This window comes from Kitasatospora sp. NPDC093102, from assembly GCF_040683915.1.
In the GTDB taxonomy this organism is placed as follows: domain Bacteria; phylum Actinomycetota; class Actinomycetes; order Streptomycetales; family Streptomycetaceae; genus Kitasatospora.
The window spans coordinates 166,479-281,023 of the sequence record NZ_JBFBFA010000008.1 but is presented as its reverse complement, the minus strand read 5'-3'; the positions used below and the strand labels follow the sequence as shown (position 1 = coordinate 281,023).

General features: G+C 73.3%; 95 protein-coding genes, 6 tRNA genes and 2 pseudogenes (1 of these 103 only partly in view). 49 read left to right on the top strand and 54 right to left on the bottom strand.

Features of this window, described 5'->3' with window-relative positions:
- The 4 genes from AB0O11_RS15105 to AB0O11_RS15090 form a co-directional block, all read left to right on the top strand.
- Window positions 1–271: the end of a carboxyl transferase domain-containing protein gene (locus AB0O11_RS15105; protein ID WP_363386061.1), read on the top strand. 1,454 nt of this gene lie to the left of the window's left edge; only the last 271 of its 1,725 coding nucleotides appear in the window; the start codon falls outside the window, past its left edge; the stop codon is at window positions 269–271.
- Window positions 272–413: 142 nt separating this feature from the next.
- Window positions 414–2,672 (top strand): biotin carboxylase N-terminal domain-containing protein, encoded by a 2,259-nt coding sequence (locus AB0O11_RS15100; protein ID WP_363386059.1) that lies wholly within the window; start codon window positions 414–416, stop codon window positions 2,670–2,672.
- Window positions 2,673–2,704: 32 nt separating this feature from the next.
- On the top strand, window positions 2,705–3,655 hold the full coding sequence (locus AB0O11_RS15095; RefSeq protein ID WP_363386115.1) for a hydroxymethylglutaryl-CoA lyase: 951 nt from the start codon (window positions 2,705–2,707) through the stop codon (window positions 3,653–3,655).
- A gap of 177 nt (window positions 3,656–3,832) precedes the next feature.
- The gene (locus tag AB0O11_RS15090; protein ID WP_363386057.1) at window positions 3,833–5,023 is read left to right on the top strand and encodes an acyl-CoA dehydrogenase family protein; all 1,191 of its coding nucleotides are present in this window, start codon (window positions 3,833–3,835) and stop codon (window positions 5,021–5,023) included.
- A gap of 155 nt (window positions 5,024–5,178) precedes the next feature.
- Here AB0O11_RS15090 and AB0O11_RS15085 read toward each other — a convergent pair.
- Window positions 5,179–5,610 (bottom strand): annotated as a pseudogene (locus AB0O11_RS15085) (universal stress protein); the annotation flags it as partial.
- A gap of 1,143 nt (window positions 5,611–6,753) precedes the next feature.
- On the opposite strand from AB0O11_RS15085, the gene AB0O11_RS15080 reads away from it, so the two are divergent.
- Window positions 6,754–7,980, top strand: a complete 1,227-nt coding sequence (locus AB0O11_RS15080) for an HAD-IA family hydrolase (protein WP_363386055.1) — start codon at window positions 6,754–6,756, stop codon at window positions 7,978–7,980.
- 144 nt (window positions 7,981–8,124) lie between these two features.
- Here AB0O11_RS15080 and AB0O11_RS15075 read toward each other — a convergent pair whose 3' ends face one another.
- A complete protein-coding gene (locus tag AB0O11_RS15075; protein ID WP_363386053.1) occupies window positions 8,125–8,943 on the bottom strand; it encodes a GNAT family N-acetyltransferase in 819 nt (272 codons plus the stop codon).
- Between the two features lie 109 nt (window positions 8,944–9,052).
- Window positions 9,053–9,472, bottom strand: a complete 420-nt coding sequence (locus AB0O11_RS15070; RefSeq protein WP_363386051.1) for a hypothetical protein — start codon at window positions 9,470–9,472, stop codon at window positions 9,053–9,055.
- A gap of 332 nt (window positions 9,473–9,804) precedes the next feature.
- Here AB0O11_RS15070 and AB0O11_RS15065 point away from each other — a divergent pair.
- From AB0O11_RS15065 to AB0O11_RS15045, 5 genes and pseudogenes are all read left to right on the top strand, one after another.
- Window positions 9,805–10,916 (top strand): annotated as a pseudogene (locus AB0O11_RS15065) (helix-turn-helix domain-containing protein); the annotation flags it as partial.
- An 869-nt stretch (window positions 10,917–11,785) separates the two neighbouring features.
- Window positions 11,786–12,388 carry an oligoribonuclease gene (gene orn, locus AB0O11_RS15060; protein WP_363386049.1) on the top strand — a complete coding sequence of 201 codons (603 nt, stop codon included), beginning with the start codon at window positions 11,786–11,788 and terminating at the stop codon, window positions 12,386–12,388.
- A gap of 198 nt (window positions 12,389–12,586) precedes the next feature.
- A tRNA-His gene (locus tag AB0O11_RS15055) sits at window positions 12,587–12,662 on the top strand.
- 182 nt (window positions 12,663–12,844) lie between these two features.
- Window positions 12,845–13,291 (top strand): DUF4442 domain-containing protein, encoded by a 447-nt coding sequence (locus tag AB0O11_RS15050; RefSeq protein ID WP_363386047.1) that lies wholly within the window; start codon window positions 12,845–12,847, stop codon window positions 13,289–13,291.
- A gap of 110 nt (window positions 13,292–13,401) precedes the next feature.
- On the top strand, window positions 13,402–14,319 hold the full coding sequence (locus AB0O11_RS15045; protein ID WP_363386045.1) for a hypothetical protein: 918 nt from the start codon (window positions 13,402–13,404) through the stop codon (window positions 14,317–14,319).
- Between the two features lie 45 nt (window positions 14,320–14,364).
- Here the strand turns inward: AB0O11_RS15045 and AB0O11_RS15040 are convergent, their stop codons facing one another.
- From AB0O11_RS15040 to AB0O11_RS15030, 3 genes are all read right to left on the bottom strand, one after another.
- Window positions 14,365–14,823, bottom strand: a complete 459-nt coding sequence (locus AB0O11_RS15040; protein ID WP_363386043.1) for a GNAT family N-acetyltransferase — start codon at window positions 14,821–14,823, stop codon at window positions 14,365–14,367.
- A gap of 167 nt (window positions 14,824–14,990) precedes the next feature.
- Window positions 14,991–15,896, bottom strand: a complete 906-nt coding sequence (locus AB0O11_RS15035) for a fused MFS/spermidine synthase (RefSeq protein ID WP_363386041.1) — start codon at window positions 15,894–15,896, stop codon at window positions 14,991–14,993.
- A 105-nt stretch (window positions 15,897–16,001) separates the two neighbouring features.
- Complete coding sequence (locus AB0O11_RS15030) at window positions 16,002–16,517, bottom strand: hypothetical protein (protein ID WP_363386039.1); 516 nt, start codon at window positions 16,515–16,517, stop codon at window positions 16,002–16,004.
- 263 nt (window positions 16,518–16,780) lie between these two features.
- Between AB0O11_RS15030 and AB0O11_RS15025 the strand changes: the two genes are divergently transcribed.
- Entirely contained in the window at window positions 16,781–18,400 is a 1,620-nt protein-coding gene (locus tag AB0O11_RS15025) for a tetratricopeptide repeat protein (RefSeq protein WP_363386037.1), read from the top strand.
- Window positions 18,401–18,531: 131 nt separating this feature from the next.
- Here AB0O11_RS15025 and AB0O11_RS15020 read toward each other — a convergent pair whose 3' ends face one another.
- Window positions 18,532–19,188, bottom strand: coding sequence for a histidine phosphatase family protein (locus tag AB0O11_RS15020; RefSeq protein WP_363386035.1), 657 nt, complete (start codon window positions 19,186–19,188; stop codon window positions 18,532–18,534).
- A 227-nt stretch (window positions 19,189–19,415) separates the two neighbouring features.
- Here AB0O11_RS15020 and AB0O11_RS15015 point away from each other — a divergent pair, with 227 nt between their 5' ends.
- From AB0O11_RS15015 to AB0O11_RS15005, 3 genes are read left to right on the top strand one after another with little or no spacing between them, the layout of a single operon-like run.
- On the top strand, window positions 19,416–20,645 hold the full coding sequence (locus tag AB0O11_RS15015) for a hypothetical protein (RefSeq protein WP_363386033.1): 1,230 nt from the start codon (window positions 19,416–19,418) through the stop codon (window positions 20,643–20,645).
- Window positions 20,642–22,267 (top strand): hypothetical protein, encoded by a 1,626-nt coding sequence (locus tag AB0O11_RS15010; RefSeq protein WP_363386031.1) that lies wholly within the window; start codon window positions 20,642–20,644, stop codon window positions 22,265–22,267. The genes AB0O11_RS15015 and AB0O11_RS15010 overlap by 4 nt, the downstream gene beginning before the upstream one ends.
- 8 nt (window positions 22,268–22,275) lie before the next feature.
- Window positions 22,276–23,628 (top strand): AAA family ATPase, encoded by a 1,353-nt coding sequence (locus AB0O11_RS15005; protein ID WP_363386113.1) that lies wholly within the window; start codon window positions 22,276–22,278, stop codon window positions 23,626–23,628.
- A gap of 9 nt (window positions 23,629–23,637) precedes the next feature.
- On the opposite strand, the gene AB0O11_RS15000 is transcribed toward AB0O11_RS15005, so the two are convergent.
- On the bottom strand, window positions 23,638–23,964 hold the full coding sequence (locus AB0O11_RS15000) for a hypothetical protein (RefSeq protein ID WP_363386029.1): 327 nt from the start codon (window positions 23,962–23,964) through the stop codon (window positions 23,638–23,640).
- 285 nt (window positions 23,965–24,249) lie between these two features.
- Between AB0O11_RS15000 and AB0O11_RS14995 the strand changes: the two genes are divergently transcribed.
- The 3 genes from AB0O11_RS14995 to AB0O11_RS14985 all read left to right on the top strand — a co-directional run bounded on the left by AB0O11_RS14995 (window position 24,250) and on the right by AB0O11_RS14985 (window position 25,467).
- Window positions 24,250–24,603 carry a hypothetical protein gene (locus AB0O11_RS14995; RefSeq protein ID WP_363386027.1) on the top strand — a complete coding sequence of 118 codons (354 nt, stop codon included), beginning with the start codon at window positions 24,250–24,252 and terminating at the stop codon, window positions 24,601–24,603.
- Window positions 24,604–24,779: 176 nt separating this feature from the next.
- Window positions 24,780–25,325, top strand: a complete 546-nt coding sequence (locus AB0O11_RS14990) for a bifunctional DNA primase/polymerase (protein WP_363386111.1) — start codon at window positions 24,780–24,782, stop codon at window positions 25,323–25,325.
- A 68-nt stretch (window positions 25,326–25,393) separates the two neighbouring features.
- Window positions 25,394–25,467: transfer RNA gene (locus AB0O11_RS14985), tRNA-Lys, on the top strand.
- A 135-nt stretch (window positions 25,468–25,602) separates the two neighbouring features.
- Here the strand turns inward: AB0O11_RS14985 and pgi are convergent.
- Both pgi and AB0O11_RS14975 read right to left on the bottom strand, forming a co-directional pair.
- Window positions 25,603–27,264, bottom strand: a complete 1,662-nt coding sequence (gene pgi / locus AB0O11_RS14980; RefSeq protein ID WP_363386025.1) for a glucose-6-phosphate isomerase — start codon at window positions 27,262–27,264, stop codon at window positions 25,603–25,605.
- Window positions 27,265–27,453: 189 nt separating this feature from the next.
- Entirely contained in the window at window positions 27,454–29,037 is a 1,584-nt protein-coding gene (locus AB0O11_RS14975; RefSeq protein ID WP_363386023.1) for a Na+/H+ antiporter, read from the bottom strand.
- Between the two features lie 160 nt (window positions 29,038–29,197).
- Here AB0O11_RS14975 and AB0O11_RS14970 point away from each other — a divergent pair, with 160 nt between their 5' ends.
- From AB0O11_RS14970 to AB0O11_RS14955, 4 genes are all read left to right on the top strand, one after another.
- Complete coding sequence (locus AB0O11_RS14970) at window positions 29,198–30,106, top strand: NADP-dependent oxidoreductase (RefSeq protein WP_363386021.1); 909 nt, start codon at window positions 29,198–29,200, stop codon at window positions 30,104–30,106.
- Between the two features lie 73 nt (window positions 30,107–30,179).
- Window positions 30,180–30,253 (top strand) — tRNA-Lys (locus tag AB0O11_RS14965).
- A 129-nt stretch (window positions 30,254–30,382) separates the two neighbouring features.
- Entirely contained in the window at window positions 30,383–31,354 is a 972-nt protein-coding gene (locus AB0O11_RS14960; RefSeq protein WP_363386019.1) for a GlxA family transcriptional regulator, read from the top strand.
- Window positions 31,354–31,983, top strand: coding sequence for a DJ-1/PfpI family protein (locus tag AB0O11_RS14955; protein WP_363386017.1), 630 nt, complete (start codon window positions 31,354–31,356; stop codon window positions 31,981–31,983). Before AB0O11_RS14960 ends, AB0O11_RS14955 begins: the two co-directional genes overlap by 1 nt.
- A 42-nt stretch (window positions 31,984–32,025) precedes the next feature.
- On the opposite strand, the gene AB0O11_RS14950 is transcribed toward AB0O11_RS14955, so the two are convergent.
- On the bottom strand, window positions 32,026–33,213 hold the full coding sequence (locus AB0O11_RS14950) for an MFS transporter (RefSeq protein WP_363386015.1): 1,188 nt from the start codon (window positions 33,211–33,213) through the stop codon (window positions 32,026–32,028).
- A gap of 62 nt (window positions 33,214–33,275) precedes the next feature.
- Window positions 33,276–34,982, bottom strand: a complete 1,707-nt coding sequence (locus AB0O11_RS14945) for a glycosyl hydrolase family 18 protein (RefSeq protein WP_363386013.1) — start codon at window positions 34,980–34,982, stop codon at window positions 33,276–33,278.
- Between the two features lie 200 nt (window positions 34,983–35,182).
- On the opposite strand from AB0O11_RS14945, the gene AB0O11_RS14940 reads away from it, so the two are divergent.
- The gene (locus AB0O11_RS14940; protein WP_363386011.1) at window positions 35,183–38,386 is read left to right on the top strand and encodes a S41 family peptidase; all 3,204 of its coding nucleotides are present in this window, start codon (window positions 35,183–35,185) and stop codon (window positions 38,384–38,386) included.
- Window positions 38,387–38,438: 52 nt separating this feature from the next.
- Here the strand turns inward: AB0O11_RS14940 and AB0O11_RS14935 are convergent, their stop codons facing one another.
- A complete protein-coding gene (locus AB0O11_RS14935; RefSeq protein WP_363386009.1) occupies window positions 38,439–38,651 on the bottom strand; it encodes a hypothetical protein in 213 nt (70 codons plus the stop codon).
- Window positions 38,652–38,838: 187 nt separating this feature from the next.
- On the opposite strand from AB0O11_RS14935, the gene AB0O11_RS14930 reads away from it, so the two are divergent.
- Together AB0O11_RS14930 and AB0O11_RS14925 are read left to right on the top strand one after the other, a co-directional pair.
- Entirely contained in the window at window positions 38,839–39,645 is an 807-nt protein-coding gene (locus AB0O11_RS14930) for a phosphoribosyl-dephospho-CoA transferase MdcG domain-containing protein (protein WP_363386007.1), read from the top strand.
- Between the two features lie 224 nt (window positions 39,646–39,869).
- Complete coding sequence (locus AB0O11_RS14925; RefSeq protein ID WP_363386005.1) at window positions 39,870–40,514, top strand: dihydrofolate reductase family protein; 645 nt, start codon at window positions 39,870–39,872, stop codon at window positions 40,512–40,514.
- 57 nt (window positions 40,515–40,571) lie between these two features.
- On the opposite strand, the gene AB0O11_RS14920 is transcribed toward AB0O11_RS14925, so the two are convergent.
- From AB0O11_RS14920 to AB0O11_RS14905, 4 genes are all read right to left on the bottom strand, one after another.
- Window positions 40,572–42,650, bottom strand: a complete 2,079-nt coding sequence (locus tag AB0O11_RS14920; protein WP_363386003.1) for a phosphocholine-specific phospholipase C — start codon at window positions 42,648–42,650, stop codon at window positions 40,572–40,574.
- A gap of 179 nt (window positions 42,651–42,829) precedes the next feature.
- Complete coding sequence (locus AB0O11_RS14915) at window positions 42,830–43,489, bottom strand: pentapeptide repeat-containing protein (protein WP_363386002.1); 660 nt, start codon at window positions 43,487–43,489, stop codon at window positions 42,830–42,832.
- Window positions 43,490–43,682: 193 nt separating this feature from the next.
- The gene (gene snpA / locus AB0O11_RS14910) at window positions 43,683–44,306 is read right to left on the bottom strand and encodes a snapalysin (RefSeq protein WP_363386000.1); all 624 of its coding nucleotides are present in this window, start codon (window positions 44,304–44,306) and stop codon (window positions 43,683–43,685) included.
- Window positions 44,307–44,630: 324 nt separating this feature from the next.
- Entirely contained in the window at window positions 44,631–44,885 is a 255-nt protein-coding gene (locus tag AB0O11_RS14905; RefSeq protein ID WP_363385997.1) for a snapalysin family zinc-dependent metalloprotease, read from the bottom strand.
- A 40-nt stretch (window positions 44,886–44,925) separates the two neighbouring features.
- Here AB0O11_RS14905 and AB0O11_RS14900 point away from each other — a divergent pair, with 40 nt between their 5' ends.
- A complete protein-coding gene (locus tag AB0O11_RS14900; protein WP_363385995.1) occupies window positions 44,926–45,903 on the top strand; it encodes a LysR family transcriptional regulator in 978 nt (325 codons plus the stop codon).
- Here the strand turns inward: AB0O11_RS14900 and AB0O11_RS14895 are convergent.
- Entirely contained in the window at window positions 45,900–47,129 is a 1,230-nt protein-coding gene (locus AB0O11_RS14895) for a low temperature requirement protein A (RefSeq protein ID WP_363385993.1), read from the bottom strand. The genes AB0O11_RS14900 and AB0O11_RS14895 overlap by 4 nt on opposite strands.
- Before the next feature lie 462 nt (window positions 47,130–47,591).
- The gene (locus AB0O11_RS14890; protein WP_363385991.1) at window positions 47,592–49,298 is read right to left on the bottom strand and encodes an ABC transporter family substrate-binding protein; all 1,707 of its coding nucleotides are present in this window, start codon (window positions 49,296–49,298) and stop codon (window positions 47,592–47,594) included.
- A 334-nt stretch (window positions 49,299–49,632) separates the two neighbouring features.
- Here AB0O11_RS14890 and AB0O11_RS14885 point away from each other — a divergent pair, with 334 nt between their 5' ends.
- The 5 genes from AB0O11_RS14885 (at window position 49,633) to AB0O11_RS14865 (ending at window position 54,515) form a co-directional block, all read left to right on the top strand.
- On the top strand, window positions 49,633–50,613 hold the full coding sequence (locus tag AB0O11_RS14885; RefSeq protein ID WP_363385989.1) for an ABC transporter permease: 981 nt from the start codon (window positions 49,633–49,635) through the stop codon (window positions 50,611–50,613).
- Window positions 50,614–50,629: 16 nt separating this feature from the next.
- Window positions 50,630–51,583: an ABC transporter permease gene (locus AB0O11_RS14880; RefSeq protein WP_363385987.1), complete on the top strand. Its 954-nt coding sequence runs from the start codon at window positions 50,630–50,632 to the stop codon at window positions 51,581–51,583.
- Window positions 51,580–53,646, top strand: a complete 2,067-nt coding sequence (locus tag AB0O11_RS14875; protein WP_363385985.1) for an ABC transporter ATP-binding protein — start codon at window positions 51,580–51,582, stop codon at window positions 53,644–53,646. The genes AB0O11_RS14880 and AB0O11_RS14875 overlap by 4 nt, the downstream gene beginning before the upstream one ends.
- Before the next feature lie 78 nt (window positions 53,647–53,724).
- Window positions 53,725–53,798, top strand: a tRNA-Lys gene (locus AB0O11_RS14870).
- Between the two features lie 72 nt (window positions 53,799–53,870).
- Window positions 53,871–54,515: a GPP34 family phosphoprotein gene (locus tag AB0O11_RS14865; protein WP_363385983.1), complete on the top strand. Its 645-nt coding sequence runs from the start codon at window positions 53,871–53,873 to the stop codon at window positions 54,513–54,515.
- Window positions 54,516–54,555: 40 nt separating this feature from the next.
- On the opposite strand, the gene AB0O11_RS14860 is transcribed toward AB0O11_RS14865, so the two are convergent.
- Window positions 54,556–55,440: an alpha/beta hydrolase gene (locus AB0O11_RS14860; protein WP_363385981.1), complete on the bottom strand. Its 885-nt coding sequence runs from the start codon at window positions 55,438–55,440 to the stop codon at window positions 54,556–54,558.
- Entirely contained in the window at window positions 55,437–56,120 is a 684-nt protein-coding gene (locus AB0O11_RS14855) for a DUF998 domain-containing protein (protein ID WP_363386109.1), read from the bottom strand. The genes AB0O11_RS14860 and AB0O11_RS14855 overlap by 4 nt, the downstream gene beginning before the upstream one ends.
- 218 nt (window positions 56,121–56,338) lie before the next feature.
- Here AB0O11_RS14855 and AB0O11_RS14850 point away from each other — a divergent pair.
- The 3 genes from AB0O11_RS14850 to AB0O11_RS14840 all read left to right on the top strand — a co-directional run bounded on the left by AB0O11_RS14850 (window position 56,339) and on the right by AB0O11_RS14840 (window position 60,312).
- Window positions 56,339–56,412, top strand: a tRNA-Lys gene (locus AB0O11_RS14850).
- A 224-nt stretch (window positions 56,413–56,636) separates the two neighbouring features.
- The gene (locus tag AB0O11_RS14845) at window positions 56,637–59,042 is read left to right on the top strand and encodes a transglycosylase domain-containing protein (RefSeq protein WP_363385979.1); all 2,406 of its coding nucleotides are present in this window, start codon (window positions 56,637–56,639) and stop codon (window positions 59,040–59,042) included.
- Between the two features lie 193 nt (window positions 59,043–59,235).
- The gene (locus tag AB0O11_RS14840) at window positions 59,236–60,312 is read left to right on the top strand and encodes a DMT family transporter (RefSeq protein ID WP_363385977.1); all 1,077 of its coding nucleotides are present in this window, start codon (window positions 59,236–59,238) and stop codon (window positions 60,310–60,312) included.
- Here the strand turns inward: AB0O11_RS14840 and lepB are convergent.
- Window positions 60,275–61,057, bottom strand: coding sequence for a signal peptidase I (gene lepB / locus AB0O11_RS14835; RefSeq protein ID WP_363385974.1), 783 nt, complete (start codon window positions 61,055–61,057; stop codon window positions 60,275–60,277). The genes AB0O11_RS14840 and lepB overlap by 38 nt on opposite strands.
- Window positions 61,058–61,319: 262 nt before the next feature.
- Window positions 61,320–61,655, bottom strand: coding sequence for a chorismate mutase (locus AB0O11_RS14830; RefSeq protein ID WP_363385972.1), 336 nt, complete (start codon window positions 61,653–61,655; stop codon window positions 61,320–61,322).
- 347 nt (window positions 61,656–62,002) lie between these two features.
- On the opposite strand from AB0O11_RS14830, the gene AB0O11_RS14825 reads away from it, so the two are divergent.
- Both AB0O11_RS14825 and AB0O11_RS14820 read left to right on the top strand, forming a co-directional pair.
- Complete coding sequence (locus AB0O11_RS14825; protein ID WP_363385969.1) at window positions 62,003–62,428, top strand: OsmC family protein; 426 nt, start codon at window positions 62,003–62,005, stop codon at window positions 62,426–62,428.
- Window positions 62,429–62,840: 412 nt separating this feature from the next.
- On the top strand, window positions 62,841–64,943 hold the full coding sequence (locus tag AB0O11_RS14820) for an EAL domain-containing protein (RefSeq protein ID WP_363385966.1): 2,103 nt from the start codon (window positions 62,841–62,843) through the stop codon (window positions 64,941–64,943).
- Window positions 64,944–65,130: 187 nt separating this feature from the next.
- Here AB0O11_RS14820 and AB0O11_RS14815 read toward each other — a convergent pair whose 3' ends face one another.
- Window positions 65,131–66,222 carry an LLM class flavin-dependent oxidoreductase gene (locus AB0O11_RS14815; protein ID WP_363385964.1) on the bottom strand — a complete coding sequence of 364 codons (1,092 nt, stop codon included), beginning with the start codon at window positions 66,220–66,222 and terminating at the stop codon, window positions 65,131–65,133.
- Between the two features lie 629 nt (window positions 66,223–66,851).
- Here AB0O11_RS14815 and AB0O11_RS14810 point away from each other — a divergent pair.
- Both AB0O11_RS14810 and AB0O11_RS14805 read left to right on the top strand, forming a co-directional pair.
- Window positions 66,852–67,439, top strand: coding sequence for a VTT domain-containing protein (locus AB0O11_RS14810; RefSeq protein ID WP_363386107.1), 588 nt, complete (start codon window positions 66,852–66,854; stop codon window positions 67,437–67,439).
- Between the two features lie 484 nt (window positions 67,440–67,923).
- On the top strand, window positions 67,924–69,201 hold the full coding sequence (locus tag AB0O11_RS14805; RefSeq protein WP_363385961.1) for a hypothetical protein: 1,278 nt from the start codon (window positions 67,924–67,926) through the stop codon (window positions 69,199–69,201).
- 95 nt (window positions 69,202–69,296) lie between these two features.
- Here the strand turns inward: AB0O11_RS14805 and AB0O11_RS14800 are convergent, their stop codons facing one another.
- From AB0O11_RS14800 to AB0O11_RS14775, 6 genes are all read right to left on the bottom strand, one after another.
- Complete coding sequence (locus tag AB0O11_RS14800) at window positions 69,297–70,202, bottom strand: alpha/beta hydrolase (protein ID WP_363385959.1); 906 nt, start codon at window positions 70,200–70,202, stop codon at window positions 69,297–69,299.
- Window positions 70,199–71,284 (bottom strand): branched-chain amino acid ABC transporter permease, encoded by a 1,086-nt coding sequence (locus AB0O11_RS14795; protein WP_363385956.1) that lies wholly within the window; start codon window positions 71,282–71,284, stop codon window positions 70,199–70,201. Before AB0O11_RS14795 ends, AB0O11_RS14800 begins: the two co-directional genes overlap by 4 nt.
- 251 nt (window positions 71,285–71,535) lie before the next feature.
- Window positions 71,536–72,402, bottom strand: coding sequence for a branched-chain amino acid ABC transporter permease (locus AB0O11_RS14790; protein ID WP_224279012.1), 867 nt, complete (start codon window positions 72,400–72,402; stop codon window positions 71,536–71,538).
- Complete coding sequence (locus AB0O11_RS14785; RefSeq protein WP_363386105.1) at window positions 72,402–73,205, bottom strand: ABC transporter ATP-binding protein; 804 nt, start codon at window positions 73,203–73,205, stop codon at window positions 72,402–72,404. Before AB0O11_RS14785 ends, AB0O11_RS14790 begins: the two co-directional genes overlap by 1 nt.
- 56 nt (window positions 73,206–73,261) lie before the next feature.
- A complete protein-coding gene (locus AB0O11_RS14780; protein WP_363385953.1) occupies window positions 73,262–74,068 on the bottom strand; it encodes an ABC transporter ATP-binding protein in 807 nt (268 codons plus the stop codon).
- A gap of 5 nt (window positions 74,069–74,073) precedes the next feature.
- Entirely contained in the window at window positions 74,074–75,345 is a 1,272-nt protein-coding gene (locus tag AB0O11_RS14775; RefSeq protein WP_363385951.1) for a substrate-binding domain-containing protein, read from the bottom strand.
- A 511-nt stretch (window positions 75,346–75,856) separates the two neighbouring features.
- Between AB0O11_RS14775 and AB0O11_RS14770 the strand changes: the two genes are divergently transcribed.
- The 4 genes from AB0O11_RS14770 to AB0O11_RS14755 all read left to right on the top strand — a co-directional run bounded on the left by AB0O11_RS14770 (window position 75,857) and on the right by AB0O11_RS14755 (window position 81,971).
- Window positions 75,857–76,618 (top strand): CoA transferase subunit A, encoded by a 762-nt coding sequence (locus AB0O11_RS14770; protein ID WP_363385949.1) that lies wholly within the window; start codon window positions 75,857–75,859, stop codon window positions 76,616–76,618.
- A gap of 3 nt (window positions 76,619–76,621) precedes the next feature.
- A complete protein-coding gene (locus AB0O11_RS14765; RefSeq protein WP_363385946.1) occupies window positions 76,622–77,350 on the top strand; it encodes a 3-oxoacid CoA-transferase subunit B in 729 nt (242 codons plus the stop codon).
- A gap of 430 nt (window positions 77,351–77,780) precedes the next feature.
- Window positions 77,781–79,901 (top strand): cellulose synthase catalytic subunit, encoded by a 2,121-nt coding sequence (locus AB0O11_RS14760; protein WP_363385943.1) that lies wholly within the window; start codon window positions 77,781–77,783, stop codon window positions 79,899–79,901.
- Window positions 79,902–80,111: 210 nt separating this feature from the next.
- On the top strand, window positions 80,112–81,971 hold the full coding sequence (locus AB0O11_RS14755; protein WP_363386103.1) for a kelch motif-containing protein: 1,860 nt from the start codon (window positions 80,112–80,114) through the stop codon (window positions 81,969–81,971).
- 89 nt (window positions 81,972–82,060) lie between these two features.
- Here the strand turns inward: AB0O11_RS14755 and AB0O11_RS14750 are convergent, their stop codons facing one another.
- The 14 genes from AB0O11_RS14750 to AB0O11_RS14685 form a co-directional block, all read right to left on the bottom strand.
- Window positions 82,061–83,203 (bottom strand): glycoside hydrolase family 6 protein, encoded by a 1,143-nt coding sequence (locus AB0O11_RS14750; protein ID WP_363385940.1) that lies wholly within the window; start codon window positions 83,201–83,203, stop codon window positions 82,061–82,063.
- A 177-nt stretch (window positions 83,204–83,380) separates the two neighbouring features.
- On the bottom strand, window positions 83,381–84,109 hold the full coding sequence (locus AB0O11_RS14745; RefSeq protein WP_363385938.1) for a uracil-DNA glycosylase: 729 nt from the start codon (window positions 84,107–84,109) through the stop codon (window positions 83,381–83,383).
- A 78-nt stretch (window positions 84,110–84,187) separates the two neighbouring features.
- Complete coding sequence (locus AB0O11_RS14740; RefSeq protein WP_363385936.1) at window positions 84,188–85,330, bottom strand: low temperature requirement protein A; 1,143 nt, start codon at window positions 85,328–85,330, stop codon at window positions 84,188–84,190.
- 81 nt (window positions 85,331–85,411) lie between these two features.
- The gene (locus AB0O11_RS14735; protein ID WP_363385934.1) at window positions 85,412–86,191 is read right to left on the bottom strand and encodes an HAD-IIA family hydrolase; all 780 of its coding nucleotides are present in this window, start codon (window positions 86,189–86,191) and stop codon (window positions 85,412–85,414) included.
- Window positions 86,192–86,348: 157 nt separating this feature from the next.
- Window positions 86,349–87,671 carry an MFS transporter gene (locus tag AB0O11_RS14730; RefSeq protein WP_363385931.1) on the bottom strand — a complete coding sequence of 441 codons (1,323 nt, stop codon included), beginning with the start codon at window positions 87,669–87,671 and terminating at the stop codon, window positions 86,349–86,351.
- Between the two features lie 77 nt (window positions 87,672–87,748).
- On the bottom strand, window positions 87,749–88,663 hold the full coding sequence (locus AB0O11_RS14725; RefSeq protein WP_363385928.1) for a hypothetical protein: 915 nt from the start codon (window positions 88,661–88,663) through the stop codon (window positions 87,749–87,751).
- A gap of 3 nt (window positions 88,664–88,666) precedes the next feature.
- Window positions 88,667–89,722 (bottom strand): hypothetical protein, encoded by a 1,056-nt coding sequence (locus AB0O11_RS14720; RefSeq protein ID WP_363385925.1) that lies wholly within the window; start codon window positions 89,720–89,722, stop codon window positions 88,667–88,669.
- A gap of 15 nt (window positions 89,723–89,737) precedes the next feature.
- On the bottom strand, window positions 89,738–90,250 hold the full coding sequence (locus AB0O11_RS14715; RefSeq protein WP_363385922.1) for a hypothetical protein: 513 nt from the start codon (window positions 90,248–90,250) through the stop codon (window positions 89,738–89,740).
- Between the two features lie 30 nt (window positions 90,251–90,280).
- Window positions 90,281–91,438, bottom strand: coding sequence for an ATP-grasp domain-containing protein (locus tag AB0O11_RS14710; RefSeq protein WP_363385920.1), 1,158 nt, complete (start codon window positions 91,436–91,438; stop codon window positions 90,281–90,283).
- Window positions 91,439–91,891: 453 nt separating this feature from the next.
- Entirely contained in the window at window positions 91,892–93,097 is a 1,206-nt protein-coding gene (locus AB0O11_RS14705; protein WP_363385917.1) for a hypothetical protein, read from the bottom strand.
- The gene (locus tag AB0O11_RS14700; protein WP_363385914.1) at window positions 93,094–93,558 is read right to left on the bottom strand and encodes a hypothetical protein; all 465 of its coding nucleotides are present in this window, start codon (window positions 93,556–93,558) and stop codon (window positions 93,094–93,096) included. The genes AB0O11_RS14705 and AB0O11_RS14700 overlap by 4 nt, the downstream gene beginning before the upstream one ends.
- Window positions 93,559–93,560: 2 nt before the next feature.
- Window positions 93,561–96,635 carry an isoleucine--tRNA ligase gene (gene ileS / locus AB0O11_RS14695; protein WP_363385911.1) on the bottom strand — a complete coding sequence of 1,025 codons (3,075 nt, stop codon included), beginning with the start codon at window positions 96,633–96,635 and terminating at the stop codon, window positions 93,561–93,563.
- A gap of 294 nt (window positions 96,636–96,929) precedes the next feature.
- The gene (locus AB0O11_RS14690) at window positions 96,930–98,207 is read right to left on the bottom strand and encodes an ATP-grasp domain-containing protein (RefSeq protein ID WP_363385908.1); all 1,278 of its coding nucleotides are present in this window, start codon (window positions 98,205–98,207) and stop codon (window positions 96,930–96,932) included.
- Window positions 98,208–98,276: 69 nt separating this feature from the next.
- Window positions 98,277–98,352, bottom strand: a tRNA-Ile gene (locus AB0O11_RS14685).
- 410 nt (window positions 98,353–98,762) lie between these two features.
- On the opposite strand from AB0O11_RS14685, the gene AB0O11_RS14680 reads away from it, so the two are divergent.
- The gene (locus tag AB0O11_RS14680) at window positions 98,763–99,791 is read left to right on the top strand and encodes a LuxR C-terminal-related transcriptional regulator (protein WP_363385905.1); all 1,029 of its coding nucleotides are present in this window, start codon (window positions 98,763–98,765) and stop codon (window positions 99,789–99,791) included.
- Between the two features lie 31 nt (window positions 99,792–99,822).
- On the opposite strand, the gene AB0O11_RS14675 is transcribed toward AB0O11_RS14680, so the two are convergent.
- The 6 genes from AB0O11_RS14675 to AB0O11_RS14650 form a co-directional block, all read right to left on the bottom strand.
- Complete coding sequence (locus AB0O11_RS14675; RefSeq protein ID WP_363385902.1) at window positions 99,823–101,241, bottom strand: NAD(P)/FAD-dependent oxidoreductase; 1,419 nt, start codon at window positions 101,239–101,241, stop codon at window positions 99,823–99,825.
- Between the two features lie 173 nt (window positions 101,242–101,414).
- Window positions 101,415–102,689 (bottom strand): pyridoxal phosphate-dependent aminotransferase, encoded by a 1,275-nt coding sequence (locus AB0O11_RS14670; protein WP_363385899.1) that lies wholly within the window; start codon window positions 102,687–102,689, stop codon window positions 101,415–101,417.
- Window positions 102,686–103,540, bottom strand: coding sequence for a class I SAM-dependent methyltransferase (locus tag AB0O11_RS14665; RefSeq protein ID WP_363385896.1), 855 nt, complete (start codon window positions 103,538–103,540; stop codon window positions 102,686–102,688). The genes AB0O11_RS14670 and AB0O11_RS14665 overlap by 4 nt, the downstream gene beginning before the upstream one ends.
- Before the next feature lie 119 nt (window positions 103,541–103,659).
- Window positions 103,660–104,706 (bottom strand): hypothetical protein, encoded by a 1,047-nt coding sequence (locus AB0O11_RS14660; RefSeq protein ID WP_363385894.1) that lies wholly within the window; start codon window positions 104,704–104,706, stop codon window positions 103,660–103,662.
- On the bottom strand, window positions 104,703–105,758 hold the full coding sequence (locus AB0O11_RS14655) for a S66 peptidase family protein (RefSeq protein ID WP_363385891.1): 1,056 nt from the start codon (window positions 105,756–105,758) through the stop codon (window positions 104,703–104,705). Before AB0O11_RS14655 ends, AB0O11_RS14660 begins: the two co-directional genes overlap by 4 nt.
- Window positions 105,755–106,786 (bottom strand): asparagine synthetase A, encoded by a 1,032-nt coding sequence (locus tag AB0O11_RS14650; RefSeq protein ID WP_363385888.1) that lies wholly within the window; start codon window positions 106,784–106,786, stop codon window positions 105,755–105,757. The genes AB0O11_RS14655 and AB0O11_RS14650 overlap by 4 nt, the downstream gene beginning before the upstream one ends.
- 254 nt (window positions 106,787–107,040) lie before the next feature.
- Between AB0O11_RS14650 and AB0O11_RS14645 the strand changes: the two genes are divergently transcribed.
- Window positions 107,041–108,117 (top strand): Gfo/Idh/MocA family oxidoreductase, encoded by a 1,077-nt coding sequence (locus AB0O11_RS14645; RefSeq protein ID WP_363385885.1) that lies wholly within the window; start codon window positions 107,041–107,043, stop codon window positions 108,115–108,117.
- Between the two features lie 56 nt (window positions 108,118–108,173).
- Window positions 108,174–108,773, top strand: a complete 600-nt coding sequence (locus AB0O11_RS14640; RefSeq protein ID WP_363385882.1) for a hypothetical protein — start codon at window positions 108,174–108,176, stop codon at window positions 108,771–108,773.
- Here AB0O11_RS14640 and AB0O11_RS14635 read toward each other — a convergent pair.
- Both AB0O11_RS14635 and AB0O11_RS14630 read right to left on the bottom strand, forming a co-directional pair.
- Entirely contained in the window at window positions 108,760–109,182 is a 423-nt protein-coding gene (locus tag AB0O11_RS14635) for a type II toxin-antitoxin system VapC family toxin (protein WP_049649700.1), read from the bottom strand. The two genes, AB0O11_RS14640 and AB0O11_RS14635, sit on opposite strands and share 14 nt — an antisense overlap.
- Window positions 109,175–109,459, bottom strand: a complete 285-nt coding sequence (locus AB0O11_RS14630) for a type II toxin-antitoxin system prevent-host-death family antitoxin (RefSeq protein WP_063349249.1) — start codon at window positions 109,457–109,459, stop codon at window positions 109,175–109,177. Before AB0O11_RS14630 ends, AB0O11_RS14635 begins: the two co-directional genes overlap by 8 nt.
- Window positions 109,460–109,596: 137 nt before the next feature.
- Here AB0O11_RS14630 and AB0O11_RS14625 point away from each other — a divergent pair, with 137 nt between their 5' ends.
- The 5 genes from AB0O11_RS14625 to AB0O11_RS14605 all read left to right on the top strand — a co-directional run bounded on the left by AB0O11_RS14625 (window position 109,597) and on the right by AB0O11_RS14605 (window position 113,136).
- Entirely contained in the window at window positions 109,597–110,010 is a 414-nt protein-coding gene (locus AB0O11_RS14625; protein ID WP_363385880.1) for a hypothetical protein, read from the top strand.
- A 3-nt stretch (window positions 110,011–110,013) separates the two neighbouring features.
- The gene (locus AB0O11_RS14620; RefSeq protein WP_363385877.1) at window positions 110,014–111,411 is read left to right on the top strand and encodes a hypothetical protein; all 1,398 of its coding nucleotides are present in this window, start codon (window positions 110,014–110,016) and stop codon (window positions 111,409–111,411) included.
- Entirely contained in the window at window positions 111,408–111,938 is a 531-nt protein-coding gene (locus AB0O11_RS14615; RefSeq protein WP_363385874.1) for a hypothetical protein, read from the top strand. Before AB0O11_RS14620 ends, AB0O11_RS14615 begins: the two co-directional genes overlap by 4 nt.
- 92 nt (window positions 111,939–112,030) lie before the next feature.
- Window positions 112,031–112,324, top strand: coding sequence for a DUF6412 domain-containing protein (locus AB0O11_RS14610; protein ID WP_363385871.1), 294 nt, complete (start codon window positions 112,031–112,033; stop codon window positions 112,322–112,324).
- Between the two features lie 101 nt (window positions 112,325–112,425).
- Window positions 112,426–113,136, top strand: a complete 711-nt coding sequence (locus AB0O11_RS14605; RefSeq protein ID WP_363385868.1) for a YidC/Oxa1 family membrane protein insertase — start codon at window positions 112,426–112,428, stop codon at window positions 113,134–113,136.
- Between the two features lie 7 nt (window positions 113,137–113,143).
- On the opposite strand, the gene AB0O11_RS14600 is transcribed toward AB0O11_RS14605, so the two are convergent.
- Together AB0O11_RS14600 and AB0O11_RS14595 are read right to left on the bottom strand one after the other, a co-directional pair.
- Window positions 113,144–113,827, bottom strand: a complete 684-nt coding sequence (locus tag AB0O11_RS14600; protein WP_363385865.1) for an HAD family hydrolase — start codon at window positions 113,825–113,827, stop codon at window positions 113,144–113,146.
- A 41-nt stretch (window positions 113,828–113,868) separates the two neighbouring features.
- A complete protein-coding gene (locus AB0O11_RS14595; protein WP_363385862.1) occupies window positions 113,869–114,444 on the bottom strand; it encodes an NUDIX domain-containing protein in 576 nt (191 codons plus the stop codon).
- Between the last annotated feature and the right edge of the window lie 101 nt (window positions 114,445–114,545).

Sequence of the window (114,545 nt, the reverse complement as noted above, 5' to 3'; positions counted from 1 at the left end):
CGAGCAGGCGGCCTCCGTCCTCGCCACCGTCCGCCGCGACCAGCTGGAGGCGCACGGCGAGCAGTGGCCGGCCGAGGCGGAGGACGAGTTCAAGCGCCCCGTCCGCGAGCAGTACGAGCACCAGGGCAACGCCTACTACGCCACCGCCCGGCTCTGGGACGACGGCGTGATCGACCCGATGGACACCCGCACCGTCGTCGGTCTCGCGCTGACCGCCTGTGCCAACGCACCGCTGGCGCCGCCCGCTCCGTACGGCGTCTTCCGCATGTGATCCCTCCTCGCGTCACCCCTGCTCCCGTGACTCCTCCCTTCCGGGTGTGACTCCCCGCGGCGCCGGCCACCCGGGCCGGCGCCCCGACCGCCCACCGCCACCTCCTTCGTACGGCTCCCCTCGACCCGGAGGAACGCCTCCCATGTTCGACACAGTTCTGGTCGCCAACCGCGGCGAGATCGCCCTCCGGGTGATCCGCACCCTGCGGCGGCTCGGCGTCCGCTCGGTCGCCGTGTTCAGCGACGCGGACGCCGACGCGCCGCACGTCCGCGAGGCCGACGTCGCGGTCCGGCTCGGTCCGGCCGACCGCAGCGACAGCTCGGCGGCCGAGACCTACCTGCGGACCGACCAGATCCTCGCCGCTGCCCGCCGCACCGGCGCCCAGGCCGTCCACCCCGGTTACGGTTTCCTCGCCGAGAACCCCGGCTTCGCCCGCGCCTGCGCCGACGCGGGCCTCGTCTTCATCGGACCACCTCCCACTGCGGTCGAGCTGATGGGCGACAAGATCAACGCCAAGGAGGCCGTCCGGACCGCCGGCGTCCCAGTGGTCCCCGGCAGCCGGGCCACCGCGCCCACCGACGAGGAACTCGTCGCCGCCGCCGACGAGATCGGCTACCCGGTGCTGCTCAAGCCGTCCGCCGGCGGCGGCGGCAAGGGCATGCGACTCGTGCGGGACCGCACCGACCTGCCGACCGAGATCGCCGCCGCCCGCCGTGTCGCCCGCACGGCCTTCGGTGACGACACCCTGCTGCTGGAGCGCTGGATCGACCGGCCGCGTCACATCGAGGTGCAGGTGCTCGCCGACGCCCACGGCACCACCGTCCACCTCGGCGAGCGCGAGTGCAGCCTCCAGCGCCGCCACCAGAAACTGATCGAAGAGGCTCCCTCCGTTCTCCTGAATGCCGAGACCCGCGCCGCGATGGGCGCCGCGGCCGTCCGCGCCGCGGAGTCCTGCGGCTACACCGGCGCCGGCACCGTGGAGTTCATCGTCCCCGGGATCGACCCGGACGCCCCCGCCTCCGCCGCCGAGGGGGTGCGGGACTTCTTCTTCATGGAGATGAACACCCGTCTCCAGGTGGAACACCCCGTCACCGAACTCGCCGTCGCGGTCGGCACGGACTCGGCCCGGCTGGACCTGGTCGAGTGGCAGCTGCGCGTCGCCGCCGGCGAACCGCTCTCCTTCACCCAGTCCGACATCTCCTTCCTGGGCCACGCCATCGAGGCCCGCATCTGCGCCGAGGACCCGGAACGGGACTTCCTGCCCACCGGCGGCCGCATCCTCACCCTGGACGAGCCCCGGGGCGAGGGCATCCGCGTCGACTCCGGGGTGGCCCCCGGAACCGTCGTCACCAGCGCCTACGACCCCATGCTCGCCAAGGTCATCGCGTACGGGCCCGACCGCCCGACCGCGCTGCGCCGGCTCCGCGCGGCGCTGGCCGACACCCGCATCCTGGGCGTCACCACCAACACCGGCTTCCTGCGCCGACTGCTCGCACACCCCGAGGTCGCCGCCGGCCGCCTGGACACCGGCCTGGTGGAGCAGACGGCCCAGGAGCAACCGGCCCTGCTCACCGCGCCGTACTCCCCCACGAACGCGACCAGCCCGAACACGCCCGCGGCGGCCGAACCGCCGTCGCCCGCTCACCTCCTCTACTACGCGGCCGCGCTGGCACGGCACCTGGAACTCACCCCGGCCGCCGATCCCGACGGCTGGACCGACCCCTTCTCCCTTCCCTCCGGCTGGCGCCTGGGCGGCACCCCCGCCTGGACCACCCACCGACTCCGTACCCCCGGCCAGGACCCGGTGGCGGTGCGCATCCGTTCGATCACTGCGGGCAACGTAGCCGATGCCACTGACAATTCCGCCGGGCCCACCCGCGAGGTGGAGCTCCGGCTCGACGAGGGCCCCACGCACCGCGCCCGCGCGACCCTGGCCGACGACCGGCTGCACCTGACCGTCGACGGCCTCCGGACCACGTTCTCGCTGGCCACCGACGCCACCCCCGGCCTCGCCGCAGGACCGGTGACCTGGCTCGGCATCGAGGGCGACGCCTGGCCGCTGCACGCCTTCGACCCGGTCGTCGCGAGCGCCGCCGGGGCCGCCGCCCACCACGGCGCCCTGACCGCCCCGATGCCCGGCACCGTCACCGTCGTCAAGACCACGGCGGGCGAGACGGTCCGCAAGGGACAGCCCCTGCTCGTGCTGGAGGCCATGAAGATGGAACACGTGATCGCCGCACCGCACGACGGCGTGGTGGCCGAACTGCGGGCCACCGCCGGCGCCACCGTCGCGATGGAGGACCTGTTGGTCGTGGTCACCCCGGTCGAGGACGCGGTGGTCGGGGACGTCCCGGCCGAACCGGCCGCGGCCCCCGCCGAACCCGTGGAGGTCCGGTCGTGACCGCCCCCGCCCGCGAGCCCGACGCCCTCGACCTGGGCCTGCCCGACCCGGTCCGCGCCCCCGGCCTGCCCGAGGAGGTCCGGATCCACGAGGTCGGACCGCGCGACGGCCTGCAGAACGAGAAGTCCCTGGTGCCGGTCGAGGTCAAGGCCGAGTTCATCGCCCGGCTCACGGCCGCCGGGCTGCGGACCGTCGAGGCCACCAGCTTCGTTCACCCGAAGTGGGTACCGCAGCTGGCCGACGCCGAGGAGCTGGTCCCCCGGCTCGCCGGCCTGCCGGAGCGCCACCCCGGCCTGCGGCTGCCGGTGCTGGTGCCCAACGAGCGCGGCCTGGACCGCGCGCTCGCCCACCACGCCGCCGACATCGCGGTGTTCGCCAGCGCCACCGAGACCTTCGCCCGCCGCAACCTCAACCGCTCGGCGGACGAGGCCATGGCGATGTTCCGCCCGGTCGTGACCCGGGCCACCGGGGCCGGGGTCGCGGTCCGCGGCTACCTCTCGATGTGCTTCGGCGACCCGTGGGAGGGCCCCGTCCCGGTCGACCAGGTGGTCCGGTACGGCGTGCAGCTGCTGGAGCTGGGCTGCGCGGAGCTGAGCCTCGGCGACACCATCGGGGTGGCCACCCCGGGCCAGGTCACCGCCCTGCTGGCGGGTTTCGCGCGGGCCGGCGTCCCGGTCGACCGGCTCGCCGTGCACTTCCACGACACCTACGGCCAGGCGCTCAGCAACACCCTGGCGGCGCTGCGCGAGGGCGTCACCACGGTGGACGCCTCGGCGGGCGGTCTGGGCGGCTGCCCGTACGCGAAGAGCGCCACTGGCAACCTGGCCACCGAGGACCTGGTCTGGATGCTGCACGGGCTCGGCATCCGGACCGGCGTCGACCTGCGCTCCCTCGTCGCGACCAGCGGCTGGATGGCCGAGCGCCTCGGCCGCCCGAGTCCGTCCCGCACCGTCCAGGCGCTGCTCGGCTCCGCCGGGGGCTGACCCACCCGCCCCCGTTCCGGCGCCGGCCGCCCGCACCACCCGGCCGGCGCCGTGCACCACCCGCACAGCCCGACTCCCGTCCCTCGATCACATCGTGCGTCCGTCACACCGACCGACGGACGCCGGTCACCCCGTTCACGTCCGCGGCCTACCCGGCCGGGCACCAGGAGGATCACCATGCTCGACCACCGACTCAGCAGCGAGTACGAGGAACTGCGGCGCACCGTCGCCGAGTTCGCCCAGGACGTGGTGGCGCCGAAGATCGGCGAGTTCTACGAGCGGGAGGAGTTCCCCTACGAGATCGTCCGGGAGATGGGGCGGATGGGGCTCTTCGGCCTGCCCTTCCCGGAGGAGTACGGCGGCATGGGCGGCGACTACTTCGCCCTCGGCCTCGCCCTGGAGGAACTCGCCCGCGTGGACTCCTCGGTGGCGATCACCCTGGAGGCCGCCGTCTCGCTCGGCGCGATGCCGATCCACCGGTTCGGCACCGAGGAGCAGAAGCGCGAGTGGCTGCCCCGGCTGACCTCGGGCGAACTCCTCGGCGCCTTCGGCCTCACCGAGCCGGAGGGCGGGTCGGACGCGGGGGCCACCCGCACCACGGCGCGGTACGACGAGGCCACCGACGAGTGGGTCATCAACGGGACCAAGTGCTTCATCACCAACTCCGGCACCGACATCACCGGCCTGGTCACCGTCACCGCACTCACCGAACCGATCGCTCGTTCGAGTGAAGAGGGCGAATTCCGCTCGCCTGTACGGGAGATCTCCTCCATCATCGTGCCCACCGGGACCCCCGGCTTCCAGGTCTCGAAGAAGTACTCGAAGGTCGGGTGGAACGCATCCGACACCCGCGAATTGTCCTTTACCGACTGCCGCGTTCCCGCGGCCAACCTGCTGGGCGAGCGTGGCCGAGGCTACGCCCAGTTCCTGCGGATCCTCGACGAGGGCCGCATCGCGATCGCGGCCCTGGCCACCGGCCTGGCCCAGGGCTGCGTCGACGAGTCCGTCAAGTACGCCGGCGAGCGCCGGGCCTTCGGCCGGCCGATCGGCGCCAACCAGGCCATCCAGTTCAAGCTTGCCGACATGGAGCTGCGCGCCCACACCTCCCGCCTGGCCTGGCGGGACGCCGCCTCTCGGCTGCTGCACGGTGAACCGTTCAAGAAGGAGGCCGCCATCGCGAAGCTGTACTCGTCCGAGGCCGCCGTCGACAACGCCCGCGAGGCGACCCAGATCCACGGCGGGTACGGCTTCATGAACGAATTCCCCGTCGCCCGTTTCTGGCGCGACTGCAAGATCCTGGAAATCGGGGAGGGCACGTCCGAAGTCCAGCGCATGCTCATCGCCCGGGAGCTCGGCGTCAGTTCGTGACGATCACTGCCTGATGGTCACCTCCTGAACCGCGTCCACCGGGTCGACACACCGCTCAACGCATCGCTCCGCGACGAGAGTCGGGGAGCCCATGACGGAGGAGGCATCAGGAGGAGACCAGGAGAGGCTTCGGGAGGAGCCGCAGGAACAGGGCCTCAGGGGATCACGATCACCGGGCGGTTGGCCCGCCGCGCCAGCCGTCCGGAGACCGAGCCGAAGATCTTGCCGAGCAGGCCGTGCGTCGTGCCGACGACGATCGCGTCGGCGGCGTACTCACGGCCGACCTCCTCGATCTCGTGGCAGATGTCCCCGCCGCGCTCGACCAGGATCCACGGCACCCCGGCGAGGAAGTCCGCGCAGGCGAGCTCCAGGCCGAGGACCTCGGTCCGGTGGTCGGGGAGGTCGACGAAGACGGGCGGCTCGCAGCCTGCCCAGACCGTGGCGGGCAGACGGTTGGCGACGTGCACGATCACCAGCCCGCACTGCGAACGACGTGCCATGCCCACGGCGTAGGCGAGGGCGCGCTCGCTCGACAGCGAGCCGTCGAAGCCGACCACCACGCCGTGCTGGAACACCGGGTCGAGCGACGGCGCCGGGATCTCCTGCCCGGACGGCTCGGCGTGCCCGCCCAGCGGGCCGGCCGCGCCGGAGGACGCCTCCGGGCGCTCGGCGCCCGAACCCAGGCGGCCCGTCACCGGAGACCCGGCAGGGTCGGCCGGGGGCTCGCCACGCCGTTGGCGGGGCCCTGGGCGGTCACGGCGGGCGAGGCCGCCCCGGCGGGCGAGGCCGCGCAGAGCACGCGCGAAGCCCAGCGGGCCATCGCTGCCCGGGCCGGGCTCCCCTGGCTCTGCCGGCTGTGCCGCGTCGGCCGGCCGGGCCGCACGGTCCGCTCCGGGCGCTTCGGTCCCCTCCGCGACGTCGGCTCGCTCGGGACTCGGCCGACCGCCCGGGACGAGGCCCCGAACCTCGGCGTGCGCGTCGACTCGTCCGTCGGCAGGCCTGTCCGTGCTGCCGTCCCTGCGGCCGTCGTCGCAGCCATCGTCACGGTCGTCACTGAGGTGCTCACTGAAATGCTCACGGCGCCGATCGTCGCTGCGCTGGTCAGCGCGGACTTCGGCCCGGTCGTCGGAGCGGTCGGAGGCAGGCCCTCCGGCCGGGCCCACGCTGCGGGGCGTGTCCGGTTCAACCGGTCGGGGAGGCTCAAAACCAGCCATGGCTCACGGCTCTTCAATGGAGAGGGGCCGACAGGAGAGGAGAACAACGCTGCCCGGGCAGCAGGCCCGCCCACGGGATGACGTCGGTCTGCGCCGCGCAGCACCGTATGTGACCTGTTCCTTTCAGAGTACGACGGGTACGGGGCCTCGCCCAGCGAGGAAGCCCTGGAACGACGTTGTTCCCGCGAAAGGGGGATGCACCCACCGAGGCAGTGCGCCCCGCCCACAGGCGATCGCGCCCCCTTCGGAAAAGAGGTTCCCTGGAGCTTGACTGAGCGGGCCGGGCGGCGCAACAGCCCCTCGGGACACCGTGACCGGACTGTCATGGATCGGCGACGATCCGTTGCGACACGTCGCGAACCGTGACGCCCGATCCGCTCCCAACAACCCCGGCCGCCCCGCGCGTCACCGCACGCCACGGGCGTGCGGAGGCCGTTTCAGCCACTCCGTACGGCTTCGCGACGCCGTCTGGCATTTGCCAGGTGCATAGGTGCAGCCGCTGGCACCATGCTTGGCATGCCCCTGCTCCTGTTCGACCTCGACAACACCCTGCTGCCCCGGGACGCCGCCTACCGGGCCTGGGCGCAGAGCCTCCTGTCCGAACACGACCTCCCGCCGGGCGATGTCGACTGGTTCGTCACCCTCGACGGCGGCGGCTACGTACCGCGCAGCACCGTACTGTCAGCGGTCCGGCGCCGCTACGGGCTGGACGTCTCCGCCGACGTCCTGCTGGCTCACTACCGACGCGGCATCAACTCCCACATCCACTGCCCATCCCGGCACGTCGAGGCGCTGCGCTCCGCCCGGGCGGCCGGGTGGACCCTCGGGATCGTCAGCAACGGTGGCACCCGGCCGCAGTTGGAGAAGATCCGGCGGACCGGGCTGGGCTCGCTGGTCGACGGCTGGGTCATCTCCGAGGAGGCCGACTGTGTCAAACCGGACCCGCTGATCTTCCAGATGGCCGCCCGGCGGTGCGGCATCGCCCCCACCGGAGACTGGGCCGAACACACCTGGATGATCGGGGACCACGCGCCCGCCGACATCGCCGGCGCCGAACTGACCGGGCTGCGCAGCGTCTGGCTGCACCACGGCCGGCCGTGGGCGGAGAGCGGCTACCGGCCGACGCTGAAGGCGGCCGGTCTGCCGGAGGCCGTCGGCCAGGTGCTCGCCGCACGGAACGCGCCCTCGCCCCGGCCGGGCGTCCGTTCCGGCGGGCCGATTCGGAAGGCCGCGGCGGGAGTGCCGGTACGCGCGACGGCGCTGGTCGGCGCACGGTCCGGCGCACATCGCGCGGTGGCCGCCCTGGACGGCCCGAGTGCTTCCGTTCCCGTGACCGCCGGGACGGTCGGCGAGCCCGTCCCCGCAGGCGGGCCCGGTGTCCGAAACCGACCCAGTGGGTTTGCCGTGATCGCCGAGGCCCGCACTGGCACCGGAGCGGGCTCCCGGACCCGGGCGGGTGGCAGACCGGGTCCGGTCACGGACGGCCCCCGTCCCGCACCGATGGCGGCCGTCGTCACAGCCCCGCCCCCAGCCACGACCACAGCCACAGCCACAGCCACAGCCACGACTACGGCTACGGCTACGGCCACGGCCACGGCCACGGCCGTCCGCCCGACGCCCCCCACCGCCCGGGCCGACGGCACCGCACCCGCCCGGACCGTCTTCCGCGCTACCCCCACCGCGGCGTCGTCCACAGCTGCATCCACGACCGCGTCCGCTGCCTCGGTGGCGGCCGCGCAGTAGCGCCCCGGCCACCCCCTCCGCGCCCCTACGACACCCCGGTCCCGCCCTCCTGCCCTCCTGCTCTCCTGCCTTCCTGCCCTCCCCGGCACCCCCGCGCGCCGCGCCCCCGTCAGCCGTCCGCCTGCTCCACCCGCCCCGCCCACGTCACCTGCCCGGCTGCGCCGCCGGCTCCGCCGCGGTACGGGTCCACCAGCAGGTACGGGCCCGCTCGACGAACCCGAGCTTGCGGTAGAGCGGTTCGCCGAGTGAGGTGGCGACCAGGGTGGCCGGGCGGTCCGGGTGTGCGTGGGCCAGGGCGGTCTGGAGGACGGCGCGGGCCACTCCCTGGCCGCGCCGGTCGGGCAGGGTGGCGACCCAGTACACGCCGGTGGCCCGGCCGTCGTCGTAGGTCAGGCAGGTGCCCGCCACCGCGCCGTCGACGCGGCCGAGCCAGGCCCGCCAGCCGGGTACGTCCAGCAGTCGTTCCGGGAGGGCCTCGGCCCGGACCCAGGGCTGTCGGGCGGGCAGCGGGAAGCCCTCCACGATCGTCCGCTCGACCATGGCGAAGCTGTCGCCGTCCCGCGCCTCATCGACCGTCAGGACGCCGCCTCCGTGCGCCTCCGAGACCGCGGGCAGGACGGTGGTCGCTCCCTCGACCGGTCCGGGGTCCCGGATCATCACCGGCATGATCGGCATCCGGGTGGCCCCGAGGCCGGAGAGGTCGAGCCCGTCGTACGGGTCCTCCACGGTGCAGCGTATGGTCGACCAATCGGCCATCAGGTCCGCCAACTCCTGCTCGACCACGGCTGGTTCGTCGTAGGGACGGGTCACCACGATGCGGTGCGCATCGTCCGGGGTCCGGGCGCACCGGACCGCGGTCAGCCCCTGGCCGGTGCGGGAATGCCAGCCGTGGACGCGGGCTTGGGCGAGCCAGAAGGCGGCGGCATTGTCGTTGGCCCGTTCGAGCCGGCTGTTGGTGTTCACGGCAGGACCGTAGCCCGGCGGTCCGGCTCCCGGTTCCGCCGTACCGGGCTTGGCCGGATGAAGCCTGGGAGGCGCACGACTTCTCCCCGTGCGCCCCCTCGTGCACCGCCTATTTTCGGTCAATTTCGCGCCGATCCCTCCCGCTTGGGCAAATCCGCAGCCCAGACCTGTCGGCCGGGCGCACCGGAGCCAGGAGCCCCAGGAACCGCCCCGCGACAACCAGCCACCGTTGCCCCGGCCCTCTTCCCAGAAAGGTCGACGGGTGCCACGCTTCGTGATCGAATGCATCACGCCAAATTGCCATGTCGACATAGCGTCGGATGGTGAACTTGTCACAACGGCAATGGTCCACCCGATAGATTTCGATCTTGGCTAGCAGTGCCGCACCACCCACACCACACCACCGAGGGGGCTTGAGCGCCTTGAGCAGGGTGAGCAGGAGCGACGCGGGTCCTGACAGCGGCCAGGCGTCGGCCGGCAGCGCGGGTCGGTCCGCGAGAAGCACCGGCACCACCGCGATCGCCGCCACCACCCGCACCTCCGGCACTCCGGGCGCCGGCTCGCACTCCTCGTACTCCGCAGTGCCCTCCCCCGGGGCGGGCGCCGGCGTCGGCCCCGGTGCGGCGCCGGCCACCGCCGACCACGGTGCGGCGACGCCCTACGGCGCCCAGTCCCCCTACGGAGGCCAGCCCGCCTTCGGCGGACCGTCCTACGGCGGACAGCCCGTCAGCCGAGGGATCGTCAGCACCGTTCCGGCCTACGGCGGCGAGCACCCGGGCCATTCCGGCCACCCCGGGCACCTCGCCCATTCCGGCCACCCCGGCTACGGCGGCGGCACCCCGGGCCTGAACGGTGCCCCCGGTGTCGTCCCCGGGCCGGGCGGCGGTCCGCTCGGCGGCCTCGCGCTCGGCGCCACCTCCGGCCACGGCCCGCTGGGCCACGGCGGGCCCGGCGCGAACGGCTCCCCGACCCCGGTGACGGCCTCCGCCCCGCGCAAGCTGTCCGGCCGGCGCCGCCGGGAGACCGTCGCGGTGCTGATCTTCGGCGGCGCCCCGATCTTCGAGAGCTCCATCCCGCTCTCCGTCTTCGGCGTGGACCGCCAGGACGCCGGGGTGCCCCGCTACCGCCTGCTGGTCTGCGCCGGGGAGGAGGGCCCGCTGGCCACCACCGGCGGCCTGACCCTCTCCGCGCCGTACGGCCTGGAGGCTCTCGCCCGGGCCGGCACGATCGTCGTACCGGCCTGGCGCTCGATCTCCCAGCCCCCGCCGGTCGAGGCGATCACCGCCCTGCGGAAGGCCCACCACGAGGGCGCCCGGATCATCGGGCTCTGCACCGGTGCCTTCGTACTGGCCGCCGCCGGTCTGCTCGACGGCCGCCCGGCGACCACCCACTGGATGTACGCGCCGACGCTGGCCAAGCGCTACCCGCGGGTCCACGTCGATCCGCGCGAGCTGTTCGTCGACGACGGCGACGTGCTCACCTCGGCCGGAACCGCCGCCGGCATCGACCTGTGCCTGCACGTGGTGCGCAGCGACCACGGCGCCGAGGCGGCCAACGCCCTGGCCCGCCGCCTGGTGGTGCCGAGCCGCCGCGGCGGCGGAGGACAGGCCCAGTACATCGATCAGTCTTTACCGGAGGAGATCGGCAACGACCCGCTGGCCGAGGTGGTCACCTGGGCGCTGGAGAACCTCAACCAGCAGTTCGACGTCGAGGTGCTGGCGGCTCGCGCGTACATGAGCCGGCGCACCTTCGACCGGCGGTTCCGCACGCTCACCGGCAGCGCACCGCTGCAGTGGCTGATCACCCAGCGGGTGCTTCAGGCACAGCGGCTGCTGGAGACCTCGGAACTGTCGGTGGACGACGTCGCGCGCCGTTGCGGGTTCCGTTCGCCGGTGGCGCTGCGCGGGCACTTCCGCCGCCAGCTCGGAGTCTCCCCGGCCGCGTACCGGACCAGCTACCGGGCCCGCCGGCCCGGCCAGCAGCCGCCCACGCCGGCTGGAGGGCTCGGCGACCTGCGGCTGTCCGGAGCACTGCCGCATCCGGCGGGCGCGGTCGCCCCGGCGGGCGGGCCGCTGTTCGGCGGGGCGCACGGTGTGCCGTCGGCGCAGCCGTTCCCGACCGGTCCGGGGGCGCCGGTGCCGGTCGGTCTGCACGGTCAGCACGGCCCGCACGGTCAGCAGGTCGGGCACGGGCAGGCGGGAGCGCACGGACAGCCCGGCGGGTTCGGTCCGGGCCAGGTCGGGACGCCGGCCGGCCAGGCCTTCCACGCCCGCGCCGGTCAGCCGTACCCGCACCAGCAGGCCGCACAGTCGTCGCACCCCGGGCAGCAGGGTGCGGCCGGGCGTGGTCCGCTGCGGCCGCCGGTGGTTCCGCCACAGGCCGGACCGGGAGCGGGGACCGGACGTCCGCCGCGCACCGCCGAACACGCGGCCACGGAGGACGGCCTCCCCCAGCCGGGGGTGCGCGGCCAGGGCCAGGGGCATCGGAGCGCGGCCGAGCGGCCGGCGGACGAGCCGGGTGCGGCCGGGCGCGGTCACGGCGCGGCCGCCGGGCGGATGCCGGCCCCGACCGGGCAGCCGGGCTCTGGCCCGGGTGAGCTCCGGGGCCGCCAGGCGCGGGCTCCGCAGGTCCGCGGCCAGGCCGCTCGGCCCGCGGCCGAGGGTGCCCGGGCGGCGCGCGAGGCCCGGACCGGACGGGACGGCCACGCGGTCCGGACCGGCCGGGAAGGCGAGCGCCCGGACGGCCACGGCACGCACGACGGGCCGGAGGAGCACCAGGCCGAGGCACCCCGCTCGGCTCCACCGGTCCCCGCGGCGCGTGATCGCGCCGTAGGGTGAGTTGCGTGAATGACCGTTTGGTATGGATCGACTGTGAAATGACCGGCCTCGACCTCGACCGGGACGCCCTGGTCGAGGTCGCGGTGCTGGTGACGGACTCCGAGCTGAACATCCTCGGCGAGGGCGTGGACGTCATCATCCGGCCGCCGGCGGAGGCGCTGGCGAACATGCCCGAGGTGGTGCGTGCCATGCACACCGCCTCCGGGCTGCTGGAGGAGCTGGAGCAGGGCATGACCCTGGCCGAGGCCGAGGAGCGGGTGCTCGCCTACGTGCGCGAGCACGTGCCGGAGGCCGGGAAGACCCCGCTGTGCGGAAACTCGGTGGCCACCGACCGCGGCTTCCTGGCCCGGGACATGCCGGCCCTGGAGAAGCACCTGCACTACCGGATCGTGGACGTCTCCTCGATCAAGGAGCTGGCCCGCCGCTGGTACCCGAAGGCGTACTACAACAGCCCGCAGAAGGGCGGCAACCACCGGGCGCTCGCCGACATCCGGGAGAGCATCGACGAACTGCGGTACTACCGCGAGGCGGTGTTCGTCCCGCAGCCCGGTCCGGACGCCGACACCGCGCGGGCGATCGCCGGGAAGTACCAGGCCCCGGCGAGCTGAGCCCGGGCCGGCCCGCCGGGCTGTCCCCGGAAGCGCCCGGCGGGCGGCTCCGGGACCGCCCGGCGGAACCCCGCCGGAGGGCCTGAGAGGGTGCCCGTGTCCGCCGGAACGAAACCCTGGCGCGAGCACCCTCTCGGATCCTGTAGAGTTCTTCCTGTCGGAACGGGAACGCGAGAGCGGGAACGGACCGGACAGATGGTGGGTGTAGCTCAGTTGGTAGAGCACCTGGTTGTGGTCCAGGTGGCCGCGGGTTCGAGTCCCGTCACTCACCCCAGAGCCCGAGGGGCCGATCTCTTCAAGAGGTCGGCCCCTCGGGCGTTTTCGCGCCCCCTCAGCCGTGCACGGCCTCAGTTGCGCACTCCCCCACCGATATGTGCGCTCCCTCACACGCGCACGCCGGGCCGGCTTTCCGCCCGCCCCTGCCGCCGGAAGCTACTGACTAGTAACATCGTCGCCATGACCACACCTACGATCGGCCAGATGCTCGACTCCACCGTGCCGATGGCGCACACCCTGAAGCTGGAGTACCTGGAGACCACCCCGGAGCGCGCCGTGCTCAGGCTGCCGGACCAGCCCGCGTACCACAACCACGTCGGCGGCCCGCACGCCGGCGCGATGTTCACGCTGGCCGAGTCCGCCAGCGGCTGCATCGTGCTCGCCGCCTTCGGCGACCAGCTGTCCCGGGCCGTGCCGCTCGCCGTGAACGCCGAGATCGCGTACAAGAAGCTCGCCATGGGCGACGTCACCGCCACTGCCGTGCTCGGCCGCCCGGCCGCCGAGGTCGTCGCCGAGCTGGACGCCGGCGGCCGCCCCGAGTTCCCGGTCACCGTCGAGATCACCCGCGCCGACGGCGCCGTCACCGGCGCGATGACGGTCACCTGGACCCTGCGCCCCAACTCCTGACCGCCACACGGTCGGTGGCCCCGGGAGCGCCGGCCCCGGGGCCACCCGCACGATGACTGTCCGTGACGGCAGGCGTGACCTCACCGCCCGTCCGCTCGTTCTCGATTCACGTGCGAGCCAATCACGCGACCGAGCCCCAGGAACCCGCCCCCCGCGGCGTCGCCGGAGCCTGCCGCGGGATCGCCCGGTGGCTGCCCCGCCCCCGCGCCGTCGCGGCCGCCGGGGCCCTGCTCGCACAGCTCTGGGGCTTCGGCGCCCCCGGGGCGTACGCGGCCGTCGCCCCGCTGCCGGAACCGGCCCAACCCGCCGTCCGCCGCGCGCTGCACGGCGCACCGGCACTCGACCGGCCGGTGCTCGACGGGCCCGCCCTCGACGGACAGTCAGCCGAACGTCCCGTCGGGTCCGGGTTGTCGGCGGGCTCCCCGCCGGACCGCTCCCCCGGGCCCGCCGGGGAGCCGGCCGGCGGCGGCCCGGCCGACGAGGCCGCGGCGGTCGACGGGGTCGCGGCGGTCGGCGGGGCGGTCGGAGACACCCTCCAGGAACGCATCCGGGCCGGCGGCCTGCCGCTGCCCGGCCAGCGGGCTGCCGTCCCCGACGCATTCGCACTCGCCTCCGGCCTGCTCGGCACCGTCCCCGCCCGGACCCGGCCCGACGGGCTCCGCGCCTCCCGCGAGGACGGGCCCGACGACCTGCCCTCCGTCGGCCAACGCCACGCCAGGGCCGCCCGTCCCACCGCTCCCCGGCAGCGCGAGGCCGCGGACGGACCGCTGGTCCAGGAGGTGGCGGCCACGGCCGCCGACGAAGCCGCGCCCGCCACCGAGCCCGACAGGACGCCCGGCTCCACGGCCCCCGCCGTCCGGGGCGGCGGCAGGAATCCCGAAACGGTGGCCATCGCCGGCACCTCCGCGGCGGCCACCTCCGGTGACGGCCCCGCCACCGCGACCGCCGTCCTCGCCCCCATCGCCGCCGGATTGCTGCTCACCGGGGCGGCCATGTGCAAGCACCGCGGACTGCCCCGCGGCCACTGAGCGGGCCCGGCGGCGCTCCGGCCCCGTGCCTCACGGACAGAACACCTAGGGCGTCACCAGGTCCAGGACCAGCTGCGGGAGTTCACGCCCCGGGATCGAGCCGGACGGGACGCTGCCGATCCGGGTGGCCCCCATCGCCAGGTAGAACGGCTCGGCGTTCGGGTCGGAGTCGATGGTGAGCCGGTGCAGGCCGAGCGCCACGGCAAGGCTCCGGGTCTGCTCGAACAGCGCGCGGCCGATGCCACGGCCGATCGACTCGGGCTCGACGAAGAGCAGGTCCAGCGACCCGGTCGGCGGTGCGCCGGAGAGCGAGACGAACCCCAGCACCCGGCCGCCGTCCTCGGCCACCATCGTGGCCGACCGCTCGATCACGCCGGCGTCCACGACCAGTTCCTCCCGGCAGGCGGCCATGAACGCCTCGTCGTAGCCCCAGTACGCCTTGGCCCGCAGCGCGATGCCGGCGAGCAGCGCGGCCTCCTCCGGCCGGGCCGGTCTGATCTCCATGGCGCCCCTCGGGTCGGCGGTCGGATGGCAGCGCCATTGTCGGCCGCGACTCGGTCGTCCACCAACGGTTTTACGGCGGGCGGCTCCGGAGGCAGGGCATCGCGCGGGGAGCGGCCCACCCTCGTCGGGCCTTCGGCGCCGGCGCCCGTGCGGCGACGGGCGAGCCGTCAGCGGAACACCCCCGGCGGCGGTTCCGGGGACGGAGCCGCCGTGGCGTCCGTCGCCGGGGTGGCGCCGGCCGCGAAGTCGGTGAGGGCGCGGCCGTGTTCGACCCGGGCGTGGGCGGAGTCGGAGGCGGCGCGGCGGGTGAGGTCGGCGATCGGGAGCGGGGTGTGGGCGGCGGCCAGGACGAGGTTGCCGAAGCGCTTGCCGCGCAGCACGGCGGGGTCGGCGATCAGGCACAGTTCGGGGAAGACCGCGCCGAGGGTGGCGACCTGGGAGCGGGCGAAGGGCAGGGCGCCGCCGTCCGCGATGTTGGCGGTGTACCAGCCGCCGGGGGCGAGGGCGCGGGCGGCGAGGGTGGTGAACTCGACGGTGGTGCAGTGGGCCGGGGTGCGAGCCCCGGAGAAGACATCGGTGATCACCAGGTCGACGCTGCCTTCGGGGGTGCGTTCCAGCACGCTGCGGGCGTCCGCGCCGCGCACCTTGATCTGCCAGCCGCGCTCCAACGGGAGTTCGGCGCGGACGAGTTCGGTGAGCGCGGTGTCGATCTCGGCGACCTGCTGGCGCGAGCGCGGCCGCGTCGCGGCGGTGTAGCGGGCCAGGGTGAGGGCTCCGCCGCCGAGGTGCAGGACGGTGAGCGGGCGGCCGGGCGGGGCGACCAGGTCGATCAGGTGGCCGAGCCGGCGCTGGTACTCGAAGCCGAGGTGGGTGGGGTCGGCGAGGTCGACCAGGGACTGCGGGGCGCCGTCGATCAGCAGCGACCAGGCGGCGGGGCGGTCGCGGTCCGGGCGCAGCTCGGCCAGACCGGAGCCGACGGGACGGCTGAGCGGGCCCTGGGCGTGGGTGCGTCCGCCCGGTCCGGTGGTGGCCGCCGGTTCCGGGCTGCGCGCGGCTCTGCTGCTTCGTCCCATGCCGGCCATTATCGCCGCCGAAGAGGGACACCCACAGGTCAGGGGCGTGCCGCGGGGATCCGGCCGGAGGCTCACGGGCCCGGCGGGATCCGCGCGGTACGCCCGCTAGAACGGGCCGAGGCCGCCTGCGGTGAGCGTGCAGGCGGCCTCGCAGAGGGCGGAGCGGAGCACCCAGGCGTCGGTGGGGCGCGCGGTGCGGCCGGCGCCGGAGGGCGGGATCACCCAGCGCGGGTCGGTGGCGACGGGCACGAGCGCGCCCGCGGTACAGGAGCTGCCGGGCAGGTGCCAGGTCTCCCAGGTACCGGACGGGACGAGGAAGGAGACGGTGCTGCCGTTGCGGCTCTGCAGGACGACTCCGCAGGCGCGGCGCAGTCTCAGGATGTCGACGGCCTCCAGGCCGTGCCGCAGGGCGACGGTCACGGTGTCGCAGGCGGTGACGAGGGTGCCCTCGTCGGGGGCGGTGCGTTCGCGCCGGCGGCCGCCGCAGGGGACGCGGCTGCCCTCGGCCGGGCCCCGGCCCGGGGCCCGGTCGTCGCCGGGTTCGGGGAGCAGGGCGGGAGCGGCGCCGGCGAGCACTCCCCCGGGGACGGGTCGGTACTGCGGCAGTCCGGTGGCCATCATGGGCCCTCCTGTACCTCGTCGGATCCGGAAGCACAGCCGTTGGGACGGGCCGCCCGGCTGGGACGGGCCGGGGGCGACGGCATGGGCTTTTCCGCGTACCAGGACAACGCGGCGGGCGTACCGCAGGCCACGGGGCGCCTTACAGCAAGGCATGGCATTTCATGGCAGATATCCCGCAACATCGCCCCTTTTGCCCTGGATTGACGGCCAATGTCCCACCAACCGACTGTGGCTGCCTGGTGACTCCGAGTACTCTCGGCGCCATGGCAGCCACCCCACCGGCCGAGCCGAACCGACCGTCTCCCAACACCGTGATGCGCGCACTGCGCGGCGACCGCTCACCGGGCGAGTTCGCCACGGCCGTCCGCAGGGCCGCCCGCGAGATCGGCGAGCACGTGTCCTGCGACGCCCGCTACGTCGGACGGGTCGAGTCCGGTGAGATCCGCTGCCCCAACTACGCCTACGAGCGGGTGTTCCGGCACATGTGGCCGAACCGCACGCTCGCCGACCTCGGCTTCGCCCCCCGGACCTCCGTCCGCCGCCGCTCGGCGGACGGGCCCGGCGGACGGGCCGAACCGCCTCCGCTCCACCCGACGTTCCCGCCCCTGCCCGCCCCGCGCTCACCTCTCTCCACTCAACTCCCGTACGCTGCCTCGCCGTACGCGGATCCAGCCGCTCCGGACGGGCCTCGGTGGCCGAGCCCCGGCGCAGTGCCCCGGGGGCCCGATGGATCGCCCTATCTCGACGAGGAGAACGACGACGTGCGTCGCCGTACGTTCCTGGCCGGCGGCACCACCGCGCTGGCCGCCGTGATCGGCATCGACCGGCCGGCCACGGCCGCCGGCCGACAGGCCGGTGCCGACGGCGCCTCCGGTGCACTCACCGGCCAAGGCGCCCTTCCCGGTGCGGAGTTCACCGCACCGTCGCTGCTCGGCGGCGAACCGCTGACGCCCGGTCGGCCCTGGCCGGTGGCACCGCTGCGCCGGGTCGGCGCCGCCGAGGTGCTCGGCGTCGAACAGGCCGTCCGGGAGATCCGGCTGGCCGACGACGCGCACGGCGCCGACGCCCTGTACGAACTCGCCGGGCAGTCGCTGCGCAACGCGTACGTGTTGCTCAACGAGTGCGAGTACAGCGCCGAGACGGAGCGCCGGCTCCAGGCCGGGGCGGGCGAACTCGCCATCTCGGTCGGCTGGCTGGCGCACGACTCGAACCGTCTCGCGGACGCCCGCTCGTTCTACTCCGAGGCGCTCGCCACCGCCCGGATGGCCGGGGACTCCGCCCTGGAGGCACACGTCTTCTGCAACAGCGCCTTCCTCGCCCGGGACGCCGGCCGCCCGCGCGAGGCGCTGCGCGCCGCCCAGGCCGGGCAGGTCGCCGCCCGGGGGCTGGAATCCGACCGGCTGCTCGCCCTGCTGACCATGCGCGAGGCCGGCGCCTGGGCGCTGCTCCAGGACCGCGCCTCCTGCGAGCGCGCGCTCGGCCGGGCGTACGGCCTGTTCGACCGGGGCCCCGGCGAGCAGGACCCGGAGTGGATGTCCTTCTTCGGCGAGGCCGAGATCGCCGGCCTCCAGGCGCAGTGCTGGTCGGCGCTCGGCGACTGGGACCGCGCCAGCGAGCAGGCCGGGCTGGCGATAACGCTCCAGAAGCCGCACTTCGTCCGCAACCGGGTGCTGTACACCGCCGAGCTGGCCCACGACCGGCTCGGCCGCGGGGACCTGGCGGGTGCGGCGCACCACGGCTCGGCCGCCGTCGCACTGTTCGGCGACGTCGGATCGGCCCGGATCCGGAGCATGCTCGCGGACACCGCCGGACGGCTGCGCCCGCACGTCGCGGTGCCCGAGGTGTGCCGGTTCCTGACCGACTACGACCGGGCGGTGGCCTGAGGCCCGCCTCGCGGACCCCGCCGCAGGCGGCTCCTGCCGCCCACGGCATTCGGCCGCCGGCGCCCGTCCGAAGACAGGGCGACCGTGCTCCGCATCCCCTGTGCTGACGATGTCCCCCGCCGGGCCGGGGGTCAGTGCCCGGCGCCCAGGCCCTCCAGGTGGGACAGGTCGTTCCAGACCTCCACCGCCGGAGCGCCGTACTCCCAGGACAGCACGCAGAGCGCGGCGGTGCCGAGCTTGAACCGCTGGGCGAACTCGGGCGGCAGGCCCAGCCAGCGCGCGGTCAGGATGCGCAGCAGGTGGCCGTGCGCGAACAGGACGACGTCCCGGTCGGCGCAGTGCATCACGGTGGTGTCCGGGTCCGGGACGCCGTGCTCGTCGTTGAGGGCGGCCAGGAAGGCGTCCACCCGGGCGGCCACCTCGGAGAGCTTCTCGCCGCCGGGCACCCCGTCGCGCCAGATCAGCCAGCCGGGCTGGTCGGTGGCCCGGATGTCCGCGCCGGTGCGGCCCTCGTACCGGCCGTAGTCCCACTCCATCAGCTCCGGACGCTCCACCGCGCGGTCGCCGAAGCCGGCCAGTTCGCAGGTCTCCTTGGCCCGGCCGAGCGGGCTGGTGTAGACGAGCGCGTCCGGCAGCCCGTTCCAGGGGGCCTTGGCGAGTCGGGCGCCGAGGGCCCGGGCCATCGCCCGGCCCTCCTCGGTCAGCGGGATGTCGGTGCGGCCGGTGTGGCGGCCGGTGGCGGACCACTCGGTCTCGCCGTGGCGGACCAGCACGATTCGGGCGGGCATGGGCGGCTCCTCGCAACGGGCGGTGGCAACGGTCGGTCTCACCATTGAGCACCGGGTTCCATGATCTCCCACCCGGGCCGCGGCCACGACGCGGGGCCGTACCGGCGGCCACGGTGGCACGCCGGTGACCGCGGCCCGCCGGGCATGCGGTTCCGGCCACCCGGCGCGTCGCCCGACGGCCGGTCCGCACCGCACTGTCGGAGGCGGATGCGACACTGGGCCGCACCATGAACGTCTCGACGAACGTCCCGCCCGGCGGGCCCGCTGAGCCGCTCGCCCAGCGGCTCGCGGAGCTGCGCGGACCGGCCCCGCAGCGCAGTCTGAACGCCCGCTCCCTCGCCGCGCTCGCCGCCAATCCGGGCTGCCACCGCCGCGCCGTGCTCGACGCGGCCGGGGTGGACAAGTCGGCGCTGGCGGCCCGGCTCGGCCGCCCCGCCCCCTTCGGCCAGTCCCCCTTCGCCATCGCCCGCGGCGTGATCTTCGAGTCCCGGCTGAAGGCGGACGGCTACGCCCCGCTGCTGGAGCCGCTCCGCCACCACCTGGGCGTCCCGGCGGACGGCCACACCCCGCTCCAGGTGCCGGACCTGCTGCACCGCTCCGGCCCGGCCGTGCGCGCCGACCGGACGGCCGAGGCGCTGGCCCGGGCCGCCGCCGACCCGGAGGCCTGGACGCTGCTGGACCACCCGATGCTGCGCCTGGGGGTGGCCGGCAGCACCGCCTACCTGGAGCCGGACGCGCTGGTGGTGCACGGCGGGCGGTGCACGGTGGTCGAGATCAAGTCCTTCCCGGTGCTGGACGGCAGCGCGGATCCGGCCAAGGTCGGCGCCGCCGCCCGGCAGGCCGCCGTGTATGTGCTGGCGCTCCAGCGGGCCGCCGCCACGGCCGCCGGGCAGCCGCTCGACGAGGACCCGTACACCGAGCAGCGGCTGCCGGGCAGCCCGCACACCAGCGTGCTGCTGGTCTGCCCGAAGGACTTCGGCAACCGGCCGACCGCGGTCGCCGTGGACGTCCGCCGCGAGCTGGCCACCACCCGCCGCCAGCTGAGCCGGATGACCGGCATCGGCGGGCTGCTGGCAGCGCTGCCGCCGGACGCCGACTTCGACCTGGCCGCCGACGAGGACGGCGCACCGGCCCGGACCACCGAACAGCTGGCCGCCTCGGTCGAGGCGGTGCCCGCCGCGTACAGCCCGGACTGCCTCTCCACCTGCGAACTCGGCTTCCACTGCCGCGCCCGGGCCCGCTGCGGCGACCGGGTCGAGCAGCTCGGCCGGGGTGTGCGCGGCGAACTGGGCAGCATCCGTACCGTCGCCGAGGCGCTGGCCGCCGCCGGCACGAAGAGCGGCGACCTGGACGGCGCGGACGACGCCGCCGAGCGCCTGGCCTACGCGGCCGCCCTGCGCGCCGAGGCGCTGGGGACGGCAGCCCTGGGCGCGGCGTTCCCGGGGGCCTCCGCATGAGTCTGCTGACCACCCTCGCCCGGCTGGAGGCGGTCCGCAGCGGTCGGGCCGAGCCGCTGGCCACCGTCCGGCACCGGCACCTGTCGGAGCGCCCGATGGTGCTGGTCCCGCTGACCGCCGCCGGTGAGTCCGGTGCGCCGCTCGCGGTGATGCTCGGCACCGACCGGGACGCGCCCCGGCTGCACCTGGTGCCGCAGCCGCTCAACCGCACCCTGCGGTTCGACTTCCTGGCCGAGCTGGCCGCCGACCTGCTGCCCTACCTGGAGTCCTTCGCCGAGGACGTCGAACAGATCGAGGGCTCCGAGAAGGACCCGGAGACCGGCGAGAAGACCCAGGTGTTCCGCGAGCTGTGCGCGGACGCCCCGCAGCTGATCGTGCCCAACAGCGCGGGCGTGCACCACCTCGCCCTGATCGGCCGCTCGACCCGTTTCCGCCGCACCGCCGAGGACGCGGAGCCGGGGCCCTACCCGGCGCCGGTCCGGGTGCCGCTGCTCGGCCGCTGGCTGACCCACCTCACCGACCGCGCCCAGGTGCCCGGCTCCTCGCTGCTGCTGCCGATGACCGGCCTGCTGGCCCGGCACTGGGCAACCGGCCAGAGCCACCTGGAGGACCAGCACCTGGCGGCCCGGCTCGCCTGGCACCGCCCGCCGGACGGCCTGACCGGCGCGCAGGCGGCCGAGCTGGCCGAGTCCGCCCGGGACGACCGGGGGCAGCTGCTGCACCCGCCGGCCGGCCCGGCCACCGACCCCCGCTTCGACGAGTTCGTGCTCGCCCCGGCGATCGCCCGCTACGACTCCGCCGTGGGCGCCCTGCAGCACAGCGCCGAGCAGCGCGACGAGGCCGCCGCCGAGCGCGCCCGTACCGCCGTACGGGCCGCGGTGACGGCGCTGGAGGAGGCGCTGACGTCCGTCCTGCTGCCCACCTGGCGGGACGTCTGGCAGGGCCTGGACCTGCTGCGCGCCCTGCCGCCGGCCGGCCACCTGGAGGAGCGCTGGACCGGCGACCGCTGGTCCTACACCGGCCACCGGGACCGGCTGGCGGCCGGCGAGCCGCCGCAGCCCCGGCAGGACGACGCCGTCACCGCCGCCCGCAAGCTCGCCCAGCGCGAGCGCGAGCAGGCCCGCCTCGACGTCCAGGAGGCGCTGGACGACCCGCTGGCGATGGCCGAGCACCGGCTGGCCGGCGAGGCGTTCAGCGGTGTGGTGACGGAGGTGGTGCCGGACTGGGACACCACCGGCCGCTCCCCCAAGCCGCGCCCGCTGGTCACCCTGCGCACCGCCGACCGCCCGCACGCGGACCTCGGCCGGGAGGTGCACCGGGTATGGGGGTCCCCCCGGCCCGAGGCCGGGGGAGGTCCGTCCGCGCAGAAGGCGGAGATCGTCGCGGTGGACGCCGCCGAGGGCACCCTCACCCTGCGGGTGCTCTCCGGCATGGGCCGCAGGAAGGAGCCGGAGCCGGGCAGTCTGCCCGAGCCCGGCGAGCCGGTCACCTTCACCCTGTTCGAGCTGACGGTGCGCCAGTCCGCGCCGCTGCCCGAGCCGGACGACACCCCCTGGACCCACGGCGGCCCGCCCGGCGCCGCACCCGTACCCGCCCCGTCCGTCTCCGAGGAGTGGGAGTGAACCGTCCGATGTCCCCCGGGCAGGCCCCGGGCGCGGCCGCCGACGCCGCGGTGGCCCGGATCCTGGCGGCCACCGTCCGTCCGCCGGCCGGCGCCCCGCGCGGCGTGGTGGTGGACTCCCCGCCCGGCGCCGGGAAGTCGACGCTCGTGGTGCGGGCCGCGCGCGAGCTGGTCGAGGCCGGCGAGCGGCTGATGATCGTCGCCCAGACCAACGGCCAGGTGGACGACCTGGTCGGCCGACTGGCCGAGAAGGCGCCGGAGCTGACGATCGGCCGGCTGCACGCCGCGGACTCCCGGCCCGGCCCGGAGGTGCTGAAGCACGCCGGCGTCACGCCCTCCGACAAGGTCGCCGACCTGGTCGAGCACGACGTGGTGATCTCCACCGCGGCCAAGTGGCAGTGGGTGCGGGCCGAGGCCCCGTGGCGGCACGCGATCGTCGACGAGGCGTACCAGATGCGCTCGGACGCCCTGCTCGCGGTGGCCCGGCTGTTCGAGCGGGCGCTGTTCGTCGGCGACCCGGGCCAGCTGGACCCGTTCACCGTGGTCGGCACCGAGCAGTGGGCCGGACTGTCGTACGACCCGTCCAGCAGCGCGGTGGTCACCCTGCTGGCCCACAACCCGGAGATCGAGCCGCACCGGCTGCCGGTCTCCTGGCGGCTGCCCGCCAGCGCCGCCCCGCTGATCTCGCGGGCCTTCTACCCGTACACGCCGTTCCGCTCCGGCACCGGCCCGGACGACCGCCGGCTGACCGCCGCCGTGCGCCCGGACGGCTCGGCCCTGGACGCGGTGATCGACCGGGCCGCCGCACACGGCTGGGCCCTGCTGGAGCTGCCCGCCCGGCACACCGTACGGACCGACCCGCAGGCCGTGGCGGCCGTCGCGGCCACCGTCCGCCGGCTGCTGGAGCGCGGGCTGACCGCCCACTCCGAGCAGGGTGAGGCCCCGCTCACCGCGGACCGGATCGCCGTCGGCACCGCCCACCGGGACCAGGCGGCGGCCGTACGCGCGGCGCTGCTCAAGGCGGGCGTGCCGGTGGACGGCGCGGCCGGTCCGGCCGTCACGGTGGACACCGCCAACCGCCTGCAGGGCCGCGAGTACGACGTCACGGTGGTGCTGCACCCGCTCTCCGGGCGCCCCGACGCGACCGCCTTCCACCTGGAGACCGGCCGGCTCTGCGTGCTCGCCTCCCGGCACCGGCACGCCTGCATCGTGGTGGCCCGGGCCGGGATCGCCGAGCTGCTGGACGAGCACCCCGCGACCGAGCCGGTGCAGCTGGGCGTCCCGGTGACCTTCCCGGACGGCTGGGAGGCCAACCACCAGGTGCTGCACCACCTGAGCGGCCACCGGGTCCACCTGAGGTAGCCGCCGGGCTCAGTCCTCCGTTTCGCAGACCGCGAAGGCGACCACCGATCCCCGCTCCGCCTGCGCGCTCCACCCGCTCGCGTCGGCGGTGGGGCCGTTGGCGCGCACCGGGCCGTCCGCGTCCGGCTGGAGCCGGTAGCCGCCGCCGGTCAGGTGGGTGCCGGACGGGCAGGTCGCCGTCGAGGCGCCGCCCGGGCCGCTCGGCTCGCCGGTGACCACCAGCGCCGTCTCCGCGGCCGCGGCGGGCGGGGCGACGGAGGCGGCGACCGCGAGCAGGGCGCCCAGCACGGACAGGACGGGCAGGGCGAGGACCGTGAGGTCTCTTCTCATGCGCATGGGGGTTTCTCCCGTATCGATGGACGGCCGGTCCGCCTCGATGTGACCGGCCCGCCGGAACGACCGGCGGGCCGGAGCAGCCGGTAACCGGGACAACCGGTTCGCATGCGATCCGGAAGCGCGGCGCACGAGTCTCACGCCCGGCGCGCGCCGGGGAATAGCGCTCGCGTGCGCACCGTTCCGCTACGGGCCGCCGCCGCGAGACAATGGACGGCGGCCACGACCGGGCGGCGCGGCCCGGAGCAGATTCCCTTCACCCCACTCGAGACCCGGAGGTGTCCGTCCATGCCCGACTCCCCAGAGTCGTCCGAGCCCACCAGGCGCCGGCGTCCGGCCCAGCTGCTGTTCGAGCCGCAGTCCGCCGAACCCGAGCCGGAACGATTCTTCGACCTGGAGTCGATCGAGGACCCGGCGGAGCTGCTGCGCCGCTCCACGGAACTGGCCCTGGCCTTCCGGGCGGCCGCCGAGCGGGCCACGGACTTCCAGGCGGTCGCCGCCGCGCAGCTCGCCGACCCGCGCCGGTTCGACGCACTGTCCGACGCCGAGATCGCCCAGCGGGCGGACTGGACCCCGGACTACGCCGCCAAGATGATCGAGTACGGCCGCACCCTGCTCCAGCCGCGCCGGCACGAGGACTGAGCCCCGGCGCAGGCAGCCGGACACACGCCACTGGCATATGCGCAGCGGGGAAGGGTACGCGATCCCCCGCCGCGCCGTCCGGCGAACCGCGCTTTCCGTCCCACCGGGGGCACGCGCCGCGCAGGCTGCTCTCCGTGGAGATCTGGACGCAGCAGTCGGTGACGCAGCAGTCGGTGATGTACCCGTCGGTGGAGTACGTCAGCGCGGCCGGGGAGGCCTGGCTGGCCTCCGCCAGCGAGTACCCGCGCAGCATGCGCGCCCTGTGGGAGAGCCGCCCCTGGGCGCCCTCGGTGCTGCCCTGCGGGCGCGCCTTCGACGTGATCAGCATGCCGGCGCTGTTCGGCCGCCGGGTGCTGGACGAGATGTGGACGTCCGGGCCGGGCTGCGGCCCGGTGGCCGCCCATCGGGGACGGGTGCTGCTGTTCGTCCAGCCGGGCGCGGCACCCCGGCTGCGCCGGCTGCTGGCCTGGGAGGAGTGGGCCCGGGACGTGCCGCCGCTGCTGTGCCACGGCAGGGGCGACGCGGTGACCGTGCCGCCCCTGCAGCGGATGCTGAACAGCCCGGACTCCCCCGGGCAGGGCGCCGGCCGGTGGATCGTCGCGCCCGAGCAGCGGGAGCCCCGGCTGCCCGGCGCCGCGGTGGTGCTGTGGGCCTGCGTCCGGGCGGCGCGCGAGCCGGGAGCGCCGGTTCCCGCCGGGGCGGGCGTCGTGACCGGGGGGTGAACGCGGGGCGACCGGTATTCGATTTTGGTTCGGCCGCACGGCGCTGCTAGAGTCTTTTCTGTCAGCAGGCGCCGCTAGCTCAGTTGGTTAGAGCAGCTGACTCTTAATCAGCGGGTCCGGGGTTCGAGTCCCTGGCGGCGCACAGACAGCCGGAAGGCCCTTCGCGAGAGCGAAGGGCCTTCCGGCGTTTCCGGGCCGATCCGCCGGTGACCGATGCACCGGTGGCGGATGCGCCGGTGGCCGGGCCGCCCGCCGGAGCGGGCGGCCCGGTCCGGGCTCAGCGGCCGCGCAGCGTGCGGTAGCGGGCGACCAGCTCGGCGGTGGAGCTGTCCAGCTGCTCGGCGCCCTCGCCGGTGAGCAGCACCGGCTCGATCCGCTTGGCGAGCACCTTGCCCAGCTCGACGCCCCACTGGTCGAAGGAGTCGATGTTCCAGACCGCGCCCTGGACGAACACCTTGTGCTCGTAGAGCGCGACCAGCTGGCCGAGCACCGAGGGGGTGAGCTCGCCGGCCAGGATGGTGGTGGTCGGGTGGTTGCCCTTGAAGGTCTTGTGCGGGACGAGCTCGGCGGGCACGCCCTCGGCCGCGACCTCCTCCGGGGTCCTGCCGAAGGCCAGCGCCTGGGTCTGGGCGAAGAAGTTGGCCAGCAGCAGGTCGTGCTGGGCGACCAGGCCGGGGAGCAGGTCGGCGACCGGCTTGGCGAAGCCGATGAAGTCGGCCGGGATGACCTTGGTGCCCTGGTGCAGCAGCTGGTAGTAGGCGTGCTGGCCGTTGGTGCCGGGGGTGCCCCAGACCACCGGGCCGGTCTGCCAGTCCACCGGGGTGCCGTCGCGGGTCACCGACTTGCCGTTGGACTCCATGTCCAGCTGCTGGAGGTAGGCGGTGAACTTGGACAGGTAGTGCGAGTAGGGCAGCACCGCGTGCGCCTGGGCGTCGAAGAACGCGCCGTACCAGACGCCGAGCAGGCCGAGCAGCAGCGGGACGTTCTGCTCCGCCGGCGCGGTGCGGAAGTGCTCGTCGACCAGGTGGAAGCCGTCCAGCATCTCGCGGAAGGCGTCCGGGCCGACGGCGATCATCAGCGAGAGGCCGATCGCCGAGTCGTAGGAGTAGCGGCCGCCCACCCAGTCCCAGAACTCGAACATGTTGGCGGTGTCGATGCCGAAGTCCTGCACGCCCTGGGCGTTGGTGGACAGCGCGACGAAGTGCTTGGCCACCGCGTCGGTGTCGGCGCGCAGCCCGGTGAGCAGCCAGTTGCGCGCGGAGACCGCGTTGGTGATGGTCTCGATGGTGGTGAAGGTCTTCGAGGCGACGATGAACAGCGTCTCGGCCGGGTCGAGGTCGCGGACCGCCTCGTGCAGGTCGGCGCCGTCCACGTTGGAGACGAAGCGGACGTCGAGGTCGCGCTTGGCGTACGAGCGGAGCACCTCGTAGGCCATCGCCGGGCCGAGGTCGGAGCCGCCGATGCCGATGTTGACGACGGTGCGGATCGGCTTGCCGGTGTGCCCCTTCCACTCGCCGCTGCGGACCCGGTCGGCGAAGGCGGCCATCTTGTCGAGGACGGCGTGCACCGCGGGCACCACGTTCTCGCCGTCGACCTCGATCACGGCGCCGCGCGGGGCGCGCAGCGCGGTGTGCAGGACCGCCCGGTGCTCGGTGTTGTTGATCTTCTCGCCGCGGAACATCGCGTCCCGCAGCTCGGCGACGCCGGTGGCGGCGGCCAGCTCGCGCAGCAGCTCCAGCGTCTCGTCGGTGACCAGTTGCTTGGCGTAGTCCACGTGCAGGTCGCCGACCTGGAGGGTGTAGCGGCGGCCGCGCTCCGGGTCGGCGGCGAACAGCTCACGCAGGTGGGTGTCGCCCAGTTCGGCCCGGTGCTTGGCCAGGGCGGCCCACTGCGGGGTGCGGTCCAGCGGGGTGCGGGCGTCGGCGCGGGTCTCCGACATCGGTGGGTCCTCGATTCGTCTGTGTGCAGAAACCGGCAGGGCCAGGCGTGCGGGCCGGGCGGCAACGGTCTGTGCGAGGTCGTGCGGGTCCTGATGGTGCGCCGACTCCGTTGACGGCCTGCCCGGGTTCAGCCTATGCAACCCCGGAGCCGGTCGCGCACATTCCGCCCCGCGGGCGCGGACAGTCCGTCACTTCCGTTCGGAGCGCAGGTCGAGTCCGCGCAGCACCTGGTCGACCAGCTCCGGATCGGCGCCGAGCTCGCTGCGGGCGGAGAGCATCTCGCGGCGGGAGGCGGCGATCATCTCCTGCTCGACGTCCCGGGCGGCCCGCCACTGGGCCATCCGCAGCTTGGCCTCGGCGGCCTCCTCCTCCGCGTAGTTCTCCGGGCAGAGCCGGGCCAGCCGGTCGTGCTGGCGGTCCCGCAGGCGGTCGGCGACCTCGGCGGGCAGCCGGTCCTGCTCCTCCAGCTCGCCGAGCCGCTTGAGCCCGGCCTTGGCGGCCCGCCACCAGAGCTGGCGCACGGCCTGCTCGTGCTTGTCCTGGTCGATGTCCAGTTCGAGCCGCTTGGCCAGCCAGGGCAGGGTGAGGCCCTGCACCAGCAGCGTGAACAGCACCACGCTGAAGGCGATGAAGACCAGCCGGCCCCGCTCGGGGAAGTCCTCGCCGGAGTGCAGGGTGAGCGGGATGGCGAGCGCCAGGGCGACGGTGGCCACGCCGCGCATCCCGGACCACCAGAGGATCACGCTCTCCTTCCAGCTGAACGGCGTGTCCTCGTCGTCGCCGGAGCGCAGTTTCTTCGACAGCCATCCGGCCGGCAGCAGCCAGAGCAGCCGGACCAGCACGACCACCGCGATGACCACGGCGGCGTCGCCGATGAAGCCGGTCCAGCCGCGGCCGGCCTCCTTGAGCACGGTGGCCAGCTCCAGGCCGATCAGGCCGAAGGCGACGCCGGTGATCAGGATCTCGACCACCTCCCAGAAGGCGTTGCCGACCAGCCGGTAGGAGACGGCGTCGGCGTCGGAGGCCCGCTCGGCGAGGTAGAGCGCGCAGACCACGACGGCGAGCACGCCGGAGCCGTGGATCTCCTCCGCCAGGGTGTAGGCGGCGAAGGGCACCAGCAGGTTGAGCGCGACCTGCTGGGTCGGGTCGTCCAGGCGCTCGGCGAGCTTGGTGTTGACCCAGCCGAGCGCGATGCCGACCACCACGGCCAGCACCGCGGACAGCACGAAGCGCAGCACCGCGTCACCGACCGAGAAGTCGCCGCTGACCATGGCCTCGATGGACAGCGAGTAGATGACGATCGCGGTGACGTCGTTGAACAGCCCCTCGCTCTCCAGGATCGCCACCAGGCGGCGGGGCAGCCCGACGCTGCCGGCCACCGCGACGGCGGCGACCGGGTCGGGCGGGGAGACCAGCGCGCCGACCGCGATCGCGGCCGCCAGCGGCAGGGTGGGCAGCAGCCAGTGCACGGTGCCGGCCACGGCGACCGTGGTGACCGCCACCAGGCCGACGGCCAACAGCAGGATCGAGCGGACGTTGGCCTTGAAGTAGCGCACCGAGGAGCGCCGGGCCACCGCGAAGATCAGCGGCGGCAGGACCAGCGGCAGGATCAGCTCCGGCTCGACGGTGACGTCCGGGATCTGCGGGATGAGCGCCATGACGATGCCGAGCAGGGTCATCAGCACCGGTTGGGGTACTCCGGTCCTGCGCGCGAGCGGCATGGTCACCACGGAGGCGAGCAGCACCAGGAAGAACAGGGGCAGCTGGCCCACGGGGAGGTTCCTCTCGACGACGGACGGCTGAGCGCCGTCCAGGATAAATCTGACAATGCGCCCATCAGTGTCGACACACTGAACAACGGCTTGACCTCAAGCGCACTTCAGGTCCGAGGATCGTCGGCATCGGAAGGGTCGAGAAGGGGCGGGAACAGGCATGAAGGCGGTCACCGTGACGGGGTCCGGCGGTCCGGAGGTCCTGCAGGTCACCGAAGTACCCGACCCGGAGCCCGGGCGGGGCGAGGTGCGGGTACGGGTGTACGCGGCCGGGGTGCAGCCGGTGGACCTCGCGATCCGCGAGGGCTTCCGCCCGCCGGGGTCGGCGGTCGAGCCGCCGTTCGTCCTCGGCAACGAGTTCGCCGGGGTGGTGGACGCCCTCGGCCCGGACGCCGGCGACTGGCGGGTCGGGGACGAGGTGCTGGGCTTCCGGGTGCTGGGCTGCCAGGCCGACCGGGTCACCGTGGACGCCGGCCGGCTGGTGGCCAAGCCCGCCGGGATGCCGTGGGAGCAGGCCGGCTCGCTCTCCGCCTCCGGCCAGACCGCGCACGTGGCGCTCACCGGGCTCGGCGTCGGCCCGGGCGACACCGTGCTGGTGCACGGCGCCGCGGGCGGGGTCGGCACGGTCGCCGTCCAGCTGGCCCGGGCCTGGGGCGCCACGGTGGTCGGCACCGCGAGCGAACGCAACCACGGGTACCTGCGGGAGCTGGGCGCGGTACCGGTGACGTACGGCGAGGGACTGGTCGAGCGGGTCCGGGCGGTGGCGCCGCAGGGGGTCACCGCAGCCTTCGACGCCGCCGGTCGGGGCGCCCTGGAGGCCTCCGTCGAGCTGGTCGCCGACCGGAACCGGATCGGCACCGTGGTCGACTACCCGGGCGCCGAGCGGCTGGGCGTCCGGGGGCTGCGGGGCGAGCGGACGGCCGGGCGGCTGGCCGAGCTGGTGAAGCTGTGGGAGGCCGGCGGGCTGCGGCTGGAGGTCGAGGAGTCGTTCCCGATGGAGCGGGTCGCCGAGGCCCACCGGCTGGTCGGCGCCGGGCACGTCCGGGGCAAGGCGGTGCTGACCATGTGAGCCCGCCGGACTTCCGCCTCCGGCCGATTGTGAGTTTCGGCAGCTGACCAGGTAATGTTCTCCACGTCAGCAGGCGCCGCTAGCTCAGTTGGTTAGAGCAGCTGACTCTTAATCAGCGGGTCCGGGGTTCGAGTCCCTGGCGGCGCACAGACAGCCGGAAGGCCCTTCGCGAGAGCGGGGGGCCTTCCGGCGTTCTGCCGTACGCCCGCGGGGCATGGCAGGAAAGGTGGGAAGCAGGTCATTGCTGCCACCGCGGCCCGCTGACAGGCTGGCCGTATGAGAGCGCGCAGCGTGGTCATCGTCCTCTTCGAGGGCGTGCAGAGCCTCGACGTGACCGGGCCCCTGGAGGTGTTCGCGGGGGCGGCCGACGCCTCCGGCCGGCCGGAGGCGTACCGGGTGGCCACCGCCTCCCCCGGCGGCGGTCCGGTGCGCACCCACAGCGGCCTGCGACTGCTGCCGGACGCGGACCTCGCCGACGTCGGGCCGGTGCACACCCTGCTGGTTCCCGGCGGGAAGGGCACCGAGCACCCGGACCCGGCGCTGGTGGCGCGGATCCGGGAGCTGGCCGGACGGGCCGAGCGGGTGGTGTCGGTGTGCACCGGGGCCTTCCTGCTCGCCGAGGCCGGGCTGCTGGCCGGGCGCCGGGCGACCACCCACTGGGCCTACTGCGAGGAGCTGGGCCGGCGGTTCCCGGACGTCGAGGTGGACCCGGACCCGATCCACGTCCGGGACGGGCACATCGCCACCTCGGCCGGGGTCACCGCCGGGATCGACCTGGCACTGGCCCTGGTCGAGGAGGACCTCGGGCGGGACACCGCGCTGCTGGTCGCCCGCCACCTGGTGGTCTTCCTGCGCCGGCCGGGCAACCAGGCCCAGTTCAGCACCCAGCTGGCCGCCCAGGTGGCGGCCCGGCAGCCACTGCGCGAGGTGCAGCGGTGGATCGCCGAGCACCCGGAGGCCGACCTGTCCGTCGAGGCGCTGGCCGACCGGTCGGCGCTGTCGCCGCGGCACTTCGCCCGCGCCTTCGCCGCCGAGGTGGGGGTGACCCCGGGCCGGTACGTGGACGGGGTCCGGCTGGAGGCCGCCCGGCGGCTGCTGGAGGACACCGACGACGGCGTCGAGGAGATCGCGCGCTCCTGCGGCTACGGCACCCCGGAGGCGATGCGGCGCGCCTTCGTCCGGGCCCTGGCCGCCCCGCCCGCCGAGTACCGACGCCGCTTCCGACCCAGTACCGATGGAGGTCACTGATGCGCATCGCCATCCTGCTCTACCCCGAGTTCACCACCCTGGACGCGGTCGGCCCGTACGAGGTGCTGTCCCGGATCCCCGGCGCCGAGGTCGTGTTCACCGCCGCCGAGCGGGGGCCGGTGCGCAACGACCTCGGCAGCCTCGCGATCACCGCGGACGCCGCCCTGGACGAGGTGGACTCGGCCGACCTGCTGCTGGTGCCCGGCGGGCCCGGCACGCAGGCCCAGCTCGCGAACGAGGCGCTGCTCGACTGGCTGCGCCGGGTGGACGCGACCACCACCTGGACCACCTCGGTCTGCACGGGCTCGCTGCTGCTGGGCGCCGCCGGGCTGCTCAAGGGCCGTCGGGCCACCACGCACTGGGGCGTTCTGGACCGGCTGCCCGCGTACGGGGCGGAACCGACCGGGACGGAGCGGGTCGTCATCGACGGCAAGTACGCCATCGCCGCCGGGGTCTCGGCCGGGATCGACCTCGCCCTGACGCTGGCCGGCGTGATCAGCGGGGACACGACCGCGCAGGCGATCCAGTTGCTGATCGAGTACGACCCGCAGCCGCCGTACACGTCGGGTTCCATGGCGAAGGCGTCTCCCGAGGTGGTCGAGGCGGCGAACCGGCTGATGGCGCGCTAGGTCCTCGAGCTCGCGCCTGCGGGCCGACGCCGGGACACCGCGTCAGCGCCGGGGCGGGAAGGCGTGGCGGCGGGCGGCGGTGGTCACGGCGAGGACGGGGAGCATCAGCGCGAGCACCGTCCAGGGCAGGGCGCCGGTGCCCAGGCCTCCCAGGACCAGGCCGCCTACCACACCGCCGCCCGCCATCGCGGCGTTCCACAGCGTCACCAGTACGGCCTGGGCGGCGTCCGCCCGCTCCCCGCCCGCGTCGCCCAGGGCGGTCTGGAGCAGGGTCGGGGCGCCGCCCCAGCCCAGGCCCCAGAACAGCGCCGCGACGTACACCAGCGGCGCGCTGCCGGACCACACCGCGAGGACGGCCGCCGCCAGGGCGACCAGCAGCGCGCCGCCGATCGTCAACTGCCGCAGCCGGCGGTGGATGTGGGCGCCGATCAGCCAGACGGTCAGCAGCGAGGCCAGCCCGAAGACCAGCAGTACGGTGCCGGTGGCGTCGCCGAGGCCGGCCTGGTCCAGGAAGGGCGCGATGTAGGTGAACAGGATGGTGTGCGCGAGCACGTAGAGCACCGTCACGGTGAGCACCGGCCGTACGCCGGGCACGGTGATCGCGTGCCGGACCGGTACCCGCTCGCCGGCCGGCTGTCCGGGCTGCTCCGGCAACAGCGCCGCGATCCAGCCGATCACACCGACCGCCAGTGCCGTCATGGCCAGGAAGGGCACCCACCAGGCGAGAACCTGCCCGAGGAAGGTGCCGACCGGCACTCCCAGCGACAGCGCCACCGGCACGCCCGCCATCGCCACGGCCATGGCCCGGCCCTGCTGTCGGACCGGCACCAGCCGGCGCGCGTACCCCGCCAGCAGGGCCCAGGCGAGGCCGGCCGCGACGCCCGCGAGGAAGCGGGCGGCCAGCGTGAGCAGGTAGCTGGTGGAGGCCGCGGTGACCGTGTTGGCCACCGCGAAGCCCGCCATCGCGGTGAGCAGCAGCCGCTTGCGGCCCCAGCCGGCGGTGACCGCGGAGAGCGGGATCGCGGTGACGGCGGAGCCGATCGCGTAGACGGTGACGGTCTGCCCGGCCGCGGACTCGCTGACCCCGAGCGCCTCGCTCATCCCGGGCAGCACGCCGGCGGGCAGGTTCTCGGTGAGCCCGGTGACGAAGACGGCGGTGGCCAGGGCCAGCAGGGCGGGGAGCGGAAAGGGCTTGTGGGACACCGGGGTCGTGCGCTGTGTGGTCGCCATGGGGACCATGCTTGGACCTCACACCGGTGTCAGGTTCAAGCATGGCCCCGAAGGCCGTCAGGTCAGCGGCCGAAGTAGCCGGTGAAGTTCTTGGAGAACTCCTGGCCGCCGAACCGGTCCCAGTTGATCGACCAGGTCATCAGCCCGCGCAGGTTCGGCTGCGCGCCCGAACGCGGCACGTAGGCACCGCAGTTGGCCAGTTTGGTGAGGCAGTCGAGCGCCTTGTTCACCTCGGCCGGGGCGACGTAGCCGTTGCCCGCGTTGGTGGTGGCCGGCATGCCGATGGCGACCTTGGAGGCGGGCAGCGCCGGGAACACGTTGTTCGTGTTGCCCGCCACGGGGAAGCCCTTGAGCAGCATGTCGGTCATCGCGACGTGGAAGTCGGCGCCGCCCATCGAGTGGTACTGGTTGTCCAGGCCCATGACGGAGCCGGAGTTGTAGTCCTGGACGTGCAGCAGGGTGAGGTCGTCGCGCAGTGCGTGGATGACCGGCAGGTACGCCCCGGCGCGCGGGTCCTGGCCGCCCCAGGGGCCCGATCCGTAGTACTGGTAGCCGAGTTGGACGAAGAAGGTCTCCGGCGCCATGGTCAGCACGAAGCCCGGGCCGTACTTGGCCTTGAGGGTCTTCAGCGCGGAGATCAGGTTGACGATGACCGGGCTGGTCGGGTTCCTGAAGTCGGTGTCGCCGGTGTCGAGGGAGAGCGAGTGCCCCTCGAAGTCGATGTCCAGGCCGTCCAGGCCCCACTTGTCGATGATCGCCGAGACCGAGCTGACGAAGGCGTCCCTGGCGGCGGTGCTGGTCAGCTGGACCTGGCCGTTCTGGCCGCCGATCGAGATCAGCACCTTCTTGCCCTGGGCCCGCTTGGCGGCGATGGCGGCCTTGAACTCGTCGTCCGACTCGACGCTCGGGCACTCGGTGGCCGGGCAGCGGTTGAAGCGGATGTCGCCGGAGGTGACGGAGGTGGGCTCGCCGAAGGAGAGGTTGATGAAGTCCCAGGAGTTCGGGACGTCGGCCATCCGGGTGTAGCCGGCGCCGTTGGCGAAGCTCGCGTGCAGGTAGCCGACCAGGGCGTGGCTGCCGGCCGGCGGGTTGGTGGGCGACCCGGTGGGCGTACCCGTCGGGGTGCCTGTGGGCGTACCCGTGGGCGTCCCGGTGGGCGTGCCCGTCGGGGTCGCGGTCGGCGAAGCGGTGGCGGTGGGCGTCGGCGTGGCTGTCTGCGTCGGGCTCGGGCTCGGGGCGCCCGGGCCGTCCAGCGAGATGTCGTCCGCGTAGTAGGTGCCCTGGCCGTACCAGCCGTGGGTGTAGACGGTGGCGCTGGTCTGGTTGGCGCCGGTGGTGAAGCCGAGGCTGAGCTTCTGGTACGAGCCGCCGGTGCCGGGCGTCCAGGTGCTCGGACCGCCGCCGTCCACGCCCAGGTAGACGTACGAGCCGTTGACGAAGGCGCTGAGCGTGTAGGTGGTGTTCGGGGCGACGGTGACGGTCTGGCTGCACCGGGCGGTGTCGCCGGCCGTGGCGGCTGCGGCGAGCGCGCGGCTGCCGCTGTGCACCGGGCCGGTGACGACGCTGCCGGAGCTGCCGGTGCAGCTCCAGGGGCCGAGGGTGCCGGACTCGAAGCCGCCGTTGGCCAGGAACTCGCCGGCCGAGGCGGCGGGTGCCAGGCCCAGCGTGAGGCCGACCAGGGTGGCCGCGGCGACGGCGGAGGCGGTACCGGCGGCGACGGCCGCGCGGCGGCCCGTGACCGGAGTTCTGGGGGCGGGTGTTCTGCGCATGCGGGCGCTCCTGCGATGGCGCGGTCGTGGGGGACGTCCGAGGGCACGCCGGAGCACGCGCCAGTGGGGGGAACGGCCCGGCCTGGCACCCAAGTTGGACTAGACCACTGAAGTGGATCCGGCCGCGCGGTGTCAATGGTCCAGACCGGTTCCCCGCCGCTCCGGTTGCCGGGCGTGACACCCCGCCGAAGGATGGAGGGGTGACCCCGCCCGGCTACCTCCGCTACCCCCACCTGCACGGCGGCCTGCTCACCTTCACCGCCGAGGACGACGTCTGGGTCGCCCCGCTGGACGCCGACGGCACCGGCACCGGCCGGGCCTGGCGGGTCGGCTGCGACCGCACCCGGGTCAGCCACCCCCGCTTCTCCCCCGACGGCACCACCCTCGCCTGGACCAGCTGGCTCGCCCCGACCCCCGAGGTGTGGACCGCCCCGGTCGAGGGCGGCCAGGCGAGCCGGCTCAGCTTCTGGGGCAGCCAGGACACCCGGGTGCGCGGCTGGCTGCCGGACGGCGAGGTGCTGGCCGTCACCTCGTACCACGAGCCCTTCGGCCACTACACCTGGGCGCACGCCCTGCCGCCGGACGGCTCCCCCGGCCGCCGGATGCCCTGGGGGCCGGTCGGCGACGCCCAGATGAGCCGCGAGCGGACCGTGCTGCTCACCGGCGCCGCCCCGCACGAACCGGCCGCCTGGAAGCGCTACCGGGGCGGCGCCACCGGCCGGCTCTGGGTGGACGGCGAGCGGATCCTGCCCAAGCACACCGGGCACCTCGCCTCACCGATGCCGGTCGCCGGACGGATCGCCTTCCTCTCGGACCACGAGGGCATCGGCAACGTCTACTCCTGCCGCCCGGACGGCACCGACCTGCGCCGGCACACCGACCACGCCTCCTACTACGCCCGCGAGGCCGCCACCGACGGCACCCGGATCGTCTACCAGCACGCCGGCGACCTCTGGCTGCTGGACGATCTGGACGCCCCCGCGCCGCGCCGGCTGCGCGTCCCGCTCGGCGGCGCCCGGGCCGGCCGCCGCCCGTACCAGGTCAACGCCGCCAACCAGGTCAAGGACCTCGCCTGCGACCGGACCGGCCGGGCCGGAGTGATCACCGTGCGCGGCAGCCAGTACTGGCTCACCCACAAGGACGGCCCGGCCCGCGCGCTCGCCGACACCCCGGGGGTGCGCACCCGGCTGCCGGTGGTGCTCGGCCACACCGGCGAGGCGGCCTGGATCACCGACGCCGAGGGCGCCGACGCGATCGAGGTGATGCCGCTGCCGGGCCACGCCGTGTCGGAGACGCACCGCCACCGGGTGATCGCCGTCGGGCGGATCGGCCGCGTCCTGGAGCTCACCGCCTCACCCGACGGCAGCCGCCTCGCCGCCGCCACCTCGGACGGACGGCTGCTGCTGGTCTCCGCCGCCGACGGCGAGGTGCGCGAACTGGCCGCCTCCGGCTACGGACCGGTCTCCAGCGCCCGCTTCTCCCCCGACTCGCACTGGATCACCTGGTCCGAGCCGGTCGCCGGGCGCTCGCTGCGCCGCATCCGGCTCACCCGCGCCGACGCGCCCGCACCGACCGTCGACATCACCGACGGCCGGTTCGAGGACGAGCAGCCGGTGTTCACCCGGGACGGCCGCTACCTGGCCTTCCTGTCCTGGCGCGGCTTCGACCCGGTCCACGACGTGCACACCGGCGACCTCTCCTTCCCGCTCGGCTGCCGCCCGTACCTCGTCCCGCTCGCCGCCGACACCCCCTCGCCGTTCGCCGCCCCGGCCGAGGACGGCGCCCCGCACGGCGACGGCGACGGCACCGTCCGGGTCGACCCGGACGGCATCGGCGAGCGGCTGCTCCAGTTCCCGGTGATCGCCTCCAAGTACTCGGCCACCGACGCGGTGCGCGGCGGCCTGGTCTGGCTGCGCTGGCCGATCTCCGGAACCCTCGGACAGACCTTCGCCAGCCCGGAGGACGTCTCGGGGCGCCCCTCACTGGAGCACTTCGACCTGGCCCGGGGCACCCGCAGCACGCTGGTCGACAAGCTGGACGGCTACGCGGTCTCCGGGGACGGCGGCTCGATCGCGGTCTACTCGGCCGGGACGCTGCGGGTCGTCCCGGTCGTCGCCCCCGCCGCCGGCGCCACCGTCGACCTGCGCCGGATCACCCACACGGTGCACCCGGCCGCCGAGTGGCGCCAGGCCTACCACGAGGCCGCCCGGATCGTCCGGGACCAGTTCTGGGACGAGCGGATGTCCGGACTGGACTGGCCCGCGCTGGTCGCCCAGTACGAGCCGCTGCTGGACCGGGTCTGCTCCCCCGACGACTTCGCCGACCTGCTGCGCGAACTCCTCGGTGAACTCGGCACCTCGCACGCCTACGTCACCCCGGCCCGGCGCGCCGAGGGCCCCACGCTCGCCCAGCAGCCGCTCGGCCTGCTCGGCGCCACCATCCACCGCTCCCCCGACGGCCGCTGGCTGGTCCACCGGGTACTGCCCGGCGAGACCTCCGACCCGCGCGCCCGCGCCCCGCTGGCCGCCCAGGGCGTCCGGGACGGCGACGAGTTCCTGGAGGTCGGCGGCCGCCCGGTGGACCCGCTGCGCGGACCGCTCCCGATGCTCGCCGGCACCGGCGGCACCACCCTGGAACTGGCCCTGCGCAGCGACCCGGACGGCCCCGTACGGCGGATCGTGATCACCCCGCTGATCGACGAGCGGCCCATCCGCTACCAGGACTGGGTGACCAAACGACGCGCCCTGGTCCGGGAGTTCAGCGACGGGCGGTGCGGCTACCTGCACATCCCGGACCTCGGCGGCTCCGGCTGGGCGCAGTTCAACCGGGACCTGCGGCGCGAGCTGGACAAGCCCGCGCTGGTGCTGGACGTGCGCGGCAACGCCGGCGGCAACGTCTCCGAACTGGTGCTGGAGAAGCTCTCCCGGCACGTCCTGGCGTGGGACTTCAGCCGGGACCGCCGGCCGGTGCGCTGGCCCCGGCACGCACCGCGCGGACCACTGGTGGCGCTGGCCGACGAGGCCACCAGCTCGGACGGCGACGTGATCATCGCGGCGATCGAGCTGCTCGGGCTCGGCCCGGTGATCGGCACCCGCACCTGGGGCGGGGTGGTCGGGATGACCGGGCGGCACACCCTCGGCGACGGCACCCAGATCTCGGTGCCGAAGAACGCCTCCTGGTTCGGCGGCGGGCTCGGCTGGTCCGTGGAGAACCGGGGCGTCGAGCCGGACGTGCACATCCTGCGCGCCCCCCGCGACTGGGCCCGGGGGCGCCACCCGGAGCTGGTCGCCGCCGTCCAGCTGGCCCTGGAGCTGCTGGAGGACGCGCCCGCCGCGGAGCCCCCGCCGGAGTCCACGCCCCGGCCGGACCTGCGGCGCCCGCCGCTGCCTCCGCGGGCGCGGTGACGGCCGCTACGGGACCGGTGGGGCCTCAGTCCCACACGGAACCGGTGGGGCCTCAGTCCCAGGGGTCGCCCTCGGCCGTCATGTTCTCGGCGGCGCGCCGGTCGGCCTCCTCCTGCGCGAGCCGCTCCTGGGTCTCCCGGGTGCGCTCGACCTCGTCACCGTACGCGTCGGCGGCCTCGTCGTGGGCGAGGGCCGCACGCTGGGCGGCCTCCTGCCCGGCGGACTCGTGCGGCTGCCGGTGGAACAACCTGTCGAAGATGCCCATGACTCCTCCAGAGGGGATGGACGGAATGTCGGAATACCGGGCTGCCCCCACTCTCACACCCGGTGTCGACGGACGCACCTTGGGCCTTTGGTCCCTGGTGACCACGCCCAACGGCCGTAGCCGGGGGCCGTCGGCCGGGCGGAGGGTGGGACCGTCGGCGACATCCACGCCACCCCTGGAGCCCGCAGTGACCGTCGTACATCCCGGAAGCCCCACCCGGCGCACCGCCGAGGACCTGCACGACGGACCGCGCCGGCGGGTCGGCCCGCTCGCCGCGCTGGACGGCCGGCTGCCCGGCCCGCACGACCTGCTGCTGATGCAGTGCCCCAGCTCGCTGCGGCCCCTCGCGGGCGGCAGGCTGCCGGACTGGGCGCGGGCGGTGCTGCGGGTACACCCCTGGGTGACGGTCGGCCGGGCGCCCGCCGTGGTCGGCAACCCGGTCGACCTGCCGCATCCGCAGCGCTGCACCCGGGACCCCGAGGCGGCACCCGAATTCTGGTTCCCGGTCACCGTGCGCGGCCCGCGCCCCGGACAGCGGCTGGACGCCCTCGCCCCGTGGGCGGCGGTGGCCCGGACCCTGCGCCCCGAACAGCTCCCCGAACGACGCGAGCACCTGGCCCCCGAACGGCTGGCCGGCATCCCGGCCCTGGCCCTGCTGCCCGAGGTCGGCCGGCTGGTGGCCGACCACCGGCTGCCCTGGGGCCCGATCGGCGCGGTCGGCTACGAGCTGGGCAGCGGGGTACCGGTCGCCGGCCCGCTCAGCCCGCTGCGGCTGGTCCTGCGCTCCCCGCAGCCGGTCAGCCGCCGCGACGCCCTGCAACTGCGGCGGGCGCTGACCAAGCTGCCGGTACCCGTACAGGCCGAACTGGAGACCCGCCACGGCTCGGTCCAGCTCGCCGAGTACGCCTCCGGCGCCCACAGCCTCACCCTGCTCACCCCGGACGGCCCGCGGGAAGTCCACGACCCGTGGTTCCCCCGGGGCCCGTTCGCCTGACGCGCGGCTTCACGGGCGACGGTCGGAACGGTTGGACGGGCGGTGACGCCCGTGCGACCCGTGTGAGCGGTCACGCGGCGGCCACAGCGCCGGCGGGGCCACGTCCCGACACCCCCTGGAAAAAAGTTCACGGGCCGATGTCGATCCGGCCGCGTCCGCTCCGACGTCATGGCGTGCGGCGCTCCGCCGCACGCCGACGCGACGAGGATTGGCGAGGGAAAGCCATGGATCAACTGCTCAGAGTCATGAATTTCAACGTCTCCGGTGACGGCATCGGTGCCGGTGAGCACCAGAGTTTCGAGCTCCCGTTCGGCCTCGACCGTCCCGAGCGGCTGTTCTCCTGGGCCGGGGCCACGGCGAGCTGGCCGATGCGCACCGATCCCGGGGGCAGCCGGGGCCTCGACGACTACTTCACCCGGGACTTCGCTCGCAACATCGGCGCCGAGATCATGGGCCGCAACAAGTTCGGGCCCCAGCGCGGGCCCTGGCAGGACCACGAGTGGCGCGGCTGGTGGGGGAACGAGCCCCCGTTCCGCACCCCCGTGTTCGTCATGACCCACCACGAGCGGCCGTCGTTCACGCTCTCCGACACCACGTTCCACTTCGTCGACGGCGACCCGGCCACGGTCCTCGAACGGGCGCGGGAAGCCGCCGACGGCAAGGACGTGCGACTCGGCGGCGGGGTCACCACCGTCCGGCAGTTCCTCGACGCCGACCTCGTGGACACCCTGCACGTGGTGGTCTCACCGGTGAAGCTCGGGTCCGGACTGAAGCTCTGGGAGTCCCCCGACGAGCTGCTCGACCGGTTCCACCTGGAGGTCGTGCCCAGCCCGAGCGGCGTGGCGCACCACCTGTTCTGGCGACGGTGACGCACGGCCCCAGTACCCGGCGGCGGGCGGGTACTGGGGCCTTCGCGCTGTGCGATGTCAGCCGGTGACGCTGGGCGCGCCGGTCTCCAGGTGGCCGGTGAAGCGCTGGGAGAAGCTGCTGTCCGCGTCCACCGTGACGGTGAAGTCGTACCAGCCGTTGGTGTACGCCACGGCGTTGAAGAAGTCGGTGACGCTGCCGCCGGCCGGGACCTGGTACGTCCAGGGGCCGTCCGTCCGGTAGTTGTTCGACGCGATCGTGAAGGTCATCGGCGTGCTGCCGTTGTTGGCGAGCTTGAAGTAGACGGCCGGCTTGCCCGTCCCCGGCTCGACCGCGTACGAGGCGGTGACCGCGGCGTTCCTGCCCGCCTTGGTGAGGTCGCCGGTGAAGCGGCGCAGGAAGCGGTTCGGGCCGACGACGGTCAGGTCGTACTTGCCGTTGCCGAAGCCGTTGGTGCCGCAGTTGAAGAAGTCGGTGACGGGGCTGCCGGAGTCGACGGTGTACTGCCAGGGGCCGCCGCTGCGGTAGGCGTTGGCGTAGGCGGCGAAGTGCGAGGCCCGGGCGGCACCGTCGTTGGACATCTTCACCCAGACGTGCATGACGCCGCCGGCGTCGGCGTCCCAGTGGTCCAGGTTGGCGTTCGGCTGGTACGGCAGGGCCCGCGCGGGCCGGGTGCCGGACTCCTGCACCGGCAGCTGGTTGTTCACCGGGGCCGGGTTGGGCAGCGGGCCGCAGGCGGACAGGCCGATGGTCTGCGAGGTGTCGGGCAGCGCCGGCAGGCCGTACACCGGGTTGGCGAAGTCGAACACGCTGGTCAGGTCGCCGCAGACGCGGCGGCGCCAGTCACTGATGTTCTGGCAGGTGGCGGGCTTGCCGAGGGCTGCCGTCCAGACCTCCAGGAAGCGCAGCACCGAGGTGTGGTCGAAGGTCTCGGAGTTGACCCAGCCGCCGCGGGTCCAGGGCGAGACGGCTATCAGCGGGACGCGGAAGCCGAGGCCGATGTTGGTGCCGTTGTAGAACTCGCCCGGGGTGCCGGCGGGGGCGGCCGGCGGCGGGACGTGGTCGAAGAATCCGTCGTTCTCGTCGTAGTTGATGAACAGGATCGACGAGTTGAAGACGTTCGGGTCCGCGTTGAGCGCGTCGATCACCATGTGGACGAAGTGCGCACCGTCGGCCGGGGTGGCGTACGGGTGCTCGGAGGAGGCCTGGTCGGCGACGATCCAGGAGACCTGCGGGAGGGTGCCGGCCAGCACGTCGGCCTTGATGGCGGCGGCGATGTCGTCCGGGGTCTTCCCGGTGGCCTTGGGCACCGAGCCCATGCCCTTGACCGCCAGCGGGCTGCCGGCCGGGGCGTTCGTGAAGTTCGTGAAGTACGCCAGGGCGTTGTCGCCGTAGTTGTCGGCGGCGTTCTGGTAGACCTTCCAGCTGACCCCGGCGCTCTCCAGCGCCTCGGCGTAGGTCTGCCAGCGCAGGCCCTTCTCGTCACCGCCGTCGTAGGCCGGGCCGCCCGCGGCGCCGGCCGGGTCGATCTGGCCGGACCAGTGGTAGGTGCGGTTGGGGCCGGTCGCGCTCAGCACGGAGCAGTGGTAGGCGTCGCAGATGGTCCAGTTCTCGGCCAGCGCGTAGTGGAACGGGATGTCCTGGCGGGTGAGGAAGCCGAGCGTGCGGACGTTGCCCTTGGCGGCGACCCAGGAGTCCATCTTGCCGCCGTTCCAGGCCTTGTGCTGGTCGCTCCACCCGTGGCTGAGGTCCCCGTTGCACTGGGCGAGGCGCTCGGGGTCGGCGCCGCCGGCCGGCTTGGTCTGGCTGAACTGCCACGGGTACTGCCGGCCGAACAGACCGTTGGGCTGGTTGAAGACGCTGTAGCCGCCGGAGATCTGGACGGCGCTGCGGTCGGCGAAGCCGCGCACGCCGCGCAGCATGCCGAAGTAGTGGTCGAAGCTGCGGTTCTCCTGCATCAGGATCACCACGTGCTGGGCGTCGGTGATGGTGCCGGTCGTACTGAGCGCGGTGGCGGCGGTCGCGCCCGTGCCGCTCGGGGCGGCCCCCGCGGCACCGGCCCCGGTGCCGGCCACGGCGAGGCCCGCGGCGGCGGCGCCGGACAGCGTGACGAACTTCCTACGACTCAACTCGGCCATCAGCCCGGCCCGTCCCTTCGCTGGCGATGTTGTGTACACAAGTCGGGGCTCACTCGATCGCGCAGCAGTCTCCACCGCGCGCGAGGCGGTCCACCAGGTGCGTGCGGCAGGGTTGGCGGACTGTTCGTCCGGGTGTCACCGAGCGACGCCCGGCTGAACGGGCGGAGGGGCTGGAGTGCTCAGCGGTCCTTGACCTCGATTCCCAGCGCGTGGGCGAACTGGGGCGCCAGCTCCAGCAGTTGGGTGGAGCTGATGACGGCGCCGCGCAGCCCCTGGTGGCCGTCGGCCAGACCGAGCCGGACGGCGCCGCGCAGGTCGGTCCTGCTCAGCGTCGCCCCGCGCAGCCGGACCTCCTCCAGCGTGGAGCCGGGGAAGGACACCCCGGTCAGCTTCGCCTCGCCGAAGTCCACGTCGCGCAGCAGGCAGTCCTCGAAGACGACGTCCCGCAGGACGGCCGAGCGCAGGTTGACCGCCTCCAGCTTGCAGCCCCGGAAGACCACCCGGCGCAGCGCCGAGCCGTATCCGGCGACCCCGGCGAGCACCCCGCCGACGAAGGAGCTGTCCTGCCACTCGGAGTCGCTGAGGTCGCAGGCGACCCAGCGGCCGGCCTGCACCCACACCTCGTTGAACCGGGCCTGGCGCAGCTTGACCCCGCTGAGCGCGACGCCGGTGAAGGCGCACTCCAGGAAGGCCGCCCCGGCGCCCGACTCGTCGGTGTGCTCGCCGCCGTCGAAGTGCGCGGTGTCGTAGCGCTCGTCGCTGCGCAGCGGCCCGGTGTGCGGGCGCAGCAGCTCCGCGTACGGGAGGTCGGCGAGCCGGTCGGGGACGGAACGGGGCATGGCGGTGGCTCCTGGCGGTCGGGGCGGAGGGGTCTCGCCCGCATGCTCGCATGCGGCACCGACAGCGCCCGGCAGCGACGGTGCTCCGCACCGGTGACACCCGGCACCGGCGGCGCCCCGAGGGGAGCGCGAAGCCGCAGCGCCCCGGACCGGCCGCCTCGGTGCGACCGGTCCGGGGTGCTCACCGCTCGGGTCAGCCGCGCACCCAGAGCGAGTTGACGCGGCTGCGCTCGGTGCTGTTCGGGTAGGGGTTGGTGCAGGAGGTGCCGGGGCCGCCGCCCGACATCAGCTCGCTGCACGGACCGGAGTAGTGGTCCGGCAGGCCGAGCACGTGCCCGGTCTCGTGCGCCACCACGCGCACCGAGCTGTACTGCTGGTTCTGCTGGTAGTCGAGGAAGACGTAGCCGCGCCCGTGGCCGTCGGTGCTGGCGTACGAGCCGCGGCTGTCGTTGCCCTCGTAGTAGCGGAAGTCGGCGGCCGAGCCGGACCGCAGCTGGACGTTGGCGACCGAGCTGTTCCAGATCTGCGCGGCCTGGGATATCTGGTTGCGGAAGGACGGCGCGGAGCTGGCGTCATAGGTGACGGTGACGGTCGTCAGGCCGGGGTTGGCGGCCTGCTTGGCCTTGGCCGAGGCCATCACGGCCTGGAAGAAGGCCTGGTTGTCGGCAGCCTCCGCGGCCGAACCGGCGTACGTCGAGGCGGTGTAGCCCTGCACGGCCGGGGCGGCCGGCGCCGCGGACGCGGCGGTGGTGGGCAGTACGGCGAGGCCGGCCGCGAGGGCGAGGCCGAGGGCGGCGGACAGCACGGAACGCTTCATGTGGGGGCTCCGATTCCTGAGGTGACGTGACCGGTTGGGGGCCGGCCCGGAGGAACACCTGGTCAACGGGTGGTGTCCCCAGAGCTTCGGGCAACCCGGTGCGTGCGCGGATGATGCCAACCCGCGATAACACCGTTCAATACCCCGGCCAATAGCCCTGCGGCGGAGCCGAATTGAGTTGTCTTTTCCTCGTCTTGACTCAATCGTGCCCCTGGAATTCCGTTCCGGCGGCGGCTAGGCTCCCGTCCGGGGAAGTACCCGGCGCGGCGGGCCGCCCGATTCCGGCCGGGCGGCCCGCCGCGCCGAACTCACCTGCCCGCCACGTCAGTTCCGCCGGTTCCGCCGGTTCTGCCGGTAGTCGAGGAAGACGTGGCCGTGGCCGTCGGTGTCGGCGCACGAGCCGCGGCTGTCGCCGCCCTCGCAGCACGAGAAGCCGCCGGTGCCGCTGGTCTCCTGGAGCTGGACGTTGCGCTCCGAGCCGTTCCGGATCTGCGCGGCCCGGGATGTCCGGCCGGTGCCGCGCGCCGCACCGGTCGATCCGTCGGCCGGCCCTCCGGCATGCCCTTGAACACCTGTCATGTCCTTGGCGAAGAGGTGTGACGGCGTCTATGCTCCGGACGTGGAGCTCGACGTGAGACACCTCCGGGTGCTGTGCGCGATCGCCGACAGCGGCAGCCTCCGCAAGGCCGCGCTCCAGCTCGGCATGACCCAGCCCTCCCTCACCACCCAGCTGCACCGCATCGAACGGGCCATCGGCGGCACCCTGTTCACCCGTGAGCAGACCGGCAGCCGGCCCACCGCGCTCGGCCACTCGGTGCTCTCCCGGGCCCGGCCGGTGATCACCGAGATGGCCGCCCTGGTGGCCGCCGCCCGTCAGGAGGCCAGGGACGCCGCCGGGCCCGGCCGGCAGCGGCGGCTGCGGATCGGCAGCGTCGGCAGCCGGGCGGTCGCGGCCTGGCTGCGCCGGGTGCACGAGCGGCTGCCGGACACCGACACCACCATCCACGTGGACGTCTCGGCCAGCGCACTGCTGCGGATGGTCGCCACCGACCAACTGGACGTGGCCTTCGTGCACGAGAGCGAGGGCTTCCCGCTGCGGGTGCCGCCGGACGCCGAGCAGCGGGTGCTGATGGCCCGGGAGCCGCAGTTCGTCGCGCTCGCCGCCGGGCACCCGGCTGCCGCCCGACCGGTCGTCCACCTGGCCGACCTCGCCGAGGACACCTGGATGGTCGACCCGACCGCCGACCACGAGTACGCGGCGATGCGCCGGGTGTTCAGCGAGGCCGGGCTCAACCCCCGGGTGGTGCAGGTCCGGGACAACGCCACCGCCGCCGAGCTGGTCGCCTCCGGCGAGGCCGTCCGCCCCTGCCAGCCGACCTCGCTGCCCGGGCCCGGCACGGTGGTCCGCCCGGTGCACGGGGACCCGCTGGCCGTCCGGCTGCTGTTCACCTGGCGTCCGCGCGTGCTCAGCCCGCCCGCGCTGGACGCGTTGTACGGCGAACTGCGCGCCGCCTACCTGGATCTGGCCAAGGTCAACCCGGCCTACCTGGACTGGCTGGCCCGGCACGAGCCGGTGCTGCTGGGGCGGGCCGGCTAGCGGGCGTTCACCCGCCCGCCGGCGGCCCGCCTGCTCTCCCGACCGTGGATCAGCACGCCCACCGCCACCGTCAGCGTGCAGACCAGGCCCGCCGCGAGCACCCCGGAGCCGCCGAGCGCGGTACAGGCCAGCACCAGCACGGCCCCGGCCGGCGCCACCGCCTGGGCCACCGCGCCCCGCTTGGTGTGCCGGGAGTGCAGGAGCCAGACCGTGACCAGGTAGAGCGCGGTGGGCACGGTGACCGTCGCGGTGGCGGCGGTGTCGGAGATGTGCGCCTGGTGCACCGCCGACTCCACCGCCACCTCCAGCCCGGCGCCGATCGCCGCCGCCGAGCCGAACACCAGGTAGTGCCCGTAGCCCCAGACCAGCGCCTGCCGGCTGGACCGCAGGTGCTCGTGGACCGGCCGGGCGAAGTAGATCCACCAGGCCGCGAAGCAGATCAGCAGCCCGCCGACCGCCACCGGCACCAGTCGGCCCAGCTCCTCGTGCTCGTCCACCGCCGACTGCATCGCGACGGTCGCCGCCGCCACCGTCTCGCCGAGCACGATCAGGGTGAACAGCCCGTACCGTTCGGCGATGTGGTGCGGGTGCCAGGAGGTCCGCATCCGCAGCTCGGCGGCCACCGGCACGACCAGCTCGCACAGCACCCCGATCGGGACGGCGTACGCCCGGGCGCCCTGCGGCAGGAACAGCATCGCCACCCAGCCGACCTGGCAGAGCGTGATCCCCACCGCGTAGCCCAGCGCGACCCGGCGCGCCACGCCCTGCTCACCGGCGGCCGCGCGCAGCCACTGGGTGACCATCGCCAGCCGCATCACCACGTAGCCGGTGATCACCAGCGACAGGTCCTGGGTGGCGAACAGCCGCGGCACCCCCGCGGCGAGGATCAGCACCCCGGCGATCTGCACCAGCGTGGTGAGCCGGTACGGCACGTCGTCGACGTCGTACGCGGAGGCGAACCAGGTGAAGTTCATCCAGGCCCACCAGATCGCGAAGAAGGCCAGTGCGTAGCCGCGCAGGCCTTCCCCGTAGTGCCCGGCCGCCAGGGAGTGGGCCAGTTCCCGCCCGGCCTGGCCGACCGCGACCACGAAGCAGAGGTCGAAGAAGAGTTCCAGCGGGGTGGAGACCCGGTGCGGCTCGCGCCGGTCGCGCGGGACCATCCGGCGCACCGGCGGCGGGTCGACGGGGTGTCTGCGAAGTGCGGTGGCGGCGGGGTCAGTGGCCATCGGAGCTGCTCCGGGGTCGGGAGGTGGATCGTCCCGCGCATCCTGACAGTGGCCCGGGCCCGGCGCACGCACCGGGCCCGGCGCACGGGCCTCGCACCGGCGCGGTCCGGGAGGCCCGCACGCCCTGGCACGATGGCCCTGAATGTCCCTTTTTTCCTTACCGTCAGCCGCAGTTGACGCTCCGGTGCGCGAACCGGGTGACAGCTCGGCGGGATTCCGGGCGCGTCCCGCGCGCTGCGTCGCGGCCGGGCGGCCCGCCGCTAGATTCGTCCCCGGTTGGAAGAGCGCGGGCCCTGCCGGGCCCCACGACACGGGCGGCCTGCGGGCAACGCGGAAGGTCAAGGCTGGTGGCGGGACAGCGGGGGCGGCAGAGCCGATCCTCCCGCGTGCGCGCCACCGGCCTCGTGATCACCGCGCTGCTCGCCAGCGCCTGCCGTGCGGCCCGTCTCGTCTCCGCCGCGGCTACTTCTCCCAGCCGAGCTTGCTGTAGTCCTCCTGGGCGAGACCGAAGGCACCGTAGTTGGCCAGCCCCTTGCGGGCCGCCATCACGGCGGGCCGCTGGTAGAGCTCGACGGTGTGGCCGAGCTCCCAGATCTTCGCGTCCGCCTGGTTGTAGAGCTTCGCGGCCTCCGCCGGGTCGACCGTCCCGGCCGCCTTCTTCAGCAGGCCGTCGATCTCCGGGGTGCCCAGCCGCGAGGGGTTGCTGAAGGTGTTGTCGCCCACCGGCAGGCGGAAGTTGGCCAGGCTCTTGGAGTTCGGGAACGAGTCGGTGTTGCGCCAGCTCGCGACGTCGAACTTGCCCGGGGTGACGTACTTGGCGAAGTAGTCGTTGGCCGCCACCTTGTCCAGGCTGACCTTGACCCCGACCGCCTGCCACATCGCCGCCGCCGCGGTGGCGAGGTCGAGCTGGGCCTGCGGGGTCCCGTCGCTGAGCACCCAGTGCAGCTCCAGCGGCTTGCCGTCCTTGGTGCGCGGCTGGCCGCCGCCGGACTCCTTCCAGCCGGCCTCGTCCAGCAGCTTCTTGGCCGCGGCCGGGTCGAACGTGGCCCAGTCACCGGAGTTGTCCTGGTAGCTGGCCTGGTTGGGCATGATGATGTGGTTGCCGAGCGGCTTGAACTCCACCGGCACCCCGTTGTTGGCGATCTTGATCAGCGCCGAGCGGTCGAGCGCCTTGCCGAGCGCCTGGCGGACCTTCTGCTCCGCCAGCGCGCCGGTGCCGCCGAAGGAGATGTGCACCTCGTCCCACGGGCTGGCGGCCCGGATCACGGTGTCCTTGGCGTTCTTGAGCTGCCCGTACGCGGTGGCCGTGCCGGCCGAGGCGAAGTCGATCTCGTTGTTGAGGTACGCCTGGATGCTCGCGGCCTTGTCCATCACCCGGAAGGTGATCTTGTCGAGCTTGGCCCGGGTGCCCCACCAGGCCGGGTCCGGCACGAGGCTGATGGTCTGCGCGGTCTTGTCCGCCACGCCGATCTTCAGCGGGCCCGCGGTGATCGGGACCTTCTCCACCCAGCCCTTGTTGAAGTCGTCCGGGGTGGCGATGCCCGCCGCCGGGATCAGCGGGCGGAACAGGTTCTGCCAGTCCGCGTACGGCTCCGAGAAGGTGACCTCGACCTCGCTCGGGTCGGCGCCCTGCTCGACCGCGGAGATCAGCTCGTAGCCGGACGGGTCGTAGATGTTGTACGCCGGGTCCTTGCCGTTGCCCGCCTGCCAGTCGGCCTTGAAGTCCAGGTAGCTCAACGGCTTGCCGTCCGACCACTTGGCCTTGGGGTTCAGCTTGTACGTGATCACCTGCGGCGAGGTCGAGGTGACCTTGGCCTCCACCAGGTAGTCCGGGTCCGGCCGGAAGGCGCCGGAGGCGTCGGTGCGGAAGAGCGAGGGCTCCAGGGCGCGGATGAGGTTCACCGTGTCGGTGTAGGAGCCGCCGTCCACCTGGAGCGGGTTCCACTGGGTGATCCACTGGTCCAGCTGCAAGCGCACCTCGCCGCCGTCCTTGACCTGGTCCAGCGGCTTGGCGTTGATGTCCTGGGAGTCCTGTCTCGGCGGCTCGCTCTTGGCCACGCTGTCGGCCGAGCCGCCCCCGCCCGAGGTGCACGCGGTGACCGCGAGCACGACGGCGACGGCGAGGGCGGCCGCCCGGCCGAGACGGCGGGCCGTGGTGGAAGCGTCCATGAGGGTCCCCCTGGGATCGATGACGGGAGTTGGGGCGCGCGAGGTGTGACGGGGCTTGAGCGTGGGCAGCCAATTCGGCACCGAGCGAGCAGAACGTAACAGCGGATCAGATCCGCCACCAGGGGGAGGGACGCACACCTGATCCAAAAGCCACACACGGCAACACGGGCGCAACACCACCTCAGTGCCCCGATGCTTCACTCTGACCTGCGCATCCCCAACTCGACCGCTGACACCGCCAACTGACGCCCAGACCGGGCCCGGACCCCGGAGGCCACCACTCGATGCCCACCAGACGCGTCGGCCCCACCCGCACCGCGACGGACGGCCGTTGATGCTCCGTTACCTGGCGAAACGGTTGAGCTACTACGCGGCGCTGCTGATCGCCGCCGTCTTCCTGGCGTACGCGATCTCCGCGACCGCCCTGCAGCCGCGCACCTACTTCGAGGCCAAGGTCCCCCGGCCGTCCGCCGAATCGGTCGAGCGCCAGCTCACCGCACTCAACCTGAACGACCGCACACCGGTGGTCGAACGCTTCGGCCACTGGGCCGGAGGGCTGCTCGACGGCGACCTCGGCCGGACCATCCACGACACCCCGGTCACCGACGACTTCGGCCGTCGGGTCCGGGTCTCGCTGCGGCTGCTGCTGATCGGCAGCCTGCTGGGCATGGTCCTCGGCGTCGCCGCCGGGGCGTGGAGCGCCGTGCGCCAGTACCGGATCTCCGACCGGCTGCTCACCGTGCTGTCCTTCGTCCTGCTCTCCACCCCGGTCTTCCTGGTCGCGCTGTTCCTCAAGAACGGCGCCATCGCCGCCAAGGACGCGGCCGGACACGAGGTGATCCCGTTCACCGGCTACGAGACCCCCGGACTCACCGGCGGCCTCGGCGCCCACGTCGCCGACTGGGCGCTGCACCTGCTGCTGCCCACCATCTCGCTGGCCCTCGGCGGCCTCGCCACCTACAGCCGCTACCAGCGCGGCACCATGCTCGACGTGCTCGGCTCCGACTACCTGCGCACCGCCGAGGCCAAGGGCCTGACGCGTGGCCGGGCGCTGCTGAAGCACGGGCTGCGGACCGCGGTGATCCCGATGTCGACCATGTTCGCCTACAGCTTCCTTGGCATCTTCACCGGTGCGATCTTCACCGAGACGATCTTCGGCTGGCACGGCATGGGCGAGTGGCTGATCAAGTCGATCAACGAACAGGACGTCAACTCGGTGGTCGCGATCAACCTGTTCGCCGCCGTCGTCGTGCTCGCCTCCGGCTTCCTCGCCGACACCCTGCACGCCGCCCTCGACCCGCGCGTGCGGTCCTGACCGGAGGAGAGCCGAGATGACCACCGTCACCACCGCCGAACCGGCCGAACCCTCCGCACCCGCCGGCCCGCCCCGGGCCACCGGCCGCGGCCGGCTCGTCCTCTCCCGGCTGCTCGCCGCCCGCGGGGCCGTGGTCGGCGCCGTCGTGGTGCTGCTGCTGTTCGCGCTCGCCTTCGGCGGGCCGTACCTGACGCACTGGGACTACGCCACCCCCGACTTCTCCGCACTGCACCGGCCACCGTCCGCCGAGCACCTGTTCGGCACCAACGGAGTCGGCCAGGACGTCTTCGCGCAGACCGTCCGCGGCCTGCAGAAGTCGCTGATCATCGGCCTGCTGGTGGCACTGTTCTCCACCGTGCTGGCCTCCGTGGTAGGCGCCTGCGCCGGCTACTTCGGCGGCTGGGCCGACCGGGCGCTGATGTTCCTGGTGGACCTGCTGCTGGTCTTCCCCGCCTTCCTGGTCATCACCATCGTCTCGGCCCGGCTGAAGAGCGCCGGCTGGATCGCCTTCGTCCTGCTGCTCGCGCTGTTCAACTGGATGATCACCGCCCGGGTGGTCCGCTCGATGACCATCTCCCTGCGCGAGCGCGAATTCGTCCGCGCCGCACGGTTCATGGGGGTGCGGCCGCTGCGGATCATCAGCCGGCACATCCTGCCGAACGTCGCCTCCTTCCTCATCATCGACGCCACCATCGCGGTCGGCGGCGCCGTGATGAGCGAGACCGCGCTCTCCTACTTCGGCTTCGGGGTCAAGCCGCCGGACGTCTCGCTCGGCACCCTGCTCGCCGCCGGGACCGGCGAGGCCCCGGTGTTCCCCTGGCTGTTCTACTTCGCCGCCGCACTGCTGGTGCTGTTCGTCCTCGCCGTCAACCTGATCGGGGACGGGCTGCGCGACGCCCTCGACCCCACCTCCGGGGCCGTGCCCCGCCGTTCCCGGTCCGCCCGCCGTTCCCGTAGGAAGCACCCGTGACCACCACCGTCGAAACCCCGTTGCTCGCCGTCCGGGACCTGCGGGTGGACTTCGCCGGGCCCGACGGCCCGGTCCCGGCCGTCCGCGGGGTGGACCTCACCCTGCGGCGCGGCGAGACCCTCGGCATCGTCGGCGAGTCCGGCTCCGGGAAGTCCGTCACCGCACTGTCCGTGCTCGGGCTGCTGCCCGGCACCGCGAGCGTCAGCGGCTCGGTGCGGCTGGAGGGACGGGAACTGGTCGGGCTGCCGGGCCGGGAACTCGCCGCGATCCGCGGCCGCCGGATCGCCATGGTCTTCCAGGACCCGCTCTCCGCCTTCACCCCGGTCTACCGGATCGGCGACCAGATCGCCGAGGCGGTCCGCATCCACCAGCGGGTGGACAAGGCCGCCGCGCGGCGCCGGGCCGCCGAACTCCTCGACCTGGTCGGCATCCCGGCGCCCGACCGGGCCCTGGACAGCTTCCCGCACGAGTTCTCCGGCGGCATGCGCCAGCGCGCGATGATCGCCATGGCGGTCGCCAACGAGCCCGACATCCTGCTCGCCGACGAGCCCACCACCGCGCTCGACGTCACCATCCAGGCCCAGGTGCTGGACGTGCTGCGCACCGCCCAGCGGGAGACCGGCGCGGCCCTCGTCCTGGTCAGCCACGACCTCGGGGTGATCGCCGGAACGGCCGACCGGGTCGCGGTGATGTACGCGGGACGGGTGGTCGAGACGGCCGGGGTGGACGAGCTGTTCGCGGCCCCGCACCACCCCTACTCGCTCGGCCTGATCGGCGCGCTGCCCCGGCTGGACGGGCGCGGCGGTCCGCTCGTGCCGATCCCCGGCACCCCGGCGCCGATGACCGAACTGCCGCGGGGCTGCCCCTTCGCGCCGCGCTGCCCGCTGGCGGAGGAGCGCTGCTCCGCGGCCGAGCCCGCCCTGGAGGGGGCGGACGGCCGCCTGTCGGCGTGCGTACGGTCGGCGGAACTCGCCGAGCGGCGGCCCGCGCCGGCCGAGGTCTACCCCGTCCCGGAGCTGCCCGCCGCCGTCCGCCCCGGCGACCGCGCCGCCCTGACACCGGTGCTGTCGGTGAGCGGCCTCGGGAAGACCTTCCCGCTCCTCAAGGGCGCGGTGTTCAAGCGCAAGGTCGGCGAGGTCTACGCGGTGGACGGCGTCGACCTGGACCTGCGGGAGGGCGAGACCCTCGGCCTGGTCGGGGAGTCCGGCTCCGGCAAGTCCACCACGCTGTTCGAACTGCTGCGGCTCGGCGCCCCGGAGACCGGCCGGATCGAACTGCTCGGCCGGGACACCGCGACGCTCACCCGGGCCGAGGCCCACCGCCTCCGCGCCCAGGTGCAGATCGTCTTCCAGGACCCGATGGCCAGCCTCGACCCCCGGATGCCGGTCGGTGACATCGTCGCCGAACCGCTGCTCGCCCAGCGCACCCCGCGCGAGGAGACCGCCCGCCGGGTGCCCGAGCTGCTGCGCCAGGTCGGCCTCGACCCGGAGCACGCCGACCGCTACCCGCACCAGTTCTCCGGCGGCCAGCGCCAGCGCGTCTCGATCGCCCGGGCGCTCGCCGTCCGGCCCAGGCTGCTGGTGCTGGACGAACCGGTCTCCGCGCTGGACGTCTCCATCCAGGCCGGGGTGCTCAACCTGCTCCAGACGCTCAAGGCCGAGCTGGGCCTGTCCTACCTGTTCGTCTCGCACGACCTCTCGGTGATCCGGCACCTCGCCGACCGGGCGAGCGTGATGTACCTCGGCCGGACGGTCGAGCAGGGCGAGGTCTCCGCCGTCTTCGACCGCCCCCGCCACCCGTACACCCGCGCCCTGCTCTCCGCCGTCCCACTCCCCGACCCCGCCGCCGAGCGCGCCCGCGACCGCATCCTGCTGGCCGGTGACCCTCCCCCGCCCACCGAGCGCCGCACCGGCTGCGTCTTCCGCACCCGTTGCCCGCGCTACGCCGGACTCACGGCCCCGGCGGACCGGGCCCGCTGCGAGCAGGAGCGGCCGGCCCTGGTCGGCGGCGTGCAGGGGGCGGACCACCAGGCGGCCTGCCACCACCCGGAGCCGACGACCTGAGACGATCACGCACAGTGATCATTCGAACGCGATTCGGTGGATCGGGTCGGTGCCGTGTAAAGTCTTCGACGTCAGCAAGCGCCGCTAGCTCAGTTGGTTAGAGCAGCTGACTCTTAATCAGCGGGTCCGGGGTTCGAGTCCCTGGCGGCGCACATGGCAAGGTCTCAGGCCGTCCACTCCGGTGGGCGGCCTGAGGCGTTTTCCGGATGGGGAATGCTGGTCCCGTGACGACCCCTTCCGACACCCGTCCTCTCCCCGAGGAACTGATGCTGCTGTGCGCCCACCCGAGGTCCGGGCGCTTCCGAGCCCCGGTCAGCGAGTTCCACCACGTGGTCGCCGGCGCCGTCCTCGCCGAACTGCAGCTGGCCGGCGCGATCACCGTCGACAAGCACCACATCACCGGCTACCAGCCCTTCGGCGCACGGGACGAGGTCGAGGCCGGGGTGCTGGCCCGACTGGAGGCCAGGGGCAAGAGCCGGTTCCGGCCCCTGCTCGACCAGGCGATCACCCGGGTACCGGACCCGCCCGGGTACCGGTTCCACCTCGACCGCCTGGTCGAGCAGGGGTGCTGCACGGTGGAGGAGAAACGCTTCCTCGGCCTGCCCTGGCGCAGCCACCTGCTGACCCGGCCCGAGCTCGGGCAGCAGGTCGCCGCGCGGGTGGCGGCCACCCTGCTGGATCCCCGGGGCGGGGAGGGCCGGCCGACGGCCGAGCGGGACCGGCAGCTGGCCGGTCTGATCGGCGTCGCCGGCCTGGAGCACCGCCTCTACCCCGGTCGGCCCGGTGCCCCGATCAGGCGCGCCGTACGGAAGGCGGCGTGGGAGCTGCCCATCCCGCAGGCGGTCCGGCGGGTCAGCTCCAGCAACTGAGTCCGGGGGCGGGCGATGCCCCGGGGGCGACTGCGGCGCCTCAGTGGGTGTCGAGCACAGCCGAAGCCACCGCGTCCGGGCGGTCGAACATCACCAGGTGCCCGGCCGGGGCGGTGGTGCGGAAGTCCGCCCCGAGCAGCGCCGCCAGCTCCCGCTGCCGGGCCAGCCAGTCCTCGGTGCGGCGGGTCCGGCAGCCGTCGTCGGCGGCCAGTACGGTGACCGGCAGGTCCTCGGCCAGCGGCCGGCTGAGCCGCAGCTCGTCCAGCTCCGCGGCCGTGTCGAGGTAGCGGCCGTTCTCCCGCAGCAGCGCGCGCAGGGCCCGCCCGGTGCGGTAGCAGTGCCGGACCAGCGGCGCCGGGGCGAGGTCCTCGCGGCGGACGGTGGACAGCCGGGCCGTGGCCCGGCGGACGGTCGGGCCGAACAGGTAGGGCACGGCGAGGGCGGTGGCGACGCCCGCCACCGCCCGGACCGCCAGGTCGCGCGCAGCGGGCGCCGGGTACGGGCGGGCCGCCGCCTCCACGCTGCCGTCCACCAGCACCAGCCCGGCGGTCCGCTCGGGGTGCAGCCGGGCGAAGGCCTCGACGTGGAAGCCCGCGAGCGAGTGGCCGACCACGGTGCAGGGCTCGCGCAGCCCGAGGCCGTCCAGCACCGCCCGTATCCGCCCGGCCTCGCCGACCGCCGTCGGCGCGGGCCGCCCGGCGGCGGGCTCGGCGGCGCTCAGTCCGTAACCGGGCCGGTCGAAGCGGACCACGGTGCGGTAGGGCGTGAGGAAGGGGACGACCAGGTCCCAGTCGAACCAGCTGCTGCCGAGGCCGCCGGAGAGCAGACAGACCGGGCCGCTGCCCTCGGCGCGGACGTGCAGCGGGACGCCGTCGATGCGCAGGAAGCGCGCCCGGCCGCCGGTCTCCGCCCCGGGGGTGCTCATGCCGGCCTCCGTTCCGGGAACGGCCCGGCCGGGCGGGCGGAGCGGGCGACGCCCAGGGCCAGCAGGCCCAGCCAGAGCGCGACGATCAGCACCTGCAGCCGCTGGCCGGCCCCGAGCGCCCAGGTGCCGTGTCCGGCCTGGAAGGCGGCGATCGAGGCGAGGCTCCAACCGGTGGCGAGCAGCTCGGCGCCCAGCAGCCAGGGTCCGAAGCGGCGCACCGGCGGCCACCAGTGGTAGCGCCGGGCGGCCACGGTGAGCGAGACCAGCGCGGTGAGTGCACCGGCCATGGCGAGGCTGCTGGTGACGGCGTGCGCGGTGTGGGTGGCGGGGACCAGCCCGGCGGTCTCCCGGGCGGCGCACATCTCGTCGCTGGTGGGGGCGCAGCTGAGCGGCAGCCGGGAGTCGGCGGCGGTCGCGGCGCCGAACACGGCCAGCGCGGACCAGCCGACCGGCGCCCAGCGGTTGCGGCGGAAGGACCCGGCCTGCCCGGTGGCGAGGGCGGTGCCGGCGGCGGCGAGCAGGCAGAGCCCGGCGGCCAGGTCGGTGGCCCGGAACAGGCCGCCCAGCGGCTGGTCCTCGGCGGCGAGTTCGCTGATGTACGCCTGCACCGGGTCGAGCCCGGTGCTCAGCACGACCTCCAGCACCCAGGCGGTGTACGCCACGGCGCTGAGCAGCAGCAGGGTGGCGACCGCCGTCCGCGCGGTGCGGTGTCCCGGCCTGCCGCTTCCTGGCCTGCCGGGTCGTGCGCGGGGGTGTCCTGGCTGGAGGCTGGGCACCGCTCCACCCTAACCAGCGGCGAACTCCAGCCCAACCGGAAGGAAAGGGGCGGATCGGGCGGCGGCATCCGGGGTGGTTCGAGGCACCCCTCGGAACCGTGTATTGTTTTCCAGGTCAGCAGGCGCCGCTAGCTCAGTTGGTTAGAGCAGCTGACTCTTAATCAGCGGGTCCGGGGTTCGAGTCCCTGGCGGCGCACAGACAGTTGGGGAGCCTCTCGCAGCAGCGAGGGGCTCCCCGATTTTTTGGCCTCCGACGTCCGTTTTGCGTGTGATGTCGGTCTCGATTGGCGATCCGCCGGAGCCATCCGGCCCGTTCTGCTCGTCCAGGGCAGTAGAACCGGAATCGGGACAAAGGTCCCCAACCGCCGATGTCCCCGTCCGTGCAGGCTGCTTCGACGCGCCCGCAGGAAAGGCCGCGCTTTGTCCAGAAACGCCCAGAGCGGCCGTCGCACGCCGTCGATCAGCCTCCGCCCGGTCAAGCGACTCAAGCGCTCCGCCGGCCCCGGCGGCGGGTCCAACGGCTACGGCGGCAGGAAGCCGCGCCGTCCCAGGCGCACCGGCTGGCGCCGGCTGATACCCACCTGGCGGATGACCCTGCTCGGCTTCGGCTCGGCGCTGCTGCTCGGCATCGGCCTGTTCGCGCTGGGGATCGCCCTGGTGAAGGTGCCGGACGCGCACGCCGCCGCGACCGCCCAGAGCAACACCTGGCTCTACTCGGACGGTTCCGTGCTCACCCGCACCGGCCAGACCAACCGGCAGAACGTCACCCTGGACAAGGTCTCCCCCGCCGCCCAGCACGCCGCGCTGGCCGCCGAGGACCGGAACTTCTACAACGAGGGCGCGGTCAACGTCCAGGGCCTGGTCCGGGCCGCGATCAACACCGCCAAGGGCGAGGGCACCCAGGGCGGCTCCACCATCACCCAGCAGTACGTGAAGAACACGTACCTGAGCCAGAAGCAGTCGATCACCCGCAAGGTGAAGGAACTGTTCATCTCCATCAAGGTGGACGCCACCGAGAGCAAGGACGAGGTCCTCTCCGGCTACCTGAACACGTCCTACTACGGCCGCGGTGCCTACGGCATCCAGGCCGCCTCCCAGGCGTACTTCGGCATCGACGCGTCCGCCCTCGACCCCGCCCAGGGCGCCTACCTGGCCACTCTGCTGAACGCGCCGAGCGCCTACGACGTCGCCACCGCGACCGCGACCGGCAAGCAGAACGCCGTCAACCGCTGGAACTACGTGCTCGACGGCATGGTCAAGGAGGGCTGGCTCTCCGCGGACGAGCGGGCCAGGACCACCTTCCCGGACGTCCGGGACCCCCAGCCCAACCCGGGCCTGTCCGGCCAGGCGGGCTACCTGGTCAACGCGGCCACCCAGTACCTCACCTCCAGCGGGGTGATCAGCGAGACCGAGCTGGCCAAGGGCGGCTACACGATCAAGCTGAGCATCGACCCGGCCCGCCAGCAGGCCCTCCAGGACTCCGTCCAGGCCCAGCTGCGCGACACCCTGAACCCGGACAAGCGCAAGGCGGACGCGGCCGCCCAGGCCGGCGCCGCCTCCGTGGACCCGAAGACCGGCGCGGTCGTCGCGCTGTACGGCGGCGCCGACTACGTGAAGCACTACGTCGACAACGCCACCCGGCGCGACTACCAGGCCGGCTCGACCTTCAAGGCGATCGCGCTGGCCGCCGCCTTCGAGAACGACGCCAAGACCCAGGACGGCCACACCATCACCCCGCGCACGGTCTACGACGGCACCAGCGGCCGGAAGGTCCGCGGCGGCAAGGGCACCCCGTACGCGCCGCCGAACGAGGGCGACAAGAGCTACGGCCAGATCACCCTGCAGCAGGCCACCGACTGGTCGGTCAACTCCGCGTTCGCGCAGCTCGCGCAGGACACCGGGCTGCAGAAGGTCAGGGACACCGGCATCGCACTGGGCCTGCCCGGCAACACCCCGGGGCTCGACGCGGTGCCCTCCATCCCGCTGGGCGCGGCCACCCCGAGCGTGCTCGACATGGCCGGCGTGTACGCCACGCTGGACAACGGCGGCAAGCAGATCACCCCGTGGCTGGTCCAGTCGGTGGACCGCGAGGGCGAGGCCGTGGCGCTGCCCGCGCACAAGAGCACCCAGGCGATCAGCGCGGACACCGCCAACCGGGTCACCTCAATGCTCCAGGGCGTGGTGAACGACCCGGGCGGCACCGGCTGGCGGGCGAAGGCGCTCGGCCGCCCGGCGGCGGGCAAGACCGGCACCACCGACGACCAGAAGTCCGTCTGGTTCGTGGGCTACACCCCCGAGCTGGTCACCTCGGTCGCCCTGTTCGGCCAGGACCCGGGCACCGGTGCCCAGGTCAGCCTGAGCGGCGTCGGCGGCATCGACGGCGCGGCGGGCGGCCAGTACCCGGCCCAGATCTGGACCAGCTACATGAAGGCCGCGCTCAAGGGCCAGCCGGTCGGCGACTTCCCGACCCCGGCCGACGGCGACTTCTCGGGTGCCACCGACCTGCCGACCGCCCCGAGCACGCCGAGCAGCACCCCGTCGACGGGTGCCCCCACCGGCGCGCCGAGCACCGGCCCCACCACGGCGCCGGGCGAGGGCCCGGGTTCGGCCCCGTCGGGCGGCACCGACGGCGGCGCGACCACCGCTCCGACGGCTCCGCCGACCGCCCAGCCCAGCACCCAGCCCACCCGGCCGCCCCGGCCCACCTCGCGGCCGACGCCGACCCCCCAGCCGACCACGGCCCCGACCACGCAGCCGACGGTCCCGTCCACGGGTGGGCAGGACACGCTGACGGGGGCGGGTGCCTCGTCCGGCTCCAGGGGCTGACGGTCCGGGGCCGGTGGGGGGACCCCGGGCCGGTGGGGGACCCGGGCCGGTGGGGGGACCCGGGGCGCCGTCCGGGATCGGGGGAGGGCGGCGCTCCGCACCGGTGAGTGCGCCACTCCGCACAGTTGAAGGCAGGACCAAACGACGGAATGGCGCCTTACCCGGTCGTCGGCACGACTGTCACAATGCGGCGATGCACAGATCAACGGCCTCGCCCACCCTCCCTTCGGGCAGAACCCTCGGCCTCGGCCTCGCGCTGGTCTCCGCCTTCGCCTTCGGCGGCTCCGGCACCGCGGCCAAGCCGCTGATAGAGGCCGGGCTCTCCCCCCTGCACGTGGTGTGGCTCCGGGTCACCGGGGCGGCGGTGGCACTCCTCCCGGTCGCCTACCGGCACCGGGACGCCGTACTGCGCCGCCCCGCCCTGCTGCTCGGTTTCGGCCTGATCGCCGTGGCGGGCGTCCAGGCCTGCTACTTCGCGGCGATCTCCCGCATCCCGGTCGGCGTCGCCCTGCTCATCGAATACCTCGGGCCGCCGCTGCTGATCGGCTACGTCAGGTTCGTCCAGCGCAAGCCGATCACCCGCGGCGCGGCCATCGGCGCCGGCGTCGCGGTGGCCGGGCTGGCCTGCGTGGTCGAGTTCTGGAACGGTCTGAGCTTCGACGCGCTGGGCGTGCTGTTCGCCCTCGGCGCGGCCTGCTGCCAGGTCGGCTACTTCGTTCTCGCCGACGCCGGCCGGCGCGGCGACCGTCCGGTCGACCCGCTCGCCGTCAGCGCGTTCGGACTGCTCATCGGCGCCGTGCTGCTCACCGCCCTCACCCGCCCGTGGCAGGCCGACTGGAGCCGGCTCGGCGGGTCGGTGGTGATGAACGGGCACACCCTGCCCGCGTTCCTCCCGGCCGCGTGGATGGTCCTGATCGCAACCGTGCTCGCCTATCTGACCGGCGTGATCGCGGTCGGCCACCTCTCGCCGCCGGTCGCCGGGGTGGTCGCCAACCTGGAGGCGGTGGTCGCCGCCGTGGCGGCCTGGGTGCTGCTCGGCGAGCACCTCGGGCTGCCGCAGATCGCGGGCGGCCTGCTGGTGCTGGCCGGCGCCTTCGCGGCGCAGGCGAGCAAACCCGCGGAGGCGGGTGCGGGCTCGCCGACCGACGGCCGTGGAACTGCCGAGCCCGGGACCGTCGAGCCCGGAGCTGCCGAAGCCGGGGCTCCCGGCCCGGCGACCGCCGAGCGTGGGGTCAGCGGCCGGTCCAGCCGAACCAGTCGAGGTGATTGAGCGGCCACACGACGGCCGACACCGGGCCGACCACGTTGTCCACCGGCACGGCACCGCCACCCGGGCCGTACCGGTGGTAGCGGGAGTCCGACGAGTCGCTGCGGTGGTCACCCTCGACCCAGACGTAGCCCGAGGGCACCTTCACCGGCCCGAAGTCCAGCCCGGCGCAGGAGTCGTCTCCGGGGTGCAGGTACGGCTCGTCGACCTTCCGCCCGTCGACGGTCAGCGTGGTGCCCTCGCACTGCACGGTCTGGCCGCCGGTCGCGATGACCCGCTTGACCAGGTAGTTGTCGTCCTTCGGCGGCACCAGACCGACGAAGCTGAGCGCCGAGCTCACGGCGTTGGTGAACGGGTTCGGGTCGGTGGGCTGCGGCGGCAGCCAGCCCCCCGGGTCCTTGAACACCACCGGCTGCCCCGGCTCCGGCTCCCAGCCGGTCAGCGGCGCCAGCTTGTTCACCCCGACCCGGTCGCCGATTCGCAGGGTGTTCTCCATCGAGCCGGACGGGATGGTGAACACCTGGAACAGGCAGGTCTTGATCAGCAGCGCGACCACCAGGCCGATCGCCGCCATCACCGGCAGCTCGATCCACCACGGCGCGGGACGCCGGCCCGGGCGGCGCGCCTGGCGGCCGCGCGAACCGCGCGCCTGGCGGCGGGCCTCGGCGCGGCCGCCCGGCACCCCATGGGCGTTCGACGCGGAATCGCTGGGGGCTCCGCTGGGCGTTTCGGGCAGGTTCACCGCCATCGTCGCTGCTCCACCTCTCCGGCTGGGGGAAACCTGCACGCTACGCCAACCGTGGAGCCTGACGAAATCGGTCATTTAGCCTCCGCCGACATCACCGGGTGTCCCGGGGGCCGCTCGCGGCCCGTCCGGGAACCGGGCCGGGAGTCGCTCCGCCTTCGGACGCGGCCCTCGGGCCCGGGGTTCAGTCGCGTGGCTCCGGCCTCGGGTTTCAGGCGCGTGGCTCCGGCCCCGGGTTTCAGGCGCGTGGCTCCGGGCCCGGGTTTCAGGCGCGGGCGATGGCCTCGTGGTGGCGGATGACCTCGGCGATGATGAAGTTCAGGAACTTCTCCGCGAAGACCGGGTCCAGCTTCGCCCCCGCCGCCAGCTCCCGCAGCCGCTTGATCTGGTCCCGCTCGCGCGCCGGGTCGGCCGGCGGCAGCTTGTGCTCGGCCTTCAGCCGGCCGACCCGCTGGGTCGCCTTGAAGCGCTCGGCCAGCATGTGGACCACCGCGGCGTCGATGTTGTCGATGCTCTCGCGCAGGCTGGTCAGCTCGGCCCGTACGGCGTCGTCGATCCCCTCGGGCAGACCGGCGTCGGAGGTCGTGGAGTGGTCCGTCATCGGGGCGGCTCCCGGTGTCTGGAGTGGGCGCCCGACCGTACGGCGGCCGGGCTCGGGCCCGGGCAAATCTAACAGGGCCCCCACTCCGGCCCCGCACCGTCGGACGGAACCGTCCACGATCCGGACAGCGGGCCGCAACCTCCGCCGAACGTTACGGCCTGCCCGACCACCGCGGCGTGACGCAGCGGACCAGCGCGGCGCGACGCACCCGGCCGCCGCGGCACACACCGGACCGGAGAGGGCTCTGCCCGTAGGCTGGGGCGTGCATGACCGGAAGTGACCGCTCGAACACTCCCTCGGCAGTGCAGCAGGCAAGGCAGCAGTCCCCAGTGATGGAGGTACCGATCGTGGCAACCACCCGCACCGCCCGTACGGCCTGGAAGGGCAACCTCGTCGCCGGCCAGGGCCAGGTGACCTTCGAAACGTCCGGGATCGGCACGTTCCCGGTGTCCTGGCCCTCCCGCGCCGAGCAGGCCAACGGCAAGACCAGCCCGGAGGAGCTCATCGCGGGCGCCCACTCGGCGTGCTTCTCGATGGCGCTCTCCCACGGCCTCACCGGGGCCGGTACCCCGCCCACCACCCTGGAGACCCAGGCCGACGTCACCTTCCAGCCGGGCGAAGGCATCACCGGCATCCACCTGACCGTCACCGGCGACGTGCCGGGCCTGGACGAGGCCGGCTTCGCCAAGGCCGCCGAGGACGCCAAGGCCAACTGCCCGGTCAGCAAGGCCCTGGCCGGCACCACCATCACGCTCACCGCCAAGCTGGCCTGAGCCGCCCCCTTCCTCCTTTCTCCACCGCCCCTTCCGGCTCCTTCCGCCCCTCCGCTCCCGGCCCGCTCCGCTCCGCTTCCGGCGCGCGACCGGCGCCCAAGGGCGCGGCTTCGGCGCACGCGCCCCTGGTGCACATCATGTGATGTGCACCAGGGGCGTCTGCACGTACCGCCATTCATGATCATAAAGCGGGCGAATCACCCTGGCGGCGGTCACCGCGCGTTGCCGTCGCGGCCTATGATCGGCCGCAGCGCCCTGTCCTTCAGGCGGGTCCCCGCGCGCCGGCGCCCCACGACGGGCGGCCCCGCAGCGGACCGACTCCGAGGACCGCGACAGAGTGCGGAGCCGGCCGCCGGATCCCGACTGGCCGGCCGAACCATCGTCAAGCGTCAGCAGCGGACGGGAGCATGCCGTGCCGGGCCAGAACGAGGGGGCCGACGCACACCACCCTGGCGTGCGGCACGAGGAATCACCGCGCCACCGCCACCTCGCCTCGCCGGTCCTGGAACCGGCCTCCGGATCCGCGGGCGGGCCCGTCGGCGGATCGGTCGCCGGGCCGGCCCCCGGAGCCGCCACCGCCCTCAGCACCTGCGGGACGCTGACGGAGCCGGAGCTGCTGCTCTGCCCCACCTGCTCGGCCCCGCTCACCGGCGACGCCCACCGGGGCCGGGGGCTCATCGGCGGCGGCCCGGCGGACGGCGGCACCGGCCTGGAGAGCGTCGGCACCGACCGGCTGCTGGCCGCGCTGCGGGCCAGCGAGTCCCGGTTCCGGGCCGCCTTCTGCGACGCCGTCATCGGCATGGCCCTGATCGATGCCGAGGACCGGATCATCGAGGTCAACCCCGCCTTCGCCGCCCTGATCGGACGGGGCGTCGGCGAACTGGTCCGCACTCACCTGCACGAGATCATCGACCCGGAGGGCATGCCGGACCAGCTCTTCGCCGAACTCGTCCGCGGGGAGCGGGAACGGTTCCGCGTGGAGAAGCAGCTCAAGCACCGCGAGGGCCACACGGTCTGGAGCAAGGTCACCGTCTCGCTGATCCGGGACGGTGCCGGGGAGCCGCTCTACACCCTCGCGCTGGTGGAGGACATCACCGAGCAGCGCCGGCTCGGCGACCGGCTGGAGTACCAGGCCCTGCACGACCCGCTGACCCGGCTGCCCAACCGGGCCTACTTCTTCGAACAGCTCGACGCCGCCTGCCTCTCGCCGACCGGCCAGCCGGGACCGGTCGAGTCCTCGGACGAACGCCGGGTGGGGGTCTGCTACCTGGACCTCGACGGCTTCGCGGCGGTCAACGAGGCACTCGGCCACCGCATCGGCGACCAGCTGCTGATCGCCGTCGCCACCCGGCTGCGGCGCGGGTTCGACGGCCGCGACACCCACCTGGTGGCCCGGATGGGCGGCGACGAGTTCGCCGTCCTGGTCACCGACAGCCTGGGCAGCGAGCAGCTGACCGAGCTCGCCACCCGGATCCTGGAGGTGCTGGAACGTCCCTTCGACGTCGCCGGGCACCGGCTGGTGATCACCGCCAGCGTGGGCGTGGTCGAGCGGTCCGTGCACGAGACCACCCCGACCGACCTGGTCAAGGACGCCGACGCCACGCTCTACTGGTCCAAGGCCGACGGCCGCGCCCGCTGGACCCTCTACGACCCGGACCGCGGCGCCCACCAGCTCACCCGGAAGCTGCTCGCCACCGCGCTGCGCCCCGCCCTGGAGCGCGGTGAGTTCACCATCGAGTACCAGCCGCTGGTCGGCCTGGCCGACGGCACCGTGCACGGCGCGGAGGCGCTGGTCCGCTGGCGCCACCCCCGCTACGGGACGCTCTCCCCGGACCGCTTCATCCCGCTCGCCGAGGAGACCGGCGCGATCGTGCCGCTCGGGACCTGGGTGCTGGAGGAGTCCTGCCGCCAGGCCCGGCAGTGGCTCACCGAGTTCCCCGAGACCGAGACCTTCGTGAGCGTCAACCTGGCCGCCCGCCAGATCTGGGACTCCGACATCGTCGCCGACGTCGCCCGGGCCCTCGAACGCACCGGTCTGCCGGCCCGGCTCCTCCAGCTGGAGATCACCGAGAGCGCCCTGCTCGGCCCCGGCGGCCGCCCCCTCCAGGCCCTCCAGGCGCTCGCCGACATGGGCGTGCGGATCGCGATCGACGACTTCGGCACCGGCTACTCCAACCTGGCCTACCTCTCCCGGCTGCCGGTGCACGTGCTCAAGCTGGACGGCACCTTCATCGAGGGCTTCCGCGAGCCCGCCCCGGCGGACCGCCCCGGCCTCCCGGAGCTCGGCTCCCGCCGCAGCGACGCGGACGAGCAGATCGTCGGCGCGATGGTGCAGCTCGCCCACACCCTGGGCCTGACCGTCACCGCCGAGGGCATCGAGAGCGCCGCCCAGGCCGAGCGGCTGCGCCTGACCGGCTGCGACACCGCCCAGGGCTGGTACTTCGCCCGCCCCGGCGAGGCCGAACTGGTCGCGGCGATACTCCGCGAGGGCCGCCCCGCCCTGGACGGCCGGTAGCCACCGGGCCGGACGGAGCGGGGCGAGGGCGAGGCGAGGGCGGGGCGCGGCAGGACGACGGGAGGGTGGCGGCGGGCCCTGGGGGCGGTCAGGCCGGGGCAGGCCCGTGGGCCGTCGGTGCCGGTGGCCGGTCACGCCGCCGCGGTCACTCTGTCGTTGTCAGGCCGTCGTTGTCAGGCCGTCGTTGTCAGGCCGTCGCCGTGAGGCCGTACGCCTCGGCGATCAGGCCGTACGAGCGCAGGCGGGCCTCGTGGCCGTGGATGTGCGAGGTGACCATCAGCTCGTCCACGCCGGTCCGCTTGCGCAGGGCCTCCAGCCCGTCGGCGACCCGGCCCGGGTCACCGAGCACGACGTTGTCGATCCAGCTGTCGATGAAGTCCGCCTCGACCGGACTGTACGGGTACTGCTCGGCCTCCTCCGGGGTGGGGATCGGGCCGGGGTTGCCGCGCCGCAGGCGGAGCATGCCGAGGGCCGCGGAGCGGGCGAGCCGCCGGGCCGAGGGCTCGTCGTCGGCGGCGACCGCACTCACGCCGATCAGCGCGTACGGCTCGGCGAGCACGGCGGAGGGGCGGAACGACGACCGGTAGAGGTCCAGCGCCGGGATGGTGTTGGCGCTGCTGAAGTGGTGGGCGAAGGCGAACGGGAGGCCGAGGCGGCCCGCCAGCTGGGCGCTGAAGCCGGAGGAGCCGAGCAGCCAGACCGGCGGGCGGCCCTCGCCCTTGGGGACGGCGCTCAACCGGGCGTACGGGTGGCCGTCCGGGAAGTCGCCGTCGAGGAAGTGGGTCAGCTCGGCGAGTTGCTGCGGGAAGTCGTCCGCGCCTTCGGTGAGGCCGCGGCGCAGCGCCCGGGCGGTGGCCGGGTCGGTGCCGGGGGCGCGGCCGAGTCCGAGGTCGATCCGCCCGGGGTGCAGTGCCTCCAGCAGGCCGAACTGCTCGGCGACGGCCAGCGGGGCGTGGTTGGGGAGCATGACGCCACCGGAGCCGAGCCGCAGCGTCGTGGTGTTGGCCCCGAGGTGGGCGAGCAGGACGGCGGGGGTGGAGCTGGCCACCCCGGGCATGCCGTGGTGCTCGGCCACCCAGAAGCGGTGGTAGCCCCACTGCTCGGCCCGACGGGCCAGCTCGGTGGTGGCGGCGAGGGCCTCGGCCGGCGTGTAGCCGACGCCGACGGTGGCCAGGTCGAGGATCGAGAGCGGAGCGGGTGCCGTTCCGCGGGCGGTGCCCCGGATCTCCGCGCCGACCGTCGGCCCGTTCCCGCGCTGCTGCTGGTCCTCGGTGGTCATCCCGTCCGCCCTCCTGGCTGCCGTCCTTGAGCCGGCTGTCGTGGGCGACCGCGCGGTCCCGGGTGGCCCGCCGGTCGCTGTCGCCGACCGGGGTCAACCACGGCCGGGGGCTCGCTGTTCCCGGCTCCGGGGTGTCGTCCGGCCGCGGTCCAGTCGGGTTTCGGCCATTCCGGACGGAAGTCCGACCGACCGGCCGGCTGACGGAGAGCCAGCGGGCGAACACGGTTGGCGACTTCCCGCCAGCGCCGGAAGTCGCCAGCGCCAGGTCTCGCCGCGGGGGGCCGGCGTCCGGCAGGCTGGGCCCCAGGAGCGGGTCGCCGAACGGGATCCGCACTCCACCAGCAAGATCGTCGGGCTGGACCAGCACTGGACGATCACTGCGAGCCCTCGGCGCGGCACCCCGCCCCGGGGGCTCGTTCCGGTTGTGGCGGCCCTCCCCTGCCCGGACGCCCCTCGCCACGGCCTGCCCGGGCCCGCGGTTCGCCACCTCGGGGCGCGGCCGGAATCGGTGGCCGTGACCCCTGCCATACCGGGGTGCTTCATGGCATGAAAAGTCGAGGCGCTAGCGTTGACCCCTGCAGCCACCTGCTCCCCCGGGCGGCCTGGAGGGAGTAAAGGCCTTGAACTTCGTGGCGGCGATCGGATCCTCGTGGATCTGCGCGCTGGCGCTCGTCGCCGTGCTCGGGGACGCCCTTCTGCCGTTCATCCCCAGCGGGACGCTGGTCATCCTGGCTGTGCTCAAGACCGCGCAGGTCGACGGCGCGCCCGTGATGCTCGGACTGGGCGTGGCAGTGGCCTCCTTCCTGGGCGACCTCCTGCTGCTCAACCTGGCCCGCCGCGGCGCACCGGCGCTGCACCGCCGGCTCGCCCGGCGCCCGAAACTGGCGGCCAGTGTGACCCGGGTCCAGCAGGCCCTGGTCGAACGCCCCCACGGCGCGGCCGCCGCGATGGTGGTCATCGCACGGTTCGTCCCGGCCGGACGGACCGTCCTCAACCTGGCCATCGGCCACTCCCCCGCCCATCCGCACCGGTTCCTGCACTGGTCGGCGCTGGCGGCGCTGGTCTGGGCCGCCTACATCGTGACGCTGGGCTGGCTGAACAGCCACTGGTTCAACACCGCCTGGTTGAGCCTCGTGGTCTCCTGCGCGGCGGCCACCGCCATCAGCACCGCGATCGCACGCATGGTGCGCCGCACCCGGCGGCTCGCCGCCCTCTGACGGCCCGTCCGTCCTCCCGGCGACCGTTCCCGGCCAGCGCCCGGTCCCGGCCGGCCCGCCCCTTGCCGACCGCCCCTTGCGGGCCGCCCCACACACGGCCGCGCCACTGCGACCGAGACGCTCCGGTCGGCGCGCGCCCTTGGCGGGCTTCGGGCTGCCAGGCCCTGCAAGGGGCAAAAGTTTCCCCAAAAGGGCGACCAACCGGGCCGAACACCGACGAACTCGGACGGGGCCCGGGCTGACCGGCGGTACCGTACTGCCCGGGCCGCACGGGGTGGAAAGCGTCACAGGACGGCAACAGTCGACGCATCCCCGCAGCCCAGCCGGATGCGCCCCGCGTGTTGAGAGTCGTCAGCGCTCGGGCGGCCTTCGTGGCCACCGTGGCGACATGACATGCTAACGGCGGAATATTCATCAATTGCCCGATTTGACCGGTGCGGCTGCGGGCCGCCCCCACCACCGGCATCGGCACCCAGGGGAGACCATGACCAGCATCTCGCGCAGGACGGTGCTCAGTGCAACCGCTGCGACCGCGGCCCTCGGCGCGGTCACGGCCTGCTCCAGCGGCGGATCCGGCTCGGGCCAGGACTCCGCCTCCCCCGGCCCCGGCAGCGCGAGCACCACTCAGGGCGGTACCGGCGACCCCACCCAGGCGGTGGTGCCCAAGGGCCCCCCGATCGGCGACGGCTCCAATGCGGACACCGGCCCGCAGCCGAACCAGCCCAAGCCCGAGAAGCTCAAGCCGGGCGAGCGGCCGCCGCAGTTCGTGGTCTTCTCCTGGGACGGCGCGGGCGGCACCGAGGACGGCCAGTTCCCCCGCTTCCTGAAGCTGGCGGAGCAGCACAAGGCCACGATGACCTTCTTCCTCTCGGGCATCTACGCCCTGCCCAAGGGCAAGGCCGACCTGTACCACCCGCCGAAGCACTCGGTCGGCGCCTCCGACATCCCGTACCTGTCGGACGGTGCGGTGAAGAGCACGCTCAAGCTCATCAGCCAGGCCTGGCTGGCCGGGCACGAGATCGGCACCCACTTCAACGGGCACTTCTGCTCCAGCCGTCCGGACAAGAACGGGGTCAACGTGTGGACCCCCGAGGACTGGCAGAGCGAGATCGACCAGGCGATAGGCTTCGTCACCCAGTGGCGGACCAACACCGGCTTCACCGACGTCGACCCGCTCCCCTTCGACTACAAGAAGGAGCTCATCGGCGGCCGCACCCCGTGTCTGGAGGGGCAGAAGGCGCTGCTGCCGACCATCGCCAAGCTGGGCTGGAAGTACGACGCCAGCTCCTCGGGCGGCCTGCAGATATGGCCGCAGAAGGTGCAGGACGGCAAGGTCTGGGACTTCCCGCTGCAGTCCATCCCGTTCCCCGGGCACAACTACCAGGTCCTGTCGATGGACTACAACATCCTGGCCAACCAGTCCAAGGGCAGCACCAAGGGCGACCCGGCCATGTACGGCGAGTGGCGCACCCAGGCCACCAATTCCTACCTGGCGGGTTTCGAGCGCGCGTACAACAGCAACCGTGCGCCGTTCTTCATCGGCAACCACTTCGAGCAGTGGAACGGCGGCATCTACATGGACGCCGTCGAAGAGGCCATCAAGGCCATCGCGGGCAAGCCGGAGGTCCGGCTGGTCTCCTTCAAGCAGTTGGTCGAGTGGCTGGAGGTGCAGGACCAGTCCACCCTGCGCAAGCTGCGCTCGCTCAACGTCGGCCAGGCGCCGGCGGGCGGCTGGGAGAGCTTCCTCGGCACGGCGGGCTGACCCGCCGCAGGACGGAGGAACGGGCACCGGCACCGGCCGGCGGGGCTGGACCCCGCCGGCCGTTGTCGTACCGGTCGGCTCCCGCGGCCGTCCGACTACCCGGCGGTGAGGGCGTCCGCGAGCAGGAGGCGGACGATGCGGTCCGCCCCGGCCTCGCCCCAGAGGATCGAGTAGTGGTTGGTGTCCGGCACCGGCGAGGCGGGCACCCGCTCCGGGTCCAGCCCGGCCAGCCCGATCCGCTCGTGGTCGTAGAGGCCCTGCGGCTCGTCGAGCAGGCCGCGCTCGGCCCAGAGCAGTTCGGCCGGGCAGGGCAGCCGGCGCACGGCGGCGGCCGCGTCCTCGTCCAACAGGACCTGAGCGCCGTCGGTCTGCACGGCCTCCAGCACGCAGGACGAGTGCAGTTCGGGCTCCGTGCCGACGAGGTCGCGCTGGGTGTAGGCGTCGATCCCCTCGGTCCACTCGCCGGCGAAGGCGGGGTGCCCGCGCCAGAACTCCCGGTACGCGTCCCGGTCCGGGAAGGTCATGGACAGCCGGGCCAGTGCCGGACCGAGCACCGCGGCCAGGGCGTCCTCCTCGCGGACGCCCTCCGGCAGCGGGAAGGTCAGCGCTCCGTCGACCAGCAGGACACGGCGGACCAGGTCGGGGTGCCGGACGGCGGCCAGGGCGGTGATCCAGGCCCCCATCGAGTGGCCGACCACCGTGACGGGCCCCGAGCCGAGCGCACCGATCAGCGCAGCCACGTCGTCGGCGTGCCGGGCCAGCCCGTACGGCCCGGCGACCGTGCGGCTGGCACCGCGGCCCCGCAGGTCGGGCGCGAGCAGGGTGACCCGCCCGGCGAGCCGGCGGGCGACCTCGTACCAGGCGAGGCCGTTGGCGGTGATGCCGTGCACCGCCACGATCGTCGGGGCCTGCGGGTCGTCGGCAGGCCAGCGCAGGACGGCCAGGTCCCCACCGGGCACGGGGACCGTCAACTCCTCGGGCTTCAGCGGCGACTGGCTCACGCGGGGGCACCTCCGGTGGGGCGGGCGGCTCCGAGGCCGGCCTGTGCCGGAGCGGAGCGGCCGGATCGGGCGGATCGGATGCGGGCAGGCAGTCTAGCCAGGCCGCCGGGCAGCAGGTAGACCACGGCGACGAACAGGGCACCCAACAGGAACAGCGGCTGGGACAGCGGCACGCGCAGCACCGCCGGCAGGTCGGCGACGGTCGACGAGTTGGCGAGGTCGCCGAGCCGGTGGCTCGCCCAGGTGTACAGGACACCGCCGAGCAGCGGCCCCCAGCGGGTGCCGGAGCCGCCGAGGACGACCATGACCAGGAGCGCGAGCGTGGCGTCCGAGGTGGCGGCCTGCGGGGTGGCGCCACCGGTCAGCAGCAGGTAGACCACCCCGCCCAGCCCGGCGAGCCCGCCGGCCAGGACGAAGGCGACCAACTTGTAGCCGTAGGGCCGCAGTCCGAGCACCTCGACCCGGCGCTCGTTCTCCTTGATGCCCTCCCAGACCCGGCCCATCGGCGACTTGACGGCCCAGTGGACCGCGGCGACCGTCAGCACCAGGTAGCCGACGGCGATCCAGTAGAGGTTGGCGGTGTTCTCGATCCCGAGCAGGCCGGCGGGCAGCAGGTCGGCCGGGGCGGAGCGGCCCTCCTCGCCGCCGGTGACGCCACCGGGGTTGCGCTGGACGAGGATCGAGCCGGCCTGGGCGAAGGCGAGGGTGACCATGGAGAAGCCGATGCCGGTGACGCGCAGGCTGACCGAGCCGAGCAGCAGGGCCAGCAGCACGGAGCAGGCGACGCCGAACACCGCGGCGGCGGCGAACGGCAGTTGCAGCTCCAGCATGCCGAGGTCGGTGGCGTAGAGGCCGGTCGCGAAGTAGAGCGCGTGGCCGAAGGAAAGCAGTCCGGTCCGGCCGAGCAGGAGGTCGTAACCGGTGGCGAGGGCCCCGTAGAGCAGGCACAGGGCGAGCAGCTGGAGGCTTCCGGGGCTGCCGAGCGGGCCGTCGAGCAGTCCCGGGACGGGAAGCGCACTGTATGGGGCGACAAGGAGCGTGATCAGCAGAGCGATCGGCCACCAGCGTAGCGCTCTGTGCACACCTGTCCAGCGATAAGTGACTGAATCACCTGTTCGAGGGATGGCGTCGGACTCGGCCTTGTGTTCACAATGGGCCGTGGCAAGGCCGGTGTCAGTCCCCCTTGCCACAGTGGCGGTGTCGGCGGAGCTGGTGTCAGTCCCCTCTGTCGGCATGGTGGTCACGGCAGGGCTGGTGTCAGTCCCCCCTGTCGGAGCGGCGGCGCTGCGGCCGGCCGCGGGGCCACCGGTGCTCGTGATCGGTGTTTCGGCGCTCACGCGAGCCTCCCGGTGAGTCCACGGGGTCGGACGAGAAGCAGCACGGCGAGCAGGACGACGACCGAGAGGTCGCCGAGCCCGGCGCCGGTGTAGTAGTTGGCGAACTGCTGGACGAGGCCGACGCCCACCGAGGCGACGGCGGCTCCGGTCACGGAGCCCATGCCGCCCATCACCACGACAACGAAGGCGAAGATGAGCAGGCCGGTCCCCTGACCGGGATTGACCGAACCGAAGTAGAGGCCGCCGAGGGCGCCACCGAGCGCGGCGGCCGCCCCGCCGAGGGCGAAGACGAGGGTGAACGCCTTCCGGACGTCGATGCCGAGCGCCGTGACCATCGCCCGGTCCTCGACGCCGGCCCGGACGATCAGCCCGTAGCGGGTACGGGCGAGGAACAACCGAAGAGCGAGCAGCAACAGTGCGGCGGCAGCCACCAGCACGAAGCGGTTGACCGGGACGGTCGCACCGAGCACGTGCCAGGTGCCGGACAGCAGTTCCGGCTGGGGGAAGGGGCGGGAGTCCGCGCCCCAGATCCCCATGAGCAGGGCGGGTACGGCGAGCCCGACCCCGACGGTGGCGAGGATCTGGTCGCGCGGGCGGCTGTAGAGCGGCCGGATCAGGAAGAGCTCCAGCAGGACGGCTGCGGCCGTTCCGACCAGGGTGCCGAACGGCACCGCGAGCCAGAAGGAGAAGCCGGCCTCGGTGCCGGCCCACCAGGTGGCATAGGCGCCGATGGAGAGCAGGGCGCCGTGCGCGAAGTTGAGCACGTCCATCAGACCGAAGATCAGCGACAGACCGGAGGCGACCAGGAAGTACAGCGCACCGAGACCGAGTCCGGTACAGGTAAGGAGAACGACGGTGTCCATCAGGGCTTCACCTCGGCGGTGACGACAGGGGCGGCCGGGGAGTCGGCGGGTCGGGTCCCGCCGGCGAGCGGGTGACGGGAGCCGACGCCGAGCAGGCGGCGGGCAGCTTCCTCGTCGGCCAACAGCTCGGCGGTGTCGCCGCGGTGGGCGGTACGGCCGTCGGCCAGGACGGCGCAGGTGCCGGCCAACCGGCGGACGAGGGCGAGGTTCTGCTCGACCAGCAGGACGGGCACGGCCTCGGCCGCACGCGCCAGCACCTCGGCCACCTCGGCGACGATCTTCGGGGCCAGGCCCTTGGTGGGCTCGTCGGCGATGATCAACCGGTTGCGGTTGAGCAGCGTCCGGCCGATCGCCACCATCTGCTGCTGGCCGCCGGAGAGTGTCCCGGCCAACTGTCCGGCCCGCTGCTTGAGTTCGGGGAAGAGCTCGTGGATCAGCGCGTAGTTCGGTTCACCGGCATCGCCCCCGATTCCGGCAGCGCGCTCGGCGAGACGGAGGTTCTCGGCGACCGTCAGGCCGGCGAAGATCCCCCGGTCCTCGGGCGCGTAGCCGATGCCATGACGAACGACCAGATGCGTGGGAAGGGAGGCGAGTTCGGCACCGGAGAACCGGATGCTTCCGGTACGCGGCACCAGGCCCATGACGGCCTTGACAGTGGTGGTCTTGCCGGCGCCGTTGCGGCCCAGGAGCGCGGTCACCCCGGCGGGGGCCACGTCGAAGTCGACGCCGTGCAGGATGTGCAGCCCGTCGATGACCACCCGCAGATCACGGACGGAGAGGAGGGGTTCGACAGCCGGCGGCAGCGAGGAGGACGGGTGCGCCGAAGGAGAAGGGCGCTGAGCGGAGAACGGAGAGGAGGTCACAACGCCTCACCCAGGTAGGCCTGTTGCACGGTCGGGTCGGCCATCACGGCCTCGGGGGTGTCCAGCGCGAGCAGGGTCCCGTGGTGCATCACCGCGAGCCGGTCGGCCAGACCGAGCAGGACGTCCATGTGGTGCTCGACCATCAGGACGGTCCGGCCCAGGTCACGGTGCACGGAACGGATCAGCTCGGTGAGGGCGGGCACCTCCTCCGCACTGACACCGGCCATCGGCTCGTCCAGCAGGATCAGCCGGGGCTCGGAGACCAGCAGGACGGCCAGCTCCAGCTTGCGCTTCTCCCCGTGCGAGAGCGCATTGGCCAGGGTGTCCGCGCGATGGGCGAGATCGGTGCGTTCCAGGGTGTCGGCCAACTGCTGCTCGTAGCGGTCGGCGCGGCGCCAGAGCCGGTACGAGGCACGTGGCCCGGCCGCCGCCTGGGCGGCCAGGCGGACATGGTCGGCGACTGTCATCCCCGGCCACAGGGAGGAGGTCTGGAAGGTGCGGCCGAGCCCGCGGCGGGCCCTGCCGTGCACCGTCTCGACGGTGATGTCCGCACCGTCGAGGTGGAGGCTGCCGTGGGTCGCCGGGTAGATGCCCGAGATCAGGTTGAAGAGGGAGGTCTTGCCGGCACCGTTGGGCCCGATGAAGGCGATGAACTCGCCTTCGCCGACCGAGAAGGAGACGTCCTCGACGATCGGCACGCCGCGGACGGCCCAACCGAGCCCGTCCAGACGCAGCACCGGAGAGGAGGACGAAGAGGACGGAGCGGAGGCGGCGGAAGGAGCTGAGGCGGTACGGGCGGACATCCGGATCAGCCCGCCATCGGAGTGACCGGGGGCGCCGCCTCGTCCGCGGTCAGGGTCTTCTCCACCGCGGGCTTGGCGGCGGCACCGGTACCGGTCAGCCGCACCTGGAACATCGGCTGGAGCAGGGCGTGGTCCTCGGCACGGACGGTGGTCTTCCCCTTCACCCCGTCGAAGCTCCAGCCCTCCAGGGCCTTGACCAGGGCCGAGGTGTCGTCGGCGGAGCCGTGGTTGGACTCGACGGCGTGCACGATCATCTGGGCGGCGGTGAAACCGTCCGGGGTGAAGATGTCCGTCTTCCCTCCGGCGGCGGTGACGGCCTCGGTCATGGCCTTCTCCACCGGGGTGCCGGCGGCACCGTCGAAGTAGTGGTTCAGGAAGGAGATCTTCTCGCCGGCCGGGCCGAACAGCGGGTAGGAGGCGGCCAGGTCGAGGCCGGTGACGACCTTGGTGTCGGCGAACACGTCCTGCTGGTTGAGCGCCGTCCACAGGGCCGAGGCGGTGTCGCCGGCCCAGGCGACGAACAGCAGGTCGGGCTTGGCGGTCTTGGCCTGGGTGGCGAAGGGGGTGAGGTCGGTGGCGCTCGGCGGGGCGAGCACCTGGTCGACCGTCGCGCCCTCGGCGCCGAGCACCGCCTTCACGGCGGCCACGTTGGCCTGGCCGAAGGCGTTGTCCTGAGCGAGCACGGTGACCTTCTTGCCCTTGGCGTCGCCGACGAACGAGGCCGCGGTCTTGATGTCCTGGTAGGACTGGCGGCCGGAACGGAAGGTGTACTTGTTCAGGCCGGTGGCCTTGTCGGCGGCGGCCGGGCCGCTGATGAAGAGCACCTTGTTCTGGGCGGCGATCGGGCCGACCTGGAGGGCCACACCGGAGGCGGTGGAGCCGGCCAGCACCTTGTAGCCCTTGCCGATCAGGTCCTTGGCGGCGGACACCGCCTTGGCCGGATCGCCGGCGTCGTCCTGCTCCTCGAACTCGATCTTGTGCCCGTCGACCGCGCCGGTGCCCTTGGTCGCGTAGCTCAGGCCGGCCTTGAAGCCCTCCAGGTACTGCTTGCCGTAGGCGGCCAGCGGTCCGGTCTTGGAGTACACCAGGCCGACCTTGATCGGGCCCTTCGATCCACCGTCCGCCGCGTTCGTCCCGGCCATGCCGGCCTTGGCACAGCCCGAGGCGAGCAGGACGCAGGCCGCGAGGGCGGCGAGCTTCCGGGCCGGGCCGCCGGTCAGGGAGTCGCCCAGGCGGGCGCCGGAGGCGGTCCTGGAGGGGGTTGTCGAGCTGCGCATGGTGACCGACTCCTGAGGTGCGGCGGGGTGGATGCGGGAACCGTAGGTGTGCGGTGGGAGTGGCGACATGTGCCCATTCGACGTATCAGCCCGTCGGGATGTGGATCCGGCCGACATACCGTCGGTCCGCCGCCGTCCTCCGGACGTCCGGATGTGGCCCGCCGACACGGCTCCGCGCCCACCCATGGGGGTGGCCGCCATGGCTGCGGCGGCCCCTGCCCGGTGACGGTGGAGGGGCGCGGAGCCCGTCCGGCGGCAGCCACCCCAGCGGCATGCCCGACCCGGTCCGGCCCAGGCAGGACCCCAGCCCTGCCTGGTCCGGCCACGGGCTCCGTGCGGTTCCCGAGCCCGCCGGCCGCCCCTGTCCCCTGCCACTCGCCGCCCCGCCGTTCTCTCCCTCCGCCGCCCCTCACAACCAGCCCCTCCTCACAACCAGCCCTCACAACCAGCCCCTCCTCACAGCCACCCTCCTCACGCCCGCCCCTCCTCCCACTCCTCACGAGGTGATCCCTTGGACAAGGTCCTGGACTCCCCCGCCGACGCCGTCGGGGACATCCCCGACGGCGCGGTGCTGGCCGTCGGCGGCTTCGGCCTCTGCGGCATCCCGAGCACGCTGATCGGCGCCCTGGTGGACGCCGGTGCCACCGGACTGCGGGTGGTCTCGAACAACTGCGGGGTGGACGACTGGGGGCTTGGCCTGCTGCTGCGGGCGGGCCGGATCGCCCGGATGACCTCCTCGTACGTCGGGGAGAACAAGGAGTTCGCCCGGCAGTACCTCTCCGGCGAGCTGGAGGTGGAGCTGACCCCGCAGGGCACGCTGGCCGAGCGGCTGCGGGCGGGCGGCGCCGGCATCCCGGCGTTCTTCACCCCGGCCGGGGTCGGCACCCAGGTCGAGGAGGGCGGGCTGCCCTGGCGCTACGCGGCCGACGGCTCGGTGGCCCTGGCCTCCCCGCCGAAGGAGGTCCGGGAGTTCGGCGGCCGCCGGTACCTGCTGGAGGAGGCGATCACGGCGGACTTCGCGCTGGTCCGGGCCGAGGTCGCCGACCGGCACGGCAACTGCGTGTTCCACGCCGCCGCCCGGAACTTCAACCCGCTCTGCGCGACGGCGGGCCGGATCACCCTGGTCGAGGCGGACCGGATCGTCGAGCCGGGCGAGCTCCCTCCGGACGCGGTGCACCTGCCCGGGGTGTACGTCGACCGGGTGGTGGCCGCCGACCCCGGGGACCGCCGCATCGAGCGCCGGACCGTCCGCCCCGCCTTCCAGGAGGCCTGACCGATGCCCACCCCGCCCACCACCACCGCCCCCACCCCCACCGGACCCGCCTCCGCCCCCGCCACCACGACCACGACCACGACCACGACCACAACCACCCTGGACCCGCGCAACGCCCTGGCTGCCCGCGCCGCCCGCGAGTTGCGCGACGGCCAGTACGTGAACCTGGGCATCGGCCTGCCGACCCTGATCCCCAACCACCTCCCGCCTGGCGTCGAGGTGGTACTGCACTCGGAGAACGGCATCCTCGGCGTCGGCCCGTACCCGGAGGAGGGCGCCGAGCACGCCGACCTGATCAACGCCGGGAAGGAGACGGTGACGGTCGCCCCCGGCGCCTCGTACTTCGACTCCGCCTCCTCCTTCGGCATGATCCGCGCCGGGCGGATCGACGTCTCGGTGCTCGGTGCGATGCAGGTGTCGGCCGCCGGGGACCTCGCCAACTGGATGATCCCCGGCAAGATGGTCAAGGGCATGGGCGGCGCGATGGACCTGGTGCACGGGGCCCGCCGGCTGATCGTGGTGATGGAGCACACCGCCCGGGACGGCTCGCCGAAGATCGTCGAGGAACTGTCACTTCCGGCGACCGGCCGTGGAGTTGTGGACCGGATCGTCACCGACCTCGCGGTGGTCGACGTGACCCGCGAGGGGCTGCGGGTGGTGGAGACGGCACCGGGCGTGGACTTCGCGGACGTCCAGGCGGCGACCGGCGCCACCCTGCTGCCCCCGCTCTGACCAGCCCGGTCCCGCACCGCCGGCCGGACCGCCCCCTGGGGGCGGTCCGGCCGTTCCGCTGAGCCCCCGAAACCTCACTCCGTCGCCTCCGAGTTCAAACCGATCGCCGGGGCCGGAACGAATTCGCCGCAATAGCATCAACGCCCGCCGGATTGGCCGGGAACCGCGGCATCTTCATGCCTGCGCGGCGTCGGTCTCCCCGATTGGTTGCGATCACCGTTGCGCTCAGGGAGAGTTGAGGAGGCCAAGGATCCCGACGTGCCCGGAGGGGAAGCTGGAAAGCACATCGGTATCCCGGATTCGGGGCCACCGCGCCGACGCGCAACCGAACCGGTCGCACACACCGAATGTGCCGGACAGCCCGGGAACTGCCCGAGAACCGCAGGAGCCGAGGCAGCGAAGCAAGGCGCGAACTCCGGGGGGAGCAGCTATGACCACGCCGTTCTCACGACGAAAGGGCGTCGGAACGGCCCACGGGCGAGGTGACGGGCAGCTGGACGAAGCCGCCCTGAGGTCCGTTCCCGCACCCGAAGCCCCCTACGACTACGGCCACTTCAGCCGCCTCGCCGGCCCGGCGTACGACCCGGGCGAGGACGACGACCTCGGTGGCGGCGTCTACTGGCCCGAACCGGCCACACCGTACGGCTCCGCACCCGGCGCACCGTACGGCTGCGCACCCGGAGCGCCGTACGAACCCGCACCGTACGAACCGCCGCCCGCGGCCCCGTACCGCGTCCGGTACCGCAGCCTGCTGCGCCGCGAGCCGCACCGGATCCGCGCCGCCCTGCTGCTGATGGCCGCCCCCGTGGTGGAGGCGGTGCTGCTGGTCTGGCTGCTGCTGCCGGAGCACTGGCCCGAGCGGCTGGACGAGACGAACACCCTGGTGCTGCTCGGCGACAAGGTGATGATCGGCATCATCGCCGTCGTCGAGGTGTTCCGGCTGGTCAACGTCGTCTCCAACACCCACGCCACGCTGGTCGCCCGCGACCCGGTCCCGGTGACACCGGAGCCGGGCACCCGGGTCGCCTTCCTCACCACCTGCGTGCCGGGCAAGGAGCCGCCGGAGATGGTCCGGGCCACGCTGACCGCGGCCCGCGCCGTTCGGCACGACGGACCGTACGACGTCTGGCTGTTGGACGAGGGAAACGATCCTGCAATGCAGGCGCTCTGCGCCGAGCTGGGCGCGCACCACTTCAGTCGCGCCGGCCGGCCGCACTGGAACCGGCCGAAGGGCCGCTTCCGCGCCGGGACCAAGCACGGCAACTACAACGCCTGGCTCCAGGCCCACGGCGACGACTACGAGTTCTGGGTGTCCGTGGACACCGACCACGTTCCGCTGCCGGACTTCTGCGAGCGGATGCTCGGCTACTTCCGCGACCCCGACGTGGCATTCGTGGTCGGCCCCCAGGTGTACGGGAACTACCGCAGCTCGGGCTCGGCCGTCACCAAGTTCTCCGAGAGCCAGCAGTACCTCTTCCACGCCCTCATCCAGCGCGCCGGAAACCGCTACGGCGCGCCCATGTTCGTGGGCACCAACAACGCCGTCAGAATCCGGGCACTCCAGTCGATCGGCGGGTTGTACGACTCCATCACCGAGGACATGGCGACCGGTCTGGAGTTCCACCGGAGCCGGAACCCGGAGACCGGAGAACGCTGGAAGTCCGTGTACACCCCGGACGTGCTCGCGGTCGGCGAAGGGCCCTCCTCCTGGACCGACTTCTTCTCCCAGCAACTGCGGTGGAGCCGCGGCACCTACGAGACCCTGCTCACCCAGTACTGGCGGGTGCTGTGGCGGCTGTCGCCCGGGCGACTGCTCAACTACTCGCTGATGGTGGGCTTCTACCCCATGGCGGCGCTCACCTGGCTGCTCGGCGGCCTGTCCAGCGTGCTCTACCTGGGCTTCGGCGCCTCGGGCGTGCACGTCTCCTCGGAGATCTGGATGATGCTCTACAGCGACGCCGCCGCGCTCCAGCTCCTGCTCTACACCTGGAACCGCAAGCACAACGTGAGCCCGCACGAACCGGCCGGCTCCTCCGGGGTCGCCGGCATGGTGATGTCGGCGCTTTGCGGCCCGGTCTACGCAGCCTCGCTGCTCCAGGCGCTGGTACGCCGCCGCAGCCGCTTCGTGGTGACGCCGAAGGGCCGCTCGGCCAGTACCGACCGCCTGGGCACCTTCCGCTTCCACCTGTTCTGGACGCTGGTGTTCGGCTGCGCGATCGCCGCGTCCTACGTCACCGGTTACGACCACGTCGCGATGCGCACCTGGGCCTGGATCGCCCTGGTGCTCACCCTCCTGCCGGTCCTGATCACCGCCGGCGACGCCGTCCGCCGCCGCCGGACCCGCCCCACCGCCACCCTCACCGTCACCGGCGGCCCGGCGGCCGCCCCGACGGTCGTCCTGGAGAAGCGCCGCCCGCGCCACGCCCGCGACCCCCGAGCCGCCCGGCTCACCGGGCGGGCCCGGCCGGTACCACCCGCCCAGCCCGTACCACCCACCCGGCCCGTAGGAGCCGTATCCGACCACGCCGGCAGCGGCACGCCCTCCCACTGAACAGAGCCACCCGCTGAGCAGAGCCGCCCACTGACTCGCCTCCCACGTGAACAGAGCCGCCCGCTGAGGACCCGCGCCCACGGAGCAGCGCCACCGAGCAGCGCCCGCCCCCGACCGCCTCCCGAGGGAGCAACCACCGTGAAGATCCACAAGGCCGGCCGCACCAAACGTCTCGCCCTCGGCAGCACCGTCGCACTGACCGTGGCCGGGATGAACGCGCCGGCCGTCCTCGGCTTCGCCTCCGAGCAGTACCACCACTACGTGATCAACCGCCCCGAGTACAAGGCGCAGTACGGCCACTGGCAGACCCTGTCGCTGCCCGCCGAGTTCCGGGTCAACGCCGTGCACGCGACCCTGCTGCGCACCGGCAAGGTCCTGATCGTGGCCGGCTCCGGCAACGACGAGAAGCAGTTCAACGCGGGCACCTTCAGGAGCCTGCTCTGGGACCCGGCCAGGAACACCTACAAGATGATCCCCACCCCGGCCGACATGTTCTGCGGTGGCCACACCTCGCTGGCGGACGGCCGCGTCCTGGTGGCCGGCGGCACCCAGCGCTACGAGAAGCTGGCCGGTGTCGTGAAGAAGGCGGCCGGCATCATGCGGGTGCGCAACGAGAGCCCGGAGCGCGACCGGACCTTCCCGAAGGGCACCGTCTTCGTCGCCCCGAACGGCCACGAGTACGCCAGCACCGCTCCGGTGACCGTCCCGGCCGCGACCAAGACCGGCTCCGGCAAGCAGACCGTGGTCACCGCCGGCGAGCAGCACGTGTACGTGGAGGCGGTCGGCCCGGGCCCGGACTACGTCTCCGACTCCCCCGCCCAGTACCGGATCAAGGGCCTGAGCGGCACCGACGCCCACGACCTGTACGGGCAGAACGAGAAGCTGACCCTGGACAAGCAGGAGTACCAGGGCATCCGCTCCGCCTTCGAGTTCAACCCGGACACCGAGCTGTACGAGCCGGTCACCGACATGGCCCACGCCCGCTGGTACCCGACGCTGACCGGGCTGGGCGACGGCCGGGTGGTCACCGTCTCCGGGCTGGACGACACCGGGGAGATCCTCAACGGCAACGACAACGAGATCTACGACCCGAAGACCAAGTCCTGGTCCAAGGGCCCCGACCACTACTTCCCGACCTACCCGGCGATCTTCCTGACCGCGTCCGGCAAGCTCTTCTACTCGGGCTCCAACGGCGGCTACGGCCCCGGCGACAAGGGCCGCGAGCCCGGCGCGTGGGACCTGTCGAACGGAGCCTTCCAGCCCGTCCCCGGCCTGCGCGACCCCGGCCTCACCGAGACCTCCTCCTCGGTGCTGCTGCCGCCCGCGCAGGCGCAGAAGGTGATGGTGCTGGGCGGCGGCGGCGTCGGCGAGTCCCCGCTGTCCACGGCCCGCACCGACATCGCGGACCTCTCCGCCGCCAGGCCCGCCTTCACCCCGGGCCCGGACCTGCCGGCGGGCGGCACCCGCTACCTCAACAGCGTGATCCTCCCGGACGACACCGTCTTCACCACCGGCGGCTCCAGCGGCTATCGCGGCCGGGGCGACAGCGACCTGCTCAAGGCGCAGGTGTACCACCCGGATTCCAACAGCTTCAGCACTGCCGCCGAGCCGGCCGTCGGCCGCAACTACCACTCCGAGGCGCTGCTGCTGCCGGACGGCCGGGTCGCCGTGCTGGGCTCCAACCCGCTCTTCGCGGACAAGGCCGAGACCCAGCCGGGCGGCTTCGAGCAGCGCATCGAGATCTACACCCCGCCGTACCTGTACCACGGCGACCGCCCGCAGGTCGGTGCCGTTCCGCAGGCGGCCAGGCTCGGCACCACCGTCGACGTCGGCACCGCCCGGCCGGAGGCGGTCGCCACCGCCAAGCTGATCCGGCCGAGTTCGGTCACCCACGTGACGGACGTCGAGCAGCGCTCGGTGGCCCTGGACATCGCCGGGCGGACGGCGGACGGCGTCTCCCTCACCCTGCCCGGCAACCCCAACCTGCTGCCGCCGGGCTGGTACATGCTGTTCCTGACGGACGCCGCCGGTACCCCGTCGGTCGCCCGCTGGATCCAGGTCACCGCATAGGACGTCGAGGCCCGCATAGGACGTCGAGGCCCGCATAGGACGCCATGGCCCGCGCACGACACCGACGCCCCCGGCCGGCGCAGGCGGCCTCAGCGCGCCGCCTGCGCCAGCCCGAGCGCGTACGGCAGCCAGAACTCGCCGGCCCGGGGCTCGCCCCGGCCGCAGTCGCCGTCCGACTCCCCCGGGTTCTTGATCCACAGGTAGGCGTCCACCCCGGCACGGCCGGTCTCGGTGGTCGGTCGCTCGCCGAGCGCGCGCCCGGGCGGGTTGCACCAGGCGGTGCCGCCCAGCGCCCCGTTGCCGCTGCGGCTGGTGTCGATGACGAAGTTCTTCCCGCCCAGGGCCGCGGAGAGCCTGGCGCCGTACGCCGCGTTCCGGTCGGTGTCGTAGAAGTTGGCGACGTTCACGGCGAAGCCGTCCGCCGCCGCGATGCCCGACTTGCGCAGGGCCGTGGCCAGTTCCTCCGGGTCCTGCGCCCAGCCGGGGTTGCCCGCGTCCAGGTAGACCCGCGCGTTCGGGTTCCTCTTCAGCTCCTGGACGGCGAAGGCCAGCAGGCCGTACCGCTCGGCGGCCAGGTCGCCCTTGATCCCGCAGTTGTCCAGGGTGTGCGCGACGGCGTCCGGCTCCAGCACCACCCAGGCCTTGCGGTCGCCGAGGGCCTGCACGATGCCGGTGATCCAGGCCCGGTAGGCGGCCGCGTCGGGGGCGCCGCCGGCCGAGTACTGGCCGCAGTCGCGGTGCGGGATGTCGTACGCGACGAAGACCGCCGTCCGGCCGGCCTCGGCGGCCTGCCGGCTCACCTGCTCAGCGATCTCCCGGGCACCCTGCTCGCCGAGCCACTGGGAGGAGGGCTGGGCGGCGATCCGCAGCAGTGTGTCGGCCTCCGTCGTCCGGCCCTGGCCGCGCAGCGCGGTCACCTGGTGGGCGGCGTTGGTCCGGTCGGAGACGTAGAAGGCCTGCCCGGGAAGCTGGGCGAGGGCCCCGCCCGCACCGGCCTGACCGGTGCCCGCACCCGAGCCGGTGCCCGCGGCCGGACCCGAGCCCGCCGCGGAAGCCGCGCCCGGTTCGCCTCCGCCCGCCGAACCGCCGCCCGCCGAACCGCTGCAGCCGGACGCGGCCGCCAGCACCACCCCGGCCAGCAGTACCCCCGCGGCCCTCCGCAACGTCCCCGTCCGCCCCAGCCCGTGCACGTACCGCCCCTCCCCGGGACCGGTCCGGCGACCGGTCGGCATCAGCTAAGCACACCCGGCACCGGCCGACGGGCGCCGACGGTGAACGGCATGTGGCCGTGGGCGAACGGGACATCGGACCCGTCCGGCCCACGGCCACCGGCGCTCAGCGGCGCCCGGAACCGATCAGGAGTGCTCGGGGAGAGTCCTCGGGAGCACCCGAGGCGCCCGCACCGAGGCTCAGTCCTGCTTCAGGCTCGGCACCTGCCAGTCGATCTCCGCGCCGCCGAAGGAGTCCAGCGCGGCGTTGATCTGCGAGAACGGACGGCTGCCGAAGAACAGCTTCGCCGACAGCGGCGACGGGTGCGCCCCCTGCACCACCACGTGCTTGGCGGTGTCGATCAGCGGCAGCTTCTTCTTCGCGTAGTTGCCCCACAGCACGAAGACCACCGGCTCCTCGCGGTCGCTCACCGCCTTGATCACCGCGTCGGTGAACTTCTCCCAGCCCTTCGCCTTGTGCGAGTTGGCCTCGTGCGCGCGGACCGTGAGCACCGCGTTGAGCAGCAGCACGCCCTGCTCGGCCCAGTGCATCAGGTAGCCGTTGTCCGGGGCGGGGACGCCCAGGTCGGCGTCCAGCTCCTTGAAGATGTTCCGCAGCGACGGCGGCGTCTTGGTGCCCGGCAGCACCGAGAAGCTCATGCCGTGGGCCTGGCCGTTGTCGTGGTACGGGTCCTGGCCGAGCACGAGCACCCGGACCTTGTCGTACGGAGTGGCCTCCAGCGCGGCGAACTCCTGGCCGCTCGGCGGGAACACCTCGTGCTCCGCGCGCTGGGCCGCCACGAAGGCCGCCAGCTCGGCGAAGTACGGCTTCTCCGTCTCGGCGCCCAGCACCCCGCGCCAGGACTCGGGGAGCTCCAGCCCGCCGCCCTCGCCGGCCTCGACCACGCCCGCCTCGACCGTGTCCGTCACGACATCTACCTCCCACACCGCGGCTGCTGCGCCGCACGCCCTCTTTCACCCCGAACGCTACACAGCCCCACCGACAACTCACTCCCCCGGACGGGGCTCCGGGCTCCGGGCGGCCGCCCGCTCCACCCGCAGGTGCTCCACCGCGTTGAGCGCCACCAGCAGCACCGCGAGCACCACCAGCACCACCAGCGCCGGCAGCCGCACCATCGCGGGCAGCAGCGCCAGCACCACCGCCGCCGCCGCGATCCGGGTCGTCGCGACCTGACGGAACATCATCCAGCGCGTGTACCCGAAGGTCAGCAGGTACAGCCCGCAGCCGCCGTACAGCAGCGCCACCGACCCCGCGCCGAGCGCCCGCCGCGGGTCCGCGACCGTCCCCCCGAAGCCGACCGCCACCCCGATCACCCCCGCGGCCAGCGCCAGGTGCCCGTACTGGAAGATCCTCCGGACCACGTCCCGGCGCGAGTCGGCGACCTCCACGGCGTGCCGCATGGCGTCCGCCGCGTACACGAAGTACTGCCACCACAGGCCCACCGAGATGGTGAACGCGACCGCCACGGCGGCGAGTTCGGCCACGTCCAGCCGGACCGAGGCCGCCGTGCCGCCGATCCCGACGATCGACTCGCCGAGCGCCACCAGCAGGAACAGCGCGAACCGCTCCGGCATGTGCGCCGGGTGGTACGCCACCACCGCGAGCCGCCGCCGGAACACCAGCGGCGCGGTCAGGTCGCCGAGCGCGGCCGCCGCCCACAGCGCGAGCCGCGGCCCGTCCGGCAACAGCCCGCCCGCCAGCAGCAGCGGCCCGCTGACCAGCACACCCACCCCGTACGGGCCGCGCCAGGCGCCCGGGATCCGGACCACCAGGAGCAGCAGCACCACCCGGGCCAGCCAGTACGCGGCGCCGAGCAGCACGCCCCGCCCGCCGTACGCCCCCGGGACCGCCAGCGCCATGAACAGGCCGGCCAGCCCGGCCAGCAGGATGCCCAGCCGGTCCCGCAGGTTGTCCACGTCCCGGATGTTGGCCTGCACGGTGGTGCCCACCCAGCACCAGTACACCGGCACGAACACCACCAGCGCCCGGACCAGTCCGGTCACGTCGTGGTGGTGGTGCAGCAGCCCGGAGACCTGGGTGATCGCGAAGACGAAGACCAGGTCGAAGTAGAGCTCCGCCCAGGTGACCCGCTTCTCCCCCAGCCCCTGCGCTTCCCCCGTGACACCCATCCGCCTGGCCCTCCCCGCAGGTACGAAGCGGCCCCGCCCCGGCGACCGGCCGGAACGGGGCCCACGACAGCACCGCAGAGGCTAGACCAGCTCGACCAGGTCCGCGATCGACTTGACCACACGGGTCGGCCGGTACGGGAAGCGCTCCACGTCGGCGGCGGAGGTCAGGCCGGTGAGCACCAGGACGGTCTCCATGCCGGCCTCCATGCCCGCGACGATGTCGGTGTCCATCCGGTCGCCGATCATCACCGCCGTCTCGGAGTGGGCGCCCGCGGTGTTCAGCGCCTCGCGCATCATCAGCGGGTTGGGCTTGCCGACGAAGTACGGCTCGACACCGGTCGCCTTGGTGATCAGGGCCGCGACCGAACCAGTGGCCGGCAGCACGCCCTCGGGGGAGGGGCCGGTCTCGTCCGGGTTGGTGCAGATGAACCGGGCGCCCTGGTTGATCAGGCGGATCGCCTTGGTGAGCGCCTCGAAGGAGTAGGTGCGGGTCTCGCCGAGGACGACGTAGTCGGGGTTGTTGTCGGTCAGCACGTACCCGGCCTGGTACAGCGCGGTGGTGAGCCCCGCCTCGCCGATCACGTACGCGGTCCCCTGCGGCCGCTGGCTCTTGAGGAACTTGGCCGTGGCCAGCGCGGAGGTCCAGATGCACTCCTCGGGCACCTCCAGCCCCATCCCGGCCAGCCGGGCGCTGAGGTCGCGCGGGGTGTAGATGGAGTTGTTGGTGAGGACCAGGAAGGGCTTGCCGGACTCCCGCAGCCTGCGCAGGAACTCCTCCGCCCCGGGGATCGGCGTGCCCTCGTGGATGAGGACCCCGTCCATGTCGGTCAACCAGGACTCGATGGGCTTGCGCTCTGCCACGTAGGTGTCTCCTCGGTCTTGCAAAGGCTCTGAACGATGTCGCACATGCCCGCACCGGACACCCTCGGCCGGTCGGGCGCCACAGGCTGCCCCAACTCCGACCAGCGTAGTCGTCCATCGGCGCGGCCCACAGCGCCCGTCGCTCCGCGGACCGCGGTCAGGCCTCCTCCGCGACCGGGACCGGGCCGACGAGGGGCACCGCGGCACCGTCGTCCTCCGCGCCGGCGTCCGGACCGGCGTCGCGCACGCCCCCGACGCTCGGCAGGGCGGCGAGGGTGAGGGCCGCCAGGACGACGAGGGACGCGCCGCCCAGGAGGGTGGAGCCGGTGCCCGCCAGGTCCGCGATCGGCGTGACGACGGCCAGACCGATCGGGACGAAGACGATGGAGCCGAACGCGTCGTAGGACATGACCCGGGACATCGCCTCCGGCGGCACGTGCTTCTGGAGGGCCGTCTCGAACGTGATGCCGCTCAGGGCGATGCACAGGCCGGCGCCGAACATGGCTGCGGCCGTGGCGACGGCCGGCGCCGTGCCGGCCAGGCAGAGGAACGGCGGCGCGATCCCCAGCGTGAACAGGGCGGCGGCCCGGACCGGACGCCGGGGCCGGATCCGGATCCCGATCACACAGCCCACCGCGAACCCGACCGCCTGGCAGGCGAGCACCGCGGCCCAGGCCGATGCGCCACCGAGGTGCCGGGCGGCGATGACCGGCCCCAGGACGAGGAAGCCCCCGGCCATGCAGACGTTCACCAGCGCCAGCTGGCCGACGCTCGCCCAGACCCACTGACGGGCGGTGAACTCCCGCCAGCCGCCCCGCATCTCGGAGATGATCCGGCTGCCGCCGGCCGGGCGGTCCCCGGCCGGCTCCGGGACGACCGGGGGAAGCCGGAGACCGCTCAGCAGCGCGGCGGACACCAGGAAGGTCGCCGCGTCCGCCACCAGCGCCCAGCCGGGGCCGACGAACGACACGAGGACGCCCGCGACGGCAGCACCGCTCATGCTGCCGACGCTCATGGACAGCTGGACGAGCGCGTTCGCCGGCTGGACCTTGTCCGGGGGCACCAGCAGGACGGTCACCGACCGGGAGGCGGGGGTGAAGAGCGCACTCGCGGCGCCGCTGACCGCCGAGAGGGCGACCAGGGCCGCCGTGGACGCCGACCCGGTGAGCACCAGGAGCGCGATCAGGCCCTGGGCCGCGCCCGCCACCAGATCCGCGCAGACCATGACCCGGTTGCGCGGGAGCCGGTCGGCGAGGACGCCCCCGTACAGCAGGAACACCGCCTGCGCCGCCAGGTGCGCGGCGAGAACCAGCCCGAGCGTCGAGCCCGACCCGCCCGGCATGCCGAGAACGGCGAAGGCCAGCCCGACCGGCGCCATCGCGTCACCGAGCAGGGAGACGGAACGCGCCGAGAACAGCAGCAGGAAGGGGCGTTCCCGTAGGACCGAGAGGTCGGTTCCACGCTTCTTCGGCTTTCGCATGTCTTCTCCTGATGATCCTCACGGTGGTGCCGAGGACGGCTCGGCCGACGGACTGACGGCCCGGACGGGCGGCCTGCTCACAGCCGCAGGAGCGCCAGGCACTCCGCCAGGAAGCGGGTGGACTCCGGCGAACGGCGCCCGACGGACGCCCCGGAGCGCAGCACGCGCGCCGTCTCCCGGTAGGACGCCAGGCGCAGTTCGGCGTGGGACGGCACGGTGCGCGTCACGAGCCCGTTCTGGTCCTCGATCCGCAGTTCGCGCCCCCGCAGCAGGATCGAGCGGTCGACGTCCGTCACCTTCAGATGGAAGTCCTCGATGGCGGACCGCACGGTGACGGTCAGCGCGAGCGGCACCCCGGAGACGAAGTCCACCGAGCCGGCGGCCGATCCGGTCTCGGCCCCCTTGAGGTGGGCCGACCCGGGGCGGCCGAACAGCTGGCACGCGAGGTCGAGGAGGGGGCCGGCGGCGGCCAGCAGCGCCCGGGAGGGCCACAGCGCCGGGCCGCCGTCCTCCGGCTGCCCGGTGCGCCGGTTCCGGGGCGGTACCGGGCGCGGGACGAACTCGGAGACGAACAGCCCCGCGCAGGCCACCGGCGTCCAGGGCACCCGGGTCAGGCCCTGGTCGAGGTCCAGCACGGCCCGGAACGGCAGCACCATTCCCACGGGGGCGTCGAGCAGCGCGTCGTCCTCGGCGAGCCGGTCCAGCTCCGCGAGGGAGAGCGGCGGGCCCTCCTCCAGGAGGACCGCCTTCCCGGCGGCGCGGGCTGCCCGGCTGAGGGCGATCCGGTCGCCCGGGGGTGCCGCGATCACGAGCAGCTCGATGTTCGGGTTCCCCAGCAGGCGGTTCCACTCGCGCAGCGCCACCGCGCCGGCGCCCGGCACGGCGGGGACGTCCTCGTCCCCGGCGGTGGTGAAGAGCTCGCAGTGGCGCAGGGTCGCCCGGGCCCGGTGGGCGGCGAGTCCGGTCCCGACGACAGCGGTGGTGATCGGCATGCGCTACGCCCCGGCCCGCTTCCGCAGCCAGGAGCGCACCAGCGGCGCGGCTCCGAGGAGCGCCCCCGCCACCGCGGCGCCCCGGCGCGCCCGGGCGTTCCCGCGCGGCGCGGCCAGGAGCCGGCCGCACCTGCGCACGGCCTCGTCAGGGGCCGCGAAGAGCGGGACCGAGAACCAGGACAGGTGCCAGAAGGAGATGCCCATGGTGGCCTTGACCGCGCCGTGGAAGGCGGCCGAGGACAGGCCCAGCAGCTCCTTGTGGCGCCAGGCCGCCACGAGCAAGGGGGCGAAGGCCAGTTCGTAGACCAGGGCGGCGGTCGACGCGGCCTTGGCCAGCCCGGGGTCCATGGCCGCGAGGCGCTTGCCGGCGGGTGTGCCCACCTCCGCCCAGGCCGCGCGGAGGGTCCGCCCCTCCGTCCACCGCCAGCCGACCTTGACCAGCTTGGAGATGCCGGACTGGAGGTACATGGTGGCGTAGTAGGCCTGAAGGGCGGTCAGCACCGCCGAGGCGTACTCCGTGTACTCCGGGTCCGCCCGGTACTCCGCGTCCACCGCGGCCCCCGTGCCCGCGACGGCCCCGGTCACGGCCCCCGCCACGGCGCTGCCGGGCTCGTCCGCGAGGGAGAGCAGCGCCAGGAACACGTTGAGGTGGCTGTTGTAGTTGTACGCGTCGTCGTCGAGCGCCACGAGCTGCCGTTGGAGCAGCGCGAAGGAGCCGTTCGCGGCGATCTTCACGGCCGGATGCCGGGCGCCCAGCATCCAGGCGCCGGTCGAGACCGCCGCGACGCCCCGGAGCGCCTCGTACACCAGGGGGTCGAGGGCGGGGCCCTTCGCGGGCCTGCCGTCGGCCTCCTCCACCATGGGCTTGTAGTCGGCGACGAAGCGGCCCGACGGCAGGTGCCAGACCGTACGGAGGACGGCGGCGCCGGTGATCAGGCGGCACAGGGCCAGCCGCTCCGCCGCATGGCTCCGGCCGAGGACGGCATCCACGATGCCGCTCGGGTGGCGGCCGGCCGGCCGCCCGGCCGTCGCACGGCCGCTGGTCTTCGAACGCCCCATCGCGGGTTCCCTACTTCACTTCTCGTGGACGGACCATTGGACGGACCGGCCCCCGGCGATCCCCTGCGGGTCGTGCCGGTGCAGCAGCTCCGCCGAGCGCACCGAGGCGCGGTCGACCGCGTCGCAGGCGTCATCGACCTCCACCAGGTAGACGTCGAGGGCCCGGAAGGGTGCGCCGGTCGGTGACACCGGGGCTGCGCGCACCTCGTCGAAGCCCTTCCACCCGGACTCGTTGATCAGGTCGAGCGTGCGGGCGCAGAACCTGGCCCGCAGGGCCTGGTCCTCGGAGCCGAGGAAGAACCTCTGCATCATCGAGACGACCCGGAAGAACTCGACGGGCAGCAGGCACCAGGGGTCGGCCGGCCCGTGGGCGTGGCCGTCCGCGTCGTAGAGGACGACCCGGAGCTGGTGCCAGCGCTCCGGGAGGTCGTAGGTGAACATGTTGTACGCACAGAAGGGCCAGGTGTTCCGGTCCCGGAACGTGTGCCAGAGCTGGACGGCCAGGTAGGCGGCCGCTCCCGTGAGCACGGCCCGCGAGCGGAGCGCGGGTTTCACGGCCTAGGCGACCCGGAACGAGAACTCGGCGTGCACCCGGCGGGCCGCCTCGTCCAGGTCCGCTTCGTCCTTGCCGCTCACCAGGAACGTCGCGAAGAAGTTCTCGTGGTCGAGCGAGGTGACGCGGTACGACTCCCAGACGTAGCCGTCGACGACGCCGGGGATCTTCTTCATCTGCTCCAGGGGCGTGGCGTCGACGACGGTGCCCTCCTGGTCCGCCTCGATCTGGACGAGGCCGATCGCCTCGTCGCTGCGCACCGCCGCGCGCAGTTGCCCGACGTCCTCCTGCTCCAGCGCCATGAGGATCATCGTCTCGATGGCGTCGATGCCACAGGTCCGCTTGATCGCGGTGGGGTGGAACGGGCCGCCGACGCGGGGGTTGATCTCGATCAGCTCCGCGGAGCCGTCCTCGCGCACCCGAGCCTCGACGTGCAGCCAGCCCCTGGCGAGCCCGAGGTCGGTGCAGAACGCGCTGATCGTCCGCACCACGCTGTCGGCCCCGGCCCGCAGGTGGTCGCCGAACAGCGGTGAGACCAGCATGCCGGTGTCGTGATTCCGTTCCTCGTCACGATCACGTTTGTCGATGAAGAACAGGGCGTGGAACTCGCCGTCGATCAGCGGCCCGTCGATGGAGATCTCGGTGCCGTCGATCTGTTCTTCGATGATGATCTCGAATTCCGCTCCGGCCGCCTCGGCGATATCGGCCAGGTGCCCCCGGAGTTCGCCCTCGCTTTCGGCGCGGCGGACGAATCGCGAGGCGCCGGACTCGACGCACGGCTTCACGATGACCGGGTACGCCGGGACCGCCTCGGCCCGGTAGGAGCCGGCCGGGCCGCTGTCGAACCAGAGCGGCGACAGCCCCAGCCGGCGCATCTCGGCCCGCACCCGCGCCTTGCTGACGAGCACCTCGCGGGCGGGCTCACCGCCCGGCAGGCCGTAGTGCCGGGCCAGCCGGGCCTGCCAATCGACCAGCGGGTCCACCAGGTTGACGACCGCCGAGGGGGCCACGCCGGCCGCTTCGAGGGCCGCGATCGCCTGCTCGACGGTCGCGCCGTCCCAGTCGACGACCACGTGGGCGTCACACGCCTCGCGGTTCATGTCGTCCCGGTCCTCGGAGAGGAGGATCGGCCGCCGGCCCTGCTCCCGGAGCAGGTTCGCCACGAGGCGGACACCGCCGGCCGCGCGCTTCGAGAGGACGAGTACGTCTTGAGAATGTGACACCTGGGATTTCCCCTGTTCAGTCGGTCGCTGTTCCGCCGGGTCCGCCGGATTCCGAGTGGAGCGCGGTCCACCCGGAGGGCCGGACTACCACCATCCGCTGATGTCCATTTCCCCCCCGTTCCCGATGTGTGAATTCACGATCCGCGGGTCGGTCGCGCGGTCGGTGATGAAATCATTTCTCGGGAGCGGGGCGACGGTCCAGGGTTTGACGTTTCGTCGAATCGCCGTGGCGAGAGGCGGACATCCGCCACAGGCGTCTCAGCATGTGGGACGACGGGAGGCCGCGGCCCGGCGGCCCGGCGGGGCTGCGGGGCTGCGGGGCTGCGGGACGAGCCTCCGCAACGGAACCGGCCCTCCCCGCCGAGGCGAGGAGGGCCGGGTGCCGCCGGGCCGTCAGTAGATCCGCTGCTTGTCCGACACCAGGGCCGAGCCGGCGCGGACCGCCGCGAGGCCCGGCTCGGTGTTGGCGCCCACCAGACGGCCCAGGCGGAACGTCCCCGGGGCGTCCTCGGCGTCCTCGGGCAGCGCGTGCGTCCCGTCGCTGCCGTGGTCCAGCAGCGGCGCCTGGAACGCGACCGCGCGTTCCCACAGCACACGGTCGTGCCGCCGCAGTTCGTCGTGCACCGCCTCCGCGAGGGAGCCGAGCGGGACGCTCCGGGTCGTGTCGTCGCCGCGGGTGTAGAGCCGCACCAGGCCGCCGGCCGACGGTCCGACGACCAGCGGGGCGCCGGTCCGCCGGGCCAGTCGCAGGGTGGCCGTCCAGTCCGCCTTCCCGTCCTGGACCCGCAGCCCGGTACCGCGCAGCACCCCGCGCACGTCGTCGCGGGCGCGGGCCGGCACCAGCACCTGCGCCGGGGCCAGCCGCGACGGCAGGCAGACGCCGTGGCGGTCCTGGTGCAGGGCCACCCCCATCGCGATGAGCTTCGCCGTGTAGCCCAGTTCGATCACCGCCCCCCTGGCGCCCAGCCGCGACACGAAGTCGTCGTCCAGGTGGTACAGGGTGCACGTGAGCCACGACCGGCCGTCCGGCGTCCGGGTGAAGGTGAGGATCCGGCGCCGCGCGTGGCTGCGCAGCGGCGGAGCCTCCACCACCACCGTGGGGATCAGCATCGCCTCCATGAAGCGCAGGAACGCGTCGCGGTGGCCCGCCCAGGCGTCCTCCAGGGGCCCGTCGACGACCTGGTGCACCATCTGGCACACGCCCCAGACGTGCTTCTCGCGGATCAGCGGCTGGGCGTCCGTGGTCTCGGCGCGGAAGAGCGGGTTGCGGCAGAGCAGCACCCGGTCCGTACCGTCGTGCCGCACCAGTTCGCGCAGCCCGTCCGGCCGGAGCACCGCGGGCACCTCGCCGTCGACCTCGTACACGTTGGTGTAGCTGTGGGTGACGTCGTACGAGGCCCGGTAGCCGGCGCTGTCCAGCAGCGGATCGGCGGGCGCCTCCTCGACCGCCGCGACCCGGCCCGCCTCGGCCTCGTAGAGGGCGTGCATCCGCTCGATCAGGTCCAGCCCGGCCGGCATCAGTGCGGGGAATCCCGGCGCGAAGTCGAACGCCGAGACGATCCCGCTCGACACCAGCAGCCGCCGGACCTGCGCCGTCATGACGCCTCCCCGGGGGCGGGGCGCCGCTGGACCGGGGCGGCCAGGCAGTGCCGGTCCCGCCCGGCACCGCCCGCGTCCTCGTCCACGCTCACCCGCGGCTCGGCCTCGAACCAGTGGGCGAGGAGCCCGTGCAGCCGCGCGGCCTCCCCGGCGGCCCACTCCCGGGGGCCCTCGGTCTGGAGGAGCAGGACGTGCCGGTGGAGGGAGCCGTCGGCGGTCAGCGCCGGACCGACGGAGAACCAGCTCCCCTTCCGCATCCGGTCGTTGGGGCGCAGCGGCACCACGTCGAACGGGACGTCCGCCGAGCGGAAGTAGAACGTCTGGGTCGTCTGGCGCCAGCGGACGGACCGGGTCAGCGGGTAGTGCGCCCACTGGCGCCGGTTCTCGATCCGGGGGAACGTGAAGACTTCGGGCAGCCGCCGGGCGCCCTCCCGGGTGAGCAGGTCCACGAGGTCCCGCATGTTCACCTCCCGCTCGCCGGGCGGAGGGCGAAGCCTTCGCCGCGGTAGGGCTCCCCGTCGGCCGGGGGCAGGGCGGAGAGCGGGTGGACCTCGACGGCCAGCACCTCCCGGGCGATCTCCTCGCCGGACGCCAGGGCCGTGTCGTCCAGCCACAGCAGGACGCGCTCCTGGATGTCGAGCCCGAGGTCGCGCCGGGCCACCTGGATCGTGCGGATCAGCCGACGGGTGCGGAACTCGGCCAGCAGTCCTTCGTCGAGCGTGGTGTCGATCGCGGCCCCGGCACCGCCGTCCGCGACGGCCGTCCAGCCCGTTTCGACCTCTTCCTGGAAGGAGACGTCGTCCGGCTCGATGGTCACCTCCTGTCCGGCGACGGCCAGCGTCACGGCGGAGCCGGCCCGCAGCTTTCCGACGGCGTCGGCCTCCAGCGTCCGGACCGCCTCGCCGAGCTCCTTCATCAGCTGCCGGTAACGGGGCCCCAACCGGCGCCAGTTGGGCTGGACCAGGTGGCCGACCGGCAGGGTCACCTCGTCCCCCATGGCGAGACTCCTGATGTTGACCTCCTCCCGCACGATCTCCTGGAAGTCGGCGGGCAGGGCCGGCAGGCCGACCACGACGCCCTGCGCCAGCGGCTGGCGCACCGACAGTTCCGCCTTGGTCCGGGCCGCGCGCAGCAGGGAGGTCGCGCGGCGCGCGGTGTCCATGTCGCGTTCCAGGCCGAGGTCCCGGGGGCCGGCCACCGGCCAGTCGTCGAAGTGCACGGAGTCCGGCCGGACGCCGCCCTCGCCCGCCGGGGTGATCGCGTGGTGGATCGCCTCGGCCACGAAGGGCACGAACGGGGCCATCAGTCGGGCCAGCCGGGCGAGCACCAGGTGCAGGGTGGCGAACGCGCCCCGGTCCGTCTCGCCGGTGGACCAGTAGCGGCGCCGCCCGCGCCGGATGTACCAGTTGGAGAGGTCGTCGACGAAGGCGGCGATCGACTGCGCCGCGAGGTGGGCCTGGTAGCCCTCCAGGTCCTCGGTGACCGACTCGACCAGCGCGTTCAGCCGCGAGACGAGCCAGCGGTCGAGGACCTGCTCCGGCTCGAACGCCCCGTCGCCCGGCACGAACCCGGCGAGGTCGGCGTAGCGGCGGTAGAAGTGGACGACGTTCCAGAGCGTCCCCAGGTCCTTGCCGACCCGCTGGTCGATCGAGGTCAGCGAGACGCGCCGGGATCCCCAGGGCGCACCGGAGTTGAAGAAGTACCAGCGCACGCCGTCCGCGCCGAAGCGGTTCAGCGTCTCCTGGGGGTCGATGACGTTCCCGAGGGACTTGGACATCTTGCGGCCGTCGTCGTCCACCAGGTGGCCCAGGCAGACGACGTTGCGGTAGGGCGCCGACCCGTGGGTCAGCGTGTTGACGACGAGCATCGAGTAGAACCAGCCGCGGGTCTGGTCGATCGCCTCGCAGATGAAGTCCGCCGGGTACGCGTCCCGGAGGGTGCTGCCGGGCGTCGCCGGGTAGCCCTGCTGGGCCGCCGGCATGCAGCCGGAGTCCAGCCAGACGTCGCACACCGGTTGGACCCGGTGCGCCGTCCGGTCGCAGTCCGGGCACGGGAAGGCGATGTCGTCCACCGCCGGGCGGTGCAGGGAGAGTCCGGCGAGGTCCCGGCCGGCGTGCTCCGCCAGCTCGGACCGGCTGCCCACACAGGTGTCGTGCCCGTTCGCGCAGCGCCACACCGGCAGCGGCGTGCCCCAGTAGCGGTCCCGGGCGAGCGCCCAGTCGACGTTGTTCTCCAGCCAGTTGCCGAAGCGCCCGTGCTTGATGTGCGCGGGGTGCCAGGTGACCTGCTCGTTCTCCTCGACGAACCGGTCCTTGACCCGTGCGGTGCCGATGTACCAGGTCGGCTTCGCCCAGTACAGCAACGGCGTGGCGCACCGCCAGCAGTGCGGGTAGGAGTGGGTGTACCCGTGTTCCCGCACCAGCAGGCCGCGCTCCGCCAGGTCGGCCAGCACCCGCGGGACGGCTTCGAGGACGTTGGTCCCCGCATACGGTCCGGAGGTGAACTCGCCCTTCTCGTCGACCGGGTTGGGGGAGGGCAGGCCGGCCTCCGCGCACACCTTGGCGTCGTCCTCGCCGAAGGCCGGGGCCAGGTGGACGAGGCCCGAGCCGGTGTCGTCGGAGACGCCGTCCCAGCCGACCACCACGCCCTCGGCGCCGGCGATGTCGTCCGCGTACGGGCGGGTGTAACGGCGGCCGACCAGGTCGGAGCCGCGCAGGACCCGCTCCGGCTCGCCCTCGACGACCTGCGCGGCCCGGGAGACCGCGAGGACCAGCTTCCTGCCGTCGGGGCCGGCGTAGACGCCGTACTCCCGGTCCGGCTCGACCGCGACCGCGACGTTCGCCGGGAGGGTCCAGGGCGTGGTGGTCCAGGCGACCAGTTCCGCCGAGCCGTCCAGCAGCGGGAAGGCGACGAACGCGGACCGGTCCTCGCGGTCGCGGTACACGCCCGGCTGGGCCAGCTCGTGGGAGGAGAGCGCCGTTCCGCAGCGGAAGCAGTACGGGAGGACCTTCTCCCCCTCGAACACCAGGCCCTTGTCCCACATCTCCTTGAGGTGCCACCAGACGGATTCCACGTAGGAGTCGTCCATGGTCCGGTAGGCCCGGTCGAAGTCCACCCAGTACCCGTACCGGGACAGTGTGCGCCGGAACTCGCCGATGTTGCCGGTGGCGTACTCCTGGCAGGCACGGGTGAACGCCTCGACGCCGTGCTCGACGATCTCCTGCTTGCTCCGCAGGCCCAGGTTCCGTTCGACCGCGATCTCGACGGGCAGTCCCTGGCAGTCCCAACCGCCGCGCCGTTCGACCCGCCGGCCCCGCATGGTCTGGAAGCGGGGGTAGACGTCCTTGTAGACCGACGTGAAGACGTGGTGCAGGGCGGGCTTTCCGTTCACGGTGGGCGGCCCCTCGTAGGTCACCCAGGGACGACCGTCCGGGCGGTGGGCGAGGTAGCGGTCGACGACGTCGTGCTCCGCCCAGTACCGAAGGACGCTCTCCTCTAGCTGGGGAAGGTCGAGATTCCCCGAAAAATCGAAAACCATGTCGGCCGTCTGCTCCGTGTTTCGTGGCTGAGGTGGTGATGACCCACGTGCTGTGGCTGGAGGAAGCCGCCTCGCGACAAAGTGGCGAGGGGGGAACATCGCGGCGCGGACAGCGCCTGCGCGGGACTCGCGGAAACCGCCGAGAACGGAACCCCCGTCGGTGCGGCCACCGGGCCGCCGCACAAGGCGCCCGGGGCCGCATCCGGAACAGGAATCATACCCCGGGAGCGGCTTCCCCGACGACTACTTCCCAGCCAACTACCGGACAGACATGGAGAGTTGAAGGCTGTTTCGCTAGTCCTGGACGGGCTCCGTCTCGATCACCGCACGCCGGCGGAGTTCGGCCACGCGCTGCTCGAACTCGGCCCGGGAATCCGCCCCGACGATCGCGAAGGCGCACCAGTCCGAAGGGTGGTTCAGCGAGGCGATCTCCCCTTCGCCGTGGACGACCTGCCAGTGCAGCAGTCCGGGCACGGACGTCATTTCCTCGGCGGGCGTCATGGCGACGATCCGGCCCGGCTTCTGCGGCTTGAGGCTGATGCCGCCGATGAATTCCGGCGGCGTGGCGCGCTCGGGCACGGGAATTCCGATCGTCTCCCGCACGATGACGTCCCAGACGTCGTGCCCGAGCGCCTTGCTCAGCATCTCGGGAATCCATCCACCACCCAGCCGGGTGGCGATCTCCGAGAACACCAACCGGCCGTCCGGACTCCGGAAGAGTTCGAGGTGCGTCAATCCGTCCGCGATGCCCAGGGCCCGGTTGACATTCTTGTGGAGTTCGAGGACTCGGCGGTGGAGTTCGGGATCCTCGGACAGCGGAATGACATATCCGCCGTCGACGATTTCCCGCCCCGAGAGGTCCGCGGTGTCCAGGGAGAGCCGGGGCTCGTAATAGGCGCTGAGGAAGAGGTAGACCGGCTCGCCGTCGCGCCAGAAGGCGTCGACATAGAGTTCCTCGCCCTCGATGAACTCCTCGACGATGAACTGCCGGGAGTTGATCATCTGGTCGATCGAATAGCCGGAGACCTTCTCGGTGAATTCCTCGGCGGAATCGATCCGCAGCGTGCTGATGGTGCCGAAACCGGTGGCGGGCTTGACGACGACGGGATAGTCGAGCTGCCCGGCCAGTTCGGCCGCCCGGTCCGCGCGGACCAGCGAACGGAACGCCGCGGTCGCCACGCCGGCCTCCGCGACCAGGTCCTTCATCAGTCGCTTGTCGCGCACCGCGACGTGCCGCAGCGGCGCCTGCGCACCCTCCCGGAGGAGGATCTCCAGATAGCCGGCACCGAACTGGCTGAACTCGGTGTAGCTGATGACGTGGTCGATCCGGACGCGCCGGAGCCGGAGGTCGACGGCCACCTCGCCCAGCTCCTGGAGGGAGTCGAAGTGGCTGATGCGGTAGACCAGTTCAGCCCTTTCGAGCAGGCTCCAGTCCGGGTTCATGAACCGCGCGTCGAACTCGTCGAGGATGATGCCGAACGGGATGTCGAGCGCGATCAGGCTCTCGACGATCTGCCGCTGCCACTTGCAGAGCAGCACGATGCCCCCCGAACGGGAGAGGCCAGAACTCATGGTGTCACAGCTCCTTGCCGGGCCCTGAGCACTGACAGGGCCCTTCCCTGCGAGGCCTGGACGCACCGGTAGGCCGAGAAGGATTCGAACCTTCGCCCTCACTCTTATCAGGAGTGCGCTCTTGCCAAGACTGAGCTATCGGCCCGAGGCCGGCCGCTGGAATTCAGGTGACCGGCGAATCGGTAAATCGAATTTCAACTCGATCGAGTCTATTGGGATATCCGCGAGACCCACAACGGACACTCATGTGACCTGCGTCACGCCCCGTCGGCGATATGCGATCCAAGCATCGCCATTGCACGCCAAGCGTGCAAATCACCCCGGTCGGGCCGGAAACGGTACACATCTCGGGAAGACTGGTCTCGACCACTTCATAACGACGGTCCCGATCTCCCGGACGGCCCCGGGACGGACCTCGCGGAGGCGGCCGCACCGGAATCGCCGGCGTCGAAGGCAAAGCGCCGCTTAACCCTGGCGTTATAATCGGGACGGGCATGTACGCTCCTCCGGGCGGCAGCACGGGCACTTCCCGGCCGCAGCAATCAAGGGGGATTCATGGATACGGGGAAGAACGCGGAAGAAGCACTGGCGCAGATGCTCTACCGCACGGCGCGGAGCCGGGGCTCCTGGGCCCCGGAGGATATCGCCGAGGAACTGGCCTGCTCGCCGCTCGAAGTGGAGCAGGCCATCGACCGGCTCAAGCACATGAACCTCCTGGTGCCGGCCCCCTCGCAGCCGTCCGGCTATCAGGCCGTGGGTCCGAGCAGCGCTCTCTCCCGGCTGATCTCGCTGGAGCGCGAACTCACCGATGGATGGCTGCGGGAGCGGACCAACCGGCAGGAGCAGATCCTTTCCCTCCTGAGGGAGTTCCCCCTCCAGAGCGGTCCGAGCCCGGACGCCAGCATCGACGTGCTGCCGACCGGCCCCATGGTCAACGACTTCATCGAGGAACAGACCCTGGAGGCCAAGGTCCTCGAACAGGCCATGCACCCCGGCGGCGTCCCGCCGGTGGAACTGGTGGACGAGATGATCCACCGGGACCGTGCGGCCCTGCACCAGGGCGTCCGGCTCGAAGCCATCTACGCCCACCACCTGGTCGAGATCCCGTACCTCCATGCGTACCTGGCCGAGGTGAGCCGGCACGGCGCCGACGTCCGGGTGGCCCCGGCCGTCCCACTGCGGATGATCGTCATCGACTCCAACCTGGCCATCCTGCCGATCGATCCGCAGAACACCGCGCGCGGCGCGTTCGCGATCCGCAGCCACCATGTCATCGGGGCCCTGCGCGCCGTGTTCCACTTCCACTGGGCCGCCGCCGCTCCACTGGTCGCGACCTCCGAGGGGCAGCAGTTCGACGAACTGCTCGACCCCTCCGAGAAGATGGTCATCCACATGATGGCGATGGGCACGAAGGACGAGGCGATTGCCCGCCAACTCGGCATCTCCACCCGGACGTTGAGCCGAAAGATCTCGCAGATCCTGGAGCGGCTGGGCGTCCAGACCCGGTTCCAGGCGGCCGTGAAGCTCGCCCGGGTCGGCGTGATCGACCTCGCGGAGCCCGTCGAGCAGGACATCGCCGGCTGATCCGCCCCGTCCGGCGCCCCACGCGTCCCGCTCACCGCTCCAGGTACCTCAGCGCCGACTCCGCCGCGTTGAAACCGCACATCCCGTGCACCCCGGCACCGGGCGGCGTCGCCGCCGAGCACAGGTACACGCCGGGCACGCCGGTGGCGTACGGATCCAGGGCGAGGCGGGGCCGGGCCACCAGCCGGAGGCCCGCGTTGGACCCACCGACGATGTCCCCGCCGACGAAGTTGCGGTTGTACCCGGGCAGTTGCGCCGTGGAACGGACGTGCCGGGCGACGATCCGCTCCCGGAAGCCGGGGGCGAACCGCTCGATCTGGCCGACGACGGCCTCGGTCGCGTCGCCCCGGAAGCCGTTCGGCACGTGGGCGTAGGCGTAGACGGGATGCGTGTCGCCGGCCGACCGGGACGGATCCGCCAGGTACTGCTGGCCCAGCAGGACGAACGGCCGCTCCGGCAGGCGGCCGCGCGCGACCGCCTGCTCGGCGGCGGCGACCTCCTCGAACGTGCCGCCGAGGTGGACGGTGCCCGCCGCCCGGCAGTGCTCGTTGCGCCACGGGATGCCGCCCTCCACGGCGAAGTCGACCTTGAAGGCGGCCGGACCGTGCCGGTACCGGCGGTAGGCCTGCCGCCTGGCGGGCGGCAGCCGCCGGCCGAGGATCCGGGCGGCCTCCCCGGGCATGGTGTCCAGCAGCACGAGGTCGGCCCCCGCGAGCAGGCCGAGGTCGTCGACCTCCACCCCGGTCTCGACGACGCCGCCGAGTTCGGCCAGCAGGGCCGTCATCGCCCGGGCGATCGCCCCGGAACCCCCCTCGGCCACCGGCCAGCCGTACGTGTGCCCGGCGGCCGTCAGCAGCAGCCCGACGGCCCCGGCGAGCGGCGCCTCCAACGGCCCGAAGGTGTGCGCCGCCACCCCGCCGAACAGCCCTCGCGCCTCCTCGCCGCACCACCGACGCGCCGTCCACGTCGCCGGGGCCAGCGCCCGCAGCCCGAAGGCCGCCAGCGCGAGCGGATGGGAGGGGACGCGCAGCGCCGGCCGGAAGACGTCCTCGACGAGCCGGTCGAACCGCCGCACGAGCGGCTCGAAGGTGCGCCGCCAGGCCCGGCCGTCGGACGGCGGCATGGCGCCGGCCGTACGGTCCACGTCGCGCCACAGGACCCCGGCCGCGCCGGAGTCCAGCGGGTGGGCGACCTCGACCTCCGGCCAGAGCCAGCGCAGCCCGTGCCGTTCCAGGTCCAGCGCGCGCAGGAACGGCGAGGCGACGCCGGCGGGGTGGAAGGCCGAGCAGTCGTCGTGCACCAGCCCCGGCAGCGTGCGCTCGCCGGACCTCAGGCCACCGCCGACGGACTCGTGCGCCTCCAGCACCCGCACCCGCACGCCCTGTCGGGCGAGGCGGATCGCGGCGGCGAGCCCGTTGGGGCCGCTGCCGACCACGACGGCGGTGCTCACGCGGTCACGCTCCTTCCTCGTCGGGTGCTGTCGTCGGCACCGGGGCCGTTGCTTCCGGCTCCGCCGCCGACGACGGCACGTTTCACATCCTGCGGACCGCCCGGCGCGCCCGCCCGCCGTGCTCGTCCTCCCGGCCGCCGCGCGGCCGTGGCACCGTGCCCACGCCGCCGTGGCTACGCCGCCGTGCCCTCGGTCAGGCCCGCCGCGTGGAGCCGGGAGACCGCCTCGGCGAGTCCGGGCGCGTCCAGCCCCAGGAACATCCGGACGTAGTCCGCGGCCACCGGCTCCGTCCGGTCGAGCGTGCGGTCGGCCGGCCAGACCCCGGACATGAAGACCCCGGGACCGACCGCGCACGCTTCGAGGTACTCGTCGGCCCCTCCGGGGAACGACGCCGGGACCGGGATCAGCGCGTACGGGGCCGCCGGGCCCGCGACGACCCGTTCCGGCCGGACACCGGCACCGGCCAGTGCGTCCGCCAGGCCCTCCCGCCGGCGCGCGAAGGTGTCCGCCTCGCCCCGCAGGTAGGCCGTCACGGCCGGCTCGTCCTCCAGCCACACGGCCATCGCGTGCTGCTCGACCGCGCTCGTGTTGAAGGCCCGGCGCGCCCGGTAGTCGTTGACGAAGTCGTCGAGGACCGCCGGGGAGGCCGTGATCGCGCCGATCCCCCACCCGTTGCAGTGGAACTGCTTGCCCAGCGACCGCACCGCGAGCCACAGCGAGTCGCGGAGCACCTCGTCGTCGAGGATCCGCTCGACCGCCGAGGCCCGCCGCTCCCCGCCGTCGGCGAAGCCGTAGTAGGCGTCGTCGACGAGGATCGCCGAGCCGTCGGCCCGCGCGATGTCGAGCAGGGCGTCCAGCGCCGGCTCCGACCAGGACTCGCCGGTCGGGTTGTGCTGGGGGTTGAGGACCAGCAGGTCGGTGCGCTCCCCCCGGGCGGCGAACGCCCTGACCTCGTCCGCGTCCAGGCTCCAGCCGGTGCGGCTGACGTCGAGGTACCGCAGGCGGAAGCCCAGCGGTTCGAGCACCCCGGCGTAGTCCCAGGAGGGTCCCACCACGGTCGCGGTCAGCGGGCCCTCCCGCCGGTCCCGGACCAGCTGCGCGTAGTCCGCCATGGCACCCCGGGTGCCCGACCAGCTGACCGCCACCCGGAAGTCCCCGGCGTGGCGGTCCAGCCGCTGGGTCCGGCTCACGTAGGACTCCAGGGCCTCCCGCAGCCGCGGCAGGCCGTACATGGACAGCTGGTACCCGTGGGCCGAGGCCGGGACCTCGGCCAGGGCCCGGACGAGCGCGGCCGGGGTGTCCCGCCACGTCTCGCCCAGGCCGAGGAGCAGCGGCTCGCGGCTGCCGTCCGCCGAGGCGAGGTAGCGGTCGAGCCACTGGGTGTCGCGCAGCCGGTTCGGGCGGACCGAGGTCTCCAGCAGACCGGCCAGGACGGGCGACGCCGTCATCGGACGACGGGCCGCGTGGTGTGCAGGATGCTCTCCGGGTTCGGGTGGTCGCAGCGGTACATCAGGATGTCGTACCGGGCGTACGCCAGGTTCCGGTCGAACAGGTCGTAGAAGTAGTGCAGGCGCTGCTGGGCGGCGCCGACGACCGCGTCCGACGCGTCGTGGCTGCCGCGCGCCACCACCTCGGCCGCGTACCCGGCGAGCCGCTCGTCGCTCTGCCGCACGTACTCGTACGTCTCCTGCTCGACGAGGGTGGCGCGCTCCGAGCCGAAGAGCGACATCCAGTAGGCCTGGTCGGTCAGGGCGAGCTCGACGCCGATCGCCTCGCCGACCTCGCAGCGCAGGCCCTCCGGCGGCTCCGTGGCGTAGTAGATCGGGGCGGCGACCATCCAGCCCCCGGGCGCCACCACCCGGTAGTACTCGTCGCGGGCCGCCGCGTGGTCGTCGATGAACGAGGTGACGTTGCTGCAGAAGACCAGGTCGAACGCGCCGTCCGCGTAGGGCAGCGCCTTCCCGTCGCCCGCGTCGAAGCGGACGTTGCCGACACCGGCCGCCTCGGCCTTGGCGCGGGCGTGCAGGACCGACAGCGGGTTGATGTCGATGCCGGTGACCTGGCCGTCCACCCAGGCCGCGAACTCGATGCTGGTGTAGCCGGTGTTGCTGCCGACCTCCAGCACCTTCGCGCCCGGCCGCAGCCGGGCCAGGTCGACCACCCGGCGCACCGTCTTGCCGCCGCCCGAGGGCATGTTCGGCTCGTTCAGCAGCCCCACCAGGGTGGAGAAGTCCGCGCTCTCGACCTCGGCCGGACTCATGTCGGCCAGGGTGCGGAACTCCTGCGTCGTGGTGACCATCGGAAAACCTCCTACGTGCTTGTCGTTTGTCGCCGGTGCCGTGTTGCCGTTGCTGTGGTGCTCGTGCTCTTGCTCTTGCTCTCGCTCCTGCTCGTGCAGGGTCGCTGTCACTGCGCTGCTCACCGCCGCTTGGCGTCGAGGACGCTCGGGATCCCGAGATCCACCGAAATCGCCTCGACCTGCGAGGACTTGATGTCGACCTTCGCCATCTTGGCGAGCGCCTCCTCGCGGCTGGAGGCGCCGATCCGGACGTGGTGCGCCAGCTCGTAGACGTACGGGTGGAAGCCGAACCGCTCGATGTGGTCCAGGATCAGCAGGCCGTTCAGCCGGCAGTTGGTGGAGCACGAGTCGGTGTCGTCCGGCCTGCGCCAGCCCAGCTCCGCCAGTGCGTCGAGGGTCTGCTGCTCCGTGTAGTCCTCCGCGTAGAGCGGGTTGAGCAGCCGGATGCCGTCGACGCCGAGCCGGTCGGGGTGCCAGGACTCCAGGTCGCGCCGGAGTTCCTCCGACGCCTCCCCGAGCGGGGCGAAGTGCCGGGACATCACGTCGACGAGGAACGGCTGGTCCACGACCGGGCTGGTGGTGAACTGGCCCGGCGTCCAGCCGCCGACCAGCAGCGGGATGCCGTGCGCGGCAGCCGTCCGTACGGCCGAGGCCAGCACCATCGAGATGCACGAACCGCAGCCCCCGGTGGAGTACTTGATCGTGTCGTCGTCGAACCGCAGGTCCAGGCTGGTGCGGTAGAGGCGCTTCATCAGACCGCCCGGCGGCCGGAAGCGGACGTGGTCCACCCCGAGCGCGTCGAGCACGTTCGCGACGTTGCGGCCGGCCGCGTTCGACAGGTAGCCGTTGTCGAGGGTGAACGCGAGCGTGCGCAGCCCCAGTCCCACCGTCCTGGCCAGCGCCAGCGAGCTGTCCTTGCCGCCGCTGTAGAGGACCAGGGCGTCGTAGTTCCCGCCTTCGGCCGCGGCCTTGGCCTCCGCCACCGCCGCCGTGATCAGGCCGCGGTCGATCTCGATCCGCTCGGACTCGTCGGCACAGTAGGTGCAGACCCCGAGGTCGTCGAACTCCACGCCCGGGAAGGACTCGGGCAGGACGCAGCGGACGCAGATCCGCTGCTCGTAGGCGACGGTCACCTGTCCGTCGGCAACCTTCAGAGTGGACTTCACGTGCCTTCCTTCGTCGTCGGGGGGACCGGCTCCAGCGTCAGCGTCGAACCGGCCGTGTCGAGGCGGGCGGGCAGGCCCAGGGGCAGCGTCAGACGCGGCTCGGTGTGCCCGAAGTCGACGTCGGCGAGCACCGGGACGTCGACCGTCCCCAGCGCCTCCAGGACGACCCGGTCGAACTGCTCGGACGTGCTGCCGGCCGGGACCTGGCCGTGCCGGCCGATGATCAGGCCCGCGATCCCGTCCAGCCGGCCGGACTGCCGCCACTGGGTGAGCAGCCCGCAGAACTCCTCGGCCGACGTCCCGGTGGTCTCCAGGCAGAGGATCGCCCCGGTGGTGTCCGGGAGGTACGGCGTGCCGAAGAGGCCCGCGACCGAGGGCGCGCACCCGGGCAGCAGCCAGCCCCGGGCGGTGCCGGGGACCAGCTCCCGCCAGCGGCCGGGCCTGGTCCGGCGCGGGCGGGTGTCGTCGCGGTCCCAGTGGAGGTACTCGTCGGTCCACTCGCCGGGCGCCGTCAGGACCGTCTCGCCGCCGCTCGGGCGCAACGCGTCGAGGAAGCGCTGACGCGTGTACGGCAGCATCCCGCCGTGCTCCCCCCACTCGGACACCACCATGGGGCCGTGGAAGGTGCTGAGCCGGGCGCGGCCGAGCGTGGCCCACAGCATGGCGCTGACGTCGCTGTAGCCGACGAGCGGCTTGGCGGCGGACCGGACCAGGTCGAAGTCGACGTGGTCCAGCACCCGGGAGGTGACGTAGCCGCCGGCCACGCACACGACGGCGTCGACCTCCGGATCGGCCAGCAGCCGGTGCAGGTCCTCCGCCGTCTCCTCGGGGCTCCCCGCGAAGAGGCCGTCGTCGTGCCGCGCGTGCTCCGCCAGGCGGACCGACATCCCGTCGTCCCCCATGGCGCGCAGCGCCCGTTCGAACCGCTTCGGGAACCGCGCGGCCGCCGGGGAGGACGGGGTCCAGATCCCGATGGTCGGCGACGCGGGGAGCGGGCGGGGGAAGCGGAGGCCGGGTACCGGCTCCTCTGGCGTCCCTGGCCGCGACGTCACGGCAGGATGTCCTGGCCGTTGAACCGGAGCAGCAGGGCGAGGTCACGGATGTCGTCGTGCTGGGTGGCCCAGAGCAGGAACCGCTCGACGCCGAGCCCGAACCCGGACGTGCGCATCGGGTGGCGGGCGTTCATCTCCACGTACCACTCGTAGGAGTCCTCCGGGACCTCGTGGAGGGCGAGGGCGCGCCGCAGGTCGGCGACGTCGGTGTGGCGCTCGCCGGCGCCCACCGTCTCACCGATCCCGAAGAGCAGGTCCGCGCTCAGCGCCTTGGTCGGGTCCTCGGTGGAGAACGCCTGGTAGAAGGGCACGCTGAGGTGGTCCGGGTGGATCAGCCAGACGTACCCGCCGAACTTCTCCATCAGGACGCGCTCGCCCTTGCGGGTGAGGCTGCGGCAGTTGGGTTCCAGCTCCTCGACCGTGCCCGGCTGCCCGTCCAGCAGCGCGACGGCCTCCTCGAAGCTGATCCGGGGCAGCGGGCCGCTGCCCGCGAGGACCTCCAGGTGCTCGACGGTGCCCGCCATCTCGAAGACGGTGTCCCGGGCGTGGGTGAGCAGGGAGGTGGCCAGGTGCCGGAGGTACTGCTCGACGACCTCGATCATGTCGTCGAGCCCGCCGACGATCTCGGCCTCGCTGTGGAAGAACTGGCACAGGTGCGTCTGGTCGGCGGCCTCGCCGCGGAAGGACGGCATGAGGTAGTAGGAGCCCTGCGGCGCCAGGCGACAGCCGAACTCCAGCATGAACTGCATCGAGTCGGCCAGGTAGGTGCGGGTGCCCTCCAGCTCGACCTCGACCGGGGAGCTGTCGCTGCCGCGCCCCATCGGGCTGGAGATCGAGCCGGTGGTGATCGGGAGGTGGAGGTTGCGCGCCCCGCGGGCGGTCCAGAACTCCGTCGTGCTGAAGGTGACGACGTCCTGGAGGATCGTGATGTTCCGGTACCACGGGTTTTCCAGAACCGTCAGGTAATGCTTTTCCGGCGCAGTCCACGAGCGTGGCGCCTGAACTTTCTCCCCCGCGAAAATGGACATGATTGACCCTTCGTCGAATCGAAGTCGAAGAATCGGCGAGCCGCCGTATCCGGTGCCTCCCATCCTTCTCGCGGCTCCGGACCCGGTCCAGATCACGGACGGTTCGTGCGGACGCCATGGCGTATCGCCGCCATCGCCGACCGTCCTCTCACATGGCGAGAGCCGGTTCCCGGCGATCGGGAAACGGCGGACGCGGAGGATATGACGGCGGAGCATACGGGAATCCGACGGGCGCCTCGTGATTGAGTGGGCGCATGAACTCGCAGACGACCTCCCGTCCGTTCCGTGTCGGCCTGATCGGCTACGGCCTGGCCGGCTCCGCGTTCCACGCACCACTGATCGCCACCACGCCGGGGCTGCGGCTGGACGCCGTGGTCACCGCCAATCCCGACCGGCGCGCCCAGCTGGCGCGCGAGCACCCCGGCGCCCGGGCCGTGGACACGCCCGAGCAGCTGCTCGCCGACCCGGACGCGCTCGACCTGATCGTCATCGCCTCCCCCAACCGCACCCACGCGCCGCTCGCCCGCGCCGCCCTGCGGGCCGGCCTGGCCACCGTGGTGGACAAGCCGCTGGCCGGCACCGCCGCCGACGCGCTGGAGCTGTGCCGGCTCGCCGAGGAGCAGGGCGTCCTGCTCTCGGTCTTCCACAACCGGCGCTGGGACGGCGACTTCCTCACCGCGAGCCGGCTGGTGCACGGCGGCGCGCTCGGCCGGGTGCACCGCTTCGAGTCCCGCTTCGAGCGCTTCCGCCCCAAGCCCAAGCCGGGCTGGCGGGAGCTGGCCGACCCGGCCGAGGTCGGCGGCACGCTGTACGACCTGGGCAGCCACCTGGTCGACCAGGCGCTCAGCCTGTTCGGGCCGGTCGAGACGGTGTACGCGGAGATCGACGTGCGGCGCGACGGCGCGGTGGTGGACGACGACGCCTTCCTCGCCCTCACCCACGCCTCCGGCACCCGCTCGCACCTGTGGACCAGCGCCGTCACCCCGCTGATCGGACCCCGGCTGCGGGTGCTCGGCGACACCGCCGGCTACGTCAAGCCCGGCATGGACCCGCAGGAGGCCGACCTGCGGGCGGGCCTGCGCCCGGACGGCACCCGCCCCTGGGGCGCCGACCAGCCCTCGCACTACGGCACCCTCGGCACCGACGAGTCCGCGATCTCGCTGCCCACCGACCCGGGCGACTACCCCGCCTTCTACACGGGCATCGCCGCCGCCCTGACCACCCCGGGCACCCCGCCCCCGGTCGACCCGCGCGACGCGGTGGCCACCCTGACCGTGCTGGAGGCCGCCCGTGCCTCCGCCGCCACGGGGACGGCGGTCCGCCTGGGCTGACGGACGCCCTGTCGGGCCTGTCGCGCCACCTCCGACATGACTTCTAAGATGATTCGATGACCAGTCAGCGGGGGTGGCAGGCCGACACCGAGGAGCGCCGGCGGCGCGAGCAGGAGTGGTCCGCCGAGCAGAAGAAGCGCGAGAAGGCGTGGACCGCGGAGTTCGAGGAGCGCCGGAAAGCCCTCCAGTCCGAGGAACACCAGCTGGCCACGTCCATCGCCGCGAACCGGGCGGCCTGGGCGGACGGCCGCCGGAGCGGAGCCCCATCCGCCGGCTACGTCGACGTCACCGGGCCCGACGCCGTGCCCGTACGCATCGCGGTGGTGTGGCTCGGACGGATCGGGGCCGCCAGGAGACGGCTGAACGACTACGACCCCCTCCGGCACCTCTCCGGCGCCGGCGGCGGCGAGGGAGTCCTCCTCCTCATCCCCGTCGCCGCCCTCGTCGGCCTGAACTTCGGACTCCGCTGGCTCGTCCTGCGGCTGCTCGGCCGCCCGCGCTGGGCCGTCGCCGCCAAGGCGGGGAGCGAGCGGGGCAAGCGCGGGGGCAACACCGTCCTGCTGCGCACCCGGGACCGGACGACGGCCCTGAAGTACGCGGCCGCCCTGGCCGACCGGATCGAGCAGGACGGGACGGCCGCCCTCACACCCCGATGACCTCCACCGCCGAGCCCAGCCCCCGGAAGTCCGCCACGTTGCGGGTGTACAGCGGCAGCCCGTGGGCCGAGGCGACCGCGGCGATCATCAGGTCTATCCGGCGCGGGCGCGGCTGCCTCCCGGCGGCGATGGTGAGGGTGACCAGCGTCCCGTAACGGGCGGCGGCGGCCGCGTCGAAGGGCAGCGGGTCGAAGTCCGCCATCGCCGCGCCCAGCACCTCCAGCCGGGCCGCCCGGCTGGCCGGGTCGCGGGCCATCGACACGCCCTGCTGCAGTTCGGCGAAGGTGATCGCGGTCAGCTCCGGCACGGCCGGCAGGTCGGACGGGCTGAGCAGCGCCAGGTCGATGTAGACGCAGGTGTCCAGCACCCCGGCCGGCCGGCGCCGGGGCGCTCTGCGGCGCTCAGCCACGCCGCCGCTCGAACGGGTCGTCGCCCTCGTCCCCCACCAGCTCCTCGGGCCCGAAGTACTCCTCGGCCTCCTTGCGCATCTGCTGGTAGTCCACCCGCGGCAGCTTCACGTGCCGCGCCACCAGCTCCTCCGCCGTGAGCCGCCGCCGCCCCGACACCGGCCGCAGCTCCGCGACCTCGACCCCGTTCCTGGTGATGTGGAAGGTCTCCCCCGCCTCCACCGCGTCCATCACCGCGGCGGAGTTGTTCCTGAACTCCCGCTGGGTAATCGTCTTCACCTCTCCACGGTAGCCCCGTGTAGCCCCCCTGGCTACACCCCCGCACGAGCCCCGCCCGATTCCCCGAAACCCCGCCCCCGCCAGGCCCGATCCGCTAGGTTCGATCACGATCGTTCGAACAGAGGGGGGCTTCTGTCATGACCGGCGCCGGCGAGAAGGATCAGAATCCGTGGCTCTACGGCCAGGACGCTCCGCCCGCGCGGGATCCGCTCAGCCCACCCCGTACGACCGGGCCCTGGACGAGTGCCGCGGGCGCGTCCGTCCTGGTGCAGCCGGCCGTGCTCCAGCAGGCCGCCGGCGAATCGCGCCGGCTGCGGGGTGAGTTGCAGTTCTCGGTCAGCCGCGTCGAGCCCGACACCGCCGCGGCCGTCCAGGCCCTGGGCGGCGGGTGGGCCAGCGGACCGGCGCTGTCGCAGGCGCTCACCTGGTGGAAGGCACGCTGGACCAGCCTCGACAACCGGCTCGGCCTGACCGCCGACCGCCTGGACGCCACCGCGCGCAGCTACCACGCGGCCGACGACTCCGCCGCGGCCGACTTCAAGGGGCCGTGAACCATGGTGACCTTCGCCCTGCTCCGCCACGCCTCCTTCGCTTCCCTCGACCACGCGGGCGGCACCTGGACCGGCGTCTCCGGCCACATGGAGCACCTCGCCGGCCAGATGCGGTCCGGCGTGCTCGGGCCCCTCTCCGGCGGCGGCCCGTACGCGGCCCCGGCCGCCGAGAGCCGGCCCTGGACCGGCGCGGCCGCCGACGAGGCGGTCCGGGAGATCGGGCTCCTGACCGACGAACTGCACGCCTTCCACTACGAGGCGCTGGCCGTCGCTGCCGCGCTGCACCGCGCCCGGAAGGCCTTCACCGAGGCCCAGCAGAAGCTGCTGCGGGCGATCGGCGACGCCGAGGCCCTCGGCGCGACCGTGTCCGACGACGGCACGGCCACGCTGCCCGACCTGCCGCCCGAGGAACGCAACGACCCCGAGGCGATCGCGTACCAGAAGCGGAAGTGGGACGAACTGCAGCACCACGTCCGGGACATGACCGCAGCCCTGACAGCGGCCACCGAAGCTGACAACGCCGTGGCCGCGGCCCTGCGCACGCTCAACCCGGAGGAGGTCGACCCGGCGACGCATCCGGACGGGGCCGCCAACGCCCTGAGCGACCTGGAGGGGGCGATGGCCATGCCGACCGATCCCAAGGCCCGGAAGGAGTGGTGGGCCGCGCTCGATCCCGCCTTGCGGGCCGGGCTGCTCGCCGCCGATGCGGACAAGCTGATCAAGGCCGGGATCCTGGGGCCGACCGAGTACGAGTGGTCATCTCCGGACAAGGGAGCCGGGCCCTGGGGAGTCCGGGAACCGGGCATCGCCGACCAGATGATGCGGGTGAAGGTCGCAGCCATGGTCGGTGGCGGTGCGCTCGCCGGCTACCCGGATGCCGCCCGCAACATGGCGCACTACCTGGACGGCGACGGAACACCGCTCAACCTGGCCGTTGAACCCATGCTTCGCGACGACGCCGACTTCCGGGCGAAGGCGGATGCCCAACTGGCCGCCAACAAGGACAAGTGGCGTCGGGCCGCGGTGGAGGCCTTCGAGAAATCGGGAGGCGTGCCGGTCTCGATCCCCGTCGAGAGTCCGGTTGGTTCCCGGAAGTTCGAGGATCTCAACTGGTACCGGGCGATCGGAGGGCACCAGTACCTCACGTCCGGAGTGGTGACGGCCGTCCCGGGGCCGGACGGCAAGCCCCAGGTATCACTGCAGTACCAGGTCAACGTCTGGGACCGCTACAACTGGGACGAAGGAAAGAGCACGCCGATCGCCGGCACCATCGTCACGGACCACGACATGGCGACCCTGCACCAGACGGGACTTGCCAAAGAATTCGACATCGTCGGCAGGACCAAGCCGATCACCATCCAACTCGACGACCCCGCCGCCCCTGGAGGGAAGACGCCATGACGCGCAAGCAACGATGGGTACTGCTGCCGGCGATCGTGGCGCCGCTGGCGTTGGTGGGAGCTGCGGTGGGAGGCCTGTACTGGCTGCGGGAGTGGGACCGGCATCCAGCACCGGACAGCGGGCGGCCCGGATCGTGGACGACGGTCACGTCGGAGTTCGTCATGGAGTTCTCGCGCGTGCGGCCGCCCGCATCGGCGGGCGAGGTGCATTGGGCCTACCAGAAGGGGTTCCAGGACGACGCCGCATACCTCTCGTTCCGGCTGCCTCCAGGGGAGGAGGAGCGGTTCCTCGCGGATCTGAAGATGACGGTGAAGCCGAGCTTCGAGAACCAGGTCGACAGCAGTGCGCTGACGGGGTTCCAGCGAGCGGGGGCACCGGATCCGAAGGCTGCGGGCCCCTTGCGGGAGGGCTCCTTCCTCGCCGAACCGTTGCCCGGGCACAACAAGCGGCTCGCGGCCACGGTGTGGCTGGCGGCGGAGGCGGACGGGGGCACTCGGGTGTGGGTGGACGCGGGGGATTCGCCGTAGGGATTTGGCCGAAAGCGGGAACCCGGCGGGCCGCAGGATCGTCCTGCTGGTACGTCAGGAAGCCGGGGGGACACCGGGAGGGGGAGCGCGCCGTGGCCGTGGTCGCGATGCTGCTGGGCCTGCTCCGGGTGTTGACCGGGGAGTTGGTGGCCGACAGCGGGACGCTCGCGTCCGTGGCCGCCGTCGCGGCCGTGGTGCTGGTGGCCGGGGCGGTCGCCGGGGCACTGGCCGGGGCGCGGCTGCTGGGGGCGCGGGCGCCGGCGGCGGTGCGCAGCGGGGTACTGCGGCGCCGGGCGTTCGGTACGGCGTTCCTTCCGCAGCGTGATCCGGACGCCCGGGGCAGGCGACGTCCCAGGGCACCGGGAGCGGCCCTGGCGGCCGCGTGATTCCGTCATGGATCCGTAGATCCGTAGATCCGTAAGACGTTCTTCGCGGCCGTCCTCCGCCGTTCACTCATGTCCTGAGACCCCGGAGGGCTCGCTTCACCATGTCCGTTCTCGCCGTTCTCGACCCGGCCGTCGCCCTGGCGCACGCCGTCGTCGCCGCCGTCGCCCACCTGGTGCCGACCGCACTGGCCATCGTCCTGTTCACCGTCGCCGTCCGGCTGGCACTGCATCCGCTGGCGCGGGCGGCGGCGCGCGGGGAGAAGGCCAGGGCGCGGCTGGCGCCGGAGGTCACCGCGCTGCGGAGGAAGCACAAGGACCGGCCGGAGCGGCTGCGGGAGGCGCTGGCCGAGATGTACCGGAAGGAGCAGGTGTCGCCGTTCGCGGGGTGTCTGCCGGTGCTGGTGCAGATCCCGTTCTTCTCGGTGATGTACCGCCTGTTCACCACCCCCGACGACCTGCTGGACCGCACCCTGTTCGGCGTGCCGCTGGGCCTGCACGTCACGGCCGCGCACGGCGCCGGGCAGTGGGCGGTGTTCGGGGCGCTGTTCGCCGGGCTGGCGGCGGTCGGGGTCGTCAACTTCCGCCGGGCCCGACGCGCGGCCACGGCCGCGGCGATGGCGACGGCGCAGCCCGCCCCTCAGCCGGGGGCGGGGCTGCTGCCGTACCTGTCGTTCGGTTCGGTGCTGTTCGCGGCGCTGGTGCCGGTGGCCGCCGCGCTCTACCTGCTGACGGCCGGCGTCTGGTCGGCCGCCGAACGGGCCTGGCTGTACCGGGACGGGTCGCCGGCGCCGGCGACCCTCCCGATTACCTGACGTACCGTCAGAAATGGCGCAACAGCTCGGGGAAGGCCCCGAGCTGCAGCGTCGCCTCGTCGGGGCCGAGCTCCGTGTGCTCCAGCACCCAGGTGTGCTCGTGCGGGATGAAGACGGTGCGCAGGCCGGCCCGGCGGGCGGGGGCGATGTCGGACTTGGGCGAGTTGCCGATCATCCAGGTCCGGCCGGGGTCGAGGCCGAGGTCGGTGGTGAGCTGCCGGTAGGTGTCGACCGACTTCTCGGCGACGATGTGGATGCCGCGGAAGTGGTGGTCGATGGCGGATTCGGTCACCTTGCGCTGCTGTTCGCCCTGGTCGCCCTTGGTGAGCAGGAGCAGGTGGTGGCGGTCGGCGAGGGCGGCCAGGGTGTCGGCGACGCCGGGGATCAGTTCGACGTCACGGCTGGTCAGCGGGGTGAGCAGGTCGTCGATCCGGGCCTGCTCGTCCTCCGTGGGGGTGCGGCTGTTGAGCTTCTGCAGGCAGTCGGCGAGGCTCTGCCGGAAGACGGTGGCACCGTAGCCGAGGGTGGCGGAGTTGACGGCCTCGATCTCGTTCAGCAGGGCCCTGGTGCGCTCCTGTTCGGCCGGGGCGGCGACCCAGTCCAGGAAGCCGTCGATGACCCGCTCGAAGAGGACGTTGTTCTCCCAGAGCGTGTCGTCGGCGTCGAAGATCAGGGTCTGGTCGGTGTGCATGCGGTGGTCTCCAAGGTCCGGTGGTCTCCGGGGGAAGTCGGTCAGGCGGGCGGCAGCAGGAGGGCGGCGCGGTCGAGGGTCTCACGGAGGTTCTCCTCGGTGGTCCGGCGCTTGGCCTCCTCGACGGTGAGCCATTCCAGCGGGGACGCCGGGTTCTCGGGCCGGGCCTGCTCCGGGGTGCCGGTGGCCAGCAGGAAGCGCAGGTCGGCGTGCTCGTGCGCGGGTTCGGTGGGCGAGGCGGGAACGGGCACCACGGCGAGGTGGACGAGGGCGGGGCCGGGCCAGGGGGTGAGGTCGGACAGGCCGGTCTCCTCCAGGCCCTCGCGCAGGGCGATGTCCAGCGGCCGGGTCTCCCCCGGGTCGCCGTGGCCGCCGACGTGCAGCCAGGCCTGCTGGCGGACGTGCCAGCGCAGCAGGACGCGGCGGGTGGGCGGGTGGACGATCAGCGCGGAGGCGGTGAAGTGGAGCGGGAAGGTGCCTCTGTTCCAGGCGTCGGCGACGCCGAGGAGGCTGCGGGCCCGCTCGTGGTCGGCGGTCTCCACCGGGCCCTGCGGGCGGTGGTCGTCCAGCAGTCGGGCCAGGTCGGGGCTCTGTGACAGGCCGCCCGTGGTCACCATGGGTCTGCGCTCCTCGTTCCGTTCCGGGGCCGTGGGGACCGCGCGGACCGCGTCAACCGGCTTGCGGGAGCGGGTGGTCGGGCCGGCGGTCGGGCCCGGGG

Bases quoted from the DNA above. Each gene is read 5' to 3' on its own strand.
- AB0O11_RS14605 (WP_363385868.1), top strand. From the start codon at position 112,426: ATGTCCGTTCTCGCCGTTCTCGACCCGGCCGTCGCCCTGGCGCACGCC.
- AB0O11_RS14905 (WP_363385997.1), bottom strand. From the start codon at position 44,885: ATGACAGGTGTTCAAGGGCATGCCGGAGGGCCGGCCGACGGATCGACC.
- snpA (WP_363386000.1), bottom strand. From the start codon at position 44,306: ATGAAGCGTTCCGTGCTGTCCGCCGCCCTCGGCCTCGCCCTCGCGGCC.
- AB0O11_RS14945 (WP_363386013.1), bottom strand. From the start codon at position 34,982: ATGCGCAGAACACCCGCCCCCAGAACTCCGGTCACGGGCCGCCGCGCG.
- AB0O11_RS15050 (WP_363386047.1), top strand. From the start codon at position 12,845: ATGACCACACCTACGATCGGCCAGATGCTCGACTCCACCGTGCCGATG.
- AB0O11_RS14645 (WP_363385885.1), top strand. From the start codon at position 107,041: ATGAACTCGCAGACGACCTCCCGTCCGTTCCGTGTCGGCCTGATCGGC.
- AB0O11_RS14990 (WP_363386111.1), top strand. From the start codon at position 24,780: ATGTACCCGTCGGTGGAGTACGTCAGCGCGGCCGGGGAGGCCTGGCTG.
- AB0O11_RS14755 (WP_363386103.1), top strand. From the start codon at position 80,112: ATGAACGCGCCGGCCGTCCTCGGCTTCGCCTCCGAGCAGTACCACCAC.
- AB0O11_RS14640 (WP_363385882.1), top strand. From the start codon at position 108,174: ATGACCAGTCAGCGGGGGTGGCAGGCCGACACCGAGGAGCGCCGGCGG.
- AB0O11_RS14665 (WP_363385896.1), bottom strand. From the start codon at position 103,540: ATGGTCACCACGACGCAGGAGTTCCGCACCCTGGCCGACATGAGTCCG.
- AB0O11_RS15025 (WP_363386037.1), top strand. From the start codon at position 16,781: ATGGCAGCCACCCCACCGGCCGAGCCGAACCGACCGTCTCCCAACACC.
- AB0O11_RS15100 (WP_363386059.1), top strand. From the start codon at position 414: ATGTTCGACACAGTTCTGGTCGCCAACCGCGGCGAGATCGCCCTCCGG.
- AB0O11_RS15030 (WP_363386039.1), bottom strand. From the start codon at position 16,517: ATGATGGCCACCGGACTGCCGCAGTACCGACCCGTCCCCGGGGGAGTG.
- pgi (WP_363386025.1), bottom strand. From the start codon at position 27,264: ATGTCGGAGACCCGCGCCGACGCCCGCACCCCGCTGGACCGCACCCCG.
- AB0O11_RS14650 (WP_363385888.1), bottom strand. From the start codon at position 106,786: ATGTCCATTTTCGCGGGGGAGAAAGTTCAGGCGCCACGCTCGTGGACT.
- AB0O11_RS14885 (WP_363385989.1), top strand. From the start codon at position 49,633: ATGCTCCGTTACCTGGCGAAACGGTTGAGCTACTACGCGGCGCTGCTG.
- AB0O11_RS14705 (WP_363385917.1), bottom strand. From the start codon at position 93,097: ATGACGGCGCAGGTCCGGCGGCTGCTGGTGTCGAGCGGGATCGTCTCG.
- AB0O11_RS14970 (WP_363386021.1), top strand. From the start codon at position 29,198: ATGAAGGCGGTCACCGTGACGGGGTCCGGCGGTCCGGAGGTCCTGCAG.
- AB0O11_RS15090 (WP_363386057.1), top strand. From the start codon at position 3,833: ATGCTCGACCACCGACTCAGCAGCGAGTACGAGGAACTGCGGCGCACC.
- AB0O11_RS14950 (WP_363386015.1), bottom strand. From the start codon at position 33,213: ATGGCGACCACACAGCGCACGACCCCGGTGTCCCACAAGCCCTTTCCG.
- AB0O11_RS14880 (WP_363385987.1), top strand. From the start codon at position 50,630: ATGACCACCGTCACCACCGCCGAACCGGCCGAACCCTCCGCACCCGCC.
- AB0O11_RS14995 (WP_363386027.1), top strand. From the start codon at position 24,250: ATGCCCGACTCCCCAGAGTCGTCCGAGCCCACCAGGCGCCGGCGTCCG.
- AB0O11_RS14830 (WP_363385972.1), bottom strand. From the start codon at position 61,655: ATGACGGACCACTCCACGACCTCCGACGCCGGTCTGCCCGAGGGGATC.
- AB0O11_RS14750 (WP_363385940.1), bottom strand. From the start codon at position 83,203: ATGCCGACCGGTCGCCGGACCGGTCCCGGGGAGGGGCGGTACGTGCAC.
- AB0O11_RS14935 (WP_363386009.1), bottom strand. From the start codon at position 38,651: ATGGGCATCTTCGACAGGTTGTTCCACCGGCAGCCGCACGAGTCCGCC.
- ileS (WP_363385911.1), bottom strand. From the start codon at position 96,635: ATGGTTTTCGATTTTTCGGGGAATCTCGACCTTCCCCAGCTAGAGGAG.
- AB0O11_RS14625 (WP_363385880.1), top strand. From the start codon at position 109,597: ATGACCGGCGCCGGCGAGAAGGATCAGAATCCGTGGCTCTACGGCCAG.
- AB0O11_RS14895 (WP_363385993.1), bottom strand. From the start codon at position 47,129: ATGGCCACTGACCCCGCCGCCACCGCACTTCGCAGACACCCCGTCGAC.
- AB0O11_RS14690 (WP_363385908.1), bottom strand. From the start codon at position 98,207: ATGAGTTCTGGCCTCTCCCGTTCGGGGGGCATCGTGCTGCTCTGCAAG.
- AB0O11_RS14700 (WP_363385914.1), bottom strand. From the start codon at position 93,558: ATGCGGGACCTCGTGGACCTGCTCACCCGGGAGGGCGCCCGGCGGCTG.
- AB0O11_RS14620 (WP_363385877.1), top strand. From the start codon at position 110,014: ATGGTGACCTTCGCCCTGCTCCGCCACGCCTCCTTCGCTTCCCTCGAC.
- AB0O11_RS15020 (WP_363386035.1), bottom strand. From the start codon at position 19,188: ATGCCCGCCCGAATCGTGCTGGTCCGCCACGGCGAGACCGAGTGGTCC.
- AB0O11_RS14890 (WP_363385991.1), bottom strand. From the start codon at position 49,298: ATGGACGCTTCCACCACGGCCCGCCGTCTCGGCCGGGCGGCCGCCCTC.
- AB0O11_RS15080 (WP_363386055.1), top strand. From the start codon at position 6,754: ATGCCCCTGCTCCTGTTCGACCTCGACAACACCCTGCTGCCCCGGGAC.
- AB0O11_RS14960 (WP_363386019.1), top strand. From the start codon at position 30,383: ATGAGAGCGCGCAGCGTGGTCATCGTCCTCTTCGAGGGCGTGCAGAGC.
- AB0O11_RS14680 (WP_363385905.1), top strand. From the start codon at position 98,763: ATGGATACGGGGAAGAACGCGGAAGAAGCACTGGCGCAGATGCTCTAC.
- AB0O11_RS14925 (WP_363386005.1), top strand. From the start codon at position 39,870: ATGGATCAACTGCTCAGAGTCATGAATTTCAACGTCTCCGGTGACGGC.
- AB0O11_RS14780 (WP_363385953.1), bottom strand. From the start codon at position 74,068: ATGTCCGCCCGTACCGCCTCAGCTCCTTCCGCCGCCTCCGCTCCGTCC.
- AB0O11_RS14805 (WP_363385961.1), top strand. From the start codon at position 67,924: ATGACCAGCATCTCGCGCAGGACGGTGCTCAGTGCAACCGCTGCGACC.
- AB0O11_RS14955 (WP_363386017.1), top strand. From the start codon at position 31,354: ATGCGCATCGCCATCCTGCTCTACCCCGAGTTCACCACCCTGGACGCG.
- AB0O11_RS14815 (WP_363385964.1), bottom strand. From the start codon at position 66,222: ATGACCACCGAGGACCAGCAGCAGCGCGGGAACGGGCCGACGGTCGGC.
- AB0O11_RS14915 (WP_363386002.1), bottom strand. From the start codon at position 43,489: ATGCCCCGTTCCGTCCCCGACCGGCTCGCCGACCTCCCGTACGCGGAG.
- AB0O11_RS14920 (WP_363386003.1), bottom strand. From the start codon at position 42,650: ATGGCCGAGTTGAGTCGTAGGAAGTTCGTCACGCTGTCCGGCGCCGCC.
- AB0O11_RS14840 (WP_363385977.1), top strand. From the start codon at position 59,236: ATGCACAGATCAACGGCCTCGCCCACCCTCCCTTCGGGCAGAACCCTC.
- AB0O11_RS15035 (WP_363386041.1), bottom strand. From the start codon at position 15,896: ATGGGACGAAGCAGCAGAGCCGCGCGCAGCCCGGAACCGGCGGCCACC.
- AB0O11_RS15005 (WP_363386113.1), top strand. From the start codon at position 22,276: ATGTCCCCCGGGCAGGCCCCGGGCGCGGCCGCCGACGCCGCGGTGGCC.
- AB0O11_RS14730 (WP_363385931.1), bottom strand. From the start codon at position 87,671: ATGCGAAAGCCGAAGAAGCGTGGAACCGACCTCTCGGTCCTACGGGAA.
- AB0O11_RS14595 (WP_363385862.1), bottom strand. From the start codon at position 114,444: ATGGTGACCACGGGCGGCCTGTCACAGAGCCCCGACCTGGCCCGACTG.
- AB0O11_RS14720 (WP_363385925.1), bottom strand. From the start codon at position 89,722: ATGGGGCGTTCGAAGACCAGCGGCCGTGCGACGGCCGGGCGGCCGGCC.
- lepB (WP_363385974.1), bottom strand. From the start codon at position 61,057: ATGGCGGTGAACCTGCCCGAAACGCCCAGCGGAGCCCCCAGCGATTCC.
- AB0O11_RS14765 (WP_363385946.1), top strand. From the start codon at position 76,622: ATGCCCACCCCGCCCACCACCACCGCCCCCACCCCCACCGGACCCGCC.
- AB0O11_RS15040 (WP_363386043.1), bottom strand. From the start codon at position 14,823: ATGGAGATCAGACCGGCCCGGCCGGAGGAGGCCGCGCTGCTCGCCGGC.
- AB0O11_RS14790 (WP_224279012.1), bottom strand. From the start codon at position 72,402: ATGGACACCGTCGTTCTCCTTACCTGTACCGGACTCGGTCTCGGTGCG.
- AB0O11_RS14600 (WP_363385865.1), bottom strand. From the start codon at position 113,827: ATGCACACCGACCAGACCCTGATCTTCGACGCCGACGACACGCTCTGG.
- AB0O11_RS15000 (WP_363386029.1), bottom strand. From the start codon at position 23,964: ATGCGCATGAGAAGAGACCTCACGGTCCTCGCCCTGCCCGTCCTGTCC.
- AB0O11_RS15010 (WP_363386031.1), top strand. From the start codon at position 20,642: ATGAGTCTGCTGACCACCCTCGCCCGGCTGGAGGCGGTCCGCAGCGGT.
- AB0O11_RS14725 (WP_363385928.1), bottom strand. From the start codon at position 88,663: ATGCCGATCACCACCGCTGTCGTCGGGACCGGACTCGCCGCCCACCGG.
- AB0O11_RS14740 (WP_363385936.1), bottom strand. From the start codon at position 85,330: ATGGGTGTCACGGGGGAAGCGCAGGGGCTGGGGGAGAAGCGGGTCACC.
- AB0O11_RS14760 (WP_363385943.1), top strand. From the start codon at position 77,781: ATGACCACGCCGTTCTCACGACGAAAGGGCGTCGGAACGGCCCACGGG.
- AB0O11_RS15015 (WP_363386033.1), top strand. From the start codon at position 19,416: ATGAACGTCTCGACGAACGTCCCGCCCGGCGGGCCCGCTGAGCCGCTC.
- AB0O11_RS14860 (WP_363385981.1), bottom strand. From the start codon at position 55,440: ATGAGCACCCCCGGGGCGGAGACCGGCGGCCGGGCGCGCTTCCTGCGC.
- AB0O11_RS14615 (WP_363385874.1), top strand. From the start codon at position 111,408: ATGACGCGCAAGCAACGATGGGTACTGCTGCCGGCGATCGTGGCGCCG.
- AB0O11_RS14670 (WP_363385899.1), bottom strand. From the start codon at position 102,689: ATGACGGCGTCGCCCGTCCTGGCCGGTCTGCTGGAGACCTCGGTCCGC.
- AB0O11_RS14775 (WP_363385951.1), bottom strand. From the start codon at position 75,345: ATGCGCAGCTCGACAACCCCCTCCAGGACCGCCTCCGGCGCCCGCCTG.